95 protein-coding genes and 1 riboswitch (2 of these 96 only partly in view) are annotated in these 115,343 nt (G+C 72.7%); of the genes, 67 read left to right on the plus strand and 28 right to left on the minus strand.

Going from position 1 to position 115,343, the window contains the following annotated elements:
- Positions 1–759: the 5' portion of an NDP-hexose 2,3-dehydratase family protein gene (locus ACIRQY_RS11600; RefSeq protein ID WP_403924074.1), read on the minus strand. 552 nt of this gene lie to the left of the window's left edge; the window shows 759 of its 1,311 coding nt (coding positions 1–759); its start codon is at positions 757–759; its stop codon lies off the left edge, out of view.
- 276 nt (positions 760–1,035) lie between these two features.
- On the opposite strand from ACIRQY_RS11600, the gene ACIRQY_RS11605 reads away from it, so the two are divergent.
- The 3 genes from ACIRQY_RS11605 to ACIRQY_RS11615 are packed head-to-tail and all read left to right on the plus strand — an operon-like array spanning position 1,036 to position 3,733.
- Complete coding sequence (locus ACIRQY_RS11605) at positions 1,036–2,187, plus strand: nucleotide disphospho-sugar-binding domain-containing protein (protein ID WP_403924077.1); 1,152 nt, start codon at positions 1,036–1,038, stop codon at positions 2,185–2,187.
- 12 nt (positions 2,188–2,199) lie between these two features.
- Entirely contained in the window at positions 2,200–2,769 is a 570-nt protein-coding gene (locus tag ACIRQY_RS11610; RefSeq protein WP_403924080.1) for a dTDP-4-dehydrorhamnose 3,5-epimerase family protein, read from the plus strand.
- Positions 2,770–2,773: 4 nt separating this feature from the next.
- Entirely contained in the window at positions 2,774–3,733 is a 960-nt protein-coding gene (locus ACIRQY_RS11615; RefSeq protein WP_403924082.1) for an NAD-dependent epimerase/dehydratase family protein, read from the plus strand.
- A 72-nt stretch (positions 3,734–3,805) separates the two neighbouring features.
- Here ACIRQY_RS11615 and ACIRQY_RS11620 read toward each other — a convergent pair whose 3' ends face one another.
- The 4 genes from ACIRQY_RS11620 to ACIRQY_RS11635 all read right to left on the minus strand — a co-directional run bounded on the left by ACIRQY_RS11620 (position 3,806) and on the right by ACIRQY_RS11635 (position 8,392).
- The gene (locus ACIRQY_RS11620; RefSeq protein ID WP_403924085.1) at positions 3,806–5,068 is read right to left on the minus strand and encodes a DUF6365 family protein; all 1,263 of its coding nucleotides are present in this window, start codon (positions 5,066–5,068) and stop codon (positions 3,806–3,808) included.
- 29 nt (positions 5,069–5,097) lie between these two features.
- A complete protein-coding gene (locus tag ACIRQY_RS11625) occupies positions 5,098–6,249 on the minus strand; it encodes a DegT/DnrJ/EryC1/StrS family aminotransferase (RefSeq protein ID WP_403924088.1) in 1,152 nt (383 codons plus the stop codon).
- A 58-nt stretch (positions 6,250–6,307) separates the two neighbouring features.
- A complete protein-coding gene (locus ACIRQY_RS11630) occupies positions 6,308–7,444 on the minus strand; it encodes a nucleotide disphospho-sugar-binding domain-containing protein (protein WP_403924091.1) in 1,137 nt (378 codons plus the stop codon).
- 126 nt (positions 7,445–7,570) lie between these two features.
- Entirely contained in the window at positions 7,571–8,392 is an 822-nt protein-coding gene (locus ACIRQY_RS11635; RefSeq protein WP_351793604.1) for a methyltransferase domain-containing protein, read from the minus strand.
- A gap of 140 nt (positions 8,393–8,532) precedes the next feature.
- Between ACIRQY_RS11635 and ACIRQY_RS11640 the strand changes: the two genes are divergently transcribed.
- From ACIRQY_RS11640 to ACIRQY_RS11695, 12 genes are all read left to right on the plus strand, one after another.
- Positions 8,533–9,621 (plus strand): glucose-1-phosphate thymidylyltransferase, encoded by a 1,089-nt coding sequence (locus tag ACIRQY_RS11640; protein ID WP_403924094.1) that lies wholly within the window; start codon positions 8,533–8,535, stop codon positions 9,619–9,621.
- Positions 9,618–10,586 carry a dTDP-glucose 4,6-dehydratase gene (gene rfbB, locus ACIRQY_RS11645; RefSeq protein ID WP_403924097.1) on the plus strand — a complete coding sequence of 323 codons (969 nt, stop codon included), beginning with the start codon at positions 9,618–9,620 and terminating at the stop codon, positions 10,584–10,586. Before ACIRQY_RS11640 ends, rfbB begins: the two co-directional genes overlap by 4 nt.
- A 151-nt stretch (positions 10,587–10,737) precedes the next feature.
- A complete protein-coding gene (locus ACIRQY_RS11650; RefSeq protein WP_403924100.1) occupies positions 10,738–11,964 on the plus strand; it encodes an MFS transporter in 1,227 nt (408 codons plus the stop codon).
- 155 nt (positions 11,965–12,119) lie between these two features.
- Positions 12,120–14,279: a RecQ family ATP-dependent DNA helicase gene (locus tag ACIRQY_RS11655; RefSeq protein ID WP_351793614.1), complete on the plus strand. Its 2,160-nt coding sequence runs from the start codon at positions 12,120–12,122 to the stop codon at positions 14,277–14,279.
- Positions 14,280–14,282: 3 nt separating this feature from the next.
- Positions 14,283–14,672 carry a hypothetical protein gene (locus ACIRQY_RS11660; RefSeq protein ID WP_403924103.1) on the plus strand — a complete coding sequence of 130 codons (390 nt, stop codon included), beginning with the start codon at positions 14,283–14,285 and terminating at the stop codon, positions 14,670–14,672.
- Positions 14,673–14,936: 264 nt separating this feature from the next.
- The gene (locus tag ACIRQY_RS11665) at positions 14,937–16,397 is read left to right on the plus strand and encodes a DUF4192 domain-containing protein (RefSeq protein ID WP_403924106.1); all 1,461 of its coding nucleotides are present in this window, start codon (positions 14,937–14,939) and stop codon (positions 16,395–16,397) included.
- Between the two features lie 115 nt (positions 16,398–16,512).
- Positions 16,513–18,585 (plus strand): glycogen debranching N-terminal domain-containing protein, encoded by a 2,073-nt coding sequence (locus ACIRQY_RS11670; protein ID WP_403924109.1) that lies wholly within the window; start codon positions 16,513–16,515, stop codon positions 18,583–18,585.
- Between the two features lie 109 nt (positions 18,586–18,694).
- Entirely contained in the window at positions 18,695–19,483 is a 789-nt protein-coding gene (locus ACIRQY_RS11675; protein WP_403924112.1) for an NUDIX domain-containing protein, read from the plus strand.
- A gap of 122 nt (positions 19,484–19,605) precedes the next feature.
- On the plus strand, positions 19,606–21,429 hold the full coding sequence (locus ACIRQY_RS11680) for an ATP-binding cassette domain-containing protein (RefSeq protein WP_403924114.1): 1,824 nt from the start codon (positions 19,606–19,608) through the stop codon (positions 21,427–21,429).
- Positions 21,430–21,589: 160 nt separating this feature from the next.
- Entirely contained in the window at positions 21,590–22,477 is an 888-nt protein-coding gene (locus ACIRQY_RS11685) for an FCD domain-containing protein (protein ID WP_351793631.1), read from the plus strand.
- A 379-nt stretch (positions 22,478–22,856) separates the two neighbouring features.
- Entirely contained in the window at positions 22,857–24,398 is a 1,542-nt protein-coding gene (locus ACIRQY_RS11690; protein ID WP_403924118.1) for an RNA polymerase sigma factor, read from the plus strand.
- A 153-nt stretch (positions 24,399–24,551) separates the two neighbouring features.
- Positions 24,552–25,370: a serine protease gene (locus ACIRQY_RS11695; protein ID WP_403924121.1), complete on the plus strand. Its 819-nt coding sequence runs from the start codon at positions 24,552–24,554 to the stop codon at positions 25,368–25,370.
- A gap of 136 nt (positions 25,371–25,506) precedes the next feature.
- Here ACIRQY_RS11695 and ACIRQY_RS11700 read toward each other — a convergent pair whose 3' ends face one another.
- The gene (locus tag ACIRQY_RS11700) at positions 25,507–25,737 is read right to left on the minus strand and encodes a hypothetical protein (RefSeq protein ID WP_030211728.1); all 231 of its coding nucleotides are present in this window, start codon (positions 25,735–25,737) and stop codon (positions 25,507–25,509) included.
- A 432-nt stretch (positions 25,738–26,169) separates the two neighbouring features.
- Here ACIRQY_RS11700 and ACIRQY_RS11705 point away from each other — a divergent pair, with 432 nt between their 5' ends.
- The 5 genes from ACIRQY_RS11705 to ACIRQY_RS11725 all read left to right on the plus strand — a co-directional run bounded on the left by ACIRQY_RS11705 (position 26,170) and on the right by ACIRQY_RS11725 (position 32,551).
- Positions 26,170–28,287, plus strand: coding sequence for a type IIA DNA topoisomerase subunit B (locus ACIRQY_RS11705; RefSeq protein WP_403924123.1), 2,118 nt, complete (start codon positions 26,170–26,172; stop codon positions 28,285–28,287).
- A 98-nt stretch (positions 28,288–28,385) separates the two neighbouring features.
- The gene (locus ACIRQY_RS11710; RefSeq protein WP_403924126.1) at positions 28,386–29,636 is read left to right on the plus strand and encodes a sensor histidine kinase; all 1,251 of its coding nucleotides are present in this window, start codon (positions 28,386–28,388) and stop codon (positions 29,634–29,636) included.
- Positions 29,633–30,364, plus strand: a complete 732-nt coding sequence (locus ACIRQY_RS11715; RefSeq protein ID WP_403924129.1) for a response regulator — start codon at positions 29,633–29,635, stop codon at positions 30,362–30,364. The genes ACIRQY_RS11710 and ACIRQY_RS11715 overlap by 4 nt, the downstream gene beginning before the upstream one ends.
- A gap of 97 nt (positions 30,365–30,461) precedes the next feature.
- Entirely contained in the window at positions 30,462–30,962 is a 501-nt protein-coding gene (locus ACIRQY_RS11720) for a DUF485 domain-containing protein (protein ID WP_403924131.1), read from the plus strand.
- Positions 30,959–32,551, plus strand: coding sequence for a cation acetate symporter (locus ACIRQY_RS11725; RefSeq protein WP_403924134.1), 1,593 nt, complete (start codon positions 30,959–30,961; stop codon positions 32,549–32,551). Before ACIRQY_RS11720 ends, ACIRQY_RS11725 begins: the two co-directional genes overlap by 4 nt.
- 162 nt (positions 32,552–32,713) lie before the next feature.
- On the opposite strand, the gene ACIRQY_RS11730 is transcribed toward ACIRQY_RS11725, so the two are convergent.
- Both ACIRQY_RS11730 and ACIRQY_RS11735 read right to left on the minus strand, forming a co-directional pair.
- Positions 32,714–33,406, minus strand: a complete 693-nt coding sequence (locus ACIRQY_RS11730) for a response regulator (protein WP_351793652.1) — start codon at positions 33,404–33,406, stop codon at positions 32,714–32,716.
- Complete coding sequence (locus ACIRQY_RS11735) at positions 33,403–35,250, minus strand: ATP-binding protein (RefSeq protein WP_403924137.1); 1,848 nt, start codon at positions 35,248–35,250, stop codon at positions 33,403–33,405. The genes ACIRQY_RS11730 and ACIRQY_RS11735 overlap by 4 nt, the downstream gene beginning before the upstream one ends.
- Positions 35,251–35,971: 721 nt before the next feature.
- Between ACIRQY_RS11735 and ACIRQY_RS11740 the strand changes: the two genes are divergently transcribed.
- Positions 35,972–37,033, plus strand: a complete 1,062-nt coding sequence (locus tag ACIRQY_RS11740) for a CobW family GTP-binding protein (RefSeq protein WP_403924141.1) — start codon at positions 35,972–35,974, stop codon at positions 37,031–37,033.
- 282 nt (positions 37,034–37,315) lie between these two features.
- Here ACIRQY_RS11740 and ACIRQY_RS11745 read toward each other — a convergent pair whose 3' ends face one another.
- A complete protein-coding gene (locus ACIRQY_RS11745) occupies positions 37,316–39,775 on the minus strand; it encodes a DNA topoisomerase (ATP-hydrolyzing) subunit A (RefSeq protein WP_403924144.1) in 2,460 nt (819 codons plus the stop codon).
- Positions 39,776–39,956: 181 nt separating this feature from the next.
- On the opposite strand from ACIRQY_RS11745, the gene ACIRQY_RS11750 reads away from it, so the two are divergent.
- From ACIRQY_RS11750 to ACIRQY_RS11765, 4 genes are all read left to right on the plus strand, one after another.
- Positions 39,957–41,303, plus strand: a complete 1,347-nt coding sequence (locus ACIRQY_RS11750) for a pitrilysin family protein (protein WP_351793663.1) — start codon at positions 39,957–39,959, stop codon at positions 41,301–41,303.
- A gap of 26 nt (positions 41,304–41,329) precedes the next feature.
- The gene (locus tag ACIRQY_RS11755) at positions 41,330–42,697 is read left to right on the plus strand and encodes a M16 family metallopeptidase (RefSeq protein ID WP_403924679.1); all 1,368 of its coding nucleotides are present in this window, start codon (positions 41,330–41,332) and stop codon (positions 42,695–42,697) included.
- A gap of 207 nt (positions 42,698–42,904) precedes the next feature.
- Positions 42,905–43,068, plus strand: a riboswitch (cyclic di-AMP (ydaO/yuaA leader).
- A 12-nt stretch (positions 43,069–43,080) separates the two neighbouring features.
- Positions 43,081–43,851 (plus strand): M23 family metallopeptidase, encoded by a 771-nt coding sequence (locus ACIRQY_RS11760; protein WP_403924147.1) that lies wholly within the window; start codon positions 43,081–43,083, stop codon positions 43,849–43,851.
- A gap of 214 nt (positions 43,852–44,065) precedes the next feature.
- Entirely contained in the window at positions 44,066–44,749 is a 684-nt protein-coding gene (locus ACIRQY_RS11765; RefSeq protein ID WP_351793668.1) for a GntR family transcriptional regulator, read from the plus strand.
- Positions 44,750–45,111: 362 nt separating this feature from the next.
- Here ACIRQY_RS11765 and ACIRQY_RS11770 read toward each other — a convergent pair whose 3' ends face one another.
- On the minus strand, positions 45,112–45,393 hold the full coding sequence (locus ACIRQY_RS11770; protein WP_351793671.1) for an HPr family phosphocarrier protein: 282 nt from the start codon (positions 45,391–45,393) through the stop codon (positions 45,112–45,114).
- Positions 45,394–45,589: 196 nt separating this feature from the next.
- On the opposite strand from ACIRQY_RS11770, the gene ACIRQY_RS11775 reads away from it, so the two are divergent.
- The 7 genes from ACIRQY_RS11775 to ACIRQY_RS11805 all read left to right on the plus strand — a co-directional run bounded on the left by ACIRQY_RS11775 (position 45,590) and on the right by ACIRQY_RS11805 (position 56,980).
- Positions 45,590–48,637, plus strand: a complete 3,048-nt coding sequence (locus tag ACIRQY_RS11775; RefSeq protein WP_403924152.1) for a GNAT family N-acetyltransferase — start codon at positions 45,590–45,592, stop codon at positions 48,635–48,637.
- Positions 48,638–48,677: 40 nt separating this feature from the next.
- A complete protein-coding gene (locus tag ACIRQY_RS11780) occupies positions 48,678–49,274 on the plus strand; it encodes a DUF5998 family protein (protein ID WP_351793676.1) in 597 nt (198 codons plus the stop codon).
- Positions 49,274–50,479, plus strand: a complete 1,206-nt coding sequence (locus tag ACIRQY_RS11785; protein ID WP_351793679.1) for a nucleotide pyrophosphatase/phosphodiesterase family protein — start codon at positions 49,274–49,276, stop codon at positions 50,477–50,479. Before ACIRQY_RS11780 ends, ACIRQY_RS11785 begins: the two co-directional genes overlap by 1 nt.
- Before the next feature lie 80 nt (positions 50,480–50,559).
- Positions 50,560–51,201, plus strand: a complete 642-nt coding sequence (locus tag ACIRQY_RS11790; RefSeq protein ID WP_351793680.1) for a thymidine kinase — start codon at positions 50,560–50,562, stop codon at positions 51,199–51,201.
- Positions 51,202–52,089: 888 nt separating this feature from the next.
- A complete protein-coding gene (locus ACIRQY_RS11795; RefSeq protein WP_403924682.1) occupies positions 52,090–54,492 on the plus strand; it encodes a YfhO family protein in 2,403 nt (800 codons plus the stop codon).
- Between the two features lie 142 nt (positions 54,493–54,634).
- The gene (locus ACIRQY_RS11800) at positions 54,635–55,600 is read left to right on the plus strand and encodes a glycosyltransferase family 2 protein (protein WP_403924156.1); all 966 of its coding nucleotides are present in this window, start codon (positions 54,635–54,637) and stop codon (positions 55,598–55,600) included.
- 3 nt (positions 55,601–55,603) lie between these two features.
- The gene (locus ACIRQY_RS11805) at positions 55,604–56,980 is read left to right on the plus strand and encodes a polysialyltransferase family glycosyltransferase (protein WP_403924159.1); all 1,377 of its coding nucleotides are present in this window, start codon (positions 55,604–55,606) and stop codon (positions 56,978–56,980) included.
- Positions 56,981–57,055: 75 nt separating this feature from the next.
- Here ACIRQY_RS11805 and ACIRQY_RS11810 read toward each other — a convergent pair whose 3' ends face one another.
- Positions 57,056–57,829: a VOC family protein gene (locus ACIRQY_RS11810; protein WP_403924162.1), complete on the minus strand. Its 774-nt coding sequence runs from the start codon at positions 57,827–57,829 to the stop codon at positions 57,056–57,058.
- Between the two features lie 172 nt (positions 57,830–58,001).
- Here ACIRQY_RS11810 and ACIRQY_RS11815 point away from each other — a divergent pair, with 172 nt between their 5' ends.
- Positions 58,002–58,829, plus strand: coding sequence for a sulfurtransferase (locus ACIRQY_RS11815; protein WP_403924165.1), 828 nt, complete (start codon positions 58,002–58,004; stop codon positions 58,827–58,829).
- Positions 58,830–59,115: 286 nt separating this feature from the next.
- On the opposite strand, the gene sepH is transcribed toward ACIRQY_RS11815, so the two are convergent.
- The gene (gene sepH / locus ACIRQY_RS11820; RefSeq protein WP_351793698.1) at positions 59,116–60,168 is read right to left on the minus strand and encodes a septation protein SepH; all 1,053 of its coding nucleotides are present in this window, start codon (positions 60,166–60,168) and stop codon (positions 59,116–59,118) included.
- A 456-nt stretch (positions 60,169–60,624) separates the two neighbouring features.
- On the opposite strand from sepH, the gene ACIRQY_RS11825 reads away from it, so the two are divergent.
- Entirely contained in the window at positions 60,625–61,575 is a 951-nt protein-coding gene (locus tag ACIRQY_RS11825; RefSeq protein ID WP_403924168.1) for a hypothetical protein, read from the plus strand.
- Between the two features lie 4 nt (positions 61,576–61,579).
- Here the strand turns inward: ACIRQY_RS11825 and ACIRQY_RS11830 are convergent, their stop codons facing one another.
- Both ACIRQY_RS11830 and ACIRQY_RS11835 read right to left on the minus strand, forming a co-directional pair.
- Positions 61,580–62,926, minus strand: coding sequence for a D-arabinono-1,4-lactone oxidase (locus ACIRQY_RS11830; RefSeq protein WP_403924171.1), 1,347 nt, complete (start codon positions 62,924–62,926; stop codon positions 61,580–61,582).
- Positions 62,859–64,130: an MFS transporter gene (locus ACIRQY_RS11835; protein ID WP_403924174.1), complete on the minus strand. Its 1,272-nt coding sequence runs from the start codon at positions 64,128–64,130 to the stop codon at positions 62,859–62,861. The genes ACIRQY_RS11830 and ACIRQY_RS11835 overlap by 68 nt, the downstream gene beginning before the upstream one ends.
- 175 nt (positions 64,131–64,305) lie before the next feature.
- On the opposite strand from ACIRQY_RS11835, the gene ACIRQY_RS11840 reads away from it, so the two are divergent.
- The gene (locus tag ACIRQY_RS11840) at positions 64,306–65,433 is read left to right on the plus strand and encodes a ferrochelatase (RefSeq protein ID WP_403924177.1); all 1,128 of its coding nucleotides are present in this window, start codon (positions 64,306–64,308) and stop codon (positions 65,431–65,433) included.
- Positions 65,434–65,451: 18 nt separating this feature from the next.
- Positions 65,452–66,270: an inositol monophosphatase family protein gene (locus tag ACIRQY_RS11845; RefSeq protein WP_403924685.1), complete on the plus strand. Its 819-nt coding sequence runs from the start codon at positions 65,452–65,454 to the stop codon at positions 66,268–66,270.
- Between the two features lie 177 nt (positions 66,271–66,447).
- On the opposite strand, the gene ACIRQY_RS11850 is transcribed toward ACIRQY_RS11845, so the two are convergent.
- Positions 66,448–66,624, minus strand: coding sequence for a hypothetical protein (locus ACIRQY_RS11850; protein ID WP_351793720.1), 177 nt, complete (start codon positions 66,622–66,624; stop codon positions 66,448–66,450).
- A gap of 369 nt (positions 66,625–66,993) precedes the next feature.
- On the opposite strand from ACIRQY_RS11850, the gene ACIRQY_RS11855 reads away from it, so the two are divergent.
- The 4 genes from ACIRQY_RS11855 (at position 66,994) to ACIRQY_RS11870 (ending at position 70,673) form a co-directional block, all read left to right on the plus strand.
- Positions 66,994–67,647: a response regulator transcription factor gene (locus ACIRQY_RS11855; RefSeq protein WP_351793715.1), complete on the plus strand. Its 654-nt coding sequence runs from the start codon at positions 66,994–66,996 to the stop codon at positions 67,645–67,647.
- Between the two features lie 4 nt (positions 67,648–67,651).
- Positions 67,652–68,893, plus strand: a complete 1,242-nt coding sequence (locus ACIRQY_RS11860) for a sensor histidine kinase (protein WP_403924180.1) — start codon at positions 67,652–67,654, stop codon at positions 68,891–68,893.
- 395 nt (positions 68,894–69,288) lie between these two features.
- Positions 69,289–69,585 (plus strand): DUF4193 domain-containing protein, encoded by a 297-nt coding sequence (locus ACIRQY_RS11865; RefSeq protein ID WP_003955561.1) that lies wholly within the window; start codon positions 69,289–69,291, stop codon positions 69,583–69,585.
- 11 nt (positions 69,586–69,596) lie between these two features.
- On the plus strand, positions 69,597–70,673 hold the full coding sequence (locus ACIRQY_RS11870; RefSeq protein WP_403924183.1) for a hypothetical protein: 1,077 nt from the start codon (positions 69,597–69,599) through the stop codon (positions 70,671–70,673).
- A gap of 237 nt (positions 70,674–70,910) precedes the next feature.
- Here the strand turns inward: ACIRQY_RS11870 and ACIRQY_RS11875 are convergent, their stop codons facing one another.
- A complete protein-coding gene (locus ACIRQY_RS11875) occupies positions 70,911–71,426 on the minus strand; it encodes a DUF3093 domain-containing protein (RefSeq protein WP_403924185.1) in 516 nt (171 codons plus the stop codon).
- A gap of 58 nt (positions 71,427–71,484) precedes the next feature.
- Between ACIRQY_RS11875 and ACIRQY_RS11880 the strand changes: the two genes are divergently transcribed.
- From ACIRQY_RS11880 to ACIRQY_RS11915, 8 genes are all read left to right on the plus strand, one after another.
- Complete coding sequence (locus ACIRQY_RS11880) at positions 71,485–72,069, plus strand: PaaI family thioesterase (protein ID WP_351781188.1); 585 nt, start codon at positions 71,485–71,487, stop codon at positions 72,067–72,069.
- The gene (dut, locus tag ACIRQY_RS11885) at positions 72,069–72,581 is read left to right on the plus strand and encodes a dUTP diphosphatase (RefSeq protein WP_351781190.1); all 513 of its coding nucleotides are present in this window, start codon (positions 72,069–72,071) and stop codon (positions 72,579–72,581) included. The genes ACIRQY_RS11880 and dut overlap by 1 nt, the downstream gene beginning before the upstream one ends.
- Before the next feature lies 1 nt (position 72,582).
- A complete protein-coding gene (locus tag ACIRQY_RS11890; protein ID WP_351781192.1) occupies positions 72,583–73,347 on the plus strand; it encodes a DUF3710 domain-containing protein in 765 nt (254 codons plus the stop codon).
- Between the two features lie 176 nt (positions 73,348–73,523).
- Positions 73,524–74,276, plus strand: coding sequence for an ABC transporter ATP-binding protein (locus ACIRQY_RS11895; protein WP_403924188.1), 753 nt, complete (start codon positions 73,524–73,526; stop codon positions 74,274–74,276).
- Positions 74,277–74,419: 143 nt separating this feature from the next.
- Positions 74,420–76,966, plus strand: coding sequence for a sensor histidine kinase KdpD (locus ACIRQY_RS11900; protein ID WP_351781196.1), 2,547 nt, complete (start codon positions 74,420–74,422; stop codon positions 76,964–76,966).
- A 175-nt stretch (positions 76,967–77,141) separates the two neighbouring features.
- Positions 77,142–77,828, plus strand: coding sequence for a response regulator (locus tag ACIRQY_RS11905; RefSeq protein ID WP_351781198.1), 687 nt, complete (start codon positions 77,142–77,144; stop codon positions 77,826–77,828).
- Between the two features lie 68 nt (positions 77,829–77,896).
- Complete coding sequence (locus ACIRQY_RS11910; RefSeq protein ID WP_351781200.1) at positions 77,897–78,295, plus strand: OB-fold nucleic acid binding domain-containing protein; 399 nt, start codon at positions 77,897–77,899, stop codon at positions 78,293–78,295.
- A 3-nt stretch (positions 78,296–78,298) separates the two neighbouring features.
- Complete coding sequence (locus tag ACIRQY_RS11915) at positions 78,299–79,075, plus strand: DUF3159 domain-containing protein (RefSeq protein WP_403924192.1); 777 nt, start codon at positions 78,299–78,301, stop codon at positions 79,073–79,075.
- Positions 79,076–79,217: 142 nt separating this feature from the next.
- On the opposite strand, the gene ACIRQY_RS11920 is transcribed toward ACIRQY_RS11915, so the two are convergent.
- Positions 79,218–79,889, minus strand: a complete 672-nt coding sequence (locus tag ACIRQY_RS11920; RefSeq protein ID WP_351781204.1) for a TrkA family potassium uptake protein — start codon at positions 79,887–79,889, stop codon at positions 79,218–79,220.
- Positions 79,889–80,557 carry a TrkA family potassium uptake protein gene (locus tag ACIRQY_RS11925; protein ID WP_189832557.1) on the minus strand — a complete coding sequence of 223 codons (669 nt, stop codon included), beginning with the start codon at positions 80,555–80,557 and terminating at the stop codon, positions 79,889–79,891. The genes ACIRQY_RS11920 and ACIRQY_RS11925 overlap by 1 nt, the downstream gene beginning before the upstream one ends.
- A gap of 234 nt (positions 80,558–80,791) precedes the next feature.
- Between ACIRQY_RS11925 and ACIRQY_RS11930 the strand changes: the two genes are divergently transcribed.
- Both ACIRQY_RS11930 and ACIRQY_RS11935 read left to right on the plus strand, forming a co-directional pair.
- The gene (locus ACIRQY_RS11930; protein WP_351781206.1) at positions 80,792–82,843 is read left to right on the plus strand and encodes an APC family permease; all 2,052 of its coding nucleotides are present in this window, start codon (positions 80,792–80,794) and stop codon (positions 82,841–82,843) included.
- A gap of 60 nt (positions 82,844–82,903) precedes the next feature.
- Positions 82,904–84,232 carry a class I SAM-dependent RNA methyltransferase gene (locus ACIRQY_RS11935; protein ID WP_403924197.1) on the plus strand — a complete coding sequence of 443 codons (1,329 nt, stop codon included), beginning with the start codon at positions 82,904–82,906 and terminating at the stop codon, positions 84,230–84,232.
- 201 nt (positions 84,233–84,433) lie between these two features.
- Here ACIRQY_RS11935 and ACIRQY_RS11940 read toward each other — a convergent pair whose 3' ends face one another.
- The 4 genes from ACIRQY_RS11940 to ACIRQY_RS11955 all read right to left on the minus strand — a co-directional run bounded on the left by ACIRQY_RS11940 (position 84,434) and on the right by ACIRQY_RS11955 (position 88,738).
- On the minus strand, positions 84,434–85,822 hold the full coding sequence (locus ACIRQY_RS11940) for a hypothetical protein (protein ID WP_403924200.1): 1,389 nt from the start codon (positions 85,820–85,822) through the stop codon (positions 84,434–84,436).
- 172 nt (positions 85,823–85,994) lie between these two features.
- On the minus strand, positions 85,995–86,300 hold the full coding sequence (locus tag ACIRQY_RS11945; protein WP_403924203.1) for a hypothetical protein: 306 nt from the start codon (positions 86,298–86,300) through the stop codon (positions 85,995–85,997).
- Positions 86,301–86,642: 342 nt separating this feature from the next.
- Entirely contained in the window at positions 86,643–87,623 is a 981-nt protein-coding gene (locus ACIRQY_RS11950; protein ID WP_403924206.1) for an alpha/beta fold hydrolase, read from the minus strand.
- Between the two features lie 332 nt (positions 87,624–87,955).
- Positions 87,956–88,738 (minus strand): oxidoreductase, encoded by a 783-nt coding sequence (locus tag ACIRQY_RS11955; protein ID WP_403924209.1) that lies wholly within the window; start codon positions 88,736–88,738, stop codon positions 87,956–87,958.
- Positions 88,739–89,332: 594 nt separating this feature from the next.
- Between ACIRQY_RS11955 and ACIRQY_RS11960 the strand changes: the two genes are divergently transcribed.
- Positions 89,333–89,854 carry a BlaI/MecI/CopY family transcriptional regulator gene (locus tag ACIRQY_RS11960; protein ID WP_403924212.1) on the plus strand — a complete coding sequence of 174 codons (522 nt, stop codon included), beginning with the start codon at positions 89,333–89,335 and terminating at the stop codon, positions 89,852–89,854.
- Positions 89,851–90,861 carry a M56 family metallopeptidase gene (locus tag ACIRQY_RS11965; RefSeq protein WP_403924215.1) on the plus strand — a complete coding sequence of 337 codons (1,011 nt, stop codon included), beginning with the start codon at positions 89,851–89,853 and terminating at the stop codon, positions 90,859–90,861. The genes ACIRQY_RS11960 and ACIRQY_RS11965 overlap by 4 nt, the downstream gene beginning before the upstream one ends.
- A gap of 109 nt (positions 90,862–90,970) precedes the next feature.
- Here ACIRQY_RS11965 and ACIRQY_RS11970 read toward each other — a convergent pair whose 3' ends face one another.
- The 5 genes from ACIRQY_RS11970 to ACIRQY_RS11990 are packed head-to-tail and all read right to left on the minus strand — an operon-like array spanning position 90,971 to position 96,906.
- Positions 90,971–92,455 carry an MATE family efflux transporter gene (locus ACIRQY_RS11970; RefSeq protein ID WP_403924218.1) on the minus strand — a complete coding sequence of 495 codons (1,485 nt, stop codon included), beginning with the start codon at positions 92,453–92,455 and terminating at the stop codon, positions 90,971–90,973.
- Between the two features lie 6 nt (positions 92,456–92,461).
- Positions 92,462–93,493, minus strand: coding sequence for a cysteine synthase family protein (locus ACIRQY_RS11975; RefSeq protein ID WP_403924220.1), 1,032 nt, complete (start codon positions 93,491–93,493; stop codon positions 92,462–92,464).
- A gap of 36 nt (positions 93,494–93,529) precedes the next feature.
- Positions 93,530–94,894 carry a Y4yA family PLP-dependent enzyme gene (locus ACIRQY_RS11980; RefSeq protein WP_403924223.1) on the minus strand — a complete coding sequence of 455 codons (1,365 nt, stop codon included), beginning with the start codon at positions 94,892–94,894 and terminating at the stop codon, positions 93,530–93,532.
- Complete coding sequence (locus ACIRQY_RS11985; protein ID WP_403924226.1) at positions 94,885–95,874, minus strand: ornithine cyclodeaminase family protein; 990 nt, start codon at positions 95,872–95,874, stop codon at positions 94,885–94,887. Before ACIRQY_RS11985 ends, ACIRQY_RS11980 begins: the two co-directional genes overlap by 10 nt.
- A 42-nt stretch (positions 95,875–95,916) precedes the next feature.
- On the minus strand, positions 95,917–96,906 hold the full coding sequence (locus ACIRQY_RS11990; RefSeq protein ID WP_403924228.1) for a TauD/TfdA family dioxygenase: 990 nt from the start codon (positions 96,904–96,906) through the stop codon (positions 95,917–95,919).
- A gap of 400 nt (positions 96,907–97,306) precedes the next feature.
- Between ACIRQY_RS11990 and ACIRQY_RS11995 the strand changes: the two genes are divergently transcribed.
- From ACIRQY_RS11995 to ACIRQY_RS12015, 5 genes are all read left to right on the plus strand, one after another.
- Positions 97,307–98,863: an ABC transporter substrate-binding protein gene (locus tag ACIRQY_RS11995; RefSeq protein WP_403924231.1), complete on the plus strand. Its 1,557-nt coding sequence runs from the start codon at positions 97,307–97,309 to the stop codon at positions 98,861–98,863.
- Entirely contained in the window at positions 98,860–99,870 is a 1,011-nt protein-coding gene (locus tag ACIRQY_RS12000) for an ABC transporter permease (protein WP_403924688.1), read from the plus strand. The genes ACIRQY_RS11995 and ACIRQY_RS12000 overlap by 4 nt, the downstream gene beginning before the upstream one ends.
- Complete coding sequence (locus tag ACIRQY_RS12005; RefSeq protein WP_403924234.1) at positions 99,867–100,709, plus strand: ABC transporter permease; 843 nt, start codon at positions 99,867–99,869, stop codon at positions 100,707–100,709. Before ACIRQY_RS12000 ends, ACIRQY_RS12005 begins: the two co-directional genes overlap by 4 nt.
- Positions 100,706–102,385, plus strand: coding sequence for an ABC transporter ATP-binding protein (locus ACIRQY_RS12010; RefSeq protein ID WP_403924237.1), 1,680 nt, complete (start codon positions 100,706–100,708; stop codon positions 102,383–102,385). The genes ACIRQY_RS12005 and ACIRQY_RS12010 overlap by 4 nt, the downstream gene beginning before the upstream one ends.
- A 908-nt stretch (positions 102,386–103,293) precedes the next feature.
- Positions 103,294–106,359, plus strand: coding sequence for a BTAD domain-containing putative transcriptional regulator (locus ACIRQY_RS12015; protein ID WP_403924240.1), 3,066 nt, complete (start codon positions 103,294–103,296; stop codon positions 106,357–106,359).
- Between the two features lie 11 nt (positions 106,360–106,370).
- On the opposite strand, the gene ACIRQY_RS12020 is transcribed toward ACIRQY_RS12015, so the two are convergent.
- Positions 106,371–106,568: a hypothetical protein gene (locus ACIRQY_RS12020; protein WP_403924243.1), complete on the minus strand. Its 198-nt coding sequence runs from the start codon at positions 106,566–106,568 to the stop codon at positions 106,371–106,373.
- Between the two features lie 205 nt (positions 106,569–106,773).
- Between ACIRQY_RS12020 and ACIRQY_RS12025 the strand changes: the two genes are divergently transcribed.
- The 10 genes from ACIRQY_RS12025 to ACIRQY_RS12070 all read left to right on the plus strand — a co-directional run.
- Positions 106,774–107,784 (plus strand): ParB/RepB/Spo0J family partition protein, encoded by a 1,011-nt coding sequence (locus tag ACIRQY_RS12025; protein ID WP_403924246.1) that lies wholly within the window; start codon positions 106,774–106,776, stop codon positions 107,782–107,784.
- A 98-nt stretch (positions 107,785–107,882) separates the two neighbouring features.
- Positions 107,883–108,503, plus strand: coding sequence for a hypothetical protein (locus ACIRQY_RS12030; protein WP_351781240.1), 621 nt, complete (start codon positions 107,883–107,885; stop codon positions 108,501–108,503).
- 281 nt (positions 108,504–108,784) lie between these two features.
- Positions 108,785–109,804: a 3-oxoacyl-ACP synthase III family protein gene (locus tag ACIRQY_RS12035; protein WP_403924249.1), complete on the plus strand. Its 1,020-nt coding sequence runs from the start codon at positions 108,785–108,787 to the stop codon at positions 109,802–109,804.
- A complete protein-coding gene (locus tag ACIRQY_RS12040) occupies positions 109,801–110,040 on the plus strand; it encodes a hypothetical protein (RefSeq protein WP_351781244.1) in 240 nt (79 codons plus the stop codon). Before ACIRQY_RS12035 ends, ACIRQY_RS12040 begins: the two co-directional genes overlap by 4 nt.
- 9 nt (positions 110,041–110,049) lie before the next feature.
- Positions 110,050–110,679, plus strand: a complete 630-nt coding sequence (locus ACIRQY_RS12045; RefSeq protein ID WP_351781246.1) for a GNAT family protein — start codon at positions 110,050–110,052, stop codon at positions 110,677–110,679.
- The gene (locus tag ACIRQY_RS12050; RefSeq protein WP_403924253.1) at positions 110,679–111,437 is read left to right on the plus strand and encodes an SDR family NAD(P)-dependent oxidoreductase; all 759 of its coding nucleotides are present in this window, start codon (positions 110,679–110,681) and stop codon (positions 111,435–111,437) included. The genes ACIRQY_RS12045 and ACIRQY_RS12050 overlap by 1 nt, the downstream gene beginning before the upstream one ends.
- Positions 111,434–112,345, plus strand: a complete 912-nt coding sequence (locus tag ACIRQY_RS12055; RefSeq protein ID WP_403924256.1) for an ACP S-malonyltransferase — start codon at positions 111,434–111,436, stop codon at positions 112,343–112,345. Before ACIRQY_RS12050 ends, ACIRQY_RS12055 begins: the two co-directional genes overlap by 4 nt.
- Entirely contained in the window at positions 112,335–113,273 is a 939-nt protein-coding gene (locus ACIRQY_RS12060) for a hypothetical protein (protein WP_351781252.1), read from the plus strand. Before ACIRQY_RS12055 ends, ACIRQY_RS12060 begins: the two co-directional genes overlap by 11 nt.
- Positions 113,257–114,402: a glycine amidinotransferase gene (locus tag ACIRQY_RS12065; RefSeq protein ID WP_351781254.1), complete on the plus strand. Its 1,146-nt coding sequence runs from the start codon at positions 113,257–113,259 to the stop codon at positions 114,400–114,402. Before ACIRQY_RS12060 ends, ACIRQY_RS12065 begins: the two co-directional genes overlap by 17 nt.
- Positions 114,403–114,452: 50 nt before the next feature.
- A protein-coding gene (locus ACIRQY_RS12070; protein WP_403924261.1) for an amino acid adenylation domain-containing protein crosses the window boundary here: on the plus strand, positions 114,453–115,343 show its 5' end (the start). The gene runs 6,339 nt beyond the window's last position; 891 of the gene's 7,230 nt are visible here — the first part of the coding sequence; it begins with the start codon at positions 114,453–114,455; the stop codon falls past the right edge of the window.

Genomic DNA, 115,343 nt, shown 5'->3' on the forward strand with positions numbered 1-115,343 from the left:
GGCCAGCGGCACGCGCCGCTGCTCCAGCCGACGCCCGACCTGCGCCTCGGTGAACCAGCTGAGCAGCTCCGCCATCCGGTGCAGCCCGCGGTCCTCGGCCCCGGCGTCGCCGAACCTCCCCCCGTACGTCCCGGGGAGGCCGGACAGCACGGTCCGGGTGTCCATGTTGACGAGGTTCTCCACGGCCAGCAGGTCGCCGATCTGCTCCAGCGTCAGCCAGCGGAAGTCGTCGTGCGGCGGCACGTCCTCCGTCGTCTCCACGATCATGTTGCGGTTCCGCTTGCGCAGGAACCACGAGCCCTGCTCGGACTGGAGGGAGTCGAAGACGACCCGGCCCCGGCGCGGCGCCAGGAAGTGGTCCAGGTAGGGAACGGCGTTGCCGCGGTGCACCCGGGTGAAGTTGCTCCGGGTCGCCTGCACCGTCGGTGACAGCTGGAGCAGGTTGATGTTCCCCGGCTCCATCTTGGCCTGGAGCAGGAAGTGGGGGACGCCCCCGAACTCCTTGACCAGGATGCCCAGGATGCCGGACTCCGGCTGCACGATGATCGGCTGCTGCCAGGAACCGGCCTCCCGGTGGCCGGTCTCCACCTGGAGGCCCTCGACGGTGAAGAACCGCCCGCTGGCGTGCCGCAGGTCACCCGTCGCCGGGTCGAGGGACCAGCCTTCGAGCCGGTCCAGCCGGGTGAGGGTGACCGCGTGCCGCTGGGCACTTCTGCGTTCGGCGTACCAGCTGTGGACTTCGGACGTGTGCCGGAACACGGCGGCCTCCTCGAAGGTGGGATGCGTTCCCGGGGCGGGGAAGCCGGACGGCGGCTCACGGTGGTCCCCTCGGTCCCGCCCAGCGTTCGGCACGCCCTTCGAGATCCGCTCGAAGCCCCGTGAGCCCGCGGGCGCGGGAGTGCCACCGGGCGGGGCTCAGAGCCCCGTGAGCCCGGCGGGGCCGCGGCGTCGCCGGGGTCCGCCCGGAGGTCCGCCGGCCCGCGAGGTGCGAGTGCCTTCGAGCGAGGCTCGAAGGGCGGAACCGACGATGCGCCCATGAAGATTCTTTTCGTGGGAGGCAACGGTGCCGGGACGATCTTCCCGGACATCCCGCTGGCCCAGGCGGCCCGGAACGCGGGCCATGAAGTGATCATGTCGGGCCCCGAGGTGACCATGCCGGCCATCCTCGGCTCGGGCGTCTCCGCGGTCTCCGTCACCGGACGCACGATCCAGGACTGCCGGGTGAACCGGGAGGGCGTCCTCGTACCGACGCCACCACGGGGGCCGGAGCGCAACATCGCCATCGGCCGCATGTTCGGAAGGCTCGCGGCGCACTCCCTCGACGCCCTGATCGACCTGGCGGAACGCTGGCGTCCCGACCTCGTCGTCAGCAACGTCCTCGCGTACGCGGGACCGCTCGTCGCCCACCACGCGGGGGTCCCCTGGGTGCGGTTCGCCACCGACATCGCCGAACCCCTCGACATCGACCTCGCCGCGGCGGCCGAACTGGCTCCCGAGATGGAACGGCTCGGCCTCCACGGCACCCCGGCCCCCGCGTTCTCCGTCACCCTCATGCCGGAGAGCGTGCGTCCCCCCACCGCGCCCGTCGCCCTGCCGCTGCGCCACATCCCGTGCAGCACGCAGAGCTCTCTCGAACCCTGGATGTACACCAGGGGGGACCGGCCCCGGGTGCTGGTCAGCGCGGGCAGCAGAGTCACCCCCGACGACGACTTCGACCTGCTCAAGGGTCTGGTCGAGAAGGTGGCGCCGCTCGACATCGAGCTGCTGATCGCCACCCCCGACGACGTCGCCGCCCGGCTGGACCTCCCCGCGGGCGCGCGGGCCGGCTGGCTGCCCGTGGACGTCCTCGCCCCGACCTGCGACGTGATGGTCCACCACGCCGGCGGCAACATCACCCTCACCTGCCTGGCCAACGGCGTGCCCCAGGTGTTCGTCCCGTACCTGCCGGGCCTGGAGGAGCACAGCGCGCGCATCGCCGCCCGGGGCGCCGCCCGGCTGGTCGACCCCGAGAACGACAGCGCGGCCGACATCGCCGGAGCCGTCCGCGACCTGCTGGAGGACCCGTCGTACCGGGCCGGGGCCCGGCGGCTGCGCGAGGAGACCGGACGGATGCCCCTTCCGGCCCAGCTGGTGCCCGACCTGGAGCGGGTGGTCGCCACCCACCGGGAATCCACGGACGCGAAGTGAGGCGGTCCCCTCGTGCACGTTGTGGAGACGGCCGTTCCGGGGGCCTACGTCCTCACCCCGGATCAACTCGCCGACGACAGAGGGACGTTCTACGAGTCGCTGCGGACCGACCTGCTGGCGGAGACGATCGGGCGGCCCTTCCTGCCCCGGCAGATCAACTTCTCGGTCTCGCACCGGAACGTCCTGCGCGGACTGCACGGCGTCGCCGTCCCGCCCGGCCAGGCCAAGTACGTCTCCTGCGTACGCGGCGCCCTGCGGGACGTCATCGTCGACCTGCGGACCGGTTCACCCGCCTTCGGCGCCCACGTGGTCACGGAACTGGACGCCGACTCCGGCCGCTGCCTCTACATCCCCGAGGGCGTGGCCCACGGCTTCCTCAGCCTCGCGGACGACAGCTGCATCTGCTACGTCGTCTCCACCACCTACGTTCCGGGGACGCAGATCAACATCGACCCCCTCGATCCGGACCTGGACCTGCCCTGGGGCTTCACCGAACCGCCGTTGATCTCCGACAGGGACGCGGGCGCCGCCTCGCTCGAGGAGACGCTCGCCGCGGGTGTCCTGGCCGCGTGGCGGGGGTGAACCGATGACGGACGCCCCGGTCGTCGTCCTGGGCGCCACCGGCTTCCTCGGGCGCCACCTCTGCGTGGCGTTCCGGTCGGCGGGGCTGCGGGTGACGGGGATATCCCGGGGCCTGCCCGGCGGCTCCGCCGCGCCGCCCGTGGAGCGCTGGGAGCACCTCGACCCCCTGCGGGAGCCACCGGACCGGCTCGCCCGGCTGCTCGACGAGACCGGAGCCGACACCGTGGTGAACGCCGCGGGCCAGGTCTGGGGCGTCGCCCCCGAGCAGCAGGAGGCCGCCAACGCGGACCTCGTCGGACGCCTCCTGGACGCCGTCGCCTCCGTACCGGGGCGCCCCCGGCTCATCCAGCTCGGCACGGTCCACGAGTACGGGCCGGGGACCGCCGGCCGGCCGTTCGCGGAGGACCGTCCCGAGGCCCCCGACACCGCCTACGGGAGGACCAAACTCCGGGCCACCCGGGCCGTGCTGGACGCCGTTCGCACGTCCGGCGCGGACGGGGTGGTCCTCCGGGTCGCCAACGTCTGCGGGGCGGGCGCGCCCACCGGAAGCCTGCTCGGCTCCCTCGCCGCCCGGCTCGCCGCGCACCGGGGGCCCGGGCCGATGGAATGGGACCTGGCACCGGCGACCGCCTGGCGGGACTTCGTCGACGCCGTGGACGTCGCCGAGGCGGTCGTCGCCTGTGCCCGAGCGCCCCGCGCGCTCGTGACCGGACGCGTCGTCAACGTGGGCAGCGGGCGGGCCGTCCTCGTCCAGGACGTGGTGGACCGGCTGGTGGAGCTGAGCGGTGTCCCGGTCCGCCGGTCGGCCGCCGCGCGGCCGGAGCCGGGCGCGGGCCCCGGCGGCTCCGCCAGCTCGGCCGCCGCCTGGCAGGCGCTGGACGTCACCCTCGCCCGCCGGGTGCTGGAGTGGCGGCCCCGCCGAGGTCTGGACGACTCGCTGCGCGCCCTGCTCGCCGCGGTCTGAACGACACCGGAGGCCCCGGGCCGGCCATGCCGCCCCGGGGCCTCCGGCGTTCCCGCCCGCGCGGTCGGACGGTCAGACGGTCACACCGCACCGGCGGGCCGCCGTCAGGAACACCTCGACGGTCTCCGGCAGCCCCGTGATCGCGTCGCGGTAGTCGGCACGGGCCCCGGCGAGCCGGTCCCGCACACCGGGGTCGTACAGCACGGCCTCCAGACCGGCCACCACCGACTCCTCGTCGAGGAGTTCGGCGCGCAGCGCGGTCGTGGTCAGCGGATTGGCCTCCAGGAGGCGGCTCACGACTGCGTTCCACCGGAGCGGCCACATGTGGAACGGCGGCACCGGGCCGGGGAACGCGGCCAGCCAGGAGCGCACGGCGGGCGAGACGCCGCCGAAGGCGTCGGAGAGCAGGCGCAGCCCCGGCTCGCCGTCGACGTCGAAGGTGTTGACGGTGAACAGGCCCGGCACGTCGGCCAGGACCGCCCGCTCCAGCGCGAAGGAGGGCAGGAACAGGGCGAGCACCGCGTCGGACGCGCCGAGCAGCGAGGCGTAGCGCTCCGCGGTGTACGACTCCTCGACGCGCAGCCGGTCCTCGGGCAGGCCGAAGCCTTCGAGGTACGGGCCGACGGCCAGGAACCGCGTGTGCGACGGCAGCCGACGCAGGTACCGCCCGACCAGCCGGGGCACCCGGACGGCCAGTTCGCGGGTGAGCGGCCCGGCCTGGGTCTGCATGATCCGCTGCCACGGCAGGGTGGGGAGCATCAGCAGCCGCTCCCCGTCACGGACTCCCAGGGACCGGCGCAGCTCCTTCCTGGCGGCTTCGGAGGGCGGTGCGGGGGTCCGGGCGGCGCGGTAGGGGAGTCCTCGTCCGCCGGTGGCGTCGGGCCGGTTCGCGGGCACCGGGAGCAGATGGGCGGGCGCGGTCAGGATGCGGTCGCTGACCAGGGTGGGGCGGCCGAGGAGTTCCAGTTCGAGACCGGTGTTCTCCAGGTTCACCGAGTCGATGGGGATGACCGGCGGTCCGAAGTCGTCGACGAACCACGGGTCGGTCCGGTAGTTGACGACGTGGGTGAGCCAGTGGGCCATGTAGTCGCTGAGGACGATGGCGTCGGGCCGTGCCCGCCGGACCGCACCGGCGACGACCTCGCGCACGCCCGGCCCCATGGAGGTGTCCACGAGGGTGTACGGGTGTCCGGCCGCGTCCAGCTGGCCCTTGTTGTAGCGGTCGACGACGAAATGGGCGTCGATCCCGGCGTCCTTCAGCTGCGCGGCCAGGTCGAGCCCGAGGGTGACCTCGTGCAGGGTCTGTCCGAGCGTGGCCATGAAGAGCAGGCGCATGTGTCCCTCCCGGTCCCTTCCTCCGCCGTTCAGGCGGTGCCGACGGCCCGGCCCCGGGCGGCCACGGCCTCGCGCAGCCGCCGGGTGACCGTCAGGACGTCGTCGTCACCGAGCCCGTGGTGCAGGGGCAGGCAGAGGGTCCCGCCCGCCGCCCGGTCCGTGGCGGGCAGCACCTTGTCGGAGCCGTAGGCGGACACCTTGTGCAGGGGCGCGTACCGGAACGTGGTGTAGATGTCGGCGGCGAGGAGGTCCGCCGCGACGCCGTCACGGATCGCGGCGTCCATCTGCACCCAGTAGAAGTAGTGCGAGGACGTGTGGTGGCCGGGCAGGGGCGGGGGCAGCCGCAGCCCGGCCACGTCGGCCAGCTCCTGGTCGTACCGCTCGACGATCTCCCTGCGGCGGGCGACGAACTCCGGCAGCCGTCGCAGCTGCACCGTGCCGATCGCGGCGGTCAGGTCGTTGCCGATGACGCGCCGCCCGATCTCCGGCACCTCCAGCTCCCACCACCGGTGGGACACCCTGGCGTAGCCGAGGCCGGTGGCCCGCGTCAGGCCGTGGTAGGCCAGCCGCCGCACCCGGGCCGCCTGTTCGGCGTCCCGTACGTACAGCAGGCCGCCGTCGCCCGTGGTCAGGATCTTCGCCGCGTCCAGGGACCACATGGCCAGGTCCCCGAAGGTGCCCACGGTCCTGCCGCCGACCGTGGAGGCGATCGAGCAGGCCGAGTCCTCGATCAGGGTGAGGCCGCGCTCCCGGCAGTGTCCGGCGATCTCGGCCACGTGTCCGGGCTGGCCGCCGTAGTGGAGCAGCAGCACGGCCCGGGTGCGGGGCGTGAGGGCCGCCTCGATGTCCTCCCAGGACGGGTTCATGGTCCGTGGGTCGACGTCGCAGAAGACCGGCCGGGCCCCGGACGCCAGGACGGCGTTGGCCGCGGCCAGGAAGCTCATCGACGGCATGACCACCTCGTCGCCCCCGGCGAGACCGAGGGACTCGACGGCCAGGAAGAGTCCGGCCGTGCCGGAGGCCAGGAAGAGGACCCGGTCCGGTTCGACCCCGAGGTGCTCGGCGAACGCCGTCTCGAAGGCCTTGGTCCGCGGGCCGTGGCCGAGCCACTTGTCGCGGAACACGTCGGCGACGGCGGAGAGCTCCTCGTCACCGACCGCGGGCTGGAACAGATTGATCACGTGGTTTCCCTCTCGCCCTCGTACGCCTTGAAGTCATGGCTCCGGCCCGGCCGGAAGGTCAGAGACCTCGGCCCGTCAGCCGTTCGATCGCCGTCACGGCCTCGGCCGCCCGGGGCAGCCCGGCGACCTCGTCGGCCAGCTCCCGCGCCCGCTCCCGGTAGGAGGGGGTGGCGAGCATCTCCGCGCAGACGTCCGCGATGGTCGCGGCGGAGTCGTCCACGGGATCGATCATCCGTGCCGAGCCGTGGTCGCTCAGCCGTCGGCTGTAGTCGACGCAGTAGGGCAGGTACGGGATGAGGACCTGCGGCACGCCGTAGGACACGTAACCCATGGTGGTGTTGCCACCCGCGTGGTGGACCACGAGGTCGCAGGTGGGGGCCGCCGCGTGCAGCGGTATCCACCCGGCCCGCACGTGCCCGGGGAGCGGACGCAGCTTCTCCGCCACGGTCTCGGGAGCGGCGATGAGCAGCTCCACCTCCAGCTTCCCGACCTTGTCCACCAGCCCGCTCAGGATGTCGAAGTCCGACTCGGGGGTCACCCGGCTGCCCGCCGACACCAGGACGCGCGGCCGGTCCCCCTTGGCGTACATCCACGGTTCGACGCGCTTCTGCGTGGCATAGGGCACGTAGCGCATCATCTGCGCGGGCCGCGCGTCCGCCGGGCGGAGGCTGGGCGGGCAGATGTCGATGAACAGGTCGGCGCGCGGCATGTCGTACAGGCCGAGCCGTTCCAGTTCGGGGCCGAGTTCGGCGGCCGCGCCCAGGTCGATGGTGCGCGGCTCGCCCATGTCGATGGCCTGTTTGACGTAGGGCACGCCCGCGTGGGCGGCGACGAGCGGCGCGGCGAAGGCCAGCGCCCCGCCCACCACCACGTCGGGCCGCCACCGGTCGGCCAGGTCCAGCAGCCCGTCCAGACAGGAGGCCGCGTACCGGCCGAAGGTGCGGCCGTTGAAGATGTACCGCTCGTGCAGGTCCTCGGGGACGGGGACCCGGACGCCCCGGCGGTCGACGAGCGCGTCGTGCATGACCTTCGACGAGACGGCGACGCCGGGGACACCGGCCTGGGTGATGGTGGGCATCACGTTCTCCGGAGCGGCCATGAAGACCTCGTGTCCGGCGTTACGGGCGGCCTGGGCCAGCGGGACGATGCCGAAGATCACTCCGGAGGTGCCGCCCGCCACAAAGAGAATCCTCATGCGGAGATCGTCCGGAACGGGCCTCGAACGCCGCTCGACACCCACTGGACCCCGCTTCTCCCGGGGCCGCGGCCGGGCCGGAACCGGCCGGAACCGGGCCGGAAGCGGGCCGGAAGCGGAGCCTGCTCAGGCGAGGGGCCTGCGGGCGGTCGTGATGACGTATCCGAGGAGGTCGCGTTCGAGTGCGGAGATCTTGCCGATCATGGCCTTGAACTCCTCCGCGAACTCCCGCCCGCCCTTCTCCACGACCTTCGGGTAGTTGTCGGCGACGAGCCGGTCGATACGGGCGGCCGACCGGCGCAGGTGCGGGGTGGCGTCCTCGTGGTGCACGATCTCCAGGCCCGCGCCGCCGATCATGTCGGTGTACGCGTCCGCGGTCGGCAGCGAGCCGACGGTGAAGCCCTCCTCCAGGACGGCCCGCCACTCCTCGGTCAGCGGACCCGACTCCGTGTAGTCGGCGAGGACGAACACCCCGCCCGGGGCCAGGACACGGGCGATCTCCCGCAGCGCCGCCCGCCGGTCGGAGAGGTACATCAGCGTCTCGACCGCCCACACGGCGTCGAACGAACCGTCCTCGTAGGGGAGCCTCATGGCGTCGACCCGCTCGAAACGGACCCGGTCGTGGACGCCCGCCTCCCGCGCGAGCCGGTCGCCCGTCTCGACCTGGTCCGCGCTCACGGTGATGCCGAGCGCCTCGCAGCCGGAGGCCACCGCGAGCCGGACGGCCGGCCGCCCCTGCCCACAGCCGACGTCGAGCAGCCGCTGTCCCGGGCCGAGCGCCACCCGCTCGATCAGCACATCGGTGAGCCGGTCCTTGGGATCGACGTCCGGATCGGCCTCGTCCCAGTAGCCGATGTGCAGGTTCTGCCCCATGAAGATCTCCCAGAGCCACCCCCGGTCGTCGTAGAACTCGCCCACCTCGTCGGGGGTCAGGGCCTTCTCCGCCATCGACTTCAGCTCCTCGTCGTCCGGTGCGTGACGCCTCGGACGGTCCCAGGCGGAATTCGACGGTGGCTCGAACCGGAGTCGAGTGGGGGACCGGAGGTTGTTCCCGACCGCATCTCCGTTCGAGAACCGCTGGGAAGCCCATGAAAGCGCTCGTACTGTCCGGAGGCGAGGGGACGCGCTTACGTCCCTTCACGTACTCGATGGCGAAACAACTGGTTCCCGTGGCCAACAAGCCCGTTCTGGTGCACTGCCTGGAGAACCTGCGGAATATCGGAGTGAGAGAGACAGCCGTCGTCGTCGGTGGCCACGGCGCGCAGATCGAGAAGGCGATCGGCGACGGCTCCCGCTTCGGCATGCGCATCACCTACCTCGAACAGGAAGCGCCCCTGGGCCTCGCGCACTGCGTGACGCTCGCCGCCGAATTCCTCGGCGACGAGGATTTCGTGATGTACCTCGGTGACAACGTCCTCGCCGAGGGCATCGCGGAAGCGGCAGCGGAATTCCGGCGCCGCCGTCCCGCCGCCCAACTCCTCGTCACCAAGGTCCCCGATCCCCGGCAGTACGGAGTGGCGGAGGTCGACGCGGACGGAGTGGTACGCGCCCTGGTGGAGAAACCGGCCGAACCACGCGGCGACCTGGCGGTCATCGGCGCCTACTTCTTCACGTCCGCGATCCACACGGCCACCCGCGCCATCAGCCCCAGCCCCCGCGGCGAACTGGAGATCACCGACGCCCTCCAGTACCTGATCGAGGGCGGCTGGACCGTCACCGCCCAGGAGTACGAGGGCTACTGGAAGGACACCGGGAAGATCGACGACCTCCTGGAGTGCAACCGGGTGCTCCTGGAACGCATGGGCACCGAGGACGGCGACGGCACCGGGCCGGTGGCCGCCGGCGAGATCGACGCCACGACGGTGGTGGAGGGCCGGGTGGTCGTCGAGCCCGGCGCCCGGGTCACCGGATCGCGGCTCACCGGCCCCGTGGTGATCGGGGCGGGCAGCGTCGTCCGGGACTGCCGGATCGGTCCGAACGTGGCCGTCGGACAGGACTGCGTCCTGGAATCCGCCGGAATCGAGAACTCCATCGTCCTGGAGGGCGCCTCCATCACGGACGTCCCCGAACTGCGCGGCTGTGTGATCGGCCGCTGGGCCCGGGTCCGCGCCCAGGACGACGGCCCGTACAACCGGTTGATCATCGGAGACCACACACAGGCGGAGGTGCCGGTATGAGGATCCTCGTCACGGGCGGTGCCGGATTCATCGGCTCCCACTACGTGCGCACCCTCCTCGCGGGCGGGTACCCGGGTCATGAGGACGCGCGGGTCACGGTCGTCGACAAGCTCACCTACGCGGGCAACACCGAGAACCTGCCGATCGGCCACGACCGGCTGTCCTTCGTCCACGGCGACGTGTGCGACCACGCGCTGCTGCGGCGCGTGCTGCCCGGCCACGACGCCGTCGTGCACTTTGCCGCCGAGTCCCACGTGGACCGGTCCGTCGACGGTTCGGTCGCCTTCGTCCACAGCAACGTACTGGGCACCCAGAGCGTCCTCGACGCCTGTCTGCGCACCGGGGTGCCCACCGTCGTCCATGTCTCCACCGACGAGGTGTACGGGTCCATCGCCGAGGGCGCCTGGACCGAGGAGTCGCCCCTGCTGCCCAACTCGCCGTACTCCGCGTCCAAGGCGGGCAGCGACCTGCTGGCCCGCGCCTACCACCGGACGCACGGCCTCGACGTGCGCGTCACCCGCTGCTCGAACAACTACGGCACGCACCAGCACGTGGAGAAACTGATCCCGCTGTTCGTCACGAACCTGCTGCGGGGCATCCCCGTGCCGCTGTACGGCGACGGCGGCAACGTACGGGAGTGGCTGCACGTCGACGACCACTGCCGGGCGATCCAGCTCGTCCTCGACGGCGGCAGGGCGGGCGGCACGTACAACATCGGCGGCGCCACCAGCCTCACCAACCGGGAGATGACGGACCGGCTCCTCGAACTCTGCGGCGCCGACCGCTCGATGGTCCGCCACGTCGAGGACCGCAAGGGACACGACCTGCGGTACGCCATCGACGACGGCCTGATCCGGGCCGAACTGGGCTACGCCCCGCACCGCACCCTGGACGAGGGGCTGCGGAGCGTCGTCGCCTGGTACCGCGACAACCCGGGCTGGTGGAAGCCGCTGCTCGACGCCTGAGCGGACCGGACGAGGGCCGCTGGAGCGCCGCTCGAACCCCGCACGTGACCGCCGCCGACGCGGTTGACCTGAACCGTGCTTGAGGTTGCACGATGCGATCACGGCGACGCCGAGTCGCCCCTCCAGCCGCTCCGTTCCGAGGAGATCCGCCGTGTCCTTACCGGGCCCCACCACTCCGTCCACTTCGCACCGGGCCACCCTGTTCGTCCTGCTGCTCGCCTCCACCCTCACCCTGATGGCCGGCGCCGTCATCGCCCCCGTCGTCGGGGTCATCCGCGGCGAACTCGGCGTCAGTGGCACCGCCGCCGGCCTCATCCTCACCGCGCACGGACTCTCCCTGGCCATCGTCAGCCCGTTCGTGGGCTGGGCCATCGACCGCTTCGGCCTGCGCACCCCGCTCGCCGGCGGACTCCTGCTGTACGGCGTCGCCGGTGGCGCCGGTCTGGTCACCGAGTCGTACACCGCCCTGATCATCAGCCGGTTCGCCTTCGGGATCGGCGCGGCGGCGGTGTTCGTCGGCACCACCGTCGCCCTGCTCGCGCTCTTCCAGGGCGAGCAGCGCGACCGGGTCGCGGGCTGGCGCTCCACCGCCCTCAGCCTCGGCGGCATCATCTGGCCGCTGATCGGCGGCGCACTCGGCGGACTGTCCTGGCACGCACCGTTCGCCGTCTACCTCCTCGGCGTCCCGGTCGGCATCCTGACGCTCCTGGTGATACCCGCCGTTCCCCCCGCGGGCCGCGCCAAGGGAGGGATCGTGACCCTGCTGCGCCATCAGCCCGGCCTCCTGGTCTTCTACGCCTTCTCCTTCTTCGGCTCCTTCCTCCTCTACGTGCTGGCGGTCTTCCTGCCGCAGCGCCTCACCGAGGTCGCTGTCGAGGCCCCCTTCCTGATCGCGCTCATCACCACCAGCACCTCCGTCGGCGGCAGCCTCATCGGCCTGTTCTACGCCAAGATGAAGGCCCGGCTCGGCTACGTGAACCTGCTCCGTCTCGCCACCGTGGCCTGGGCGCTGGCCTTCCTGCTGATCGGCCTGAGCGGCCAGTGGATCTTCCTCACCGTGGCCGCCTTCGTCTTCGGCCTCGGCAGCGGCGTCGTGGTGCCCGCCCTCGCGATGATGATCGGCGAGTCCGCGCCCGTGGCCAAGCGCGGCCAGGCGATGTCCCTGTCCGGAACGGCCAACTTCACCGGCCAGTTCGTCGCCCCCCTCGTCCTGGGGCCGGTCATCGGCGCCACCTCCATCGGCACCGGCTTCCTGATCGGCGCCGCCCTGTCCGCCCTGGTCCTCCTGCTCCTGCTGGTCTTCCCCGTCATGTCCGCGCGGGCGCCCGCGGAAGCCGCCGGTACCGACAAGCCCTCCACCGACGCGACCTCCGTGTGACCGCGGTGGACGCGGCACCGGGCCCGGGTCACCCGCCCGGGCCTGCGGCGGCCCCCGGGAGGATCCTCCCGGCCCCCGGCACGACCACCGCTCGTGACCCGTTCGTCACACCGCCGGATTCGCCGATTGTCGGTGCCGTCGGGTTGCATGGAGGCATGACCAACCTGGAGCTCCGTGCCGAAGCCGATGCCGTCCTCGCCGAACTGGTCGGTGACCCCACGGGTTCCGCGCGGCTGCGGGAGGACCAGTGGCAGGCGGTGTCGGCCCTGGTGGAGGAGCGCCGCCGGGCCCTGGTGGTGCAGCGCACCGGGTGGGGAAAGTCGGCCGTGTACTTCGTGGCCACGGCCCTGCTGCGACGGCGCGGCTCCGGGCCCACGGTGATCGTCTCGCCGTTGCTGGCGCTCATGCGCAACCAGGTGGAGGCGGCGGAGCGGGCCGGTATCCGGGCGCGCACGATCAACTCCGCCAACCCGGAGGAGTGGGCCACGATCTACGAGGAGATCGAGAGCGGCGCCACCGACGTCCTCCTCGTGAGCCCGGAGCGGCTCAACTCCGTGGACTTCCGCGAGCAGGTGCTGCCCAGGCTGGCGGCCACGACCGGTCTGCTGGTGGTCGACGAGGCGCACTGCATCTCCGACTGGGGTCACGACTTCCGGCCCGACTACCGCAGGCTGCGCACGATGCTCGGGGAGCTCGCCCCCGGTGTTCCGGTGCTGGCCACCACCGCGACGGCGAACTCCCGGGTGACGGCGGACGTGGCGGAGCAGCTGGGCACCGGTGCGAGCGAGGCCCTGGTGCTGCGGGGCTCGCTGGAGCGGGACAGCCTGCGGCTGGGTGTGGTGAGGCTGCCGGACGCGGCGCACCGTCTTGCCTGGTTGGCCGAGCACCTGGACGAGCTGCCGGGCTCCGGGATCATCTACGCCCTCACGGTGGCGGCCGCCGAGGAGGCCACCGCCTTTCTGCGGCAGCGCGGGTTCACGGTGGACTCCTACACCGGTCGCACGGAGAACGCCGACCGGCTCCAGGCCGAGGCCGACCTCCAGCAGAACCGGGTGAAGGCCCTGGTGGCGACCTCCGCGCTCGGCATGGGCTTCGACAAGCCGGACCTGGGGTTCGTGATCCACCTGGGATCCCCGTCCTCCCCGATCGCCTACTACCAGCAGGTGGGGCGCGCGGGACGTGGTGTGGAGCACGCCGAGGTGCTGATGCTGCCGGGCAAGGAGGACGAGGCGATCTGGCGGTACTTCGCCGACACCGCCTTCCCGCCCGAGGCGCAGGTCCGCCAGACCCTGGCGGCCCTCGCCGACGCGGGGCGTCCACTGTCCGTGCCGGCCCTGGAGGCGGCGGTGGACCTGCGCCGCACCAGGCTGGAGACGATGCTCAAGGTCCTCGACGTGGACGGTGCGGTCAAGCGGGTCAAGGGCGGCTGGCAGAGCACCGGACAGCCCTGGGTGTACGACACGGAGCGCTACGCCTGGGTGGCCCGGCAGCGGGCGGCCGAGCAGCAGGCGATGCGTGACTACGTGAGCGCCTCCCAGTGCCGGATGGAGTTCCTCCGTCGGCAGCTCGACGACGAGGGCGCGGTCGCGTGCGGCCGGTGCGACAACTGCGCCGGTGCCTGGATCGGCTCCTCCGTCTCGTCCGAGGCGCTGTCGGGAGCCGAGAAGGAACTGGACCGGCCCGGAGTGGAGGTCGAACCGCGCCGGATGTGGCCGACGGGCATGTCCGCCCTCGGCATCGAACTCAAGGGCCGCATCCCCGTCGGCGAGCAGTGCTCCACCGGACGTGCGCTGGGCCGCCTCTCGGACATCGGCTGGGGCAACCGGCTGCGTCCCCTCCTGGCGGAGAACGCCCCCGACGGCCCGGTTCCCGACGATGTCCTCAAGGCGGTGGTGGCCGTCCTCGCCGACTGGGCGCGCTCGCCGGGCGGCTGGGCGCCGAACGTCCCCGACGCCTCCGCCCGCCCGGTGGGCGTGGTCGCCGTGCCGTCGCTGACCCGTCCGCGGCTGGTGGACTCGCTCGCGCGCGGGATCGCGTCCGTCGGGCGCCTCCCGTACCTCGGTTCCCTGTCGTACGCGGGACCGGACGGCGCCCACGCCGGACGCCGCAGCAACTCCGCCCAGCGGCTCAGGACGCTGACCGGAGCGTTCGTCGTCTCCGACGAGCTGGCGGGCGCCATGGCGGCCACCCCGGGCCCCGTGCTGCTCGTGGACGACTGCACCGACTCCGGCTGGACCCTCGCGGTCGCCGGGCGGCTGCTCCGCCGCGCGGGCGGTGACCAGGTCCTCCCGCTGGTCCTCGCCGCGGCCGGCTGAGTCGTGGACGCCTTCACGGTCCGTGTGACGGAGGTGGCCCGGCCGCTGGGCGCCGAAGGCGTCGCCGACGAGCCGGACGACCGGGACGCCCGCCACACCGCCCACGTGGTGCGCGAGGATCCGCTCGGGCGGGGCGGTCTGCCGGAGGAACCGTTCGTCCGGCTGACGGCCGTGGCCGGGTACGAACCGGATCCCGGCTTCCGCCGCCGGTTCGCCGAGCTCGGGGTCCACGCCTCCGGACGCCGCCGTGTCCCGTTGGACCTGCCCACCTCCTGCGAGGCCTTCCCGCCGTACCCGCGCGAACCGCTGGACAGCACGGTCGTGTCGGCCCGGGCCCGGCCCCGTCCGCACATGGGCCGCCGGGCCGCCGCAGTGGGCCGCGACACCGCCTGAGCGACGGCCGAGGCGGGACCCCCGCCGTGTGCGCGCGGCGGTGAGGCCGTCAGGAAACGGACGGCCCGACGTGCCCCATCGGGTGGTTCGGTGTCGGTCGGTGGCCGAGGCTGATCGCGTCATGGCTCCATGCAACGCGACACGGAGGACAGGGAGCGCACCCGGCACCGAATCTGTGGACAACTCAGTGGGCCGCGAAAGCCTCGTTCCGGAAGTTATCCACAGGGGTTTCGGAATTCGGGAGATCACGAGACGGTCCTGACCATGAACGCGAATCGTCATGAAACCAGCGGACCCACCCGTACCCAGCAGGTCACCCTGCGCGGCCCGGCCGAACTGGCCGATGCCCTGCCGTTCGTGCTGGGCTTCCACCCCACCGACTCCGTCGTCCTGGTCGCCCTCCACGGCGAGCGAGGCCGCTTCGGCGGCCGGGTCAGGCTCGGCATCCCCCGCTCGCCCGGCGAATGGGAGTCGACCGCCGACCACCTCGCCGAATGCCTCGTCGAAGGGGACGCCAGGAGCGGCGGCACCCGGCCGGACGGCATCGTCGTCTTCCTCTGCCAGGACCCCGGGCCCGGCGAGACGGGCCGTCGGGTCATGGAGCGTCTCCGCCCCTTCGCCCAGCGACTCCGCACCGCCTGTGGGGCCCTGGACATCCCCGTCTACGAGGCCCTCTGCATCACCGACGGCCTGTACTTCTCCTACTGCTGCCCGGACGCCCGCTGCTGTCCGCCCGACGGCACCCCGCTCGCGCTCAGCGGGACGACGGTGATGGCCGCCGCCGCGACCTACGCCGGAGTGCGGGTGCGGGGCTCCCTCCGGGACATGGAGAACCGGTTCAGGCCCTCCGAGGAACCCGGTGAGGAGAGGCAGCGGACGGCGCTCGACACGACCGCCGCCTCGATCGTCCCGGAGATCCTCACCGACACCGGAGGCGGCGGACGGGAGGAGGTGCGCGAGCGGACACTGACCCTCGCCCGCGAGATCCTCCGCCGATTCGCCGGTCCGAAGGACGAAGGGGGCGCGAGCGCGGCGAAGAGCGGCGGCGACCCGAAGGCTCCGGCAGCGCCGCCGGGCGCGGGGACCCCGCCGGGCACGGGCGGGCCCGGCGGCGGCACGGCGGAGCGGGACGCGGCCGACGAGGCCCTCGTCGACGCGGACGAGGCCGCCGCGCTCATCCTCGGCCTCCAGGACCGCGTCACCCGGGACCGCGCCGCCGAGTGGATGGAAGGCTGGGAGGGCTCGGCGGCCCTGCGTCTCTGGCGCGTGCTCGCCCGGCGCTGCGTCACCCCCTACCAGGAACACGCCGCCGCCCCCCTCACCCTCGCCGCCTGGACCGCCTGGTCGACCGGCGACGAACCGACCGCCAGGGTCGCCCTCGGCCTCGCCCTCGACGCCGACCCCGAGTACGTCTTCGCCCGCCTGCTGCACCAGGCGTGCAACGAGGGACTCGACCCGGAGTCGCTGCGCTCCTGCCTGCGGGCCGAACGGGACTCCCGGTCCGCCGTGAAGGAGCCCGAGCCGTCCGCCGCGCGGGGAACCCGCCCGCCCACGCACGCGGCCCGCCCGCAGGGCACCCGCCAGACCCTCGCCAAACAGGGCCGACGGACCGGAGCGGTACGCCGCCCCGGCGCCGGAGTCAGGCCCGGCGGACCCGCCGCCGCCCGCCCCGGGCGCGGCGCCGCGAAGCCCGACGGGCAGCGCGGCAGCAGGAGCGGACGATGACGGCCGTGACCCGGCCGCCCACCGACGCGTTCAGCTCTCTGGCGGAGCCGTCGCAAGGGGCCCGCCGACGTCCCGCCGGCCGCCCGGTCCGCACAGAGAGCACCCCTTACCCGCCATGGCCCTCAGCCCCGCCCCGGCCCCCGGCCGCCCCACCGGACACCCCTTCGGCGCCCCGCCGGACCGTCCCCCGGCCGCCGCCGCGCCCCCACGCGCGGCGGCCCGTCCCACGGAACTCCCCTCGGTGCACGGCGCGCTCCTCTGCGTGGCCCTGCCCGCCCTCGCCATCTGCCCCGAACACGGCCAGCTCACCGGCGACGGACCCGACGGCGTGTACGCGGCGGGCCGACGGCTCCTCTCGCGGTGCGTCCTCAGGGTGGCGGGGCGGGAGCCCGTCGCCCTCCAGGGACGGATGGCGACGGCGGACCGCGCGGTCTTCACCGGTGTCCTGCACGCCCCCGGAACACCCGGACCCGACCCCGGCATCACCGTCGAACGCACCCGGAGCGCCGACGGGACCGAGCGCGTCACCCTGCGCAGCGCCGTTCTCCGCCCCCTCCGGCTCCCGGTGGAAATCGCCCTGGGCACGGATCTCGCGGACCTGGGCGCGGTGGCGTCCGGACGGCACGGACCCGAACTCCCCGCGACCGTGCACGGCACCGGACTGCGCTGGACGGGGGCCGACGGACGGTCGGTCGCCGTCACGGCGGACCCGCCGCCCATGGACGCCCTGGCGGCGGCCGGAGTCCTGCGCTGGGAGGCCGAACTGGCCCCGGGAGCCGCGTTCACCGTCCGGCTGCGGCTGCGCGACGAGCCCGGCCGGTCCACCGGAGCACCGGGAGCGGGCGCCGGACGGCCCGGCGGACACCTCCTCGCCGAGGCCCGCGCCGAGTGCGACGACCCGCGCCCCGGGGAACTGCTGCGGACCTCCGTCGAAGACCTGCGGGCCCTGCTCCAGCGCGACCCCGCCCACCCGGCGGACGTCCACCTCGCGGCCGGAGTCCCCTGGCGCTGCGGACCGGTCACCGCCGAGGCCCTCTGGGCCGCGCGCATGGCGCTCCCCCTGGGCACCCGGCTCGCCGCCACCACCCTGCGAGCCCTCGGGCGCACCCAGATCCCGGGCCGAGGGCCGGACTCCGGACGCGTCCAGGGCCCCCTCCGGGACGCGGGCCCCCACCTCCCGCCCCGCTGTACGGGCATCGAGTCCACCCTCGCCTTCCCCGCCGTCCTCGCGGAGGCCCGCCGATGGGGACTCCCGGCCGCGGACCTGGAAGAGCTGCTGCCGGTGGCGGAGCGCTGCCTCGACTGGCTGCGCCGCGCGACGGGCGGGAGCGGCCTGGTGCCGGATCCGGGCCCCGGCGGCCCCTGGCGGGCCGAGACCCAGGCCCACGCGCACCGCGCGGCCCTCCTCGGCGCGGACCTGCTCGACGCGTGCGACCGGCCGGGAGGGGACGCGCTGCGGGAGACGGCGGGGAGACTGCGCGAGCGGTTCGGGCACGAGTTCTGGCTCGACGACCCGGCCGGGGGGCGCCCCGCGGCGGCCCGCACGCGCGAGGGCCGGACGTGGACCCAGCTGGGCGGCTGGGCCGCGCATCTGCTCGACACCGGACTGCTCGGCGGCGGCCGGTACGCGCGTGGTCTTCTCGACGAGACCCGGACCGGCCAGGTGGCCCGGCTGCTCGGCACCCCCGCCCTCGACTCCGGCTGGGGCCTGCGCGGTCTGGGGACCAAGGAGCCCGGCCACAACCCCTTCGGACACCGGGCCGGTGCGGTGCGCGTCCACGAGACGGCGGTCGCCGTCGCCGGGCTCGCCGCCGCCGGACACGAGAGGGAAGCCGCCTCGCTGCTGCGCGGGCTGCTCGACGCGGCGGAGGGGTTCGGCCGTCGACTGCCGGAGATGTACGCGGGGGAGCAGCGCACGGCGGGCGCCCGGCCGGTCCCGCACCCGGCGGCCTGCCGTCCGGCGGCCGTCGCGGCGGCCGGTGCGGTGCACGCCCTGCTGGCCCTCGCCGGAATCCGGCCCGACGCCCCGGGCCGTTCCGTGTCGACCCATCCGATGCGGTCCGCCCCATGGGGCGCGATCCGTTTCTCAGGGCTCGTGGTCGCGGGCGAGCCCTTCGCCGTACGCGTGGGCCGCCTGGGCCTCGGAATGATCGAGGAGGCCGCCGAGGGCCTCCAGCTGGGGGTGTGAGGGAATGCCGGGAACGCACACGGGGCAGGCCCCGGTGCACGGTGAGGAAGTCCTCGCCGGTGCCTCCGCCAGGCGTGTTTATCGTCAGGAAGACGACTATGATCGGCGCATGTCTCCCTACGACCCGTCGGCCTTCCCGCCCTTCGCCGTCACCGTCGATCTGGTCGTGCTCACCGTGCGGCACCACGCGCTCTGCACCCTGGTCGTGCGTCGGGGCGAGGAACCCTACGAGGGGCACTGGGCGCTGCCCGGAGGCTTCGTGCGGGCCGAGGAGGACCTCGGGGCCGCCGCGGCCCGCGAACTGGTCGAGGAGACCGGGCTCCGCGCCCACGACCCCGCCGCCCCGCCGCCGGTGCCGAGCAACGGTGCCCACCTGGAGCAGCTCGCGACCTACGGGGCGCCCGACCGCGACCCGCGGATGCGGGTGGTGAGCGTGGCCCACCTGGCCCTCGCCCCCGACCTTCCCGCGCCGAGGGCGGGCGGGGACGCGGACAGTGCCCGCTGGGCGCCCGTCGAGGAACTGCTCGGCGGCGCGGACGCGGAGGGGGCCACCGGAACCGAAGCGGCCGGAGCCGGAGCCGCCGGTGCACTCGCCTTCGACCACGGCCGGATCCTCGCCGACGGCGTGGAGCGCGCCCGTTCCAAGATCGAGTACTCCTCGCTCGCCACGGCCTTCTGTCCGCCGGAGTTCACCGTCGGAGAGCTGCGGCGCGTCTACGAGGCCGTCTGGGGGGTGTCCCTGGACCCCCGCAACTTCCACCGGAAGGTGACCGGCACGCCCGGCTTCCTCGTTCCGGCCGGAGGCACCACGACCCGTCAGGGAGGGCGCCCCGCCCAGCTCTTCAGGGCAGGTGGGGCCACCCTCCTCAACCCGCCGATGCTGCGGCCCGAGATCTGACGGACGGGCGCATCCGGCACCCCACGGCATCAATCCTGCACCGAAAGTCCGAAATGTAGCGTTATCTTGCTGCGGTAGCGCCGCCCTGCCGCGGAGCGGTGTCACCTACCGCGAGAGAAGCGATGCTCCAGGCAATCGGACTGACCAGCCTTCCCCGCCGCGATCGACCGGCCGCCGTGGACGATCTGACCTTCGAGGCCCGGCCGGGCGCCGTGACGGCTCTCCTCGGCCCCCGGGGCTCCGGCAAGACCACCACTCTCCGCCTCATGCTCGAACTCGAGCCGGGCCGTGGGATCACCTACTTCCGAGGGCGCCCGCTGCACCGGATCGCCCATCCGCAGAGCGAGGTCGGCGTCCTCCTCGGAGACGTCCCGGGGCACCCGTCCCGCACGCTCCGGGGCCAGCTCCGGATGCTCTGCGCCGCCACCGGAGTCCCGGCCTCACGGGCCGACGAACTGGCACGGACCGTGGGCCTCGCCGGCCTGGAACGCCGGAGGATCGGCACCCTGCCGGTCGGCGCCGACCGCCGACTCGGCATCGCCTCGGCCCTGTTGGGCGCCCCCCACACCCTGCTGCTCGACCAGCCGGGTGCCGGACTCTCCACCTCCGAGGGCGCGTGGCTGCACGAACTACTGCGCTCCCACGCCTCCGAAGGGGGAACCGTCCTCTACACGACCGACGACCCCAAGGACGCGGCCCGCAACGCCCATCGCGTCGTCACCCTCGACCGGGGCAGACTCGTCGCCGACCAGGACGCCGTCGAGTTCGCCCGCACCCGGCTGCGCCCCCGGGTGGCAGTCCGGACCCCCCAGGCCGCCCGGCTGGCCGCCGTGGTCACCCAGGAGGCCAGGGCGGCCCGGCGTCCGGTCGAGGTCGTCGCCGAGGAGGGCAACCGGCTCTCCGTGTACGGCAGCGACTGCGCGTCCGTCGGCGACACCGCGTTCCGCCACGGCGTCCCGATCCACCGGCTCACCGCCGAGACGGGAGACACGGGCCCCCTCCGGCGTACCGCCGGGACGACGGCCCCCGAGGTGCCGGGCGCCAGCCCTGCTCCGGCCCGCGTCTCCGTCGCTTCCCCGTGGGCGGGGTCCCCGCCCGCCGTCGCGGACCGGTCGGCCCGGCGGCTCTCGGCCGGGCGCGCTCCCCGAGGCGCGTCCGGCACGCGTCGGCCCGTCCGCTCGCCCCTCCGTCCGCTCCGGTACGAGCTCCACCGCCTCCTGGGGGTGCCCTCCACGCCACTCGTCGTCGGCGGGGTCCTGCTCGTCTCCGTGACGCTCGCCCTGCTCCTCGGGCGAGGTGGCCGGGTCGCCCTGCCCGCCGTCCTGACCGGCTGGCCGGGCATCTCCCCGCTGCCGCCCGCCGCCCTCGGGGCGGGACTGCTCGGCGCCTTCTCGTTCGGCGAGGAGTACCGCCATCCCGCACTGACCACGGGCCGGGGGGCCGTGCCCCGCAGGCCCGGCCTGCTGCTGGCGAAGCTCGCGGTCTCGGCGCTCGTCGCGCTGCTGCTCGGAGTGCTCGTGGTGGTGGCGGATCTGGAGGCCCTGAGGCTCGTCCACGGCACCGAGTTGATCCCCGTACCGGAGAACTGGCCGGCCCTCGGCGCGAGTTGGCTGGGGCTGCTGGTCGGGTGCGCCTGGGCGGGACTGCTCGGCGCGGGGGTGTTCCGCGCAGCGGCGGCCGGAGTGGCCGCCGTGCTCGCGGTGCCGGTCGCCCTCGTCCCGCTGCTGCAGAAGGTGCTGACGGGGCCGACGGTCCGGTCCGCCGCCGGACTCCCCGCGCGGCTGCGCGAGTTCGCGGGACCGCAGTGGTCCCCGGGCGCGGAGCGCTGGCTCGCGGGGGCGCTGCGCGTGCTGGGGCAGCCCGCCGGAGTGGCGCTCTCACTCACGCTGACAGCGCTGTTCTGCGCCTATGTGTTCACGGGCCTTCGCCGTAAGGCCCGTTGGTGACCGTATGTGGACTGAAATAGTCCACTCTCGCTCCAACTTCCCTGGATTGTGCGTCTTATGTCCGACTAATCGTCAATTGTGTAGCGGGTGGCGATCACCCTTTCGTGTGCTTTTCACCAAAGACCTCAAGGGTCACTGAAGCAACGCCGACAAAGGATGCGTGAGTACCCTTGCGCACACCATGATGACCGCCGCCCGCCCCGTCGACTCCGGCATCGGAGCCCCGGGCGAGCTCGACCGCTACTCCTACGCGGAGGCTTCCGCCGCCGGCCGTGTGGGCCCGCCCTCCTGGGAGGGGGTGGACACCGACCTGGGCAGGGTCGGCCGCCGGAGCGCCGGCAGCCGGGGCCGCGGCCTGCACGGGCAGCTCGTCCAGCAGCTCGGCCAGATGATCGTCTCCGGCGACCTCGGGGCCGACCGCCCGCTGGTCCCCGAGGAGATCGGTCAGCGGTTCGAGGTCTCACGCACCGTCGTGCGTGAGTCGCTGCGCGTCCTGGAGGCCAAGGGGCTCGTCAGCGCCCGCCCGAACGTCGGCACCAGGGTCCGGCCCGTCAGCGACTGGAACCTCCTCGACCCGGACATCATCGAGTGGCGCGCCTTCGGCCCGCAGCGTGACGACCAGCGCCGCGAGCTGAGCGAGCTCCGCTGGACGATCGAGCCCCTGGCCGCCCGCCTCGCCGCCGGACACGGCCGGGAGGACGTCCAGCAGCGGCTGGCCGACATGGTCGAGATCATGGGGCACGCGTTCGCCCAGGGGGACGGCATCACCTTCTCCCGGGCCGACGCGGAGTTCCACTCCCTCCTCATCCAGCTGGCCGGGAACCGGATGCTGGAGCACCTCTCCGGGATCGTCGCCGCCGCCCTCCAGGTGTCCGGCGGCCCCGTCACGGGCTGCGACCGCCCCAGTGAGGCGTGCCTCTCCCATCACGCCCGGATCGTGGACGCGCTGGCCGCCGGGGACGCGCTCGGCGCGGAGACGGCCATGCGGCAGCTGCTCCTGGTCCACCCCGAGGTGGACCGCGTCGTGCCCGCTCCCCGCGAACACTGACCGGCGGGCCGTGGCCGGGAACGCGGAGGCGTGGACACCGTCCGCCGCCGGATGCGCGCGTGCCGCCGGGGGAGCCCGCGAGGGATTCCCCGGTGGCGCCGGGATTCCCGCGGCGGGAATGTACGCTTATCTACTCCTCTGCGTCATGTGCCCCACATGAGGTGTGACTCGGGCCACGAAGATTGGGCGTAACACTCCTCCGAGCCGTGCGATGACCTAAGAGGTGACGGCCGAGGAAGGAATACAGCAGCCGATGGAGGCGCTGTGCAGTTCCCCGGTCCAGCCCGCGCCGTCGACACATTCCCCGTCGGCGGTCGTCGGCTCCAACCCGATCCCGGGTGGGGCCGGAAGCCGTTTCCATCGTTCCGAGAGGTTGTTCGTGTCGGCCAGCACATCCCGTACGCTCCCGCCGGAGATCGCCGAGTCCGAGTCTGTGATGGCGCTCATCGAGCGGGGAAAGGCTGATGGGCAGATCGCCGGCGATGACGTGCGTCGGGCCTTCGAGGCTGACCAGATTCCGCCAACCCAGTGGAAGAATGTTCTGCGCAGCCTCAATCAGATCCTCGAGGAAGAGGGTGTGACGCTGATGGTCAGTGCAGCGGAGTCGCCGAAGCGCGCCCGCAAGAGCGTCGCAGCGAAGAGCCCGGTCAAGCGCACCGCCACCAAGACCGTCACCGCCAGGACGACCGTGACGAAGACCACCGTCTCGGCCACGGCCGTCGGCGCCGCCGAGGACGCCGACCCTGACGAGGCCGGTTCGTCCGCCAGGAAGGCGGCCGCGAAGAAGACCGTCGCCAAGAAGACGGTGGCCAAGAAGACCGTCGCCAAGAAGGCGACGGCGAAGAAGGCCACGTCCAAGAAGGACGCCGACGACCTGGCCGAGGGCGAGGAGCTCGAGGACGTCGCGCCCGGCAAGGGCGAGGAGGAGGAGACCGAGGGCGAGAGCAAGGGCTTCGTCCTGTCCGACGAGGACGAGGACGACGCGCCGGCCCAGCAGGTCGCCGTCGCCGGTGCCACCGCCGACCCGGTCAAGGACTACCTGAAGCAGATCGGCAAGGTCCCCCTGCTCAACGCCGAGCAGGAGGTCGAGCTCGCCAAGCGCATCGAGGCCGGTCTGTTCGCCGAGGACAAGCTCGCGAACTCGGACAAGCTCGCGCCGAAGCTCAAGCGCGAGCTGGAGATCATCGCCGAGGACGGCCGCCGGGCCAAGAACCACCTCCTGGAGGCCAACCTCCGTCTGGTGGTCTCCCTGGCCAAGCGCTACACCGGCCGCGGAATGCTCTTCCTGGACCTGATCCAGGAGGGCAACCTGGGCCTGATCCGCGCGGTCGAGAAGTTCGACTACACCAAGGGCTACAAGTTCTCGACGTACGCCACCTGGTGGATCCGTCAGGCCATCACCCGCGCCATGGCCGACCAGGCCCGCACCATCCGCATTCCGGTGCACATGGTCGAGGTCATCAACAAGCTCGCCCGTGTGCAGCGCCAGATGCTCCAGGACCTGGGCCGCGAGCCCACTCCGGAGGAGCTGGCCAAGGAACTCGACATGACCCCCGAGAAGGTCATCGAGGTCCAGAAGTACGGTCGTGAGCCGATCTCCCTCCACACCCCGCTGGGTGAGGACGGCGACAGCGAGTTCGGCGACCTGATCGAGGACTCCGAGGCGGTCGTCCCGGCCGACGCGGTGAGCTTCACGCTCCTCCAGGAGCAGCTGCACTCCGTCCTCGACACCCTCTCCGAGCGGGAGGCGGGCGTCGTCTCGATGCGCTTCGGACTCACCGACGGCCAGCCGAAGACGCTGGACGAGATCGGCAAGGTCTACGGCGTGACCCGCGAGCGGATCCGTCAGATCGAGTCGAAGACGATGTCGAAGCTGCGCCACCCGTCGCGCTCGCAGGTGCTGCGCGACTACCTCGACTGATCCGTTTCGCCGTCGGGCGAGGCGCGGAGCGGTACGCGGAAGGGCCCGGCTCCCCCAGGGGAGCCGGGCCCTCCGGCTGTCCGCGCGGGTGCACGGCGCGGGCGCGTGGTGGACGCTGGGTGAACCGACATCACCGGAGAGTCAGGAGACTCCATGCGCGGTTCCCTCCCCCGAGCTTTGACGGGCGCCCTGGGCGTGTTCGCCGTGGCGGCCGGGCAATTCGCCTTCGCCGCCCCCGTCGCCGCCGACCGCGTCGTGGTGGGGGGCCGTGAAGCCCAGATCGCGGAGGCGCCGTGGGTCGTGGCGCTCTCCAGCCGTGACCGGTTCGGAGGTACGCGCGCGGGGCAGTTCTGCGGAGGCGTGGTCGTCGCGCCGACCAAGGTGCTCACAGCGGCCCACTGCATGGGCCGTGAGGCGCTCGGCGGCGAGCCGTGGGAGGTGCGTGACCTCGTCGTCATCGCGGGCCGCACGGCGCTGCGTGGGCAGGGCGGCGAGGAGATCCGCATCTCGGACACCTGGGTCAACCCGGACTACGACCCGACGACGAACGCGGGCGACCTCGCGGTGCTGACGCTGGCGAGCCCGCTGCCGCAGTCGTACGCGATCGGGGTCGCCCGTGCGGGGGACGCGGCGGAGACGCCGGGCACCGAGGCCGACGTGTACGGCTGGGGGGACACGAGCGGCGGCGGGGCCTACTCCTCCACCCTGCGGACGGCGCGCGTGCAGGTGCTGCCGGACGGGGCCTGCGAACGGGCGTACCCGGACGGCTCCGGCGCCGGGTACGCGAGCCGGACGATGCTGTGCGCGGGTGACCCGGGGGGCGGCAAGGACGCCTGCCAGGGCGACAGCGGCGGGCCGCTGGTGGCCAGGGGCGTGCTCATCGGCCTGGTGTCCTGGGGGAACGGCTGCGGGCAGGCGGAGAACCCGGGGGTGTACACGCGGGTCTCGGCGGTGCTTCCGGCACGCTTCTGACCGCTCCCGGCCAGGCACCTCCCAAGGGTGCCCCGGGGCGGACACGAGAGCGGGCGGTCACCCCCCTGGGACTTCGGGGGTGACCGCCCACTGTCCGGTCATTGGCCGGATCTGAGCTCGTCGTGGTTGCGAAGCGTCAGTGCTCGTCGCCCACCGTGCGGGCCGGCACATCCGTCAGCCGGTCCGTCTCATCCTGTATCTCAACGGCGATCTTCTTGAGTTCCGGCTCGAACTTGCGTCCGTGGTGGGCGCAGAAGAGCAAGTCACCTCCGCTGGTCAGGACGACACGCAGGTATGCCTGGGCGCCGCAGCGGTCGCAGCGGTCAGCGGCCGTCAGGGGGCTCGCGGGGGTCAGAACAGTAGTCACGTCGCCTCTTCTCTAGCTCGACGAGCTGTCGTACCAGGGTCAACATCCAACCAGGCCGAAAACGTTCCCGCTCGCGGCTTTTCCTGGAAACTTCTTCTTAGGTGGCTGTTTGCTGCCGGTTGGCGGCGAATGAGCCGTATTGCTTCGCTCTACGGATTTCGCGTTGCTTGTGTGGGTCGGCCCTCCCGGCGTGGTTGCCGGTCGTTCATGAGGACGTGCCCGGAGCCTAAATGGTTCATGCCTGGAAGGGAACGTGATGTTCGCGTCACCCCATCGAGGGATCGAACATTCATGCGACTCTGGACTAGCATGAGGAATCGGGGCGGGTGGCGTGACAACGGCTCTACCAGGCATCGGTACCCTCTGACCCGTGACCGACGCCGGGCCCTACCCCACGGGGCCCGATTTCAAATTCAGCGAGGAGCGAACCGCGTGACCGCCGAAACGTCCGTGTCGTCCAGTGCGCTGCTGACCGCAGACCGTGACGCTTCCAACTACACCGCGCGGCACCTGCTCGTACTCGAAGGGCTCGAAGCGGTCCGCAAGCGCCCCGGCATGTACATCGGGTCGACCGACAGCCGCGGCCTGATGCACTGCATCTGGGAGATCATCGACAACTCCGTCGACGAGGCCCTCGGTGGCTTCTGCGACCACATCGACGTCATCCTCCACGACGACGGCTCCGTCGAGGTCCGGGACAACGGCCGTGGCATCCCGGTCGACGTCGAGCCGAAGACCGGCCTCTCCGGTATCGAGGTCGTCATGACCAAGCTGCACGCCGGCGGCAAGTTCGGCGGCGGGTCGTACGCGGCCTCCGGCGGTCTGCACGGTGTCGGCGCCTCCGTGGTCAACGCCCTGTCGGCGCGTCTCGACGTCGAGGTCGACCGGAACAGTGCCACGCACGCCATCAGCTTCCGCCGCGGCGTCCCCGGCTTCTTCACCGAGCAGGGCCCCGACAGCCCCTTCGACCCAGGCAACGGCCTCCGCAAGGGCAAGCGCGTCCCCAAGAACCGCACCGGCACGCGCGTGCGCTACTGGGCCGACCGGCAGATCTTCCTCAAGGACGCCAAGCTGTCCCTGGAGACGCTGTACCAGCGCGCCCGGCAGACCGCCTTCCTCGTGCCCGGCCTCACCATCGTCGTCCGCGACGAGCGGGACCTCGCGGGCATCGGCAAGAGCGAGGAGACGTTCCGCTTCGACGGCGGCATCAGCGAGTTCTGCGAGTACCTCGCGCAGGACAAGGCCGTCTGCGACATCCAGCGCCTGACCGGACAGGGCACCTTCAAGGAGACCGTGCCCGTCCTCGACGAGCGCGGGCACATGACCCCGACCGAGGTCACCCGTGAGCTGGCCGTCGACATCGCCCTCCGCTGGGGCACCGGCTACGACACCGCGGTCAAGTCCTTCGTCAACATCATCGCCACCCCCAAGGGCGGCACCCACGTCTCGGGCTTCGAGCAGGCCGTCACCAAGACGGTGAACGAGGTGCTGCGCTCCGCCAAGATGCTGCGCGTCGCCGAGGACGACATCGTCAAGGACGACGCCCTCGAAGGACTCACGGCCGTCGTGACGGTCCGCCTCGCCGAGCCGCAGTTCGAGGGCCAGACCAAGGAGGTCCTCGGTACGTCCGCCGCCCGGCGGATCGTGGCGAACGTGGTCGCCAAGGAGCTGAAGGCCTTCCTCACCTCGACCAAGCGGGACGCCAAGGCGCAGGCCCGCGCCGTCCTGGAGAAGGCCGTCGCGGCGGCCCGCACCCGGATCGCGGCGCGCCAGCACAAGGACGCGCAGCGCCGGAAGACCGCGCTGGAGTCCTCCTCGCTCCCCGCGAAGCTGGCCGACTGCCGCAGTGACGACGTGGAGCGCAGCGAGCTCTTCATCGTCGAGGGCGACTCCGCCCTCGGTACGGCCAAGCTCGCCCGCAACAGCGAGTTCCAGGCGCTCCTGCCGATCCGGGGCAAGATCCTCAACGTGCAGAAGTCGTCCGTCTCGGACATGCTCAAGAACGCCGAGTGCGGCGCGATCATCCAGGTCATAGGAGCGGGCTCGGGCCGCACCTTCGACATCGACGCGGCGCGTTACGGGAAGATCGTCCTCCTGGTCGACGCCGACGTCGACGGCGCGCACATCCGCTGCCTGCTGCTGACGCTCTTCCAGCGGTACATGCGGCCCATGGTCGAGGCCGGGCGCGTCTTCGCCGCCGTGCCCCCGCTGCACCGCATCGAGCTGGTCCAGCCGAAGAAGGGCCAGGACAAGTACGTCTACACGTACTCGGACAGCGAGCTGCGGCAGACCATGCTGGAGTTCCAGCGCAAGGGGGTCCGCTACAAGGACTCCATCCAGCGCTACAAGGGTCTCGGCGAGATGGACGCCGACCAGCTCGCGGAGACCACGATGGACCCCCGCCACCGCACCCTGCGCCGGATCAACATCGGCGACCTGGACGCGGCGGAGCAGGTCTTCGACCTCCTGATGGGCAATGACGTGGCACCCCGCAAGGAGTTCATCACCGGCTCGGCGGCCACGCTCGACCGCTCGCGCATCGACGCCTGAGGGCCTCCACCCGTGGGTGGAGCCGGACGCTCCACCCACGGGCCGATCACACCGCCGTCGACTCTCCGTAGCATGAAGATGACGGAGGGGGACGGATCATGGTGGAAACGTTCGATCGGGCGCCGGCGGGGAACAGGCTGGTCAAGGGGGCCCTCTGGGGGGCCTGGCCGTCGCGCGAGGCGCTCACCCGGGTCGGTGTGCCCCGAGGGCGCGTCGTCCTCGACCATTTCCTGCTCGCGGCGCTGAGCGTCTGGGTGCTGGCGGGCTGTTACACCTCGGGGGCGTTCGACGGCTGGTACGCACCCGTGCCTCCGATCGCGTTCGGACTCTGTGTGGTGGCGGCGCTCGGCTACCACCACACGACCCTCGAACACCGGGCGGCGGCGTCGCTGGGTCTGCTCGCGGTCATGGCCCTCTGCGGTCTGGGTGCCCACACGGCCGGAGCGCCGACCTCGGCCACCGTGTTGTGGATAGTCGTCTCGGTCATGGCGATGGAACGGCTGCCGCTCCGGATGGGTCTGGCCACCGTGGCGGTGCTCGTCACCGGCTTCGTCGAGGCCGACGAGACCGGATTCCTCGGTGCGGGCGTCACCACGGCGGCCGTGCTTCTCGCGGGGTACTCGCTCCGGCTGGACGCCCAGGCCAGAGGCGCGGGGTTCCAGCTGCTGGCCCAGGAGCGGCTCGCCCGGGAGGCCGAGGCCGCGTCGGCGGCCCTCGCCGAGCGGGCGAGGATCGCCAGAGAGATACACGACGTGCTCGCCCACAGCCTCTCCGCGCAGATGGTGCACCTGGAGGTCGCCCGGCTCAAGATCGAGTCGGGGGCGGAGCGGGCGGAGATACTCGAACTCGTGACCTCCGCGCGGGCCATGGCCAGGGAGGGCCTCGCGGAGACCCGTCACGCGCTGTCCGCGCTGCGCGGGGACATGGTGCCCGTCGAGGACTACCTGCGGGACCTGGCGAGGGAGGGCCGGACCCTGGTCGAAGTCACCGGGGAGCACAGGGAACTGCCGGCCGAGGCCTCCCAGGCGGTACGGCGGGTGGCCCAGGAGGCCCTCACCAATGTGCGCAAACACGCCCCCGGAGCCCGTACGCGGATCCTGCTCGCCTACGAGACGGACCGGATCTCCCTGGAGATACGCGATTCGGGACCGCCGCCGACGGTGGCGGACGGCGGGGACGGGGGCAGGCATGACGGGGGCGGGGACGACGGGGACGGGCTCGGGCTCGGTTCCTCCGGCTCCGGTTACGGGCTGCGCGGGATGAGGGAGCGTGCCGAACTGCTCGGGGGGAGTCTGGACGCGGGTCCCGAGGGGGCCGGGTTCGCGGTGCGGCTGCGGGTACCGGCATGAGCGCCACGGAGCGGACCGACGGCAGTCGGCCGGAGACGCCCGGACGGGAGAACGCGGACGTGCCCGCGCTGCGGGTGGTCGTCGCCGACGATCAGGCCGTCGTACGGGAGGGGATCGTGATGCTGCTGGGACTGCTCCCCGGGGTGGAGGTCGTGGGGGCAGCGCGGGATGGCGAGGAGGCCGTCGCGCTCACCGCCGAATTCAGGCCCGACGTGGTCCTGATGGACCTGCGGATGCCCCGGTGCGACGGGGTCGAGGCCACCCGCAGGATCCATGAGAGGCACCCGGGGACCGAAGTGGTCGTGCTCACCACGTACGCCGACGACGACTCGCTCTTCCCCGCCCTGCGGGCCGGAGCGCGGGGCTATCTCACCAAGGACGCGGGAGGGGAGGAGATCCTGCGGGCGCTGCGGGACGTCACCGACGGACGGGCCGGGCTCTCGCCCACCGTGCAGCGGCGGCTGATCGAGCAGCTCCTGGAGGCCCCGGCGGGGCCGTCCGTTCCACTGGCGGAAGGGCTCACCGAACGGGAGACGGAGGTGATCGCGCTGGTCGCGGACGGACTCTCCAACCAGGAGATCGCGAGCAGACTGCGGATCTCGACGGCGACCGTGAAGACCCACATCAACAACCTCTTCGCGAAGACCGGAGTGCGGGACCGGGCACAGGCGGTGCGATACGCATATCAGCACGGTCTGGTCAGGCCCCCTGGGGGACGAATCACCTGATGGGGTGAAGACGGAGAGGAGAAGAGTCCGGGATGTTCCCGCTCTGTCCATCCTTGGCACGCGGCCGAAACGGTTCGCTGACAAGGAGAGTTGGTCGGTGGAGCAGGTGGACGAACGGGAGGGGCTCGACGCTTCGGCGGTACGGGTCGAGGACACCCCCTGGCACGAGGCGACGGCCCCCGGCAAGGGTCAGCCGTCGGAGGGCACCGGGATGCTGGGCGCGGCGGGTCCGGAGCGACCGGAGACGGTGCCGGGGCAGCGGGCGCACAGCGCGGCGGAGATCTATCTGGAGGTCCAGCGGAGTCCCGCCTTCCAGGAAGTCCGGGGCCGCTACCGAAGGTTCGTCTTTCCGGCGACAGCCGCGTTCCTCCTCTGGTACCTCGCCTATGTGGTGGCGGCGACCGTCGCCCCGGGGCTGATGGCCCGGCCGCTCGTCGGAGTGGTGAACGTGGCGATGGCCGCCGGACTGGGACAGTTCCTCACCACCTTCCTGCTGACCTGGGCCTACGCGCGGCACGCGCGGCTCCGCAGGGACCGGATCGCCCTCCAGCTGCGCTGGGACACCCAGGAGATGACGAGAGGAGCGGCGCAGTCGTGATCCGTGACCACCAGACCCTGGCGATCGTGCTGTTCAGTGTCTTCGTCGCCGTCACGCTGGGCATCACCACCTGGGTGGGCCGGCGCCGGCACGGCTCGGTGGAGGAGTTCTACGCGGGGGGCAGACTGTTCTCGCCCCTGGAGAACGGGTTCGCCATCGCGGGCGACTACATGTCGGCCGCCTCATTCCTCGGGATCTCCGGGCTGATCGCGCTCTACGGCTACGACGGGATGCTGTACTCCGTCGGCTTCCTCGTCGCCTGGCTGCTCGTGCTGCTGCTCGTGGCCGAACTCGTACGGAACTGCGGGCGGTTCACGCTCGCCGACGTCGTCGCCGCGCGGATGGCCGAACGGCCGGTGCGGATCGCCGCCGGAACATCCTCGGTGGCCGTCTCCGTGCTCTATCTCGTCGCCCAGATGGTGGGCGCCGGGAGCCTGGTCGCACTGCTCCTCGGCGGGACCGGCGAAGCGGCCCGGTCCTGGACGGTCGTCGGCGTGGGCGCGCTGATGGTGATCTACGTATCGCTCGGCGGTATGCGGGCCACCACCTGGATCCAGATCGTCAAGGCGGTCCTGCTCATGGCCGGGACGGTCGCGCTCACCGTCCTCGTCCTGCTCCGTTTCCACGGCGACATGAACCAGCTGCTGTCCGCCGCCGCCGAACGCAGCGGCCACGGACTCGACTTCCTCGCGCCGGGACTGCGCTACGGCGGGGACTGGACGGCCCGGCTGGACTTCATCAGCCTCGGGCTCGCCCTGGTGCTCGGCACGGCGGGCCTGCCGCACATCCTGACCCGCTTCTACACCGTGCCCACCGCGCGGGCCGCCCGCCGGTCGGTCATCTGGTCCATCGGGCTCATCGGGAGCTTCTACCTGATGACCATCGTGCTCGGCTTCGGGTCGGCGGCGCTGATCGGCTCCGACGAGGTCCGCGCGTCCAACGCGTCGGGCAACACGGCCGTACCGCTGCTCGCCCTCGACCTCGGCGGGGGAGCGGGGTCCACCGGCGGCGCCGTGCTCTTCGCGGTGGTGGCGGCCGTCGCGTTCGCCACCATCCTCGCGGTCGTCGCGGGGATCACCCTCGCCTCTTCGGCCTCCGTGGCCCATGACCTCTACGCCTCACTGCGTCGTCGGCACGGGAAGCCATACGGCGAGGTGACCGTGGCGCGGTTCGCGGCGGCGGGCATCGGCGCCGCCGCCATCGGTCTCGGGCTGCTCGCCCGTGACCTCAACGTGGCCTTCCTCGTCGGTCTGGCCTTCGCGGTGGCGGCCTCCGCCAATCTGCCGGTGCTGCTCTACTCGCTGTTCTGGCGGAGGTTCACCACCCGGGGCGCGGTCTGGTCGGTGTACGGCGGGCTGATTCCCGCCGTTCTGCTCGTGGTGTTCTCGCCGGTGGTCACCGGCAGCCCCGAATCACTGTTCCCCGGTGCGGACCTCCACCTGTTCCCGCTCCAGAACCCCGGCTTGGTCTCGATCCCGCTCGGCTTCCTCGCCGGCTGGATCGGGACGGTCCTGTCGCCGGAGCCGCCCGACGAGGCACGGCACGCCGAGACCGAGGTGAGATCGCTGACCGGCGCCGGGGCCGTCTGACGGCCCCGCCCCGCCATCGGCCGTCCCGCCATCGGTCGCCCGGCCACACCATCCGGGGGACCACCCGGCCGGGCAGGCACGCCGACCGAAGGGCACCGGGCCCGGGCGCGTCACCTCAGCCCGGCCGGTGCGGTACCCCTTCCCGTCATGTGTGGGCCCGTTTCAGCGGGTGGCGGGTGGGGAGGCGGCCCAGGCGTAGCGGTGTTCGGGGCGGCCCGTCTCGCCGTATCGGAGCGAGAGGCGGACCCGGCCGGTGCGTTCGAGGAGCTTCAGGTAGCGCTGGGCCGTCTGCCGGCTGACGCCCGAGCGTTCGGCTATCTCCTGCGCGGAGAGCGGGCCCTCGGCGGCGAGGAGGACCTGCCGGACCAGTTCGGCCGTGGTGGGGGAGTGCCCCTTGGGCAGGTCGGGGGCGACGGAGCCCGCCGACAGGACGCCGAAGATCCGGTCCACCTCGGCCTGCTCCGCCTCGCCGCCGCTCTCCAGGGTCCGGCGGAGCGTCGCGTACGCCTCCAGTTTGGCGCGCAGTCCGGCGAAGTTGAACGGCTTCACCAGGTACTGCAGGGCGCCGTGCCGCATGGCCGCCTGCACGGTGGCGATGTCCCTGGCCGCCGTCACCATGATCACGTCGCACTGGTGGCCGCGCGCGCGGAGCTCCCGTACGGCGGCGAGCCCGTTCTCGTCCGGCAGATAGTGGTCGAGGAGGATCAGGTCCACCGGCTGCCCGTCGAGGGCGGCGAGCGCCTCGGCGGTCGAGTGGGCGGTGGCGGCGACCCTGAAGCCGGGCGTCTTGGTGACATAGGCGGCGTTGATCCGGGCGACCAGTACGTCGTCGTCCACCACGAGCACGTCGATCATCGTGTCTCCTCCACGGGCCCCGTCGCCGTGCCGTCGGGCCGGGCGGCCGGTCCGGTCGGTTCGGTCGGGGCGTTCGGATCGATCAGGGTGCCGGGCCGGGGCAGGCCGCGCGGCCGGGTCGGATCGGCCGGGTCGGTCGGGGAGTACCGGACTGCCGGGGAGCGGTATCCCGTCAGGGGGTCGCGCTCGGCCGGAGACCGCTGCCCGGTCCGGGAGTCGGGTTCGGTCAGGACGTCCGGGAGGACGACGGTGAACGCGGCTCCGCCGTCGGGCCCGTCGGCCACCGAGGCGGAGCCGCCCCGCCGCTCCGCAAGCCGACGGACCAGGGGCAGTCCGATGCCCCGCTTGCCGTGGGACGGGAGGGCCTTCGTCGTCCAGCCCTCGGTGAAGATCAGCTCCCGGTGCTCCGCCGGGACGCCCGGACCGCTGTCCGTGACCCGCAGCACGACCGTACGGCCCTCGGCTCCGAAGGCGATGTCGATCCGGGCGTCATGGGTGCCCGCGACGGCGTCCAGGGCGTTGTCGACCAGATTGCCGACGACGGTGACCAGCTCGCGGGGCTCGACGAGCCGGTCGGGCAGCAGGGCGTCGGGGGTGAGCCGCAGGGAGACGCCCCGCTCGGCCGCGACCGTTCCCTTGCCGACCAGGAGGGCCGCGAGCAGCGGATCGTGGACCTTCTCCGTGACCTGCTCGGCGGTGGCCCGGTGCACCCCGACCACCTCGGTGACGAACTCCACGGCCTCCTCGTGCATCTCCAGTTCGAGGAGGCCGAGAAGGGTGTGCATCCGGTTGGCGTGCTCGTGGTCCTGGGCGCGGAGTGCGTCGATCAGGCCCCGGGTGGAGTCCAGTTCGCGTCCGAGCCGTTCCAGCTCGGTGCGGTCGCGGAGGGTCGCGACCGCGCCGCCGTCGTCCGTCGGCATCCGGTTGGCGATCAGCACCCGCTGCCCCCGCACCGTGAGCAGGTCCTCGCCCGTCACCCGGCCCGCGAGGACGTCGGCGGTGCGGCCGTCTCCGAGGAGTTCGTCGAGCGGCCGTCCCGCCGCCTCAGGGCCGAGTCCGAGCAGTCGCTGGGCCTCGTCGTTCATGAGCCGTACCGAACCGCGCTTGTCCAGGGCCACGACCCCCTCGCGGATGCCGTGCAGCATCGCCTCGCGCTCCGCGAGCAGTGCCGAGATATCGGAGAAGGCCAGGTCATGGGTCTGCCGCTGGAGGCGGCGTGAGATCAGATACGCGGCCAGGGCGCCGACGGCGAGCGCCCCGCCCGCGTAGGCCAGGAGCCCGGGGACAGCGGCCACGACCCGGTCGCGGACGCTCTCGTACGCGATGCCGACCGACACCGCGCCGACGATCCGCCCGTCCGCGTCGCGCAGCGGCGTCTTGCCGCGCGCCGAACGGCCCAGGGTGCCGCTGTCGATCTCCATCACCTCGTGCCCGGCGAGGACGTCGCTGGGGTCGGTGGAGACGAGTCTGCCGATCTCGCCGGGGTCGGTGTGCGACCAGCGCACTCCTCGGGTGTCCATGACCACGACGTACTCGGCGCCGGTGGCCTTCCGGATGCGTTCGGTCTCCCTCTGTACCGGGCCGAGCGCGGACGCCGGGGTGCCGGTCAGGTCGGCGGCGAGCCGGGGAGACGCGGTGGTCCCGGCGATGGCCAGGGCCCTGCGCATCGCCTGGTCGTCGAGGAGGGCGCTCAGCGGCGCCAGGAAGAGCCCCGTCGCGAGCACGGTCACACCGGTGGCGATGAACAACTGCATCAGCAGGACCTGCGAGAACACCCGCCGGGGCCAGCCGAACCGCCGGGGGCGCGTCCGGGGGCGCGGAGGGGTGGTCTGTGCGGGGCTCATGCCGGAAACGGTAAGCGGACGCGCCCCGGGACCGGAAACGCTTCCGAGGCGGAACGGGAGCGCCGGGCGGAGATACGGGTCACACGGCCCGCCCTGTCAGGGCCGGGCCCGGGGGCGGAAGCGAGGCACCGGGTCGGTCCCGGGGGCGACTCGGAGCGGATGCCGTGTCGAGCCGGGGGAACGGACCTGGGAGTACGGATCCGGGAGTACGGCCCGGGGCGGGATCGGGCCCGGGGCGGGGAGCGGAAAGCCCCTGGCCGGTCCGGAGGCCGTCCGAGGTGGCCGTACGTCCTTCGGAAGCCGGGCCGGAAGGTGGGAGGAGGGCCTGGGGAGGAGGGACCGGCCGGCTCGTCCGGCACGGGAGGCCTTGTGTTTACGGGCGAGAGGCAGGCCCAGAGAGCGGGGGCGGGCCTGGGGGAGGGCAGGGAGGGCCCCGGAAGCGGAGGACGGGCCTCAAGAGCCCGGGAGGCCTCGTTGGTACCGGGGGCGAGGCCCAGCCAGGACCGGGCCCAGCCCGATGCCCAGCCCGATGCCCAGCCCGATGCGCGGCCCGTCGCGCGGTCCCGGGCCGCGCGGTGTGGCGACCTCCGATCGGTCCGGTGGCTTCCGGAGCCGACCGGCGCGGCCCGGAGCAGGGGCGCGGGAGCCGTGGGCGTGCGGTGCCTATGGTGGAGCCTTCCCACGGACGTGGGGCACGCGCAGGAAACCGGAGGCACGTCCCTTGAGCACGCAGCAGATCCCCGTCGTCGTTCTGGCCGGGTTCCTCGGCGCGGGCAAGACCACGCTCCTCAACCATCTGCTGCGCAGCGCCCGGGGCACCCGTATCGGAGTGATGGTCAACGACTTCGGCGACATCGGCATCGACGCCATGAGCGTCGCCGGGCAGGTCGGCTCCACGGTCTCCCTCGGCAACGGCTGCCTGTGCTGCGCGGTCGACGCGAGCGAGCTCGACGAGTACCTGGAGGTGCTCACCCGCCCCGAGTCCCGTCTCGATGTGATCGTGATCGAGGCGAGCGGCCTCGCCGAACCCCAGGAACTGGTCCGCATGGTCCTGGCCAGTGACAACGCCCGGATCGTCTACGGCGGGCTCGTCCAGGTCGTCGACGCGGCCGAGTTCTCCGCCACGCGGCAGCGGCACCCCGAGACCGACCGGCACCTGCCGATCGCCGACCTCGTGGTCGTGAACAAGGCCGACCGGGTCAGCGGGGACGAGCTGCGGGCCGTCCACCGGACCGTGGGCGAACTGGCGGGGAAGGCCGTGGTGGTCGAGGCCACGCACGGGCGGATCGACCCCGAGCTGCTCTTCGACCGGGTGGTCCCGGACGGCGAGATCGAGGGCCAGATGTCCATCGAGGACATCCTGTACGGCACGGACGGCGACGACGGTCCGCACGCCCACCCGCACACCGCGTACGAGACGGTCTCGCTGAGCGCCGCCCGCCCGCTGCACCCCCGTCGGCTGATGGCCTTCCTCGACGGACGGCCCGAGGGCCTCTACCGGATCAAGGGCTTCGTCGACTTCGGCACCGCAGACCCGGACAACCGCTACACCGTGCACGCGGTCGGCCGCTTCCTGCGCTTCTACCCGGAGCGGTGGCCCGAGGGCGAGGAGCGGCTCACCCAGCTCGTCCTGATCGGCTCGGGCGTCGACGCGGCCGCCCTGCGCAAGGAACTCGGTGCCTGCGAGCTCGACGGTCCGGGGGACACCCCCGACGAGCACAGCATGTGGGGCGTCCTGCGGTACGTGCCGCAGACGGAGGAGGAACCGGAGACCCGCGACTGAGGCGGGGCAGCGCTCCGTCACCGAGACGGGCAGTAGATCCCTCAGATCCCTCACCGAGACGGGGCAGCAGATCCCTCGGATCCCTCACCGAGGCGGGACGGCGGATCCACCACGGAGGTGGGGCCGGAGATCCGCCACCAGGCCCCGCCACCGGGCCGAGGCCGGAGACCCGAACCCTGGGCGGCGGGTCCGCGCCCGATGTGAGTCAGGACACCCGCCACCGAGGGCGGGGCCGTGGGCCCGGAGAGCGGCACCCCGACGGGGGCCGCTCTCCGGCTCCCGTCAGCTCGGCGGGCCCGCCACCACGTCCACCGGCTGGGCGAGCGGTGTGCCCGAACCGTCGCGGCGCGGGTCGATCTCGGGCAGCTCCACCGGGGCGCCGCTCTTCTGCGCGGCACGGGCCGGGGTGGCGCCCGCCCAGGCCAGGATCAGCAGGTCCTCGCCCTTGAGGAAGCGCTGGCAGCGCACGCCGCCGGTCGCGCGGCCCTTGCGCGGGTACTGGTCGAAGGGCGTCAGCTTCGCCGACGTACCCGCCGAGGAGTCCAGGGTTCCCGTGGCGCCCGCGACGGTGAAGACCACGGCCTCCGCCGCCGGATCGACGGCGGAGAACGCGATCACGTCCGCGCCCGCGGTCAGCTTGACCCCCGCCATGCCACCGGCCGGGCGGCCCTGCGGCCGTACCTGCGCGGCCGGGTAGCGCAGCAACTGGGCGTCGGAGGTGATGAACACCAGGTCCTCCTCGCCGGTCCGCAGCTCGGCCGCGCCGACGATCCGGTCACCGTCCTTGAGGGTGATGACCTCCAGCTCGTCCTTGTTGGCCGGATAGTCCGGGACCACCCGCTTGACCACGCCCTGGAGCGTGCCGAGGGCGAGGCCCTGCGAGGACTCGTCGAGCGTGGTGAGGCAGACCACGGTCTCGTCCGCCGCCAGGGACAGGAACTCGGAGAGCGGAGCGCCGCCCGCCAGGTTCGGGGTGGCCGCCGTGTCCGGCAGCCTCGGCAGATCGATCACCGAGAGCCGCAGCAGCCGCCCGGCCGAGGTCACCGCGCCGATGTCGCCGCGCTGGGTGGCGGCGACCGACGACAGGATCAGGTCGTGCTTGGCGCGGGCCGCGTCCGGGTCCACGGGCGGCAGCTCCGCCGTCGCCGTGCGCGCCAGGAGCCCGGTGGAGGACAGCAGCACCCGGCACGGGTCGTCCGCGACCTCCAGGGACACCGCCGTGACCGGGGCACCGGCCGATTCGAGCAGGACCGTACGCCGGTCCGTGGCGAACTTCTTGGTGACCGAGGCCAGTTCCGCCGAGACCAGCTTGCGCAGCTCCGCGTCGGAGTCGAGGATCCCGGTCAGCTCGTCGATCTCGCCGTTGAGCCGGTCGCGCTCGGACTCCAGCTCGATGCGGTCGAACTTGGTGAGACGGCGCAGCGGGGTGTCCAGGATGTACTGCGTCTGGGTCTCGCTCAGCGAGAAGCGCTCCATCAGGCGCTCCTTGGCCTGCGCCGAGTTCTCGCTCTCCCGGATCAGCCGGATGACCTCGTCGATGCCGAGGAGCGCGACGAGCAGGCCCTCCACCAGGTGGAGCCGGTCGCGCTTCTTGCCGCGACGGAACTCGGAGCGCCGCCGGACCACCTCGAAGCGGTGGTCGAGGTAGACCTCCAGGAGTTCCTTGAGGCCGAGGGTGAGGGGCTGTCCGTCGACCAGCGCCACGTTGTTGATGCCGAAGGACTCCTCCATCGGCGTCAGCTTGTAGAGCTGTTCGAGGACGGCCTCCGGCACGAAGCCGTTCTTGATCTCGATGACGAGACGGAGGCCGTGGGTGCGGTCGGTGAGGTCCTTGACGTCCGCGATGCCCTGGAGCCTCTTGGAGCCGACCAGGTCCTTGATCTTGGAGATGACCTTCTCGGGGCCGACCGTGAAGGGCAGTTCGGTCACGACGATGCCCTTGCGGCGCGCCGTGACGGTCTCCACGCTGGTCGTGGCGCGGATCTTGAAGGTCCCGCGGCCCGTCTCGTACGCGTCCTTGATGCCGGACAGGCCGACGATCCGGCCGCCGGTCGGCAGGTCGGGGCCGGGCACGAAACGCATCAGCGTCTCAAGGTCGGCGCCGGGGTGGCGGATCAGGTGACGGGCGGCGGCGACGACCTCACCGAGATTGTGCGGGGGCATGTTCGTCGCCATGCCGACCGCGATTCCCGAAGCCCCGTTGACCAGCAGGTTCGGATAGGCGGCGGGCAGGGCGACCGGCTCCTGCTCCTGCCCGTCGTAGTTCGGGCTGAAGTCGACCGTGTCCTCGTCGATGGACTCGGTCATCAGGAGTGCGGCGGGCGCCATCCGCGACTCGGTGTACCGCATGGCGGCCGGCGGGTCGTCGTTGCCGAGGGAACCGAAGTTCCCGTGGCCGTCGACGAGGGGCAGCCGCATGGAGAAGGGCTGTGCCATGCGGACCATGGCGTCGTAGATGGACGAGTCGCCGTGCGGATGCAGCTTGCCCATCACCTCGCCGACGACCCGGGCGCACTTGACGAAGCCGCGCTCGGGCCTGAGCCCCATCTCGTTCATCTGGAAGACGATGCGGCGCTGAACGGGCTTCATGCCGTCGCGGGCGTCGGGCAGGGCGCGCGAGTAGATCACCGAGTACGCGTACTCGAGGAAGGAGCCCTGCATCTCGTCGACGACGTCGATGTCGAGGATTCGCTCCTCGAACGTGTCGTCCGGCGGCGGTGTCTTCGTGCTGCGGCGGGCCATCGCGGCTGCGGCTCCTTCACCAACAAGGTTGATCTGACGCGGACCATTGTGGACCGTGCCACCGACAACGCCGACCGCGACCCGGACGAGGGACATCTCGAACGGGCGGGAACTTCGCCAGGTGTCGGCGCGCTTGCATACAGTGGCAGGACCTTTTCACATCGCGATCGAAGGGACGTACATGCCCATGGGTCACACGGCCACGGCCGAGGCCGGCTCCGGCGGCCTGACAGCGACCGAGCACCGGCTGCCGAACGGTCTGCGCGTGGTGCTGTCCGAGGACCACCTGACCCCGGTCGCCGCGGTCTGCCTCTGGTACGACGTCGGCTCGCGCCACGAGGTCGAGGGCCGTACGGGCCTCGCCCACCTCTTCGAGCACCTCATGTTCCAGGGCTCGAAGCAGGTCCACGGCAACGGGCACTTCGAGCTGGTGCAGGGCGCGGGCGGTTCGCTCAACGGCACGACGAGCTTCGAGCGCACCAACTACTTCGAGACCATGCCCACCCACCAGCTGGAGCTCGCGCTCTGGCTGGAGGCCGACCGCATGGGCTCGCTGCTCGCCGCCCTGGACGACGAGTCCATGGAGAACCAGCGGGACGTCGTCAAGAACGAGCGCCGCCAGCGCTACGACAACGTGCCGTACGGCACGGCCTTCGAGAAGCTGATCGCCCTCGCGTACCCGGAGGGCCACCCGTACCACCACACGCCGATCGGCTCCATGGCCGACCTGGACGCGGCCACCCTGGAGGACGCGCGGAACTTCTTCCGCACGTACTACGCCCCGAACAACGCGGTGCTGTCCGTCGTCGGCGACATCGACCCGGAGCGGACCCTCGCCTGGATCGAGAAGTACTTCGGCTCGATCCCGTCCCACGACGGCAAGCGGCCGCCGCGCGACGGCTCGCTGCCCGAGGTCATCGGCGAGCAGCTGCGCGAGGTCGTCGAGGAGGAGGTCCCGGCGCGCGCGCTGATGGCCGCCTACCGGCTGCCGCACGACGGCACGCGCGCGTGCGACGCGGCCGACCTGGCCCTGACCGTGCTCGGCGGCGGCGAGTCCTCGCGGCTGCACAACCGGCTGGTCCGGCGCGACCGCACGGCCGTCGCCGCGGGCTTCGGCCTGCTGCGGCTCGCCGGTGCCCCCTCCCTCGGCTGGCTGGACGTCAAGACCTCCGGGGGCGTCGAGGTCCCGCAGATCGAGGCGGCCGTCGACGAGGAGCTGGCCCGGTTCGCCGCCGAGGGCCCGACGCCCGAGGAGATGGAGCGCGCCCAGGCCCAGTTGGAGCGCGAGTGGCTGGACCGGCTCGGCACCGTAGCGGGCCGCGCCGACGAACTGTGCCGCTTCGCGGTGCTCTTCGGTGACCCGCAGCTCGCCCTGACGGCGGTGGACCGCGTCCTCGACGTCACGGCCGAGGAGGTCCGGGCCGCCGCCGCGGCCGTCCTGCGCCCCGACAACCGCGCGGTACTGGTCTACGAGCCCCTGGCGACCGAACAGGGCGACAGCGACGAGGAAGAGGGGGCGGACCAGTGACCGACGCTGCCGCGTCTTTGACGAGCATGGACTTCCACCCCCAGCCCGCCCCCGGCGAGGCCCGGCCCTGGGCCTTCCCGGCCCCGGACCGCAGCACCCTGGACAACGGTCTGACGCTGCTCACCAGCCACCGTCCCGGTCAGCAGGTGGTGGCCGTGGAGGTCTTCCTGCCCGCCCCGCTGGACGCCGAGCCGGCCGGTCTCGACGGCGTCGCGACCATCATGGCCCGCGCGCTCTCCGAGGGCACCGACCAGCACGGCCCCGAGGAGTTCGCGGCCGAGCTGGAGCGCTGCGGCGCCACGCTGGACGCGCACGCGGACCACCCGGGCGTACGGGTCTCCCTGGAGGTTCCCGTCTCCCGGCTGGCCAAGGCGCTGGGGCTGCTCTCCGAGGCGCTGATCGCCCCGGCGTTCCTGGACACCGAGGTCGAGCGGCTGGTGCGCAACCGGCTGGACGAGATCCCGCACGAGTCGGCCAACCCGGGCCGTCGCGCCGCGAAGCAGCTCTCCAAGGAGCTGTTCCCGGCCGAGTCCCGGCTGTCCCGGCCGCGCCAGGGCACCGAGGAGACCGTCGAGGGGATCGACGCCGCCGCCGTCCGCGCCTTCTACGAGGCGCACGTCCGGCCCGCGACCGCCACCGCCGTGGTCGTCGGCGACCTGACCGGCATCGACCTGGACAAGGTCCTCGCCGAGACCCTGGGCGCCTGGACCGGCGAGCGGGCGGAGCCGCTGCCGATGCCGCCGATCACCGCCGACGACACCGGACGGGTCGTCGTCGTCGACCGTCCCGGCGCCGTCCAGACCCAGTTGCTGATCGGCCGGATCGGTCCCGACCGGCACGCGCGCGTCTGGCCCGCCCAGGTGCTGGGCGCGTACTGCCTCGGTGGCACGCTCACCTCGCGGCTCGACCGGGTCCTGCGCGAGGAGAAGGGCTACACGTACGGCGTGCGGGCCTTCGGGCAGGTGCTCCGCTCCGACGCCGGGGGCAACGGCGCCTCGATGCTCGGCATCAGCGGTTCCGTGGACACCCCCAACACCGGCCCGGCCCTCGAAGACCTGTGGAAGGTGCTGCGGACGCTGGCCGCAGAGGGGCTCACCGACGCGGAGCGCGAGACGGCCGTGCAGAACCTGGTGGGGGTGGCGCCGCTCCGGTACGAGACGGCCGCCTCGGTCGCCGGGACGCTCGCCGACCAGGTCGAGCAGCACCTCCCGGACGACTACCAGGCCCAGTTGTACGCGCGGCTCGCCGAGACCGGCACCGTCGAGGCGACGGCCGCGGTGGTCAGCGCGTTCCCGGTGGACCGGCTCGTCACCGTGCTGGTGGGCGACGCGGCGGTGATCGCGGAGCCCGTGCGGGCGCTCGGCATCGGTGAAGTGACGGTCGTGACGGGCTGATTCCGGCCCGCTCAAGCCGCCGATCCGGCAAGGAGAACCCCGATGGCACGCCCATCGGGGCTCTCTTTTTGTCCGTATTGATGGAAAGAGTGACTGTATGCCCTGTGGTAAGTCTTACAAAAATCGCATCCAGTTGGTGATCGACAGACGATCCGCATAGCGTCGGTGCGGCTGTTCGTCAGTTGCACCCGCCGCACCCGCGGCATCGGACAGTCATCGCCGAGTCCCCGTCAGGCGCGAGCCTGGGGAGCCGGGGACCCACACGTAGTCCCTGGGGTGAATCGGACGCCTTCGCCGTGCGGAGGGGTCCGTAGGAGACCTTCCTGCTCCGAACCCGTCAGCTAACCCGGTAGGCGAGAAGGAAGGAAAGGACCAGCCACTTCATGGCGTTCACCCGTGCCACCGGGAAGCACCGTGCTCCGAGCCGGACGGCGCGCCGCGGCGCGGGCTTCGCCGGAGCGGCGACGCTCGCCACCACCGGCGTCATCGGAACCCTCGCCTCCCCGGCGCTCGCCGCCGACGCGGAGCCCCGTTCCCCCGAGGACACCGGCCTCACCCGGGTGATCACCGAGGAGTCCCTGGTGGACCGCCTCAACGCCCAGGCCGCCGCCCAGGAGCGACAGGCCTTCGAGGCCGTCGCCAAGGCGAAGGCGCAGGCCGAGGCGAAGCGCAAGGCCGAGGCCCGCGCCAAGGAGATCCGCGAGGCCGAGGAGCGGGCCGCCCGCGACGCCGAGCGACGCCGTCTGGCCTCCTTCCAGCTCCCCGTCGCCGGGACCTACGTGTCGACCGGCTACAAGACCGGCGGCTCCCTGTGGTCCTCCGGCAGCCACTCCGGCATCGACTTCCACGCCGCCTACGGCAGCACGGTCGTCTCCGTCGGCTCCGGCACCGTCGTCGAGGCGGGCTGGGGCGGCGCGTACGGCAACAACATCGTCATCCGGATGCACGACGGCACGTACACCCAGTACGGCCACCTGGCCTCCATCGACGTCCACATCGGCCAGACCGTCGAGCCGGGCCAGCGGATCGGCGTCTCCGGTTCGTCCGGCAACTCGACCGGCCCCCACCTCCACTTCGAGGCGCGCACCAGCGCCGAGTACGGCTCCGACGTCAGCCCGGTCTCGTATCTGCGCGCCCGGGGCGTCCAGGTCTGACCCGGACACCCGTGCCGCGACCGCCAGGACGCGTCCGGGCCGCACGTCGCAAAAGCCCCGGCTCGTACAGAGCCGGGGCTTTTCCCTTGGCCGCTCCGGTCGGCATGTTCCGATGGGGCATCGGAAATTCCGGCGTACTGCAATAGAGTCGCGGAGAGTGCGCGAGAAAAGCGCCGCTCGGATTCTCTCGAAGCGACCAAGGCGGAGGTCGGACATGCGCATTCCCGCGCACTCGGTGTGCACGGCGATCCGGGACGACATCGTTTCCGGGGTCTTCGGGCGGGGGAGCCGGCTCACCGAGGACCAGCTCGCCCGCCGGTACGGGGTCTCCCGCGTCCCGGTCCGCGAGGCCCTGCGCACCCTGGAGTCGGAGGGCTTCGTCGTCACCCGCAGACACGCGGGCGCGCAGGTCGCCGAGCCCACCGAGCGGGAGGCCGCCGATCTGCTCGACATGCGGGCGCTGCTCGAACCGCTGGGGGCCGCCCGGGCCGCCCAGCGGCGTACGGAGGCCCACCTCAAGGTGCTCAGGGGGCTGGTGAGGCTGGGGCGTGAGCGGGCCGCGCACGGCCAGGTCGAGGATCTGCGCGCGCTCGGGGGCTGGTTCCACGAGACGCTCGCACAGACGTCCGGCAGTCCGCCGCTGACGACGCTGCTGACCCAGCTCCGGCACAAGATCGCCTGGATGTACCTGGTCGACGGGCCGGACCGGCCGGTGGAGACCTGGGACGCGTACGGCGCGATCGTGGACGCGGTGGCGCGCGGGGACGCCGAACGGGCACGGACGCTGACGGCCCTGCACGCGGAGCGCTCGCGTCCGCTGCACCGGCTCAAGCGGCCGGACCGGGGACGTGTGAGGGTTTCGCAACATGCCGTCAACACGGCGAGTGCCCGGAATTAACGCGGGCGCCCTACAAAAGGGAGAGGAATTCCGTCCGGGGAATTCCGTGCCGGGGATTTGCCGAGTGGGTTCTCCCGGAGTTCCGGGCCCGCCGTCTTCCGGGTGTTCCGGGTGCGTCGGCCCGTGTTCCGAGTTTCGCCCGTGCTGTTCGACCCGCCGGTCTCCGCCGGGCCCGGCGCCGCCTTTCAGATGCGAGAGCCCGACCGTACGAGATCCGGGGCACGCGAGGTGTCGGGACGACGCGAGGGACCGGGACGACGCGAGAGGCCGGGACGACACGGGGGACCGGGACGACGCGAGAGGCCGTGTCCACCGGATCTCCGGCGGGCACGGCCTCTCGTCGTACGGGGTGCTGACCCGGGTCAGACGGTCTCGGGGAGCTCGTCCAGACCCTCGGCGACCAGCTTCGCCAGGCGCTCGAGCGCGGCCTCGGCGCCCTCGGCCTCGGAAGCCAGGACGATCTCCTCGCCGCCCTGCGCGCCCAGACCGAGCACCGCGAGCATGGAGGCGGCGTTCACGGGGCTGCCGTCGGACTTGGCGATCGTCACCGGAACGCCGGAAGCCGTGGCGGCACGGACGAAGATGGACGCGGGACGGGCGTGCAGGCCCTCGGCCCAGCCGACGTTGACGCGGCGCTCAGCCATGGTGTTGCCCTTCAAGTCTCAAGCGGTTGTCTAGACCAGTCTCTCACGGGTTGTTCCACGCACGCACCGACCTTGGGCCCGGATCGGACCGGTCTTTCGGCCCTTCGTGCGGTGTCCGGCGCGTTCCCCACCTTGCACGGCCGCCCCCCGCCGCGCGACCCGTGCCACCGGCGTGTCGCGGCCGTAGGCTGAGCCCATGCACAGCGCGTCGGAGCAGTCGGAAGCGGCGGACCGGCCGACACCACCGGCGCGTCCGGGGCCCCCGGACCACAGCTACCCCGACCACTGGGAAGCGGACGTGGTGCTCCGCGACGGGGGCACCGCGCGCATCCGGCCCATCACCGCCGACGACGCCGACCGGCTGGTCAGCTTCTACGAGCAGGTCTCGGACGAGTCCAAGTACTACCGCTTCTTCGCCCCCTACCCGAGGCTCTCCGCCAAGGACGTCCACCGCTTCACCCATCACGACTTCGTGGACCGGGTGGGCCTCGCGGCGACGGTGGGCGGCGAGTTCATCGCCACCGTGCGCTACGACCGCATCGACGACCGGGGACTGCCCGCCTCCGGCCCCGCCGACGAGGCGGAGGTCGCCTTCCTCGTCCAGGACGCCCACCAGGGACGCGGGGTCGCCTCCGCCCTGCTCGAACACATCGCGGCCGTCGCCCGCGAACGCGACATCAGACGCTTCGCCGCCGAGGTGCTCCCCGCCAACACCAAGATGATCAAGGTGTTCACGGACGCGGGCTACACCCAGAAGCGCAGCTTCGAGGACGGCTCCGTACGGCTCCACCTCGACCTCGAACCGACCGACCGCTCCCTCGCCGTGCAGCGCGCCCGCGAGCAGCGGGCCGAGGCCCGCTCCGTACAGCGCCTCCTCACCCCCCGCTCCGTCGCCGTCGTCGGCGTCGGCCGGACACCCGGCGGCGTCGGCCGGACGGTGCTCCGCAACCTCCTGGGCACCGGATTCACCGGACGGGTGTACGCGGTCAACGCCGCGCTCACCGGGCCCGGCTCGCTCGACGGCGTCCCCGCCCACCCCTCCGTCGGCGCCATCGGCGAACCCGTCGACCTGGCGATCGTCGCGGTGCCCGCCGAACGGGTGCCGGAGGTCGTCGCGGACTGCGGCGAACACGGCGTCCGCGGTCTCGTCGTCCTCTCCGCCGGTTACGCCGAGAGCGGGCCGGACGGACGCGAGCGGCAGCGCGCCCTGGTCCGGCAGGCCCGCTCGTACGGGATGCGGATCATCGGCCCCAACGCCTTCGGGATCATCAACACCGCCGCCGACGTCCGCCTCGACGCCTCCCTCGCCCCGCAGATGCCCGCCGCCGGACGCATCGGGCTCTTCACCCAGTCGGGCGCCATCGGCATCGCGCTCCTCGCCGGGCTGCACCGGCGCGGCGCGGGCCTCTCCTCCTTCATCTCGGCCGGCAACCGCGCCGACGTCTCCGGCAACGACTTCCTCCAGTACGGGTACGACGATCCCGGCACCGATGTCGTCCTCCTCTACCTGGAGTCCATCGGCAACCCCAGGAAGTTCACCCGGCTCGCCCGCCGCACCGCCGCCGTCAAACCGGTCGTCGTCGTCAAGGGCGCCCGGCACAGCGGCAGCGCCCCGCCCGGCCACCGGGTCCCCGTCACCCGCATACCCCACGCCACGGTCTCCGCGCTGCTCCGCCAGGCGGGCGTCATCCGGGTCGACACCGTCACCGAACTGGTGGACGCCGGACTGCTGCTCGCCGCCCAGCCACTGCCCGCCGGGCCCCGGGTCACGATCCTCGGCAACTCCGAGTCGCTCGGCCTCCTCACGTACGACGCCTGCCTCACGGAGGGGCTGCGGCCCCTGCGGCCGCTCGACCTGACCACGGGAGCGGTGCCCGCCGACTTCCGCGACGCGCTCGCGGCGGCGCTCGCTGACGAGACCTCGGACGCGGTCGTCGTCACCGCGATCCCCTGGGTGGGGGAGGACGGGGCCCCCGAGTTCGGCGACGGCGAGGTCCTCGCCGCGGCCCTGCGCGAGGCCGTCGCCTCCGCGCCCGTCCCCGCCAAGCCGGTCGTCGTCGTGCACGTCGAGATGGGCGGCCTCGCGGAGGCCCTCGCGGTCGCGACCAGCAGCCGCCCGACGGCCCCGGGCCGCCCCGCCGGGACCACACCGGGCCGGGCAACCGCACCGGACCGCGACCCGAGCCCTGACCGGGGCCAGGGCGCTTACCCCGACCAAGGCGGAACGGGCACGCCCACCACGGGCACGCCCACCACCGGCACTGCCATCACGGGCACGCCCACCACTCGTGCACTCACCACGGGCACGCCCACCACCGGCACCCTCCCGGAAGCCCCCGCGCCCGACGGTCCCGCCGCCGTCCCGGCCATACCCGCCATCCCCGCCTACCCCGCCGCCGAGCGGGCCGTACGGGCCCTGGCCGAGGCCGTGCGGTACGGGCAGTGGCGGCGGCAGGCCGCCGAGCCCGGACGAGTGCCCGAGTACGACGACATCGACGAGACGGGGGCCGCCGCCCTCGTCGAGCGACTGCTCGGCGGCACCGAGGCCGACGCCCGGGGTGTGACCCTCGACACCCGGCAGACCCGCGAACTCCTCGCCCGGTACGGCATCGCCGTCCGCCCGGCCCTGCCCGCGCCCACCCCCGACGCCGCCGTCGCGGCCGCCGCCCGCCTCGGCTACCCGGTGGCCCTCAAGACGACCGCTCCACATCTGCGCCACCGCCCCGACCTGGGCGGAGTCCGGCTGGACCTGGCGACCGAGGGACAGCTCAGGACCGCGTACGCCGAGCTGACCGAGGTCCTCGGCCGGGCGGCCGAGCTCCAGCCGGTCGTCCAGGCCATGGCACCCCGGGGCGTGGACACCGTGGTGCGCGCCGCCATCGACCCGGCGGTCGGCGCCTTCCTCTCCTTCGGCCTGGCGGGCGCCGCCTCCGAACTGCTGGGCGACGTCGCCCACCGGCTGGTCCCGGCCACCGACCGGGACGTCGCCGAACAGGTCCGTTCCCTGCGCACCGCGCCCCTGCTCTTCGGCTGGCGCGGGGCCGCGCCCGTCGACACCCCGGCCCTCGAAGAGGTGCTGCTGAGGGTCTCCCGGCTCGTCGACGCCCACCCCGAGGTGGTCGCCGTCTCCCTGGAGCCGGTGGTCGTGGCACCGCACGGCCTCTCCGTCCTCGGCGCCACCGTGCGGCTGGCCCCACCGGCCCCCCGCACCGACCTCGGCCCCCGCAGCCTGCCGAGGTACTGAGGGACCTGAGGGGCCCCCACCGCCCCGTAGAATGGAGTCCATGGCAAAGAGCGGTACGACGACCCAGGGGCTGCGCGCGGCGATCGAGCGCAGCGGCTACTACCCGGCCCTCGTGGCCGAGGCGGTGGAGTCCGCCGTCGGCGGTGAGGCCGTCGCGTCGTACGTGGTGCACCAGGAGACCACCTTCGACGCGAACGAGGTCCGTCGCCACGTCACCGTCCTCGTCCTGACGCCGCACCGCTTCATCGTCAGCCACACCGACGAGCAGGCCGCCGACAGCAGCTCCCCGACGCCGTACGCCACGACGTCCACCGAGTCCGTGAAGCTCGACCGGATCGCGTCGGTCGTCGTCAGCCGGGTGGTCGCCAACCCCGAGTCGTACACGCCGGGCACACTGCCCCGCGAGGTCGTCCTCACCATCGGCTGGGGCGCCGTCTCCCGGATCGACCTGGAGCCCGCCGCCTGCGGCGACCCCGACTGCGACGCCGACCACGGTTACACGGGCAACTCCACCGCCGACGACCTCAGCCTCCGGGTGAGCGACGCCGGGGACGGCCCGGACACCGTCCGCCAGACCCTCACCTTCGCCCAGGCGCTCTCCGAAGCCATCGCGGCCACCGCCGCGCCCACCCGCTGATGGCGTATCCGACCGCCGTGGCCCACGGCTGGCCCGACGATCCGGTCCCGCTGGCCCCGGAGACCGCGCCGGTCCCCGAGTACTCCTCCGGCGCCCTCGGCGACCTGCTGCCGACGCTCGTCGCCGGACAGGGCGTGCCCGGCTTCGAGGCGCGGATCGCCGAACTCGCCCCGGCCGACCGGAACTGCGTCTTCCTGATCGACGGGCTCGGCTGGGAGCAGATCAAGGCCCATCCGGCCGAGGCCCCCTATCTGACCTCGCTCCTCGGCTCCTCCCGGGGCGGTACGGGACGGCCGATCACCGCCGGTTTCCCCGCGACGACCGCGACCTCGCTGGCCTCCGTCGGCACCGGCCGCCACCCCGGGACCCACGGGCTGCCCGGCTACACCGTGCGCAACCCGGAGACCGGCGAGCTGATGAACCAGCTGCGCTGGAGGCCGTGGACCCCGCCGCAGGCCTGGCAGCCGTACCCGACCGTCTTCCAGCTGGCGCACGAGGCGGGGATCCACACCGCGCAGGTCTCGTCCCCGATCTTCGCCCAGACGCCCCTGACCCAGATCGCGCTGAGTGGCGGAACGTTTCACGGGCGGCTCTCCGGCGACGAGCGCATGGACTTCGCCGCCGAGCAGCTCGCCGGGAGCGACCGCTCGCTGGTCTACACGTACTACAGCGAACTCGACGGCGCCGGACACCGCTTCGGCATCGACTCCGACGCCTGGCGCGGCCAGCTGATGTGCGTCGACCGCCTGGTGCGGCGGCTCGCGGAGCAGCTGCCGCCCCGCACCGCGCTGTACGTCACGGCCGACCACGGCATGGTGGACATCCCCTTCGACGAGCAGCACCGCATCGACTTCGACGAGGACTGGGAGCTGCGCGCGGGCGTCGCCCTCCTCGGCGGCGAGGGACGTGCCCGGCACGTCTACGCGGTGCCCGGCGCCGAGGCGGACGTCCTCACCTGCTGGCGCGAGGTGGTGGGCGAGCAGTTCTGGGTGGCGAGCCGCGACGAGGCCATAGCCCTGGGCTGGTTCGGCGCGGAGATCGACGAGCGGGTGTACGGCCGGATCGGTGACGTGGTCGTCGCCGCCCACGACGACGTGGCGATCACCGCGTCCGTCAACGAGCCGAACGAGTCCGCGATGGCGGGTATGCACGGCTCCATGACCCCGGCGGAGCAACTGGTCCCGCTGCTCGAAGTGCGCACCTGAGCCTGCCACGGGACCTCTCCGCCCCCACCGCCTCCCCCGTCCGATTCCCCCCCCACGACCTGAAAGGTCCCCGACCCGTCATGCCCGAGCTGGTCTTCTTCTCCGGAACCATGGACTGCGGGAAGAGCACCCTCGCTCTCCAGATCGGGCACAACCGCTCGGCCCGGGGCCTCCAGGGCGTGATCTTCACGCGTGACGACCGGGCGGGCGAGGGCAAGCTGTCCTCACGCCTCGGGCTGGTGACGGAGGCGGTCGAGGCCGGCGAGGACATGGACCTGTACGCGTACCTGGTCGCGCAGCTCTCGAAGGGCGGCCGGGCGGACTACGTCATCGTCGACGAGGCCCAGTTCCTCGCGCCCGAGCAGATCGACCAGCTGGCCCGGATCGTCGACGACCTCGACATGGACGTCTTCGCCTTCGGCATCACCACGGACTTCCGCACGAAGCTCTTCCCGGGCTCCCAGCGCCTGATCGAGCTGGCGGACCGCATCGAGCAGCTCCAGGTCGAGGCCCTGTGCTGGTGCGGCGCCCGCGCCACCCACAACGCGCGCACGGTCGGCGACGTCATGGTCGTCGAGGGCGAGCAGGTCGTCGTCGGGGACGTGAACCGCCCCGCCGAGGAGATCGGTTACGAGGTCCTCTGCCGCCGTCACCACCAGCGCCGGATGACCGCCGCCTCGGCCCGCGCCGGAGCCCTGTCCCCGGACGTCCTGCCCGTCTAGGCCCCGGCCCCTTCGCCTGCTTGTCGCCGAACTGACGGTAGACCTCGGGTATCCGGCCTTCGCCCGGTCACCGATCGCCCGGTCACCGATCGCGCGGGCCGAGATCGTCGGCGCGTCCTCGGCGGCGCGTCCTCGGCGGCGAGGGGCTCCCCGGAGCCTTCACCGCCCCGCCGCCGTGGCCACCGCCCCGATGTGGACGTGCCCGCGCGGACGCACTCCAGGCCGTGGCACTGACGACGGCCACCGCCTCTTCCACACGGTGGCCCGCACCGCCGACGAGCCGGTGGCCCCGGCGCGGGCCGACTGACCCCGGGAGTTCACCCGGGGTGTACCGGAAGACCGTCTGAAGATCGGTCGAGGGTCGCCCGGTTCGGCGGTAATGGCGGTCGGCCCGTGATCGTTCAGCCCCGGGCGTTCCCCTTCCGTGCGCCCTCTGGAGGACGTGTGCCTTCCGCCGAGACAGTCCCCGCCGAGGCCGGGGACCACCGAGCCGAGGACCACCGAGCGGGGGAGTACGGAGCCGAGGACCACCGAGCCGGGGACCACCGAGCGGGGGAGCACCGAGCCGGGGACCACCGAGCCGAGGAGCATCGGACCGGGAGGGACCGGCCCCGGAGCGGCCGGGCCGGGGGAGACCGGGCCGGGAGATACCAGGCCGGGGACGAGACGCCCAAGGCCGCAGCACCCGGGGGAGGTACGGCCACCGGCGGCGCGACCGCAGTCGGGACGCCCGGGAGCCCGGCGACCGGAGGAGAGCCCGACGCCGCCCACCCGGCGCCCCCGTCCAACTCATCGGGCCCGCCCGGCCCGCCCGACGACACCCCCCGCCCCGCCCCGCGACGCGGCCATCTCCCCCCGGCCTCCCCCGCCGGCCCCCTCGCCGCCGCCCTGCTCACCGCCGTCCTGTTCTGCCTCGCCACCCGGCTCGCCCGCAGCCACCCCTTCGGCCCGGTGACCAGGAACACCGTGGACCTCGGCCAGCAGTACCTGCCGTTCCACGCCTACTGGCGCTCCTTCCTCCTCGGCGAGACCCACGGCGACGCCTTCCTCAACTGGAACTCCGGCTTCGGCACCAACTTCCTCGGTGACATCGGCACCTATCTGAGCAGTCCCTTCGCCCTGCTCGTCCTGGTCTTCCCGGCCGACCACACCGAACTCGCCCTGTACGTCGTCACTGCCGCCAAGATCACCGCCGCCGGTGCCGCCATGGCCTTCCTGCTGCTGCGGCTCCGCCCCGGCCCCTGGCCCGTCGCCGCCGTCCTCGGCGCCGCCTACGCGCTCTCCGGCTGGACGTTCGACCACGGCGCCACCGTGCCCATGTGGCTCGACGGACTGGTCGCCTTCCCGCTGCTCTGCCTGGTCGGCGAGTGGGCCCGCACCGCGCGCCGCCCGGTCCTCGGGCCGCTGGTCGTCGCCCTCGCCTGGACCGCGAACTTCTACACCGCCTACATGGCCACGCTCGGCGCCGCCGTCGTCCTTGCCGTACGGCTCCTCACCGCGGAGGAGACCGCCACCGCCCGCCGGCGGCTCGCCGGGGCACTGCGCGCCGCCCGGGGGGTCCTCCTCGGCGTCGGGCTCGCCGCGCCGCTCGTCACCGTCGTGTTCCTCGCCACCCGGGTCGCCGACCCCACCCCCGCGACCACCTTTGCACCAGCCCCCTGGACGGACCTCCTCGCCCGCTTCCTGCCCGCCACCGCGAGCGTGGCCAGCCCCGCACTCTTCATCGGCACGCCCGCCCTCGCCCTCGCCCTCACCCTGCCCTTCAACCGGTCCGTCACCCCGCGCGTCCGGACCGGCTGGACCCTCGCGATCGTCCTGGTCACGCTCTCCCTCCAGTGGGAGCCCACCCACCTCCTCTGGCACGCCGGAGCCTCGCCCAACGGCATCCCGTACCGTCAGACCTTCGTCCTGTGCGGACTGCTGCTCGTCGCGGCCTGGCTCTCGGTCTCCCGGGGGACACCCCGCCCCGCCGCGCTGCTCGGCGGCGGCGCCCTGCTCGGCGCCCTCGCCTGGGCGGCCCGGGGGAACGCCGACATCGACCGGTGGACCTACCCCGCCTCCGGCGCCGCCGCCGTCCTGGCGCTCGCCGCCGTCGTGCTCGCGCCGACCACCGGCCGCCGAGCCCCCCGCCCCCCGGCCGTGCTCGCCGTGCTCCTTCTCCTCGCCGCCCAGGCGGGCGAGGCGCTCGTCACCGGCGCGCGGATCGTGGAGCAGCAGCGCGCCGAGGTCTCCTGGTCCCCCCGGATCGGCCCCTGGCACACCTCCGTCGCCGGAGCGACGGCCCGTGCGGACGCCTGGCCCCGCCACCGCACCGACCCGGGCGAGGTCCCCGGCGGCAACGACGTCCTGCTCGTCGGCGGTCAGGGCCCCGACTACTACAGCAGCCTCACCGCCGAGACGACCTCCCGCACCCTGGACGGCCTGGGCTTCGGCCACTACGCCAAGGGCCGTCACCCGGTCACCCTCGACAACCCCGTGACGGACGCCCTGTTCTCCATCGGCACCCGGGTCCGCTCCCGGCCGACGGAGCCGGTGCGCCAGGACGCCCCGCCCCGCGCCACCGTGACCGTCACCACCACCCCCGTACCGCCGCTGGTCACCGTCCGCCCCCCGGGGAGACCGCCCGTCCCCGCCGGGGACTCCGCCTTCGCCGTCCAGCAACGCCTGCTCGGCGCCCCCGTGTACGAGCTGCCGCCCGTCACCCGCGCCGGACCGGTGCTCACCGCCCGCTGCCCGGCCGGGACCCAGGTCTGGTTCTGGGCGCCCGAGTACCGGGGGACGGCGGCCCTCGCGGGGAGACCGCCGGTGGAGTTCGAAGGGAAGCCGCCGGCCGTCCGCGCCCCGATGCGCCCCCTCGGCACCGCCCCCGCCACCGGCGAGGTGCGGATCGTCCTGGCTCCCGAGGCGCGGCCGAAGCTGCCCCGGCAGCCGGTCGGCTGTCTGGTGCGCGCCCGCCTCGACACGGCCGTACGGGAACTGACCGCCACCGGCGCGACCCGGGTGGAGGCCGACGGGCACGGGCTCACGGCCGAACTTCCCCCGGGCAGCACCGGGACCGCCGTCCTCGCCGTCACCCGCACCTCCGGCTGGCGGTGCGCCGCCGGGGACGCGCCCCCGCGCCCCGCCCGCGCGTACCAGGGTCTCCTCGCCGTCCCCCTCGACGGCCGGACGACCACGGTCAGCTGCTCCTTCCGGCCCCCGGGACTCCGGCTGGGCTCCGCCGTCGGCGGAGCCGCCCTCCTGGCCCTGGTGGCCACGGGACTCCTGCACCGGCGGCGGGCCGGGCGGTGACCCGTGCTCCGCGCGGGCTTTCCACGGGGGACGGCAAGAGTTCACCGGGAGTGCACGCTCGGCTCGTCCGCCCGGAGAACCCCGGGGCTACTCTGCCCGCCGTAGCGGCGTATCAATTGTTCGATCCAGCTGGGGATTACGCGTGCCGAAACTGTCCGTCGTCGTACCGTTCCACAATGTCGGTGCCTATGCCCCCGACACCCTGCGCAGTCTCGCGAACAACGCGGACCCGGAATTCGAGTTCCTCCTCGTCGACGACTGCTCCACGGACGACACCCCGGAGATACTCGAACGCTGGCGCGACCGGCTGCCGAATTCCACCGTCCTGCGCCACGAGACGAACCGGGGCGTGGCCCAGGCGCGCAACACCGGGATCGACGCGGCCCGCGGCTCCTACCTCACCTTTCTCGACGGCGACGACTGGTACGCCCCCGGCCACCTGCGCGCCGCCGTCGCCGGGATCGAGCGCCTGGGCTGCGACTTCGCCCGCACCGATCACGTCCTCTCCGAAGGCCGAAAACGGCAGATCCGATACGCCCCCGCCACACTCCGCGACACCGTCATGGACCCCCGGGACGGAATAGCGCCCGCCGGCATGGTGACGATGGTCGACTATCCGTTCGTCCCCTTCGGAATCTACGGCGCGCGCCTCTTCGAGAACGGCGCCGCGCGTTTCGAGACCTCCCTCAGAACGGCCGAGGACCGCCTCTGGATCTGGCGTCTCCACCTCAACGCCCGCACTTTCGCGGCGCTCTCCCTGCACGGGGTCTTCTACCGGCGGGGCGTCACCACCTCGCTCACCCAGATCACCGACAACCGGCAGCTCGACTTCATCCCCTCGTACGACCTCCTGCTCGACGAGGTCTCCCGGGACGCCGAGGCCGACCGGTTCCTCCCGAAGGCCGTCCGCACCTACTGCGCGATGATCGCCTTCCACCTGGGCAAGACCGACACCTACGAGCCCGCCGTCGCCCGACGGCTCCGCACCGAGGTCACCGACGCGCTGCACCGCATGCCCCAGCAGGTCCTCGACGAGACCCTCGCCACCATGGACACCCCCCGCAGCACCCTCCTCCGGAGCCTGCGCGACACCGGAAGGACCGCCTGACCCATGGCCCCCGCACCCGAAGCGGCCCCCGCCCCCGCGCCCGACGGCCGCCCGGTCCAGATCTTCCAGGTGTCCACCCTCTACGGCGCGGCCACCCTCGCGGCGGCGCTCGACGCCGGACAGTTCGGTCCCCGCGAGGAGTTCCGCAGACTGCTGCTGCTCTCCCACCACACCGAGATCCCCGAGACCGCGCTACGCCTGGAGGACATGACCGGCTACGCGCGGATCGCCCGCCGCTTCGACGGCACCCTCGACTGGAACGAGACGATCCACCCGTACCACCCCGCCGCCTGGGCCCCCCGCCCCGAGGAGGCACCGCTCTGGCAGCGGGTGCTGCGCACCGCGTGGGACCTCGGCCCCGCCCCGGTGGAACTGGTCGTCGAGTCCATCCAGGTCAACCCGGCCAAGGCACTGGCCGGCGCCTTCCCCGAGAGCGCCCTCCACGTCTACGCGGACGGCCTGATGAGCTACGGCCCGACCCGCTCCGACCTTGCCCAGTCGGTCGCCTGCCGCATCCGCCGGGTCCTCCACCTCGACCTGGTCCCCGGCCTGCGGCCACTCCTCCTCGCCGAGTACGGAGTCGAGCCCGAACTCGTCCCCGACAACGCCTTCCGGGCGGTCCTCACCGAGATCGCGCGGGACGCGGCCGACGACCCGGACCTCGCGCGCGCGGTCGCCGCCCGCCCCACCGCGCTCCTGCTCGGCCAGTACCTCGCCGCCCTCGCCCTCCTCAGCCCCGAGGAGGAAGAGGAACTGCACCTGCGGATGCTGCGCGGGGCGACCGCCGCGGGACACCGTTCGGTGGTCTTCAAACCACACCCCAGCGCCCCCGCCGGATACTCCCGGGCCCTCCACGAGGAGGCCGAGCGGACCGGTGTCCGCCTCACCGTCCTCGACGGGCCGCTGCTCGCCGAGACCTTCTACGAGCGCGGCGGGCTCAAGCTCGTTGTCGGCTGCTTCTCCACGGCGATGCTCACCGCCGCCGTGTACTACGGCATCCCCGTCGCACGGGTGGGCACCGCCGACGTCCTCGCCCGGCTCACCCCCTTCGAGAACAGCAACCGGATCCCGCTCACCATCGTCGACCACCTGGTCAGCGACCTGGAGGGGGATGGCACGCCCGGGGTCCCGGGAGCCGCCCCCGACTCGCTGACCCCGCTGGTCAGGGCGGTCGGCTACTGCATGAGGCACAAGATCCATCCGGGGCTGCGCGAGGAGGCCGCCCGCTTCCTGGCCGCGCACCGGGCCGAGCCCGGCACCGCCCACCACTTCACCGAGGAGCGCCTCGCCGAGCTGGCTCTGTCCGCCCGCCCGGCCCCGGGACGCCCCGGAGCCCCGGCCCGCCTTCGCAGGACCCTGTCCCGCGCGCGCCGCGACTGACCCGCCGACCCCCGTACGGGCCCGGGGCCGGAGCCACGGGCCCCGGACCACCGCGCCACGCGTCGGCGGTACGGCTCAGCGCCCGGCCGACCTCACGAGGGCGAAGACCGCGCCCTCCGGGTCCGTCACCTGGGCGACCCGGCCCGTCCTGGCCTCGTACGGCGGGCGCAGCAGCTGTCCGCCGAGCTCCACCGCGAGCCGGGCGGCGGTGTCCACGTCGACGGTCTCGAAGTACGTCATCCAGTGTGGGCCCCGGTCGCGGGGCAGGGCGTTGCCGACGCCGTGCAGCGAGGCCACCGGGACCCCGTCCACATGCAGGGTCGCCCAGTCGTGGTCGGCGGAGACGACCGGCTCCACCTCGTGGCCGAAGACCGCCCGGTAGAACTTGCCCACCGAGGACGTCTCGTACGTCAGCAGCTCGTTCCACACCGGGGTGCCGGGCGGGCCCGCCGTCGCCGTGCCGTGGTGGGCGTCGGCCTCCCACACGCCGAAGACCGCGCCGACGGGGTCGGAGCAGAGCGCCATCCGGCCCGCCTCGCCCGCGTCGAGCGGGCCCACCGCCACCGTGCCTCCGCAGCACCGGATGCTCTCGGCGGTCTCGTCGGCGTCGTCGCTGGCCAGATACGGCGTCCAGGCGATCCGCAGATGCCGGTCGGGCGGCAGCTGGCCGATGCCCGCCACCTCCTCGCCGTCGAGCATGGCGCGCACGTACGGGCCGAGGTGCTGCGGCCCGGGTTCGAACTCCCATCCGAACAGTGCGCGGTAGAACTCCTGTGTGGCGTCAAGCCCGTGCACCATCAGGCTCACCCAGCAGGGTGTCCCGGGTGTGCGCCGAGTCGCCTCGGTCATCGTGACTCTCTCCTCGGACCGTCGTCGTGCCCGTCCCCCTGTCCGATGGTGTCACCCACGGGGCCCCCGCGCTCCCCGGTCGCACCAAAGAGTGGCGCGATCCCGCCGTGCTGACGAGGGCCGGGCGCCGGGTTCCTCCGCCGCGGCCCCGTGGCTGCGCGAGGATGGCCCCATGAAGCCCATCATCTCCGCAAGCGAACTGCTGAGCGAGTCGGCCGGGGCCCGGCCGCCGGTCCTCCTGGACGTCCGCTGGACCCTCGGCGGGCCGCCCGGACGGCCCGTGTACGAGGCCGGTCACCTGCCCGGAGCCGTCTACATCGACCTGGACACGGAACTCGCGGGCCCGCCCGGCGACGGCGGGCGCCACCCGCTGCCCGACCCGGAGTCCTTCGGGGCGGTGATGCGCCGGGCGGGCGTGTCGGCGGACACCCCGGTCGTCGTCTACGACGGCGGCCTCGGCTGGGGCGCCGCCCGCGCCTGGTGGCTGCTCCGCAGGGCGGGCCACCGTGACGTCCGGGTGCTCGACGGGGGACTCGCGGCCTGGACCGGCGAGCTGACGGAGAAGGTCCCGGCACCGGAGCCGGGCGACTTCCGGCCGGAACCGGGCGGACCAGAACTGCTCGACGCCGACGGCGCTGCGGCCCTCGCCCGCGCGGGGCTGCTGCTCGACGCGCGGGCGGCCGAGCGCTACCGGGGGGACGTGGAGCCGATCGACCGGGTCGGCGGGCACATTCCGGGCGCGGTCTCGGCCCCGACGACCGAGAACGTCGACGCGCGGGGGCGCTTCCTCGGCGCGGACGCGCTGCGGGACCGCTTCACGGCCCTGGGCGCCACGGGGGACATCCCGGTCGGCGTCTACTGCGGCTCCGGGGTCTCCGGCGCCCACGAGGTGCTCGCCCTGGAGATCGCGGGCGTCCCGGCCGCGCTCTACGCCGGTTCCTGGTCGGAATGGTCCTCGGACCCCGCCCGCCCGGTGGCGACGGGCCCGGAACCGCAGTAGCGCGGGCCCTGCCGCCCCCACCGTGGGGCCCGCGCCCGCCGGGCGAGGCCCCACGGGAGAAGGCCCGATGTGTGGGGCCTGACGGCCGACCCCGGCACGGGTCGGCCCGGATCTCCCGCCGGTGGGCATGCCCGCTCCCGTCCCGCCGGGCCTTCCCGGGGTTCTCCGGGGTGGGGTCGGTCGCCGGGCGGGCCCGGGGTCCGGGGGCGTGTGCGACGTCCGCGCCCGGGGCGGGTGGGCCCGGGCACGTATCCCGTCCTGACGGACCGACGGTGAGGGGTCTGGGTCAGTCCTGTTTCTTGCGGCGGGTGCCGAAGACGATCTCGTCCCAGCTGGGCACGGCGGCGCGGCGGCCGGGGCGGACGCCGTCCGCCTCCGCCTGCCGGTCGGTGGTGCCGGTGAGCCGGTCCCGGTGGCCGGAGACCGCGCGGGGCATCAGGACGTCCGCGTACGCGGACCCGGCACCCGTCGACGCGGCGGGCGCGGACGGTTCCTCGGCCCCGGCCGTCTCCGTGTTCCCGCCGTCCGGCTGCTCCGGCACGACCATGTCGCCCCGGAAGCTCGGCACGGCCTCCAGGAGGCTCGTCAGCGAGTCGCGCTCGTCCTCGGGCTCGGCGGACGCGGACGGCCGCTCCAGCTGACGGTCGAGGCTGCGGTCGAGCGGCCTGTCCCTGGGCAGCCGGGCGATGCGCGGCACGAAGGGGAAGCTCGGCTCGGGCGCGGCGGCGATCGAGTCGTCGGTCTCGCCGATCAGGGCGCGCGCCTCGTCGTCCACGGCCTGCACGAGCCGCCGGGGCGGGTCGTACGTCCAGCTGGCGGTGTGGACCTCGCTCGCGACCCGGTAGACGAGCAGCACCTCCCAGGTGCCGTCGTCGCGCCGCCACGAGTCCCACTGCACGGCGTCCTTGTCGGCGCCGCGCAGCAGCAGCCGCTCCTGCACGGCCTCGCCGAGCTGCGGTCCGCTGTTCTCGCCGGGCCTGCGGACCGGGGTCTTGCGGGCCCGCTCCGCCATGAAGGCGCGCTCCGCGAGCACGGGCCCCTCGAAGCGGCGCACACGGTCGACGGGGATGCCCGCGAGCTGGGCGACCTCCTCGGCGGAGGCACCGGCTCGTATCCGCGCCTGGATGTCCCGGGGGCGGAGGTGGCTCTCCACCTCGATCTCGATCTGGCCGAGGCGCGCGCGGTCGTTGCGCACGGCGGCACGGAGGCGCTCGTCGATCGGAAGCGTGTACTCCGTGCTGTCAGCAGCCTTCAGCACCAGTCGTGTGCCGTCGTTGGAGACGGCCACGACACGCAGTTCGGGCATGGGGACCTCCCGGGTGGTGCCTGCCGACGTCACGTGCGTCGCTGCTTCCGCTAGTCGAGTGTGGCCTGCCCGGGTGCAGCCTGCCACTACCTTGCCGAGTTGCCCGGCGTGTCGGGCGTGGACCCTGGAACGCCGTGTGGCACGGTTGCCGGGATGACTACATGGAGTGACGGCATGTCACTCCATGTGTCCGGTTTCCGTGCGGTGCCACGGCGCCGCCGGTTTCGGGCGCCGTCTCCGGCTCCCATTTTCCTTGATCCAGGGCACCCGTGAAGGCGTCCGGACCCAGGGTTCGTCAATGTACTCCATTCGGGCCACCTGGGTGGACCGGCGCGCCGCTCAACTTCTCGGGCGGTACGGGAGTTGAGTGTCCGCGTTCTCCGCCCCCACGTGTCGCTCTTCACAGAAACAGTGGAAACGGAACTAATCACTTCCCCCATTTGTCCCTTCTGGGTGCAAGGCGAACGGATGAGCCGTCAGGGGTTGGAGATGCGTCACAGGCCGGACACCGACACGGACGGGCCGGAGAACAGGGAGCGGACCGGGGCGTCCGAGGCGTTCGAGGAGGAGAAGGAGGGCCGGGGGACCGGCAGGAGGATCGACCTGAGCGTGGCCCAGGTCACGAGCAGCGCGCTGGCCGCGGTCATCGCCGCCAAACTCGCCTCCACCCTCGGCGTGTACGGCACGATCGTCGGCGCCGGTGTGATCAGCGTCATCGCCACCTGCGGCGGACCCCTCTTCCAGCACCTCTTCCGGCGTACCGGCGAGCAGGTGCGGGACGTGACCACGGCCGCCAGGCCCAAGGCCCGCCAGGTCCCGGTCCCCGCCGCCCCGCGCGACGACCGGACCCTGATGCTCGGCGCGGTCCGCGACCCGGCACCGGGCGGGAGCGAGGAGTTCGGCGCGGCCACCACCCACGGCACCCGGGTCCGCCGCTGGAAGCGCCCGGCCGTCGCCGCCGCCCTCGTCTTCGGCGTCACCATGGGGGGCATCACCGCCTACGAACTGGTCTCGGGCCAGGACTTCAGCGGGACCCAGGGGACCACCACCTTCGGTTCCGTGGTCCGGGGCGGCGAGAGCGCCGGGAAGGACGCCCCGGCACCGGACCGGGACCCCTCGCCCGCGCCGTCCGGCGCCACCGACGGCCCCGGGACGCCGACGACGGGCGGCACCGGGACCCCGGGCGGCGGGGCCACCACCGGGACCGGGGAAGGCACCGCCACCCCCTCGCCCGAGCCGACCCCCTCCGGGTCCGGCTCCACCGGCGTCCCGACCCCCACCCCGACCGGCCCGACCACCGGGCCCACCACGGACCCGACGGCCCCGGCCACCCCGAGCGGGGAGCCCGCCACCGGCGCCCGCACCGAGAGCCCGCGGGCCCCCGCGCCCGCCGGGGGCGGCACGGGCACCGGAGCGGAGTCCGGGACGCCCCAGGGGTGACCGGTCAGTCGCCCAGCACCCGGCGCAGGTAGTCGTTGGCGAAGAGCCGGTCCGGGTCGAGCCGGTCGCGCAGCGCCGTGAACTCGGCGAAGCGCGGATAGACCCCGGAGAAGTAGGCGGCGTCGCGGGTGTGCACCTTGCCCCAGTGGGGGCGGCCCGCGTGCGCCGTCATGATCCGCTCCACCGCCGTGAAGTACGCGTGGTGGGGCGTCCCCCGGTAGAGGTGCACGGCGATGTAGACGGTGTCCCGCCCCGAGGCCGTGGACAGCGCGATGTCGTCCGCCGGGGCGGTCCTCACCTCCACCGGGAAGCTCACCTTGAGCGGCGAGCGCTCGACCATCGCCTTCAGCTCGCGCAGCGCGCCGACCGCCGTCTCACGCGGCAGCGCGTACTCCATCTCCAGGAAGCGGACCCGGCGCGGCGAGGTGAAGACCTTGTACGGGATGTCGGTGTACGTACGGGCCGACAGGGCCCGGCTGGAGACCCTGGCGATCGAGGGGATGACCGGGGGCACGGCCCGGCCCAGCGAGCACGCCACCTGGAAGAGGCCGTTGGACAGCAGCTCGTCCTCGACCCAGCCGCTGACCCGGCCGGGAGGAGCGGCGGGACCCGCGCTGCGGTTGTTGCGCTTGGTGTTGCAGTTGTCCGTGTGGGGGAACCAGTAGAACTCGAAGTGCTCGTTCTCCGCGTGCAGCGCGTCGAACTCCGAGGTGACCCGGTCGAAGGTCATCGGCTCCTCGCGCGCGGTGAGCAGGAAGACCGGCTCCACCGCGAAGGTGATCGCCGTGACCACGCCCAGCGCGCCCAGTCCGATCCTGGCGGCCGCGAAGACCTCCGGGTTCTCCTTCGCCGAGCAGGTCAGCAGCTCGCCCGAGGCCGTCACCAGCTCCAGCTCGCGGATCTGCGCGGCTATGGAGGCCGAATCGCGGCCGGTGCCGTGCGTCCCGGTCGAGGTGGCCCCGGCGACGGTCTGCTCCATGATGTCGCCCATGTTCGTGAGCGACAGGCCCTCCCGGGCCAGCGCCACGTTGAGCCGCTTGAGCGGGGTGCCCGACTCGACCGTGACCGTCATCGCCCCGCGGTCGATCCGCCGGATGCCGGTCAGCAGGCCCGGCCGGATCAGCACGCCGTCGGTGGCGGCGATCGAGGTGAAGGAATGGCCGGTGCCGACCGTCTTCACCCGCAGCCCGTCGGCCGCCGCCCGGCGCACCGCCTCAGCAAGCTCCTCGGCCGAAGCCGGACTCACCTCCCGCACGGGACGGGAGGTGACGTTCCCCGCCCAATTACGCCACGGACTGTTCGCCGTCCCGGCGCTCCCCGACCCCGCTGACCTCGTCGTCGTCCCGCTCACGCTGCCCCTCCCGGTTCGGCGTCGGCCTGCGCAGCCGACGGTGTCCGAGGAGACCCACCGCGGCCGCGAGCGCGCCCGCGACCACGGGCACCACGTACCCCGCCTCCGCGCCCGACGCGTCCACCACCCAGCCGGCGGCCGACGCGCCGAGCGCCACGCCGACCGCGAGCCCGGTACCCGTCCAGGTCATGCCCTCGGTCAGCTTGGTGCGCGGTACGTGCGCTTCGACGAGGGCCATCGTGGTCACCATCGTCGGTGCGATGGACAGGCCCGCGACAAAGAGCGCCACGGCCAGCAACGGCAGGTTCCCGGCCAGTAGGAGGGGGATCATACTCACGGCCATCGCGCAGAGGCCCAGGAGCCAGCGCCTGGACGGCTCGCCCTTGAGGTGGAGCAGCCCGAAGACGGCTCCGGCCAGACAGGAGCCGAGCGCGTAGACGGCCAGGACCAGGCTGGCGGCGGCCTTGTGGCCCTGCTCCTCCGCGAAGGCCACCGTCACCACGTCGACCGATCCGAAGATGGCGCCGGTGGCCACGAAGGCGAGCGCCAGGACCTGGAGACCGGGGGAGCGGAGCGCGGAACCGCCCCGGTCCTCGCCCTTCCCGCCGTGGGGGACCGGCTCGGTGGCGCGCTGCGCGGTCAGCCAGAAGACGCCGATGGTGAGGAACACCCCGGCGAACAGCGGACCCGCCTCGGGGAACCAGACCGTCGACAGACCGATCGAGATGATCGGGCCGAAGATGAAGCACACCTCGTCGACGATCGACTCCCAGGCGTACGCGGTGTGCAGCCGCCGCGCGTCGCCCCGGTAGATCTCCGCCCAGCGGGCCCGGGTCATGGCGCCCACGCTGGGCACACAGCCGATCACCGCGGTGAACACGAAGAGCGTCCAGTCCGGGGTCCGCTGCTGCACACAGACGAGCAGCCCGGCGGCGGCCACCAGCGAGACCAGGGTCACCGGGCGGAGCACCCGGCGCTGCCCGTGCCGGTCGACCAGGCGGGAGACCGCCGGGCCGAGGACGGCGGCGGACATCGCGAGCGTCGCCGACAGGGCTCCGGCCAGCCCGTACCGGCCGGTCACCTGCGAGATCATGGTCACGATGCCGATGCCCATCATGGACAGCGGCATCCGGCCGAAGAATCCCGCGACGGAGAACGAGGCGGCGCCGGGCGCCGCGAATATCGCGCGGTAGGGACTGGGCAAGGAGGTCTCCGGATCTCCGCGCACGGGCGCGGCCTCCGCGAGGTCACCCGGAGCGGGTGTCCACACGTGTAATTGAGGGCTAAAGCCTACGGCGGTGAAGTCGATGGGTCATCCCCCCTTTTTTCCGGACGGGCCGCGCCCCGCGCCCTCCGGACCGGGTGGGAGGATCGGTGCCATGTCCGATCAGCACGATCCCGCCCCGTACGACGCCCTGCTGCTGCTCTCGTTCGGCGGCCCCGAGGGCCCGGACGACGTGGTCCCGTTCCTGGAGAACGTGACGCGCGGCCGTGGCATCCCGAAGGAACGGCTCAAGGAAGTGGGGCAGCACTACTTCCTCTTCGGCGGCGTCTCCCCGATCAACGACCAGAACCGCGCGCTCCTCGAAGCGCTGCGGACGGACTTCGCCGCCGCCGGTCTCCGGCTGCCCGTCCACTGGGGGAACCGGAACTGGGCGCCGTACCTCACCGACACCCTCCGCGAGATGATCACCGACGGGCGGCGCCACATCGCCGTCCTCACCACCAGCGCGTACGCCTCCTACTCCGGCTGCCGCCAGTACCGAGAGAACCTCGCCGACGCGCTCGCCACCCTGGAAGCGGAAGGCCTCCCGCTGCCCCGGGTCGACAAGCTCCGGCACTACTTCAACCACCCCGGCTTCGTCGGGCCCATGGTCGAGGGCGTCCTCGCCTCCCTCGCCGAACTCGACCCGGCCGTGCGCGACGGGGCCCACCTCGCCTTCACCACCCACTCCATCCCCGACTCCGCCGCCGACACCTCGGGACCCGTCACCGAGCACGGCGACGGCGGGGCCTACGTCCGCCAGCACCTCGACGTGGCGCGGACGATCGCCGACGCGGTCCGCGAGGCCACCGGCGTGGACCACCCCTGGAAGCTCGTCTACCAGTCCCGCAGCGGCGCCCCCCACATCCCCTGGCTGGAGCCCGACATCTGCGACCACCTGGAGGAACTGCACGCCGCCGGGGCCCCCGCCGCCGTCATGGTCCCGATCGGCTTCGTCTCCGACCACATGGAGGTCCGCTACGACCTCGACACCGAGGCCACCGCCAAGGCGGCCGGACTCGGACTGCCGGTCCGGCGCTCCGCCACCGTCGGCGCCGACCCCCGCTTCGCCGCCGCCGTCCGCGACCTCCTCCTGGAGCGCGCCGCGACCGAGCGGGGCACCAGGGCCGAGCGGTGCGCGCTCGGCGCCCTCGGACCCTCCCACGACCTGTGTCCCATCGGCTGCTGCCCGGCCCGCGCGGAGCGCCCCGCCGCCGCGGGCGCCGACAGCCCCTACGCCTGAGGAGTCCCCGTGACCGACGTGACCGGGGCGAGCGCCCCGCAGGACCCGCTGCTCGCCGAACTGCTCGCCCTCGCCCTGGAGGCCGCCCGGCGCGCCGGAGCGCTGCTGCGCGACGGCCGGCCCGACGACCTCGCCGTGGCGAGGACCAAGACCAGCCCCATCGACGTCGTCACCGAGATGGACATCGCCGCCGAGAAGCTGATCACCGGCTTCCTCGCCGAGCACCGGCCGCACGACGGCTTCCTCGGCGAGGAGGGCGCGGCGAGCCCCGGGACCAGCGGAGTCCGCTGGGTCATCGACCCGCTCGACGGCACCGTGAACTACCTCTACGGCCTCCCCACCTGGGCCGTCTCCATCGCCGCCGAACGCGACGGCGAGGCCGTGGTCGGCGTCGTCGAGGCCCCGATGCGCGGCGAGACCTACCGGGCGGTCCTCGGCGGCGGCGCGTGGGCGGGGGACCGGCGCCTCGCCGTCCGCCCCTCGCCCGCCCTCGACCAGGCGCTCCTCGGCACCGGCTTCGGATACGTCCAGGCCCGGCGCGCCCATCAGGCCGAGGTGGCCCGGCGGGTGATCCCGCTCGTCCGCGACATCCGGCGCGGCGGCTCGGCCGCCGTGGACCTCTGCGACGTCGCCGCCGGACGGCTCGACGCGTACTACGAGCGCGGGCTCAACCCCTGGGACCTCGCGGCGGGGGCCCTGATCGCCCGCGAGGCGGGCGCCCTCACCGGAGGCCGCCGGGGCGAGCCGGCGTCCGGAGAGCTGACCCTGGCGGCCTCCCCGGGCCTCTTCACGCCCCTCCAGGACCTCCTGGAGGAACTGGGCGCCTGGCACGACTGACCGGCTGCCCCCTCCGCCACGACGGCGGACGCGCGAGGGCCCCGGTGCCGGGATCGGCGCCGGGGCCCTCGCACGTGGCGCGTCCCGGAGCGGGCGAACCACTCCGGGACGGGTGTGACAGGTAAGAGCAGGTGTGGTGGGTGGGACAGGTGAGACGGGAGTGGTGGGTCCGCAGGGTCAGTGACCCGGCGCGGAGACCTCCACACCGTGCTCGGCGGCCAGCCGGTGCAGGTCGTCGAGCTCTGCCAGCTCGACCTCCACCAGGTAGTCGTCGCCCGTCTCACGAGCCCGCGTGAGGTCGGTCTGCGTGGTCCTGATGCGGTGCAGCAGTCCTGCGGTGAAAGCGTCCATCATGCGCCCCCTCGTCATGGGTCCGGCGGCACGGGGGTGTGCCGGAGGTGGGTGGATCACGCGCTGCGGCCTCTGGGGGACAGAGAGCGGTAGGTGGCGCGCCACATACAGGGCGTGATCACGGGGTGTGCAGTCGTCCTCCCCAAGCGCTCCCTCGGAGAAACCTCAACTGGCCCGGAAATCCACCGGATTCCCGGTAACCGGCCAACCGCCCCATGGCCTCCCGCCACCCACCGCCCGGCGGGGAAGCCCCCCGCACAGCCGTCTTACAGCCGGTTTACGCGCGTACGGGGCAGGATGGACACGCACATTCCGTGCTCAGGTTCCAGCCGGTCCCGTCCCGGACCGATGCTCAGCGGGAAAGGAAACGACGTGCGCGTACTCGTCGTCGAGGACGAGCAGCTGCTCGCCGATGCGGTGGCCACCGGACTGCGCCGGGAGGCCATGGCCGTCGACGTCGTGTACGACGGCGCCGCGGCCCTGGAACGCGTCGGGGTGAACGACTACGACGTCGTCGTCCTCGACCGCGACCTGCCCCTCGTCCACGGGGACGACGTCTGCCGCAGGATCGTCGAGCTGGGCATGCCCACCCGCGTCCTGATGCTCACCGCCTCCGGCGACGTCAGCGACCGCGTCGAGGGCCTGGAGATCGGCGCGGACGACTACCTCCCCAAGCCCTTCGCCTTCGCCGAGCTCACGGCGCGCGTGCGCGCCCTCGGCCGCCGCACCAGCGTGCCCCTGCCGCCCGTCCTGGAGCGCGCGGGCATCAAGCTGGACCCGAACCGCCGCGAGGTCTTCCGCGAAGGCCGGGAGGTCCAGCTCGCGCCCAAGGAGTTCGCCGTCCTGGAGGTCCTGATGCGCAGCGAGGGCGCGGTCGTCTCGGCCGAGCAGCTCCTGGAGAAGGCCTGGGACGAGAACACCGACCCGTTCACCAACGTGGTGCGCGTCACCGTCATGACCCTGCGCCGCAAGCTCGGCGAGCCGCCGGTCATCGTCACGGTGCCCGGTTCCGGGTACCGGATCTGACCCGATGGCCACCACCCCCGCGCCCCATCACCCCCAGGCGCCGCCGAAACCGACCTGGGACCCCCGGGACCCGGTCCGGCCGCTCCTGCGCCCGACCATCCGGATACGGCTCACCCTGCTGTACGGCGGGATGTTCCTCATCGCGGGCATCCTGCTGCTCTCGATCATCTACCTCTTCACCGCGCAGGCCCTCACCGACAGCGTCTCCGAGCTGCCCTTCAAGGTGGTCGAGGGCAAGGTCCAGCCCACGACCTCCTGGTGCGAGCTCCCCGTGCAGGGCACCGGCGAGCAGCTGAACGACGCCGTCTCGGTCTGCCTCCGGCACCAGAGCGATCTGGCGTTGGAGGATCTTCTGCGGCGTTCGTTGTTCGCGTTGCTGGGGTTGAGCATCATCGCTTTCGCGTTCGGTTACGCGATGGCGGGGCGGGTGTTGTCGCCGTTGGGCCGGATCACTCGTACGGCGCGTCAGGTGGCGGGTTCGGATCTGTCGCGGCGGATCGAGCTGGACGGTCCGGACGATGAGCTGAAGGAGCTCGCCGACACTTTCGACGAGATGCTGGACCGGCTGGAGCGGGCTTTCAGTGCCCAGCAGCGGTTCGTCGCGAACGCGTCGCACGAGCTGCGGACGCCGCTGGCGATCAACCGGACTCTTCTGGAGGTGCATCTCTCGGATCCTGGGGGGCCGGTCGAGCTGCAGCAGCTGGGGAAGACCCTGCTGGCGACGAACGAGCGCAGTGAGCAGCTCGTGGAGGGTCTGCTGCTGCTGGCCCGCAGTGACAACCAGATCGTCGAGCGCAAGCCCGTGGATCTGGCCGAGGTCGCGGAGCGGGCGGTGGACCAGGTGCACGGGGAGGCGGAGGGCAAGGGTGTCGAGATCCGGGGTGTGCGCGCTCCGGCGGTCGTCCAGGGCAATGGTGTCCTGCTGGAGCGGATCGCGCTGAACCTGTTGCAGAACGCCGTGCGGTACAACGTGGCGGAGGGCGGCTGGGTGGAGGTGAGGACCGAGACCGGGCCGGGTCAGGCGGTCCTGGTCGTCTCGAACACGGGGCCCGTGGTCCCGGCGTACGAGATCGACAATCTCTTCGAGCCGTTCCGGCGGCTGCGCCAGGAGCGGACCGGGAGCGACAAGGGCGTCGGTCTCGGCCTGTCGATCGCCAGATCCGTGGCCCGTGCGCACGGTGGCCGTATCATCGCGGAGCCCCGCGAGGGCGGCGGCCTCGTGATGCGCGTCACTCTGCCGATCTGACACACTGCACGGGCCGACCGGTTCCGTTCGCTTTGGGCGGAATTCCGGAACCCCGATCCTGAGACGCTCATGTGTGATCGATCACAGGGGGAGGGGCCTGGCCCCCCACTCTCCGTGACCGGGAAATCCCTCGGAAAACCTGGAAAAGTCCGGGTTTCCGGGGCCCGTAATGACGGGAAGTACACGGGGTGGTGCGCGTGAGGCGCACCCCGCGGACCGTGTACGGTCCGGTTCGCCACCCCAAGCCCGCCACTCGCGAGAGGGCGGGACGGGTGTCGATTGAGTAACAGACCTTGATGTGAGGCAAAATCTCCGCCTCAGGTCGGGCACAAGTCCGACCTCTCACGCGTTACGTGCGCTGAGACACCCGCAACCACCCAGAGGGGGAGAGCGACATGGCAACGGATTACGACACCCCACGCAAGACCGACGACGACGTCGACTCGGACAGCCTTGAAGAACTGAAGGCCCGCCGGAACGACAAGTCCACCTCGACCGTCGATGTCGACGAGTTCGAGGCCGCCGAGGGCCTGGAGCTGCCCGGCGCCGACCTCTCGAACGAGGAACTGGCCGTCCGGGTCCTGCCCAAGCAGGCCGACGAGTTCACCTGCATGAGCTGCTTCCTCGTGCACCACCGCAGCCAGCTGGCCAGGGAGAAGAACGGCCAGCCGATCTGCCGCGACTGCGACTGAGGTCGTCAGCCGTGACAGGTGACACACCGCCCCGGAAGCGACGTCTACGGCTCCCCGGGAGCCCGAAGGCGCACAAGGGCGGCTCGGGCCCGGCGGAGGGCGCCCACGGGGCTCCCGAGGCCGAGCACACCGCCGCCCCGTCCTTCCTCGGCGTACGTGACGACGAGCGGGGCCACCCGGCCTCGCTCGCGGTGGCCGCCGAGCCGGACCCGGCCCGCCTCCCGGCGGAGCGGGACACCGGGCGGAGCGACGCCCTCGACACGACGGACCCCGACGGGTCCCCGCGCGAGGAGGCAGGGCGGGACGGACGCTTCGGCGCCGTCAAGCGCCTCGCCAATCCCGCGCGCGCCCAGCTCGACAAGATCAGGATCGACTCCGGCCGGATCGACTCCGTCCGGCGCGGCGTCGCGCAGGGCGTCCGCCAGGGCGTGAAGCGCGGCGGCGACAGCGCCAGGGCGGGCATCGGCCACCTGGCCGACCGGCTGATCGATCTCGCCCCGCGGATCCCGGTCCGCGATCTGGCGACCCTGCGCAGGCAGTTTCCCGGGCTCGGCCCGGAGGAGCTCGCCGACAAGCTCGTCACGGGCGCGGCGAACGCGAGCTCGACCGTGGGCGCGAGCGTCGGCGCCGCCGCCATGCTCCCGGTGCCCCCGGCCATGCCCGCGGAACTCGCCGCCGAGATCACCGGCGTCGCCGCCGTGGAGCTCAAGCTCATCGCCGAGCTGCACGAGGTCTACGGACTGCGCCCCCCGGGCAGGCTCACCCAGCGCTCGGCCGCCTACCTGGCCTCCTGGGCCGAGGAGCGGGGCATCGACCCCACCAGACCCACCACGGTCAACGCGGCCCTGGGCGGCCAGCTCAAGCGCGAACTGCGCCAGCAGATCATGAAGCGCATGGTCCGCAACCTGCCGAACCTCATGCCCTTCATGGTCGGCGCCGCCGTCGGCGCGGTCATGAACCGCCGCGACACCAAGAAGCTCGCGGCGCACATCCGCAAGGACCTGCGCGAGCGCCGCGTCCCCTGGGAGACCCTCCGGGAGCTGCCCCCGCTGGAACAGCCGGAGAACCCCGGGGAACTGGGTCTCTAGCCGGACAGTCTCCAGCCGGACAGGGGCCCGGGGCGGCCTCCTCCTGGGCCCGCGCCCCGGACCCCACCAGGACCGGACGGCCGTCGAGCCCGTGAGCGGCAGCCCCCGGAACGGGCCCGTCGAGCCGGAGAGACCCGCTGCCGGCGGCCGGAGCCCCGGCCGCCGCTCCCACCGGGACCAGCGCGCGTGTCGTCCAGGGCCGTACGGGCCCGGTCGGCCCCCAGGCGTCCGTACCGGTCAGACCCCCGCGTCCCCACGGGCCCCGGGGCGCTCGGCGTCCAGCGCCGCCACCAGGGCCTCCGGCTCACGGCTGGAGAGGTACGCGTACGGGGTCGGGTCCGCCGGGTCCGTGATCTCGACCCGCACCGCGCGCGGCACATAGCTGCGCATCAGCAGGAAGGCGCGCGGATCGGCCTTGTACGTGCGCCAGGCGCGCGCCTCCTCCGGGTCCAGCACCTCGGCCGCCCCCAGGGCCGTCACCGGGATGCGCGCGTCACCCGCCACGAGCGACCCCGCCACCACGCGCACCCGCGCGGAGCCGTACGAGGAGACCGCCGCACCGGCCAGCACCGCGGCCACGATCAGACCGCCCAGCATCGGGACCGTACCCAGCGGGAACATGACCAGACCGCCGGAGAGGCCGAGCAGCCCGACGATCACCCACCACGAGCGCGGCGCCGTCAGCCGCTCGTCGAAGCGCGGCACGGCGGACGGCGTGGACGAAGAGGCCGGAGACGGCGCGGAAGGCTGCATGGGCCCAAGCTTGGCACGGCGCGACCCGCGCCCACCCGCGCGGGTAAGGTCTGCGCCTGTGACTGCAACATCTGCCGCCCTCACCCCGCCGCCCGACGCCATACCGCCGGTGCGCCACCCCGACGCGCCGGCCCCCGGTGAGCTGCTCGGTTCCCACTACGAGTACTGCTTCGGGTGCGGCGAGGGGCAGCCCCACGGCCTCCACCTGGCGGCGCGCGCGGGCGAGGGCGTGACCGTCACCGCCGAGTTCACCGTGACCCCCGACCACCAGGGCGCCCCCGGCCTCGCGCACGGCGGCGTCCTCGCCACCGCGCTCGACGAGACCCTCGGCTCCCTGAACTGGCTCCTCCGGGTCATCGCCGTGACCGGCAGGCTGGAGACCGACTTCGTGCGGCCCGTCCCGGTGGGCACCGTGCTCCACCTCCGGGCCGAGGTCACCGCCGTGGACGGCCGCAAGATCTTCTCGACCGGGATCGGCCGGATCGGCGGGCCCGAGGGCCCCGTCGCCGTCCGCGCCGACGCCCTCTTCGTCGAGGTCAAGGTCGACCACTTCATCGACAACGGCCGGCCGGAGGAGATCCAGGCCGCCATGTCCGACCCCGACCAGGCCAGGCGCGCCCGCGCCTTCGAGGTGAACCCCTGATGCGCAACCCCGTCGACGTACTGATCCGGCGTCTGGACCCGGACGTGCCGATCCCCTCCTACGGGCACCCCGGTGACGCCGGTGCCGACCTCGTGACCACCGAGGCCGCCGAGCTGGCCCCCGGGGAGCGCGCCGTGCTGCCCACCGGGGTCTCGATCGCGCTGCCCGACGGGTACGCGGCCTTCGTGCACCCCCGCTCGGGACTCGCGGCCCGGTGCGGAGTGGCGCTCGTGAATGCCCCGGGGACGGTGGATGCCGGGTACCGTGGAGAGATCAAGGTGATCGTGGTCAATCTCGACCCGCGCGAGACCGTGCGGTTCGAACGGTTCGACAGGATTGCCCAGATTGTCGTCCAGCAGGTCGAGAAGGTGCGCTTCCACGAGGTGGCGGAGCTTCCCGGTTCGGCGCGGGCCGAGGGGGGCTTCGGTTCCACCGGCGGTCATGCCGCCGTGGACGGCACAACGGGTGGGAATCGATACGCTTCGGTCGTATCCGACCGGGAAGGACAGTGACGTGTTCGGACGTCGCAAGAAGAGCGGTGCCGCCGAGGACGCGGCGGGCGAGGCCGAGCAGGTCGTCGACGCGGTGGACGGCGAGGGCGCGGACGCCGCGACCCGGCGCCGGGTGAACCTTCCGCCGGCGCCCCGGCCCGACGGGCCCTGGGACATCTCCGAGGTCGCCAAGCCCGAGGAGGGCCGCGTGGACCTCGGCGGTGTCTTCGTGCCCGGGATCGAGGGCATGGAACTGCGGGTGGAGGTGGCGGGCGACGCGATCGTCGCGGCCACCGTCGTCCTGCGGGACAGCGCCGTGCAGCTCCAGGCCTTCGCCGCCCCCAAGAACGAGGGCATCTGGGGCGAGGTCCGCGACGAGATCGCGACCGGCATCGTCCAGCAGGGCGGTGTCATCGACGAGGTCGAGGGCCCCCTCGGCTGGGAGCTGCGGGCCCAGGTGCCGGTGCAGCTGCCGGACGGCAACCGCGGTGTGCAGCTGGTCCGCTTCGTGGGCGTCGACGGACCCCGCTGGTTCCTGCGCGGAGTGATCTCCGGGCAGGGCGCGGTCCAGCCCGAGGCCGCGGGGCTGCTGGAGCAGATCGTCCGGGACAGCGTGGTCGTCCGCGGCGAGGGCCCGATGGCCCCGCGCGACCCGATCGTCCTCAAGCTGCCGGAGGACGCGCAGATGGTGCCGGACGGCGTGCAGCAGGAGGAGCAGGAGAACTCCCGCTTCTCCGGCGGCATGGGCCAGCTCCAGCGCGGTCCGGAGATCTCCGAGATCCGCTGAGCCACCTTCCCCGGGCCCGTCCCGGGGGGAGCCTCCGGGCTCCGCCGAGCGAGTGAACCTTCCGGTGGGCCGCTTCCCGTACGTCGGTACGGGAAGCGGCCCACCGGCCGTTTTCCACAGGTTTCTCCCTGTGGCTCTGGCCCTCGGACCCGGCGGCGGACCATACTGGCGGGCACATGTTCGAGGAGGGGGAGCACAGCGTGAGTGAGAGCAGCACGAGGTCCGCGACGGCCGTCGCCGAGGACCCGGCGGGCCCGCCGATGGTCCGGGTGGAGAACCTGCGCCGTTCGTACGGCACGGGAGAGGCCGCCGTCCACGCGCTGCGGGGGGTCTCCTTCGACATCCCGCGCGGCGAGCTGGTCGCGCTCAAGGGACGCTCCGGTTCCGGCAAGACGACGCTGCTGAACCTGGTCGGCGGCCTCGACAGCGCCGACGGCGGCTCCATCGTCATCGACGGCGTCGACCTCTCCACGCTCGGCGAGAGCGGGCTCCTGGAACTGCGCCGGGACCGGATCGGCTTCATCTTCCAGTCCTTCGGCCTGCTCCCCATCCTCTCCGCCGCGGAGAACGTGGGCGTGCCCATGCGGCTGCGGAAGGCGGACCCCGAGGAGCGCGAGGAGCGGGTCTCCCTCCTCCTCGGTCTGGTCGGCCTCGCGGACCACGCCGCGCAGCGGCCCGGTGAGCTCTCCGGCGGACAGCAGCAGCGGGTCGCCATCGCACGGGCACTGGCCAACAAGCCCGCCCTGCTCATCGCCGACGAGCCGACCGGCCAGCTGGACCAGGAGACCGGGCTCGCCGTCATGCAGCTGCTGCGCGCGGTGGTGCGCAGCGAGGGCTGCACGGCCCTGGTCGCCACCCACGACCCGCAGCTCCTCGGCCTGGCGGACCGGGTCCTCGAACTGAGCGACGGCGAGATCACCGAGCACTGAGGACGGCCTCCCCGGGGGCTCCCGCCACGGGGCCCCGGGGAAGGCCCGGGGGTCGTGTTCCCGACATCAGAATCACGTCAAGACCACACCGGCCCCTTCCCCCACGTGCGGAATGTCCGATTGGCTGGACGTATGGTCGTCCCATGGGACGCGGCAAGCTTCGGATCTACCTCGGCGCTGCGCCGGGCGTCGGCAAGACCTACGCGATGCTCTCCGAGGGGCACCGGCGCGTGGAGCGCGGCACGGACTGCGTGGTCGCGTTCGTCGAGCACCACGGACGGCCGCGCACCGAGGTCATGCTGCACGGCCTGGAGCAGGTGCCCCGCCGCACCCTGGAGTACCGGGGCGCCACCTTCACCGAGATGGACATCGACGCGGTCCTGGCCCGCCGCCCGGCCGTCGCCCTCGTCGACGAGCTGGCCCACACCAACGTGCCCGGCTCCCGCAACCCCAAGCGGTGGCAGGACGTCGCCGAACTGCTCGCGGCGGGCATCGACGTCGTCTCGACCGTCAACATCCAGCACCTGGAATCGCTCGGCGACGTGGTCGAGGCGATCACCGGCGTACGGCAGCGGGAGACCGTACCCGACGAGGTGGTGCGCCGGGCCGACCAGATCGAGCTGGTCGACATGTCCCCGGAGGCGCTGCGCCGCCGGATGGCCCACGGCAACATCTACACCTCGGACAAGGTCGACGCGGCCCTCTCCAACTACTTCCGCCCCGGCAACCTCACCGCCCTGCGCGAGCTGGCCCTGCTGTGGACCGCCGACCGGGTCGACGAGTACCTCCAGCGCTACCGGGGCGAGCACAACATCCGCTCGACCTGGCAGGCCCGTGAGCGGATCGTCGTCGGACTGACCGGCGGGCCCGAGGGCCGCACCCTCATACGCAGGGCCACCCGGCTCGCCGAGAAGGGCGCGGGTGGCGAGGTCCTCGCCGTCTACATCGCCCGCAGCGACGGGCTCACCGCCGCCTCGCCCAAGGAGCTGGCCGTCCAGCGCACCCTCGTCGAGGATCTGGGCGGAACGTTCCATCACGTCATCGGCGACGACGTCCCCATGGCGCTCCTGGAGTTCGCCCGGGGCGTCAACGCCACCCAGATCGTCCTGGGCTCCAGCCGCCGCCGCTCCTGGCAGTACATCCTCGGCCCCGGCGTCGGCCAGACCGTGGCCCGTGACTCCGGGCCCGACCTCGACGTCCACATCGTCACCCACGGCGAGGTCGCCAAGGGGCGCGGCCTGCCCGTCACGCGGGGGGCCAGGCTCGGCCGCTCGCGGATCATGGCCGGCTGGCTGGTCGGCGTCGCGGGACCGGTCGCCCTCGCCCTGCTCCTCACCCATGTCGACGCCGACCTCGGCCTCGCCAACGACATGCTGCTCTTCCTGGCCCTCACGGTCGCCTCCGCGCTGCTCGGCGGCTTCCTGCCCGCGCTGGGCTCGGCCGCCGCCGGTTCCCTCCTGCTCAACTGGTTCTTCACCCCGCCCGTCCACCGGCTCACCGTCTCCGACCCGAAGAACATCGTGGCCATCGCGGTCTTCTTCGGGGTCGCCATGGCCGTCGCCTCCGTGGTGGACCTGGCGGCCCGCCGCACCCACCAGGCGGCCCGGCTGCGCGCCGAGTCCGAGGTGCTCTCCTACCTCGCGGGCAGTGTGCTGCGCGGCGACACCAGTCTCGAAGCGCTCCTCGAACGGGTCCGGGAGACCTTCTCCATGGAGTCCGTCGCCCTCCTGGAACGGGTGGACGAGGTCGAGCCGTGGACCCGTGCGGGCAGCGTGGGCCCCGCGCCCGCCGCCCGGCCCGAGGAGGCCGATGTGGACATGCCCGTCGGCGACCATCTCGCGCTGGCCCTGACCGGCCGGGTCCTGCCCGCCGAGGACCGCCGGGTGCTGGGTGCCTTCGCCGCCCAGGCGGTCGTCGTCCTCGACCGGCAGCGGCTCGTGGACGAGGCCGAGGAGGCCCGTAAGCTCGCCGAGGGCAACAAGATCCGTACGTCCCTGCTGGCCGCCGTCAGCCACGACCTGCGCACCCCCCTCGCCGGTATCAAGGCGTCGGTGACGTCGCTCCGCTCCGACGACGTCGAGTGGTCCGAGGAGGACCGGGCCGAGCTCCTGGAGGGCATCGAGGCGGGCGCCGACCGCCTCGACCACCTCGTCGGCAACCTCCTCGACATGTCCCGCCTCCAGACCGGCACCGTCACGCCCCTCATCCGGGTGGTCGACCTCGACGAGGTCGTCCCCATGGCCCTCGGGGGAGTGCCGGACGGCAGCGCGGAACTCGACATACCCGAGACGCTGCCGATGGTGGAGGTCGACAAGGGCCTGCTCGAACGGGCCGTCGCCAACATCGTCGAGAACGCCGTCAAGTACAGCCCCGAGGGAATGCCCGTGGCCGTCGCCGCCAGCGCGCTCGGCGAACGCGTCGAGCTGCGGGTCGTGGACCGGGGCCCCGGTGTGCCCGACGAGGCCAAGGACGGCATCTTCGAGCCCTTCCAGCGCTTCGGCGACGCTCCGCGCGGCTCCGGGGTCGGCCTCGGCCTCGCGGTCGCCCGGGGCTTCGTGGAGGCCATGGGCGGCACCCTCGGCGCGGAGGACACTCCCGGCGGCGGCCTGACGATGGTGCTCACGCTCCGCGCCGCGCGGGGCGGGCCCCCGGTACCCGCCGCCGACCTCCCGGCCCACGCGGTGACCTGACCCCGGGGCCCGGCGCCGTGAGGCCCGGCCCCGTCCCTCCCGTACCCTCTTGCTCCTCCGCCCCGTCCCACGCCTCCATCCCGTCCCACGCTTCCATCCCGTCCTACGCCCCCGCCCCATGCCCCGCCCCATGCCCCCGCCCCTACGGGCGACCGAAGAAGGAAGGTCCCCCGCCATGACCCGGGTCCTCGTGGTCGACGACGAGCCGCAGATCGTCCGCGCCCTGGTGATCAACCTCAAGGCGCGGAAGTACGAGGTCGACGCCGCGCCCGACGGTGCCACCGCCCTCCGCCTCGCCGCCGACCGCCACCCCGACGTCGTCGTCCTCGACCTCGGACTGCCCGACATGGACGGCGTCGAGGTGATCAAGGGCCTGCGCGGCTGGACCCGGGTGCCGATCCTCGTCCTGTCCGCGCGGCAGACCTCCGACGAGAAGGTCGAGGCGCTCGACGCGGGCGCCGACGACTACGTCACCAAGCCCTTCGGGATGGACGAGCTGCTCGCCCGGCTGCGCGCCGCCGTCCGCCGTGCCGAGCCGGTCGGCGGCGCCGAGGACGGGGTCGTGGTCGTCGAGACCGAGGGCTTCACCGTCGACCTCGCCGCGAAGAAGGTCCACCGCGACGGCAGGGACGTCCGGCTCACCCCCACCGAGTGGCACCTCCTGGAGGTCCTGGTCCGCAACAGCGGCCGCCTGGTCAGCCAGAAGCAACTGCTCCAGGAGGTCTGGGGACCCTCGTACGGCACCGAGACCAACTACCTGCGGGTCTACATGGCACAACTGCGCCGCAAGCTGGAGGGCGATCCCTCGCACCCCCGGCACTTCGTCACCGAACCGGGCATGGGCTACCGCTTCGAACGCTGAAGCCAAGGCCGTACGGAGAGGATCCCGGACCAGGCCTCCACGCCAGGAGCGGCCGGTACGCTTTCCATATGAGCGCTGCACCACGCACAGAGAAGCCGGCCGGTAGGTTCCGCCGGATGCTCGACCGGCTCTCCTCCTCCGCCGAGGACCTGGAGTCGGAAGAGCTCCAGGAGGACGCCGAGGCATCGGGGTGCACCCGCATCTGCGACTGCTCCGACCGCCAGATAGTCAAGGTGACTGGTACCTTGCGCACGGTCACGCTGCGTCCCCGGGCCGGTGTGCCCGCGCTGGAGGCCGAACTGTTCGACGGCACGGCACCGCTCGACGTCGTGTGGCTCGGCAGGCGCTCCATCGTGGGCATCGAACCGGGCCGCAGGCTGATCGCCTCCGGCCGGATCTCCATGAGCCAGGGCCGGCGGGTCCTCTTCAACCCCAAATACGAGCTCCGACCGCTCGGACAGGAGTAGCCGGTGACGTCCCTCGACAAGCCGACCCCCACGGACGCCCAGGCCGATCAGGACGCCCAGGCCTCGAAGGAGGTCACCGAGGCCGCGCTGTTCGAGGCCTTCGGCGGCCTGCGGGGCATGATCGAGACGGTCGTGCCCGGTCTGCTGTTCGTCACGATCTTCACGGTCAACAAGAACCTCCAGGTCTCGGCCATCGCCGCGCTGGCGGTCTCCCTGGTGCTCGTCGCCGTCCGGCTGATCCGCCGCGACACCGTCAAGCACGCCTTCAGCGGGGTCTTCGGCGTCGCCTTCGGCGTGGTCTTCGCGATGATGACCGGCAACGCCAAGGACTTCTACCTGCCGGGGATGCTCTACACGCTGGGCCTCGCCCTCGCGTACATCATCACCGCGCTCGCGGGCGTACCGCTGATCGGCCTGATCCTCGGCCCGGTCTTCAAGGAGAACCTCTCCTGGCGGACCCGCAACCCCGGCCGCAAGAAGGCCTACACCAAGGCCAGCTGGGCCTGGGGCCTGATCCTGCTCGGCAAGTGCGCGATCCTCTTCCCGATGTACTGGTGGGCCGACACGACCAGGTTCGGCTGGGTGATCGTCGCGCTCAAGATCCCGCCGTTCCTGCTCGCGGTCTACCTCACCTGGCTCTTCCTCGCGAAGGCCCCGGCGCCGATCGACGTCTTCGCCGAGATGGAGGCCGAGGAGCGCGCCGAGAAGGAGCGGGCCGAGAAGGACCGCACGGACAGGGAGCGCGAGGCGGCCGCCGCGCGGACCCACCCGGAGGCCTGAGCCCCGGGGACGGACATCACGCGGAGGGGCCCGGACCTGTCACAGGTCCGGGCCCCTCCGCGTACGACGACCGCCGGAGCGGCCGCGCGGGATCAGGACCCCGGCGGGGCAAGGTCCCCCGAGGCCATGACCCGCACCGGGATCAGGAGTCCACGCGGCGGACCTGGAGCAGGTCCTCCAGCTGCTCCTCGCGGGCCTGCGCCGCCACGAACAGCAGCTCGTCACCGGCCTCCAGGGTCTCCTCGGGGCTCGGCGTCAGCACCCGCGAACCACGGATGATCGTCACCAGCGAGGTGTCCTGCGGCCAGTCCACGTCCCCGACCGAGGTACCCGCGACCGCCGACTCCGGCGGGAGCGTCAGCTCGACCAGGTTCGCGTCGCCGTGGCTGAAGCGGAGCAGCCGCACCAGATCGCCGACGCTCACCGCCTCCTCCACCAGCGCCGACATCAGCCGAGGCGTCGAGACGGCCACGTCCACGCCCCACGACTCGTTGAACAGCCACTCGTTCTTCGGGTTGTTCACCCGGGCCACGACCCGCGGCACGCCGTACTCGGTCTTGGCGAGCAGCGAGACGACCAGGTTCACCTTGTCGTCACCGGTCGCCGCGATCACCACGTTGCAGCGCTGGAGCGCCGCCTCGTCGAGCGAGGTGATCTCACAGGCGTCGGCGAGCAGCCACTCCGCCTGCGGCACCCGCTCCACCGAGATGGCGGTCGGCGCCTTGTCGACGAGCAGGACCTCGTGCCCGTTCTCCAGGAGCTCGGCGGCGATGGAACGGCCCACCGCGCCCGCGCCCGCAATAGCGACACGCATCAGTGACCGCCCTCCTCGGGACCCTCGGCGAAGGCCTCCTCGACCTTCGCGATCTCGTCCGTACGCATCATCACGTGCACCAGATCCCCCTCCTGGAGCACCGTCTGCGAGGTCGGCAGAATCGCTTCGCCCAGCCGGGTGAGGAAGGCGACGCGGACCCCGGTCTCCTCCTGGAGACGGCTCACCTTGTGGCCGATCCACGCCGGAGTGGTGTGCACCTCCGCGAGCTGGACACCACCGCTCGGGTCACGCCACAGCGGCTCCGCGCCGGACGGCAGCAGCCGCCGCAGCATCTGGTCGGCGGTCCACCGCACTGTGGCGACCGTCGGGATGCCGAGGCGCTGGTACACCTCGGCCCGGCGCGGGTCGTAGATCCGCGCCGCCACGTTCTCGATGCCGAACATCTCGCGCGCGACCCGCGCCGCGATGATGTTGGAGTTGTCACCGCTGCTCACCGCGGCGAAGGCACCGGCGTCCTCGATGCCCGCCTCGCGGAGCGTGTCCTGGTCGAAGCCCACGCCCGTGACGCGCCGACCGCCGAAACCGGAGCCCAGACGGCGGAAAGCCGTCGGGTCCTGGTCCACCACCGCGACGGTGTGCCCCTGCTGCTCCAAGGTCTGCGCGAGAGCGGCTCCCACTCGCCCGCAGCCCATGATGACGATGTGCACGTCCCCTTACCCCGCACTCCTGATCGCCTTGCTGACCTGCGAAAACACCCTGCTCACAACTTTCCTCACCCGAAGGGCCCGGGTCGCGGCGGGCGATGCCCCACCGGCTCACCCGATCCGAGCTTATGCGGCAACGCTGGCCGGGACCGCATCCGAGGTGGTACTCAGGAAGATTCGGTGCCGATCGGGGGTGCCGGTGAGCATGGCTCTTTTCGAACGCTTACGATCCTCTCCGTGTCCAAACTGACCGACGTGCCCAAACGGATCCTGATCGGGCGGGCCCTGCGCAGCGACAAGCTCGGCGAGACCCTTCTCCCCAAGCGGATCGCCCTCCCCGTCTTCGCCTCCGACCCGCTGTCCTCGGTGGCGTACGCACCCGGCGAGGTGCTGCTCGTCCTCTCCGTAGCGGGCCTGTCGGCCTACCACTTCAGCCCGTGGATCGCCCTCGCGGTCGTCGTCCTGATGTTCACCGTCGTCGCCTCCTACCGGCAGAACGTCCACGCGTACCCCAGCGGCGGCGGCGACTACGAGGTCGCCACCACCAACCTCGGGCCCAAGGCCGGACTCACCGTCGCGAGCGCCCTGCTCGTCGACTACGTCCTCACCGTCGCCGTGTCGATCTCCTCGGGCATCGAGAACCTCGGCTCGGCCGTCCCCTTCGTCGTCGAGCACAAGGTCGCCGCGGCCGTCGCCGTGATCGTGCTGCTCACCCTGATGAACCTGCGCGGAGTCAAGGAGTCGGGCAAGCTCTTCGCGATCCCGACGTACGTCTTCGTCGTGGGCGTCTTCCTCATGATCCTCTGGGGCGCCTACCGGGGGATCGTCCTCGACGAGACCATGAAGGCACCCACCGCCGACCTGGAGATCAAGCCCGAGCACCAGGGCCTCGCGGGCTTCGCCCTGGTCTTCCTGCTGCTCCGCGCCTTCTCCTCCGGCTGTGCCGCCCTCACCGGCGTCGAGGCCATCTCCAACGGCGTCCCCGCCTTCCGCAAGCCCAAGTCGAAGAACGCCGCGAGCACGCTCGCCCTCATGGGCGGCCTGGCCGTCACCATGTTCTGCGGCATCATCTTCCTCGCCATGGCCACCGACGTCCGGATGGCCGAGAAGCCCGCCCACGACCTGCTGCGCGACGGCGTCCCGGTCGGCGACGGCTACGTCCAGGACCCGGTCATCTCGCAGGTCGCGGCGGCCGTCTTCGGCGACGGAACGTTCTTGTTCATCGTCCTCGCCGCCGCCACCGCGCTCGTCCTCTTCCTGGCCGCGAACACCGCGTACAACGGCTTCCCGCTCCTCGGCTCGATCCTCGCCCAGGACCGCTACCTGCCGCGCCAGCTCCACACCCGCGGCGACCGTCTGGCCTTCTCCAACGGCATCGTGCTCCTCGCGGGCGCCGCCGCCCTCCTCGTGGTGATCTACGGAGCCGACTCCACCCGGCTGATCCAGCTCTACATCGTCGGCGTCTTCGTCTCCTTCACGCTCAGCCAGATCGGCATGGTCCGGCACTGGAACCGGCACCTGCGCACGGAGCGCGACCCCGCCAAGCGCCGCCACATGTTCCGCTCCCGCGCGATCAACACCTTCGGCGCCTTCTTCACCGGTCTCGTCCTCGTCGTCGTCCTCGCCACCAAGTTCACCCACGGCGCCTGGGTCGCCCTGCTCGGCATGGTGATCTTCTACGGCACGATGACCGCGATCCGCAGGCACTACGACTCCGTCGCCGCCGAGATCGCCGCCGCCGAGGAACGCCCGGACGAGTACGTGCGCCCCTCCCGGGTCCGTTCCATCGTCCTCGTCTCCAAGCTCCACAAGCCCACCCTCCGCGCCCTCGCGTACGCCAAGCTCATGCACGCGAACGAGCTGGAGGCGCTGACCGTCAACGTCGACCCGGCCGAGACGAAGGCGCTCAAGGAGGAGTGGGAGCGGCGCGGCATCAACGTGCCGCTCAAGATCCTCGACTCGCCGTACCGCGAGGTCACCCGGCCGGTGATCGAGCACGTGAAGAACCTGCGGCGGGAGAGCCCGCGCGACGCCGTCGCCGTCTACATCCCCGAGTACGTCGTCGGCCACTGGTACGAGCACCTGCTGCACAACCAGAGCGCCCTGCGGCTCAAGGGGCGGCTGCTCTTCACCCCGGGCGTCATGGTGACCTCGGTCCCGTACCAGCTCCGGTCCTCCGAAGCCGCGAAGAAGCGGGCCCGGAAGCGCCAGGACTGGAACGCGCCGGGCGCGGTCCGCCGCGGACCGGTCGAGAAGGGCCAGAAGGAAACGGCCGGAAAGAACAACTAGACTGGTGGGCTGCCGTCCCTGCGGCAGCCCCTGAAATCTTCCCCTTGGAGACCCCCCGCCATGCAGAACAGCCCTGTTTCGTCGTTGGTCGGGGAGGAATACGAGGTCGAGGTCGGTCCGGTGGCGCACGGCGGCCACTGCATCGCCCGCACCGAGGGGGGCCGCGTCCTCTTCGTCCGCCACGCGCTGCCCGGCGAGAGGATCGTCGCCCGGGTCACCGAGGGCGAGGAGACCTCCCGCTTCCTGCGGGCCGACGCCGTCACCGTCCTGGAGGCGTCGAAGGACCGGGTCGAGGCGCCCTGCCCGTTCGCCGGGCCCGGCAAGTGCGGCGGCTGCGACTGGCAGCACGCCAAGCCGGGCGCCCAGCGCCGCCTCAAGGGCGAGGTCGTCGCGGAGCAGCTGCTGCGGCTGGCCGGGCTCACCCCCGAGGAGGCCGGCTGGGACGGCACCGTCATGCCCGCCGAGGGCGACAAGCTCCCCCCGGGCGAGGTGCCGAAGTGGCGCACCCGCGTCCAGTACGCGATCGACGACGAGGGCCGCGCGGGCCTGCGCAGGCACCGCTCGCACGAGGTCGAGGTCGTCGACCACTGCATGATCGCCGCCGAGGGCGTCTCGGAGCTGGGCATCGAGAAGCGCGTCTGGGAGGGCATGGCCTCGGTCGAGGCCATCGCCGCCTCGGGCTCGAACGACCGCCAGGTCATCCTCACCCCCCGGCCGGGCGCCCGCCTCCCGCTGGTGGAGCTGGACAAGCCGGTCTCCGTGATGCGCGTCGACGAGAAGGACGGCGGCGTCCACCGCGTCCACGGCCGCCCCTTCGTCCGCGAGCGCGCCGACGAGCGCACCTACCGGGTCGGCAGCGGCGGTTTCTGGCAGGTCCACCCGAAGGCCGCGCAGACCCTGATGCTCGCCGTCATGCAGGGCCTGACGCCCCGCAAGGGCGAGACGGCCCTCGACCTCTACTGCGGTGTCGGCCTCTTCGCGGGCGCCCTCGCGGACCGGGTCGGCGACCAGGGCGCGGTCCTGGGCGTCGAGTCCGGCAAGCGCGCGGTGGAGGACGCCCGCCACAACCTGGCCGACTTCCCGCGCGTCCGCATCGAACAGGGCAAGGTCGAGCAGGTCCTCCCGCGCACGGGCATCACCGACGTCGACCTGATCGTCCTGGACCCCCCGCGCGCGGGCGCGGGCAAGCAGACGGTCCACCACCTCACCACCCTCGGCGCCCGCCGCATCGCCTACGTGGCCTGCGACCCGGCAGCCCTGGCCCGAGACCTCGCCTACTTCAAGGAGCGCGGCTACCGCGTCCGCACCCTGCGAGTCTTCGACCTCTTCCCGATGACGCACCACGTGGAGTGCGTCGCGATCCTGGAGCCGGTGAAGAAGGACGCGTGACCTGGGGTCCTGTGGGTGTGCATGAGGGGCGGTGTGGGCGTTAGGGGCGATGTCTCGACGCTCGTGACGCTCATGCGACGCATGGGCATGAGCTGTCCATCGGAGCGGTATCGGGGCGGGCGGCGTCGTGTTCCTCGTGCGGGCTGGAAGCTGCCGCGATCTCGCGGGGCGAGTCGACCTGGGGCTCCATCGACGCGTACTTCACCGACAGGTCCGTTCCCCTCCTCTTTGCGCATCATCGGCGGAAGCCGTGCGAAAGCGTGAGCAGTTCGGATGGGCCGAGCTCAGGGGGGCTGAAGCCCGTGCTTGTGGTGGTATGGGGCCATTCCGTCGGGGGTGAGGTCGAGGGATTCGCGGTCTTGGCCGTCGGGCGAAGACCGCGAACGGGTTCCGTGGGAGCCGCGCCCTGCTCGCGCGGTCGTGGGTTGTGGCGTCGCCGAGCACCGGCCACCGTGACGGGTCAGCCCGGTCCGGTCGTTGTGGTGGCCGGTGCGTGTGCGGTGAGCAGGAGGTCCTCGTACGTGTGGTGACGGCGCGCGGTGACGCGGTGGTGCAGCAGGTCCGCCGCGCGCGCGTGTTCGCCCGCGTCGACCAGGGCGCGGCCAGGGTGTCCTGGATGATCTCGCGCTCCACCCGTACCCCGCCGATCCGCTCCGCCTTCTCGCCCAGGCCGCTCAGCAGGTCCACCGCCGCCCGGGGGCGGCCCGCGGTGACCTCCGCCAGTGCCCGGACCACGGGCGCCAGGACGTCGCGGTAGTCCGGACGGTCGTCGGCGGCGGCCCGGCGGGCCAGGGCCTGGAGGTCCTCGGTCGCCGCCTCCACCGCCAGGGCCAGCGCGAGGTTGAACGTGTGGAACACCTCCGCCATCCCCCCTGGCGCGTCGAGCAGTTCCCGTACGTGCCCCGGGTCACTGCGGCCGGAGGGTGTCTGCCCGACCAGCAGCAGCCGCCAGTTCGTCGAGGCACGCATGCCGACGTCCTCCCTCGGCAGCGCCGCGTCCGCCCGCCGCCGCGCGTCCGTGAAGTCACCGCAGGCGATCGACTGCAACGCGGAATGCCAGCTCAGATGCCGTGACTGCACCGATCGCGGATCCACCGCGAGCCACCGGTCCAGGAACTCCACGCCCTCACGCCCGGCCCCCAGTTCATGCTCGGCGTGCGCCCGCGCGTGAGCGGCCACACCCGAACGGGGATACACGGCCAGCGCCCGCCCGGCCAGCTCGTGGGCCTCCCGCACCCGGCCCTGCTCCGCCCGGATCGAGGCCAGCCAGCTTAACCACGGCCAGCTGTCAGGACCGGCCACCGCGGCCTGCCGCTCCACCAGGGCGTCGCCCCGGGCGCGACAGGCCGCGTCCCCGCACGAGAAGAAGGCACCCACCAGGAGACCGGCCTGCTCATCGGCCGGCCACCGCTCGAAGTGCCCCACCAGGTGATCGGCCGTCAGCCGGTACTGCCGGTGCGTGTGCAGGAACACCCCGTACACCAGGCTCGCCTCCCGCTCACCGGCGGCCCGCGCGTCCCGGTGAGCGATCACCAACTGCTCCTTGAGCACGGTCTCGTCCAGCCGGTCACCGGTCGCCAGCGTCAGCAACCCCCGCGCCACACCACAGCTCGGATCCCCGCCCACCCATGCACGCAGCAACGGCAAGGCCCGCCCGCTCAGGGCCAGCAACTCCACCACCGCCGCCTGGCTCCCCAACGACCCGCTCACCACCCTGACACCCGCCACCTTTCGGTCGGTCCTCCCCAGCTCACCGATCCCGTCATACGGAGGACATGAACACCGCGGTGCAGACGATGCCGCTGTTGCCGCAGTGGTTACGCGACAGGCCCAGCGGCAACCCGCCGTAATTGCCGCTGCCCAGGCCGCTCCCGGCCACGGTGGAGCCCGCCGCCTGCGCCGCCCCCTGACTGGCGCACGCGTTGCCGAACGCCGCGTTCCCGATCCCGACCACATTGGCCTGCGCGGCCCCGGCCGGGATCAACGCCACCCCGGCCACCGCTCCCACCACCACGGCCCTCGCGCCCGCGCCCACCGCATTGCCCGTACCCCAGGTCTGCCCACTCATCGCGCTCTCCTGCATCCCGGACCGGATCCCATGTCCTGTCAACGACAGGGCTCAACTCCCGATGCGCGCGTACGGCCTTCTGGCATTCCTCCAGGTGACTCGCTGAGCCCTGTCGGCAGACCGTCTCCGTCACGCCCCCACCTCGGGTCCGTACGGGGGGACACGCTTTCCGACGTACGGGGAAAACGGGAGTCCCCCGGACGGTCGTGCCGTCCGGGGGACGAAGCCCGTACCTGGTCGGGAACTCGCGGGCGGCCCGGCGTGATCACGGGGTCCGCGCGTGCGGGACGGCGCGGCCGCCGGGTGGGTGAGGGCGGAGCGGCCATGCCCGGTGTACGGGCGTCAGGTCCGGGCGCGGCGGCGGCCCCACACCGCGAGAGCGGTTCCGGTGGCGACGAACGCGGCGGCGAGGCCTCCGGCGAGGGCGAGTTCGGTGGTGCGCGAGCCGGTCCGCGCGAGGGCGGCGGGCTTCGGGTCCGCGCCGGTGACGGTGGCGGCGGCGTCGCGGATCTGTTCGGTGACCACGTCGGGGTGGGACATCATCGACACGTGGGAGGACTCGATCTCCACGGTGTGGGCCTTGGCGCGCTTGGCTTCGAAGCGTTCGAGGTCCGGGGCGATGGCCTTGTCCCTCGCGGAGACGACGAACCAGGACGGGGTCGTCTTCCAGGCGGCGGCGGTGGCCTTCTCCGCGAACCCGGCCTCGGTGACGGGGCGTTGTTCGGCCGCCATCAGCCGGGTCCGGGATGCCGGCAGGTCGGCGGCGAAGACCGCGTGGAACCTGTCCGGCTTGATGTAGAGGTCGGTGCCGCTGCCGGTCGCGTCGCTGTACGGGACGGGGTTGAGCGCCGGGCCCAGCTCGCTGCCGGTGAACTTCGTGGACAGCTCCGCGGGGGACTCGCCGATGTCGGGCATGAAGGCGGAGACGTAGACGAGGGCCTTGACGTTCGGGTTCCCGGCGCCGGCCTGGGTGATGACCGCGCCGCCGTAGGAGTGCCCGGCCAGCACGATCGGGCCCTTCACGCTCTTCAGGACCGAGGCCACGTAGGCGGCGTCGTTGGACAGGCCGCGCAGCGGGTTCGGCGGGGCGATGACCGGATATCCCTGGTCGAGGAGGCGTTCGGCGACGGCGTTCCAGCCGGAGGCGTCCGCGAAGGCCCCGTGGACCAGGACGACGGTCGGCTTCGCGCCCTTGCCGACGGCGGAGGCGGAGGCGGGGGCCGAGGCCACGGCGGCCGGAGCGGCGGAGGCGGCGACGGCGCAGATCGCGACCGGGATGGCGGCGGCGGTGGATATCCGGCGCCGGACGGACGACATGCCCATGGGGGTCCTCTTTCAGACGGGGAGAGGTGCTGCCGTCGCCAGCCTGCCCGGCGGGATCGGGACCGGCGCGGCACGCGTGCCGTCCGGGTGAGCACCGCGTCCGGGCGGGTGACGGCCCGCCGCCGTTCGGGCCCTCGGGAACCGGGAGCGGTCGCCGCCGCGCCGATCCCGGCGTCCTCGACCGAGGACAGAGGCCGGACCCCGGGCCTCGCCCAGGCGCCCGGCGCTCGCCTCTTCGGGGGCGGCGGGTGGGACCCGGACGGAGGCTGGGGGAGGGGCGGGCCGGGGCGCGGCGGGCGGAGAGGGTTCCGGTGGCGCGCCCCGGGCCCCGTTCAGGCGGTCTTGACCGCGCCGCCGTCGATGATGTGGTCGGCGCCGCTGATGTTGGCGGCGACGTCGGAGAGGAGGAACGCGATCAGGGCCGCGACCTCTTCGGGTTCGGTGATGCGGCCGGAGGTGATGCCGAAGGCCTGCGGCATCTGCTCGAAGAAGGTGGCGTGGTCCATCCCTGCCCTGGCCGCGACCTTGCCGCCGAAGCCGTCGGGGTCCGCCCAGACGGGGGTGCGGACCGCTCCGGGGGAGACGGTGTTCACCCGTACGCCCAGGGGTCCGAACTCCTCGGCGAGGGATTTGCCCAGGGCGGTGAGGGCTGCCTTGGCCGCGCTGTAGGCGACCGGGCCGGTGGTGGGCTGACGGGCGCTGATGGACGAGACGTTGACGATCGCTCCCCGGCGCTCGATCAGGCTGGGAAGCGCGGCGCGAGTGGCGCGGACGGTGCTGAGCAGGTTGATGTCGAAGACCCGGGACCAGTGCCCGTCGTCCGTGTCGAGGAATCCACGGGGGTCCATGTCGTCCCCGGCGCCGACGTTGTTCACCAGCAGGTCGATGCCGCCCAGTCTGTCCAGGGCGCCGCTCATCAGGGTGGTGACGCCTTCGGCGGTGCTCAGGTCGGCCGACACCGTGTACGCGCCGGTTTCCTCCAGCTCGGGTGTGAGGGTGCGGGCGGCGCCGACGACACGGACGCCTTCGGCGGTCAGGGTGCGGACGGTGGCAAGTCCGATGCCCCGTCCCGCGCCGGTGACGACCGCTGTCTTCGAAGTGAGGTTGAGGTTCACGGCACTCCGGTTCTCGATCGGTAAGTACGTGATGGGGGTGGGTACTTCGGGTCGAGTCAGGTGTTGCGGCGCGCATCGGCGCCAGCCGATCGTCGCGCGGATCACCCGCACAGTCCATACCGCTTCCGGGGCGCACGCCATGGGCCGCAGGCTCGTAACAGTGTTCGACTGTGGGCGCCCGGAGCCCCGGTCTCGCTCGTGCGTACGCGCTCTCCCGTCACGTCCTCCCCACGGGGACCTCCGTACGCACGGAGAACGTCCTGCCCGCACGAGGGGCGTCACCCGGGGGCGAGGGGATACGCATGGCCGGGAGCCGGGAGCCGGGAGCCGGGAGCCGGGAGCCGGGAGCCGGGAGCTGGGAGCTGGGAGCTGGGAGCCGGGAGTCGGGGCGGGGGCCGTGTCCGCCGGGCGTTCGGGCGGGGTGGCGGGTGCGTCGCCGGTCGGTGCGCGGCGCTCGGTCCGGGGCGGCTACCCGCGCGGCGGACATCCGGCATACCGTGGGCGCCTGCGGCCTGCCGACGAGAGCGGTCATCAGGGCGAGGGGAGGGGCGGTGGCGTGCCCCATGTGCCGAGGCAGGAGGAGGACGGCGAGCGGTGGCTGGGAAGCGCGGGGACGAGAGACGGCCGCACGGCGAGCTGGTGGCCGAGGTGCTGGCGGTGCTGTGGGAGTCGGGGGAGCCGATGACCGCGCAGGAGGTCAACGACGCGCTCGACCGTGAGCTGGCCAGGACCACGACGGCCACGATCCTCAGCCGCTTGTTCGAGAAGGGCACCTTGCGCAGGGTGGCCGCCGGGCGTGGGTACGCCTACCAGCCGGTGGAGGACTCGGCGGGGCTCGTGGCCGACCGGATGCGGCGGGAGCTGGAGAAGGATCCGCAGCGTGACCTGGTGCTCAAGCGGTTCGTGTCGTCCCTCTCCGCGAGCGACGAGGAGACCCTGCGCCGTCTGCTGGGCGAAGCCGAAGCTGAGGCCGCGTCCGAGGGCGAGGTGGCATCCGGGGCGGCGGCGGGCCCGGCGGCCGTGACCGAGGTGGGGTCGGAGACCGGGACCGGGAGCGAGGCCGGACAACAGACCGAGACCAAGACCGAGGCAGAGACCGAGGGCGATTCGGTGTGACGATCGTTCTGGTTCTGGTGACGCTGCTGCTGGCTCTTCCCTGGGCCGGTGCGGCCGTCGCCAGACGTCTTGCCGTGGTCCTGCCGCCCCGCTGGGCCTGCTGGTCGCTGACGGGGGCCGCGCTGCTGCTGGCCGGGGGTACGGTCTCGGCGCTGGTCGGCCTGTTCCACGTACCCCTGCTGGCGGTGCTGGAGCGGCTGCCCCTCAGCCGTGTGCGGGCGGAATGGCCCGCCGCCGTACCGATCGCCTGCGCCGCGGGAGCGGCCATGCTGGTCCAGCTCGTGATGCTGGTGCGGCGGTGGCTCGGGCACCGCTCGCTGCTGAGGCGTGCCTGGCTGGCCACCGGGGGGAGCACCGTGGACGGTGATCTGCTGGTGGTTCCCGGCGCGGACGTGGACGCCTTCGCGCTCCCCGCCTACCGGGGGCGCCCCGGCCGGGTGGTGGTGACGTCCGGGATGGTGCGGGCGCTGAAGCCGGGAGAGCGTGAGGTGCTGCTGGCCCACGAGCGTGCCCACCTGGCCGGGCGGCATCATCTGCTGTCGGCCGTCGTGGACCTCGCGGCTGTCGTGCATCCTGCCGTCGGGGGGCTGCGCGGGGCGTTGGGGTTCCATCTGGAACGGTGGGCCGACGAGGACGCGGCTGCCGTCGTGGGCGACCGGCGGACGGCCGCCGCGGCCATCGCACGGGCCGCGCTGAAGGGCTCGTCGCGGTCCCGTCCGGACGGCTACCCGCTGCTGTCGGCCACGAGCGGGCCGGTTCCCCAGCGCGTACAGGCACTGCTTCTGCCGAAGCCGGTCGCGCCCCGGGGCGGAGTGCGGCGGGCGGGTGCGCTGGCCATGGGGACGCTGGTCGCGTCGGTGGCGATCGGCTCCCTCGCCCTGGCCTACGGGCTGCACGAGTACGTGGAGTACGCGTCGAGCCATCTGCTCGGTACGCCGTCGGGCTGCTCGGGTCTGTGGGGTGCGCTGGAGGACTTGCTGGGCTCGGGCACCGGACGGGGATTCTGACGAGGCCCCTTCGCCGCCCCGTGGCGCGCGGGGTGGGGAAGGGGCCTCGTCGGGTCCGCCGTACCGGAAGCGCGTGCGGGTGTCGGGCCGCTCGCCCGGCGGCCCGGTGTCAGGCCGTGGCCGGGGCGGGCCGGGCTTGAGCGGCGGTGGTGAGGGCGGCGCCGTAGCGGCGCAGGAGGAGCACGGCGGTGGCGGCGAGGCCGGTGAGCAGGCCGAGCCAGATGCCGAGGGTGTCGAGGCCGAGGGTATGAGCGAAGAGCCAGGTCGCCGGCAGGCCGACGGCCCAGTAGCCGATGAGGGTGATGCGGAAGCCGCTCCTGGTGTCGTCGAGGCCGCGCAGGAGGCCGACGCCGATGTTCTGGGCGCAGTCGAAGAACTGCAGGAACGCGGTCACGATCAGCAGCTGGGTGGCGAGGGTGAGCGCCTGTTCGGAGCCGGTGTCGAGGAACGGCGCGAGGACGAGGCGGGGCAGGGTGAGGTAGAGGACGCCCACGACGGCCATGACCGCGGCGGCGCAGGAGAGGGCGGTGTTCTTGATGCGGCGGGCACCCTCGTGGTTGCCGAGGGCGAGTTCGCGGCTGACGTTGATCGAGGCGGCGTGGGAGAGACCGACGGCGACCTGGAAGACGATGTAGACGAGCTGGTTGACGGCCGTGTGTGCGGCCAGGGCGTCGGGGCCGAAGGACCCGGCCATGAGGGCGGTGACGGAGAAGAAACCGGCCTCGGAGCCGTAGGTGGCGGCGATGGGGACGCCGAGGCCGATCAGGCGCTTGACGGTGGCCGCGTCGGCGCGGGTGAGGGAGAGGGAGAGGGAGAGGTGCGGGGAGAGTGCCGTGTCCCTCTTCGCGGCGAGGTAGAGGGCGAGGAAGGACAGCAGGTAGACGGTGGAGGTGGCGATGCCGACGCCGGTGAGGCCGAGGCGGGGCAGGCCGAAGGTGCCGTGGATGAGGATCCAGTTCAGGGCGGCGTTGACGGCGATGGAGGCGAGGGTGATCCGCAGGAGGGCCTGGGGGCGGCGCATGCCCACCGTGTACTGGCGGATGACCTGGAACCACAGGCAGGGCAGCAGGCCGGGGGCGAGGGCGTAGATCATCGTCCTCGTCAGGCCGACGACGGCGGCGTCCTGGCCGAGCTGGGGCAGGAGGTGTCCGATGAGGACCATGACGAGGGCGCCGGTGACACCGGCGAGGGTGGCGACGGTCAGACCGGCACGGACGACGGCCCGGACTTCCCGGTGCGCCGCCTCCCGCGCGTGGCCGTCCCCGTCGGTCCCGGACCGGTTGGTCCCGTTCCTGTCCCCGTTCCCGTCCCTGTCGGTCCTGTCGGTCCCGTCGGTCCCGTCGGTGCCGGTCTCGGCGCGGGCGGCCGCGGCGGCGATCTGGTTGCCGACGGAGGTGACCAGGCCGACGCCCATGGTGCGGATCTGGTTGAAGATGACGATGGCGAGGCCGCCGGCGGCGAGTTCGGTGGTGCCGAGCAGGCCCATCATCACGGTGTCGGTGGTCGTCAGGGCGACCTGCGCGAGCTGGGTGAGGACGAGGGGAACGGCGAGGGCGGCCAGGGCGCGGCTGTCGCGGAGGAGCGTGGTGAGCATCAGTGACTACCGGTTCCCGCGGAGCTTGGTGAGGTGTTCTTCCACTTCGCGTTCGGTCCGGGGGCTGAGGAGGGCGCGTTCGGCCATCCAGTCGTCGTCGAAGACGGTGTCCATGTACTTCTCCCCTCCGTCGTTGATCAGCGCGACCATAGTGGTACCGGGCGGGAGCCCGGGCAGGCGGGTCAGGGCTTCGTGGACGACGCCTCCGGCGGATCCGCCGATGAGGAGGCCGGTCCGGGCGACGGCGCGGCAGGTGGCGAAGGCCTCGATGTCCCCGACCTTGACGCCTTCGTCGATGAGGCCGAAGTCGACCAGGGCGCCGATCCCGGCGCCTTCGGGGGTGCCGGTGCCGGACTGGTAGTAGTCGTGGGCGGGGCCGCCGAAGGCGATCGACCCCTTCGGTTCGACGCCGATGGTGGTGAAGCGGGGTATGAGCGTGCGCAGTTCGCGGCTGGTGCCGCACAGGCCGCCGCCGGTGCCGACGGCGCCGATGAGGACGCCGATGCCGTCGCCGAGGGCTTCGGCGAGTTCATGGGCGACGGGGAAGTAGCCGACGCCGTTGGCGGGGTTGTTGTGCTGTTCGGTGAAGACGGTGTTGTCCCGGCCCCGGGCCATGTCCTCGGCGAGTTCCTCGCGGGCGGCGGTGTGGAGTTCCTCGCCGTCGCTGTCGGCGTCGACGTAGACGAGTTCGGTGCCGAGGGCCTTCATGGTGCGGAGTTTGTCGGCGGCGGCGTGCCGGTCGACGACGGCGGTGAAGGTGTAGCCGCGTTCGGCGGCGACGACGGCCAGGCCCAGCCCCGTGTTGCCGGAGGTCGATTCGATGATCCGGCCGCCCGTGCGGAGGGCGCCGGTGGACTCGGCGGCGTCGATCATCGCGCGGGCCATGCGGATCTTCGCCGTGCCGGTGGGGTTGTACATCTCCAGCTTGAGCAGCAGACGGCTGCCGGTCTCGGTGGCGGCGAGTTCCAGAAGGGGGGTGCGGCCGATGAGGTCGGACACACGGGTGACGACGGCGGGGCGTTCGAGGGCTCCGGACATCAGGGCTCCTGTGAGGGCGGGGCGCGGGGGCGCGGTTCAGGCGGCGTGGCGGTCGAGGCGCCAGCGCGGCCGGGGCCGGTCGGTGCGGTCGACGACGACCTTGGGCGGCAGGGGAAGGTCGTGGAAGGGGGACTCGTTGGAGTCCATCTGGTACCCGGCCGTGTTCGGGTAGAGCAGCAGGTCGCCGGGGCGCGGCGGGTGGGGGAAGGCGATCTTGCGCCAGGTGAGCATGTCCGATTCCAGGCAGGTGGCGGCGCCCACGCTCGCCGGGTACACCCCGGGCACCGGGCCGGGGACGGTGGGGACGAGCAGCGGGTCGGGGAGGTACTCGCTGCCGAACCACTGCTCGGACAGGCTGAGGCTGGTGCCGTCGACCGTGACGATCCGGTAGCCGTCGCGGTCCTTGACGCCCTGGACGCGGAAGACGGTGGCTCCGGCCCGGTCGAGCAGGGCGCGGCCGGGTTCGACGAGGAGCTCGACCCCGGCGTCCCGGGCCAGGTCGGCGAGGCCGCGGTCGGTGCCCTCCGGCCGGGTGGCGAGCAGGGCGGCCAGCGCGTGGGCCCCCGCGAGGGGCGAGTGGTACGGGTAGAAGTCGCCGGTCCCGAACGTCTTGCGGGCGTGGTAGTGGCCGGGGTTCTGGGTGCCGAGGAAGGTGTTCCAGCTGTCGGCGTCGGTGTAGCTGACGGGCAGTCCGCCGCCGAGGGAGATCCGCCCGGCTGCCAGGCCCTGGCTCCGGGCGGTGCGGCAGAGGCCGATGAGGCGGGCGGCGAGGTCGGCGCGGGGCTGGAGGGCGTAACCGGAGAGATGGAAACTGAAGCCGTCCATCCGGATCGCGTCACCGGCTTCGGCGCAGCGCTTGAGGGCGATGGCCAGTTCGAGGTCGTCCAGGCCGAAGCGGGAGTGCGGCTGGCTGTCCGGGAGGACGCGCAGGAGCACCCGGGCGGGCCCGGTCCGGCCGGTCGTGGCCAGGGCGACGACCCGGTCGAGTTCGTCGGGGGAGTCGACGGCGACGGTGGCGCCGTGGGTGACGGCCAGTCGCAGCAGGACGTGGTCCTTGGCCGGGCCGGTGACCATGAGGTGTTCGCCCCGTACGCCGTGGCCGAGGGCTTCGCGCAGTTCGGCGGCGGAGGCGACGTCCACGCCCGCGCCCCCGGCGGCGGCGCGTTCGACGAAGACGGCGGCCTTGTTGGCCTTCTTCGCGAAGTACACGAAGCCGTTCACTCCCGTGTCGGCGAGGACGGACCGCATGGCGGTGAGGTTGGCGGTGAAGGCGTCGGGCAGCAGGATGTGGAAGGGCCCGCCGAGGGCGTAGGCGAGTTCGGCGGCGAGTCCGCTGGTGACGACGGCGTCGGTGGCTGGGTCGGGCAGGGCCGGGAGCACCGGCCAGGGCGTCACTTCCACAGGGAGGTCTCCGTGCCGAGGCTCTGGGCGGCGGCGAGCTGGGCGAAGCGGTGCCCGAGGGCGATGTCGGTGACGACGAGGCCGCTGTTGTAGGCGAAGATCCGCTGCCCGGGAGCGGTACGGGCGTCGGCCGCTCCGGAGAGGACGGCGGGCAGTTCGACGTCGACGGGCGGGAAGCCGCCGTCGGCGTCGGCCATGTCGGTTCCGGTCACGCGCATCTGGGCCTCGCTGGTGGCGATGACCCGGTCGGCCCGGTGCAGGGTGGAGGGGGCCAGGCCGTGGCCGACGAGGATCGCGGTCGCGCCGGGCCTGAGGGACTCGGCCTCGACGGCGGCGGAGGTGTGGGGGCCTGCGGTGGCGACGATGATGTCGGCTTCCCCGGCGGCGCGGGTGAGGTCGGTGACCAGTTCGAGGTCGCGGCCGGGGAAGTGACGGGCGAGTTCGGCGCGGACGGCCTCGATGCCGTCGGGGTGGGTGCCGGACAGCAGCAGCCGCTCCAGGCCGGGCAGGGTGGTCAGCAGGAACGGCAGGGCGAGGCGGCCCTGGGTGCCGGTGCCGATCACGAGGGCGGTGGTGGCGCCGGGGGCGGCGCACTCGCGGGCCAGGAGCGCGGAGACGGCGGGGGTGCGCAGGGACCCGATGCGCGAGCAGTCCATCATCGCGACGGGCAGGCCGGTGACGTCGTCGTAGAGGGTGAGGGTCGTGTAGTAGTGCTGTTTGTCGCGGGGTTCGCCGAGGCCGTGCTTGTACGAGGTCTTCACGGCGACGACTTCGCGGGCGCCGTCACGGCCGAGCATGGCGTAGGAGACGGAACGGCCGTCCGGGGGCTTGACGGTGAGCTTGCGGGGGTTGTCGGACCGGCCCGCGGCGAGGGTGCGGTAGGCCTGTTCGACGGTGTCGACGACATCGGCGAGGCTGATGTCCAGCCCGGCGAGGTCGCTGGTGGACAGTAGGCGCAGGGTGGTGTCGTCCCGGTCCATGGGGAGCCCTTTCGAGAGGGTGGGGAGGCGCGGTGCGGGAGGTCAGCGGGCCCAGGCGGTGAGGGCGGTCTGGCCGTAGCCGTGTTCGCCGGACTCGGCGGCGGGCCGGGTGGGGCGGTCCGCGACGCGTACGGAGGCGCGCTTGAGCCAGCGGTCGGTGCCGTCGTAGCGGGCCTTGAACGGCACCCGGCCGTGGACGACGACGTCGTTGTCCACGACCAGGACGTCGCCCGGTTCCAGGGCGACCGCCACCGACACGCGCGCGAGTTCGTCCGCCAGGCGGCCGTACGCCTCCCGCCAGGTGTCGTCGGCGTCCGCCACCGGCGTGTAGGCGGGGTCGTACCGCAGGGCCAGACCGGCGCCGGTGTCGAAGAGGGTGGGTACGGGGGCGGGTGGGCCGCCGTACCGCCGCGCCTGCTCGTAGGCGTCGTCGGGCAGGATCGGCACGGTCGGCCGGGTCAGTTCGGCGACGTCCCGCGCGGTGAGTTCGGCCCGGCGGACGCTGGCCGCGGTGGTGGCGATCCGGTCGTGGTTGCGCATGCAGGCGAGCAGGAGCAGATGGGCGCGGCCGGGGTGGAAGGCGTCCTCGGTGTGCGGGGTGAGCAGGACGGTGCTGGAGGCGCCGGTCTGCTCGTCCTCGTGTCCGGGTGAGGGGACGATGTTGTGGACGAAGCGGCCGTCCTGCTGGCCGTCCCAGGCGATCGGCGTGCCCATGAGGGCGGAGACCAGCAGGAGGACGACGTCCCACAGGGCGCCTGCGTCGCCGACCGTGGACCAGTGGCCGGGCGTGGGGCCGAGTCCGGCGTCGTCCGGGCGCAGACCGCGCAGGACGAACAGGCCGTCGGGGCCGTCCACGGGCCGCAGCCCCCGGTGGAGGTCCTCGCCGAGCGAGGTGCGGGCGGCGGGCAGTGCCGCGAGGAGTCCGGGCGCCGTGGCGGAGCCGTGTTCGGCGAGCAGTTCACCGGCCGCGGTGGTCAGTTCGGCTGCTGCTGCGGCGTCCAGAGGGCGTACCGGGGCAGGGCAGGTGGGCACGGAGACACCTTCCGGGGCAGGGCGGAGCGAGCGAGGGCGTGCGGCATCGCCGCACCGGCTCGTCGACGGCGTGGGGAACGGGAGAAGTGGTCGGTCCGGGCGGGTCGGGGCGCTGCCGGACATCTGGAAAGTAGCTCCGCCGGGAAGGTAAGGCAACCCTAAGTGGAAACTTCGACTACATTAATGTAGTCGGTTTTTGGCCGCTCCGGACAGCGTGGTCCACGGCTGAAGTCCCGCTGTGAGCTGGGCACTTGATGTCCGGGGCGACGCGGTGGAATGCCCGGGAAGAGGAGGAGGCCGCTTGCGGACATTGGCCGGGTTCGATTAGGTAAGCCTAAGCAACCCTGAGTGCGCACCCTGAGTACGAACTCCGAGTACGAACCCTGAGACGAGGACAGACGTGGGCGTCACCAGACGACAGCTCCTGTGGGCCGGAACCGGCATCGGAGCGGCGGGACTTCTCGCGGCCTGCGGCGGCGGTGACACGTCCGGGGGCTCCCCGGCCCCTGGTGCGGCCACGGGAAAGCCCCGTACCGGAGGCACCCTGCGCGTCGGCGCGCTGGGACGCGCGAGCGCGATCACCCGAGACCCGCACGGCACCCAGGCCAACGAGAGCGACTACCTCGTCCTCGCCCTCGTCTTCGACACCCTGACCGTCCCCGGCGCACGGACCAACACCGCGCCCCGGCTGGCCGCCTCGTGGGAACCGTCGGCCGACCTGAAGACCTGGAAGTTCAAGATCGCCAAGGGGGCCGCCTTCCACGACGGGACCCCGGTCACCGCCGAGGACGTGGTGTGGTCGCTCAAGCGGCTGCGCGCCACACCCTCCGGCGCCGCCCGCCTGCCCGGCATCCAGGCCGGGAACATCACCGCCCAGGGCGCCGACACGGTCGTGGTCGTCTCCGACTACGCCAACGCCGAGTTCCCGCTGCTGACCCGGTTCGCCTCCTTCGTGATGAAGAAGGACACCAAGGACTCCGAGCTCGACAAGGCCCCGGGCACCGGCCCGTTCAAGCTGGACTGGTTCCGCGGCGGCAACGCCCGCCTCGTGCGCAACGACAAGTGGCACGGCGGGACCGTGCACCTCGACGCCGTCGAGGTCACCATGTTCGAGACACCGCAGGCGATGGCCAACGCGCTGCTCGCCGGACAGATCGACCTCGCCTCCAACGTCGGCGCCGTCGCCGCCAGGACCGCCGGGACGCGCAAGGACGTCCAGGTACTGCGCCGCCCGAACGACATGGCGATGCCGATCGTCATGCGCACCGCCGAGGGCAGCCCCTTCGCCGACGCGCGCGTGCGCGAGGCCATGCGCCTGGTCGTGGACCGCGACGCCATGGTCAAGCAGGTCCTCTCCGGCTACGGCACGGTCGCCAACGACATCCTCGGCACCGGCGACCCCGCCTTCGCCAAGGACATACCCCAGCGGACGCGCGACCTCGCCAAGGCCGGGCGGCTCCTGGCCGACGCGGGCTTCGACCTGACGAAGACCTACGAACTCGTCACCACCGAGGACATCGCGGGCCTCGCCGACTCCGCCACCCTGTTCGCCAACCAGGCCCGCGAGGCGGGCATCAGGATCAAGGTGGTCAAGCAGGAGTCCGGAGCGTTCTGGGAGAAGACCTGGAAGACCGGCGACTTCTACACCACCTACTGGGGCACCAACGACTCCGTCGTCTTCTTCGCCTCCAAGACCATGGTCAGCGAAGCCGGACAGAACGAGTCCGGCTGGAACGACCCCGCCTTCGACGCCTCCTACCGCAAGGTCATCGGCACCGCCGACGCGGCCGAGCGGGCGGCGCTGCTGAAGGAACTCCAGCAGATCGAGCACGACCGCTCCGGCTACCTGCTGTGGGGCATGGCCGACGGCATCGACCTGGCGGCGCCCAAGGTGCGGAACCTGCCCGCGCTCGCGGGTTACGGCCGGGTCCAGCTCGAAGGCGTGTGGCTGAGTTGAGCCGGACGGCCGGGACCGTCCCGGTGGCCGCCCCCCGCGCGGGGGCGGCCACCGCGCCGCGCCGCGCCGCGCACCTCGCCCGGCGGATCGCCGCCACGGCCGGACGGCGTGCGCTGATGCTGGCCGTCCTGCTCGCCCTGGTGTTCGCCGCCGTCGAAGTCCTGCCGGGCGACGCGGCCGGAGCCTCGGCCGAGCGCGGCGAATCCCCGGCCGACCTCGCCGAACGCCGCCGCCTGCTCGGTCTCGACCGGCCGGTGTGGGAGCGGTTCGCCGACTGGATGGCCGCCCTGCCCACCGGGGACCTGGGCACCTCCGCACGCGGGCAGAAGGTCACCGAACTCCTCGCCGACCCCCTGCCCAACACCCTCCTGCTCGCGCTCAGCGCCTTCGCGATCACCGTCGCGCTGTCCCTGTCGCTCGGCTGCTGGGCCGCCGCCCACCCCGGCCGCCCGGCTGACCGGCTCATCACCCACACCTCCACCGCCGCGTTCGCGATCCCGGAGTTCGTCGTCTCGGCCGTCCTGCTGCTGACGCTGTCGCTGTGGACGGGCTGGCTGCCCGCCGCCACCGTGACCGGCGGCGACGGCCGCCCCGCGACCTGGACCATGCTGATCATGCCGGTCCTCGCCCTGGTCATCCCGCAGACCGGCTGGAACACCCGGGTCGTACGCGGTGCGCTCGCCGACCAGGCAGGCGCCCCGCACGTCGAAGCGGCCCACCTCGACGGACTGCCCCCGCACCGGGTGCTGCTGCGCCACCAGCTGCCCGGCGCCGTACCGGCCGTCGCCACCGGCATCGCCACCTCCACCGGAATGCTGTTCGGCGGGGCGGTCGTCGTGGAGACCCTGTTCAACTACCCCGGGATCGGCACCGTCCTCGCCGGCGCGGTCGCCGCACGCGACACCCCGCTCATCGCCGGAGTCGTCATCTGCGCGGGCGCCGTCATCACCCTCGTGCTCCTGGCCGCCGACCTCATCCGCCACGCCACCCTCGGAGCCCGCGCATGACCGCGACCCCGCCCGCGGCTGCCCGCGCCCCCCGGCGTACGAAGGCCACCGCGCTCGTCGTCCTCGTCGCCCTGCCGCTGCTCCTGGCCCTGGCCGGGCCGCTGATCGCACCGCACACCGTCGACACCCCGGTCACCGCACCGTTCGCCGCCCCGGGCGAAGGCGCCGTACTCGGCGGGGACCAGCTCGGCCGCGACGTCCTCAGCCGCGTCCTGCACGGCGGCGGACTCCTCATCGCCGGGGCCCTGCTCGTCGCCACCGTCACCACCGGGGCCGCCGCCCTCATCGGATGCGTCGCCGTGCTGCGGCCCGCCCTGGGCCGCACCGTCGAACGCGCCGCCGACCTCGCGATCCTCCTGCCGTCCCTGCTCGGCATCATGCTGATCGCCCTCGCCTGGCCCGGCGGCGGACGGTGGGCCGTCCTCGCCGCCGCGATCGTCCTCGGCGTCCCGTACGCCATCCGGATCGTCGCCTCGGCCGCCTCCCCGCTCGCCACGGCCGGATACGTCGAAGCGGCCCTGGCCCGCGGGGAATCCACCGGTCACATCGCCCTGCGCGAGATCCTCCCCAACCTCCGCGCCACCGTCCTGACCCTGTTCGGCCTCCGGTTCGTCGAAGCCGTCTACGTCATCTCCATGGCGGGCTTCCTCCAGATCGGCCCCCAGCCGCCCGCCTCCGACTGGTCCCTGATGATCCGCGAGAACGCCCCCGGCATCCTCCTCAACCCCTGGGCCGTCCTCGCCCCCAGCCTGGCCGTCGCGGCCGTGGCCGTCACCGTCACCCTGGTCACCCACACCCTGGCCCCCGACACCACAGCGAAGGCGGTGACCCGCTCATGAGCGACGGCACCCCGGCCGACGGCGACACCGCGCAGCCGCCCCTCATCACCGTCTCGGGACTGGAGATACGCCTCGGCGGCGCGCTCCTGCTGCCCGCCACGACGGCCCGGATGCACGCCGGGCGGGTCACCGCGCTCATGGGCGCCTCCGGCAGCGGCAAGACCACCCTCCTGCGCGCGCTCGTCGGCCATCTGCCCCCCGGCGCCGAAGCCGTCGGCGGCCTCGACGTCCTCGGTCACACCCCGCACCGGCTCCCCGACGCGGAACTGCGCGCCCTGCGCCGCACCGCCGTCGCCTACGTCGGCCAGGACCCCGGCTCCGCCCTCAACCCCCGTATGACCGTGCGCCGCCTCGTCGCCGAACTCGCCGCCGCCCCCACCGAGGAGACCGTCCGGGCACTCCTCGCCGAGTGCCGTCTGCCCACCGGCACCGGGATCGCCGACCGGCGGCCCACGGCCCTGTCCGGCGGCCAGCAGCGGCGCGTCGCCCTCGCCCGCGCCCTCGCCCGGGACCCCCGGATCCTCCTCCTCGACGAACCCACCGCGGGACTCGACACCACCCTCCGCGACGAGATCGCCCATCTGCTGCGGCACCTCGCCACGGGCAGGAACCTGGCCGTCGTCATCGCCACCCACGACCCGCACCTCGCCGAGATCTGCGCGGACCGGACGATCCGGCTCACACCAGGGAGCTCCGGGAGCTCCGGGAGTCGTAGGAACTACGGGAGCTCTGGGACCTCGGAGTCTTCCAGGACCCCTGGGAGCTCCGGGACTTCTGGCGCTCCTGGGGCTTCCGGGACGACGCTCACCGCGAGCATCCCGTCCGCCTCGACCGGTCGGGCCCCGGCCCCATTTCAGGCGCTGGTCCCGGCCTCGACCCCGGCCCCGCTCCCGACCTCGGCCCCGGCCCTGATCCCGCCCGGAGCCGGGGCCGGGATCACCGCGACGGCCGTCCACGCCCACTTCGGACCAGGACACGACAGCCGCCCCGCCCTGAGCGGGGTGACCTTCAGCGCGCCGCCCGGCTCGGCCTGCGCCGTCGTCGGTCCCTCCGGATCCGGCAAGACCACCCTGCTGCGCGTCCTCGCGGGCCTCCACCCCACCCACACGGGCCACCTGACACTCGACGGCCGGACCGTCGCCGCCGACGTCCGGCGCCGCACCCGCGATCAGCGGCGGCGCATCCAGCTGATACCGCAGAACCCCCTCGACACCCTCAACCCCCGGCACACCGTCGCCCAGCAGCTCGCCCGCCCCCTGCGCCTGCACACCACCCTGCCCAGGCGGGCGAGGCCCGGCCGGATCGCCGAACTCCTCGACCAGGTCGGACTGACCGCCGAGCACGCCGACCGCCACCCCGGCGAGCTGTCGGGCGGCCAGCGCCAACGCGTCTCCCTCGCCCGCGCGCTCGCCGCGGGCCCCGACGTCCTCCTCTGCGACGAGATCACCTCCGCCCTCGACTCCGAGACGGCCACCGGAGTCATGGACCTCCTGAGCCGCCTGCGCGAGGAACACGCCATGACCCTCGTCGTGGTCTCCCACGAACACGACCTCGTGGCCCGCTACACCGACACCGTCCACGTCATCGAAGCGGGCGCGATCACGGCGACCGGCGCCACCGGACGACCGCCGAGCCCCGTCCGGCCCGAGGGCGGCGACGGGGCGCCGGACAGGTAGACGCGACGATGGAGCTCCTGGTGGGCGGGTTCGGGACCGAGGCGGTCCGGAGCCGTCCGGAGCCCCGCGTGCTCGCCCCTCCGCCGTCGGTCGACCCGTCCGGTCGCCCCCGCGCCGTCCTGCCGGACTACCTCGGCCGCCGTGTCGTGGGTCCGGCAGCTCTCCACCTCCACCGCCTCACCGGCCGCCGTGCTCCGGCTCATCGCGCGCGTGTCCCCAGGGGCGGAGGGCCGGCCCCGACCCGGATCCGCCGTGCCGGACCCGTGGACATGACGGGGAACGTGACGGGGAACGTTCCCGTGGACGCGGCCGGGGGAACCCCGTAGTACGGCGGCACCTTCCGCCGTGCGGCACCACGTCCGCCCGGGCCGGCGGAGGTTCCGGCAGCGATGTCCCGTCCGACACCGCCCACTTGATCGTGTCACCGCACCGTGCGGCCCGCTCGGCCCGCTCGACGGGAAGCCGTCCCCCGTTACTTCATGGGTGAAATTGTGGTGCCACCCTGGCGTGATGTGGGTGAGGATGGTGAGGTGTGTGGGGTCAGGCAGTGGCGTGAGCGACCCTCTGACCAAGGGGTTCGGGCCGAGAGTGCGTTTGCGAAGGGGCATCGCGTGCAACATGGGGGGACCATGCGGAAGGTCGTTCGGCGGGCTCGGGGGCCGAGGTGGCGGCGGGGGACCGGCGGGGCACGCGCCGCGGTCGTGGCCGGCCCGGCGCGCCCCGTACCCGGTGACTTCGGAGCTCTGATGCGCCCCCGGGTCTGACAGGGCCCGATGACGTCGCCGCCGGGGCCGGTTCGCCGTCTCCGGACGTCAGCGCGTCATCGAGTGTTTCCCGAGACCGTAGCCGCGCGGATCCGCGCTGCTACGCGCCCGAGAGTCCTGTCTACCCTGACAGAGGATTGAGCCTTGCGAACTTTGTCGTTCAAGCTGTTGGGGCCGCTCACGGTCGAAGTGGACGGTGATCCCCTTCCACTCGGTGGCCCCCGACAGCGCACCGTCCTCGCGACCCTGCTGCTGTTCGCGGGAGCACCCGTGCCCGTGGACGTCCTCATCGACACCGTCTGGGGTGGCAGACGGCCCGTCACCGCCCGCAACCAGATCGCGGTGTGCATCAACGCGCTCCGCCGCATCTTCCGTGCCGAAGCCGGTGACGAGCAGCTCATCGTGACCGGCCACCGGAGCTACGCCCTCGTGCTCGGGAGGCACGGCGTCGACCTCGACGTGCTCGGCCGACTGGTCTCCCGCGCGCGGAAGTTCGCCGCCGACGAGGAGTACGGCGAGGCGGCGGAGTGCTTCCGGCAGGCCCTGGCGCTGTGGAACGGCACGGCCTTCGAGGGGCTGTCGGGCGGTGTGCTGGAGATCGAGCGGGCCCGGCTCACGGACCTGTGGCTCGATGTGAGCGAGGAGAACGCCGATCTCCTGCTCCGCCTGGGCCAGCACCGGCCGGTGGCGTCCCAGATGGCGCCCCTGGTGGAGGAGTGGCCGCTCAGGGAACAGGCGCGACTCCACCTGATGACGGCCCTGCGCAGATCCGGTCGCAGGGCGAAGGCCCTGGAGATCTACCGTGCCGGACGGAAGGTCTTCATCGAGGAGATCGGCGCCGAGCCCGGACCCGCGCTGCAGGAACTGCACCAGTCCATACTGGCCGAACTGGCCGGGGCCGAGCGGCCCCGGAGCGGCGCACCCGCGGCCCCGCCCGCCCCGCCCGCTCCTCCGGCCCAGCTTCCGGCGCCCGCGGCGGCCTTCACCGGTCGTGACGAGGAGATCGCGGCGCTCGACCGGCTGCTCGACGCGGACCGGGGTGACGTGCCCCTGGCCGTAGCGGCCATCTCCGGCACCAGCGGTGTGGGCAAGACGGCGCTGGCGGTCTCCTGGGGCAACCGCGTGGCCAGACACTTCCCCGATGGGCAGCTCTTCGTCGACATGCGCGGGCACGACGGGCACGAGTCCCCGGTCACACCGATGCGGGCCCTGGACCGGTGCCTGCGGGCCCTGGGCGTACGCAACGAGGACATCCCCGACGACCTGGACGGGCGTTCGGCGCTGTACCGCAGCGTGCTCGACGGGAAGCGCATGCTGGTGCTGCTGGACGACGTCCGGTCCGTGGCACAGGCCCTCCCGCTCATTCCGGGCGAGGGCCGGTCCTGTGTCGTGCTGACCGGCCGCGACTCCTTCGAACTCCTCGCGGGCGACTACGCCGCGATGAAGCTCGCCCTGCAGCCGTTGCCCCCCGAACAGTCCGGCCGGATGCTGGCCGCGGTCGCGGGGCACGTCTACACCGGGGCAGCGCCCGAACAAGCCGCGAAACTGGTGGAGTTGTGCGGCGGACTGCCGTTGGCACTGCGCATCGTCGGGGCCTCGCTGATCGCCAGACCGTACGGTTCCGTCGAGAGGGTGGTCAGCCGGCTGGAGGACAGGCGCCGCCGACTGGACGTGCTCAGCCCGTACGAGGGCGGGGTGCGCGGCGGCATGTGGAGCAGCTACCGCGAACTCTCCCCGGAGACGGCGCGGTTGTTCCGGTTGCTGGGTCTGCTGCCCGTGGAGGACTTCACCGCGTGGGCGGGAGCCGCCCTCCTGGACGTCTGCCCGGAGCACGCCGAGGACCTGCTGGAGCAGCTGGTCCAGGCGCAGCTCCTGGACGTGAGGCCGGGCGCGCCCGGGACGCCGCCGCGCTTCGCCCTGCACAGCCTGCTGCGCCTGTTCGCCTGGGAGCGAAGTGCGGACGAGGAGGGACCGGAGGACCGACGGGCCGCGCTGGGCCGGGCGTTCAGGGCGTGGCTCGTGCTGGCGGACCGGGCGCACGAGCAGTTGCGCGGCCGGGGTCATGCCGCGGGCCTCCAGGAGGAGTCGGGGTACCGCTCGCCCCGGTGGCTGCCGGTGGAGGAGCCCTGGTCCGACCCGATGGCGTGGCTGGAGTCGGAGCGGCAGGCCGTGACGGACCTGATCGGGCACTGGCGGGAAGTGGGCTCCGAGGGGCGCCCCTGGGAACTGGTGGTGAGGCTGGTCCCGTTGTTCGAGACGCACAGCCATCTCGACGCGTGGCGTGCCGTCGCCCGCACCGCCCTGCGGGCCGCGCGGGCGAGCGGCGACAGCGAGGGCGTGGGGGCGATGCTGAGCTCCCTCGGCACGGTGGAGATCTACCAGCGGAACTTCCCGCAGGCGCGGGCGCTTCTGCTGGAGGCGGTGTTCGTGCTGGAGTCGGGGGGCGACGCCCGTACGCAGGCCACCGTCCTGCGGAACCTCGCGCTGTGCGCCCGTTTCTCGGGCGATCTCGACGAGGCCGGGGTGCTGTGCCGCCAGGCGGTCGACTGTTTCAAGCAGGCCGAGGACGACACGGGGCGGTCGCACGCGCTCGGCCTGCTGGCCCAGATCGAACTGGAGCGCGGGGAGAACCGGCTGGGGATCGCCCTCATCAGGGAGGCCATCGCGGCGGGCGAGAGCAGCAGCTCGCCGCGCGTGGAGGCGCAGAACCTCTACCGGCTGGCGGAGGCGCTGCTGAGTGAGGGCGAGGCGCAGGAGGCCGGTCAGCTCGGCCACGAGGTCGTCCTGCTGTCCCGGGCGGAGGCCGACCGGCTGGGGGAGGCCCATGGGCTGCGCGTGTGCGGGGAGGCGCAGTGGCGGCAGGGGCGACCGGATGAGGCCGTCATGTCGCTGGAGCGGGCCCTGGCGGCGGCGACCGAGGTGGGCGACGCGTTCGTGCAGGCCCGCATCCGGCTGGACCTGGCCTGCGCGGCGGCGGTGCGGGGGGCCCGGGGGGAGGCGCGGACGAACGCCGAGTCCGCGCTTGCCGTGCTGCGGGGTCTGTCCAGCCCGCACTGGGAGGAGCGGGCCGAGCGGCTTTACCGCTTCCTCGGGTGGATGAAACCCGGCGGGCCGGTCCTGCCGGCCGAGCTGGTCCGGCTGCTCGACCGGCGCGTCCTGCCCGACGGTGGCGCGGAGCAGCGGCACGGCACGCCGGGCGGGGGGCGCTGAGGGGAGGACGGTCACCTGGTCCAGGGCAGGTCGCCGAGCTCGGGGTGGTCGTCGGCCATCACGCCGAACCCCCAGGAGGCGGCCGCCGGGGCCGGGGCGGCCAGGGTGGCCGGAGCCCCGGGCGCGTGCGGGGTGATGAGCCCCCAGCCCACCGCGAGAGCCGCGCCGGTGACAAGGAATCTGACGGTCGGTCTTACGGGCATGCGCACGTAGCTCTCCTCAGGTATTCGCACAACTGACTCCGATACTAGGCGGAGCGGGATGCGTCCGAGGTTCTGGATTTGTTTCGGTGCCGCATCCGGCGGAAAAAGGAGCGAGAAGCGCCGGTCGTTACTCTGCCCGCAGATAGCCGTCTAGGACGTCTGCCGACTGATCCGCCTCGGGCGGCAGACGTCTCTGTCACCTGGGGGAGCCGTGCAGGACGACCTGACCGTGCTGGAGCAGAGACTTGAAAAGTGTCCGGTTGAAGACGTTCCCATCGACGCCCTGAAGCTCGTCGATTCACCGCGAGTCGTCGGTGAGGTCGAGGTTCATATTCAGACGCTCGCCGAATCGGGCGAGGAGTTCCCGCCGATCGTCGTGGACGCGGCCACGATGCGGGTGATAGACGGGGCGCACCGTGTGCGCGCCGCCGCCCTGCGCGGACTGCGGGAGATCCGTGCCCGCCTCTACGAGGCCGCCGGCGAGGAGGCCTTCGTCCTGGCCGTGCTGCTGAACTCGCGGCACGGGCTGCCCCTCACGGCCGCCGACCGCAGGGCGGCGGCGAAAAGGATCATGACCGGCTCTCCCGGCTGGTCCGACCGGCGGATCGCCCGCCTCGCCGGTCTGTCCCCCAGCACCGTCGCGGCTCTCCGCCGCCGTTCGACCGTCCAGATCGAACAGTCGGACACCCGGGTCGGCGCCGATGGCCGGGCCCGGCCCGTCAGCGGCGTCGAGGGGCGGCTCCAGGCGCGTGAACTGCTGATCGGAAGGCCGGACCTGTCCTTGCGGGAGGTCGCACGGGCGGCGGGCATCTCGCCGTCGACCGCGGCCGACGTGAAGGCCAGGCTCAAGGCGGGTGACGATCCGCTGCCGCCGCGCCAGCGGAGCGCCGTACCCCGCGAGGCCTCCGGCATCCGCGCCGCCGCCCCCGCTTCCGCGGGGCATCCGCCGCCGCACGAGCGGGCGGTGCTGCTGCAGCGGCTGCGCAACGACCCGTCGCTGCGGTCCAACGAGAGCGGGCGCAGCCTGCTGCGCTGGCTCAGCCAGCACCCCGACCAGACCGCCGACCCGGGCGGCATCGCCGAGCGCGTCCCCGCGCACTGCGCCTCGGTGGTGGCGGCGCTGATCCGGGCGAACCTCACCATGTGGTCCGAGTGTGCGGAGGTCCTTCAGCGGCGGGCGGATTCCGTCGGCGATTCCCCGGGTGCGCTGCGTGCGAGCTGAGTTCGCCGGACGTTGACGGCCCATCCGAACTGGCATACGTTCATGACGAATTCGAGAGCAGCGCAGGAAAAGCGCCGGAAGAAACGTCGGGAGGCGAAGTGAGTAACCAGCAGGAAAATGAATCGGAGTTCATTCCGGTGCTCACGGAAAGGGATGAGCGACTTCTTGACGAAGCGCTTTCCCAGGTGTTCTCCTACGTCTCGACCGATGGTCCTGTGTGGCGTACCGTGACTCAACGCCAGCGTATTGTCAGGGACGAGCGGAAATCGCATCTCGTGGTCCGCCGTTCGGGCCGTACGGTGGGTGCGGTGAGCTGGTGGCCCGGACAGACCCCCGGTTTCTTCCAGCTGAGCGTCTCCTCCGCCGACGACCGGGCCTGGACGGCCCGGCTGGTGGAGGAGGCCCTGCGGGAGGCGGTCGCCCTGCTGACCCGTTCGTCCGAGGTCAACCGTGTCGAACTGCTGGTGCCGACCTACAGCGACGTGCTGCTCGAATACCTCACGGAACACGACTTCTTCGAAGTCGAAGGTGTTCTAAGGAATCGTTTCTTCATCGATGGCGAGTACTGGCCGGCAGCGATCTGCTGTGCGAACCTCGCGGCGTTTCCCGCCTCTGACCGGAGGCACCCGGGCGACCGTGCGGAACTGCTCGCCGCGCTGCGGAAGAAGACGCTCGAGGACCTGACGACCGCCCATGACGGCACGTCGTGGAGTGCGTGAACCGCGGTCCTCGCGTCACCCCCTGAGCCCACCGCCGGTAACGGCGGTGTTCCCACCCGTGTCTCACTTCGAGAGGAGGAAAAACCATGGACCTCACCAACGTGATCGACCTGCAGGGCACCGAGATCGTCGCCGACGGCGTCGAGATGCCCGTCAGCACCAACAGCGACGGTTGCTGAATCGGTAGTGCGGGTCGGCTGCCCCGGATTCGTCCTGGGCAGCCGGCCCGCCGGCCTCCCTGCCTCACTTCCATCGGTCAGCCAACCTGAGAGGGGACCACCGTGCCCACGTGGGATCTCGCCCCGGTCAGCCTGCGGAGCTGCGGTCTCGCCCTGCCGGACAGGGTGGTCACCAACGCCGAGCTCTGCGAGACGCTGGACACCACTCCGGAGTGGATCGAGGAGAAGACCGGAATCCGCGAGCGCCGCTTCCTCGGCGCCGACGAGACCGTGACCGACCTCGCCGTCCGGGCCGCGGAGCGGGCGGTGCGCAGCGCCGGGATCGAAGCGCGTGACGTCGACGTCCTCATCGTCACGAGCAGCTCACCGGAGTGGATCGTGCCGTCCCTGGGCGTCATCGTCGCGGAGCGGCTCGGCATCACCACACCCCGCATCCTGGACCTCGCCCAGCACGCCTGCGCCTCGGTCGTCTACGCCCTGCACACCGCCTCCTGCATGCTGCAGGAGCCGGGCATGCGCAACGCCCTGGTGGTGTGCGCGGAGGGCGCCTCCCGGCTCCCCGACCCGGACGACCGCACCGTACGCATCTTCTTCGGCGACGCGGCGGGCGCCACCGTGCTGTCCAGGACCGAAGGTCCGGGCGGTCTCCTCGCCTACGACCTGGGCAACGCCTACTCGCCCGCCGTCGCGCTGGCCGGACCGAGCATGCTGAACCACGCGCGCAACACACCCGGCAGGGCACCGGTGAACCCCCATCTGACGATGGACGGCCGCGTGGTGTGGCAGGAGGCCACCACCCGTGTCCCCAAGTCCGTCGCCGAGACGCTGTCCGCCGCGGGCGTCGAGGCGTCCGAGGTCGACGGATTCGCCTTCCACCAGGCCAACGTCCGCCTGCTGCGCTACATCGCCCGCACCATGGGCGTCGACGCCGCGAAGGTGCCCGTCACCGCTGACGTCCTCGGCAACACCGGTGCGGCATCGGCGCTGACCGCGCTGTGGCGCCTCGCCGCGGACGGCAAGGCCAAGGCCGGCGACCTGATCGTCCTCGGAGCCATCGGAGCCGGATTCATGTGGGGCTCGATGTGCTTCCGGCTGCCGCATGACATCAGTACGGAGGAATGACCGTGGAAGAACTGCGCAAAGTGTTCATGGACCTGTTCGCGGACCGGTTCGGCGGCGAGGCCCCGGGCGACGAGGACGTCGTCTTCGGCTCGGGCAACACCTACGGACTGGAATCGCTGGACACCATGCGGTTCGCCTCGGCCCTCCTGCAGACGTTCGGGGACAAGGTGTACGACCTCAAGATCGAGGACTTCACCACGCTGCGCGGCATCCACGAGCAGCTGCGGAACGGATAGCGGTCTCCCGTGAAAGGCCTGATGTGCCAGATCCTGCCCGTCTCGGAGGAGGCCCTCGGAGATGTCGCGCAATGGCTGAGCGCGACCGAGTGCGAAGCCCTGCTGCGCGGCACGTCGAGCCGGCTGGTCCGTGAGTCCCAGTACGCCTCACTGGAGAACGACCACAACCGCGCGGCCCTGATCGCCGACAACCACGGCAAGGTCATCGGCCTGGCCCACTTCTGGCGGCTGGGCGAGCGGGTCTACGAGGTCGGGGGCGCCGTCGGCGACGCCAGGCTGTGGCGCACCGGCATCGGCCTGGAGGCGGCGATGCTGCTGATCGACTACCTCTTCGAGGTGCGCGACTGCCAGCGGGTCCAGCTCACCACGGGGGTCCACAACGAGGCCACCGTCAAGCTGGGCCTGGCGGACGACATGTCCTTCGAAGCGGTGTGCCGCGACTACCTCCAGACGCCCGAAGGCACCGTCCCGGCGCTGATGTCGTCGATCACCCGGGCCGAGTTCTACCGGCCCTATCCCCATTACCAGCCCCGCGTGGGGCGGCACGCCGACCGGGAACGGCTGGCGGTGCTCCACAAGAACCTGGCCCGGCGCATCGACACGCGTGCGATCACGGATCGCCTGGGCGGAGAGCAGTGATGAGCGGAACCCACACGAAGACCTACCGGAACGTCCTGGTCATCGGCGGCACCGGCGGCCTGGGCCGGGCGGTGGCGGCCGAGTTCGCCCCCTACGCCAGCACGGTGCACCTGACCTACCACGGCCGCAGGACCGCGGCGGAGGAGACGGCCGCGACGGTCGCCGAACGCGGCGGGACGGCCGAGATCCACCAGCTCACGCTGCCCGACCCCGACCCCAGGGGGCCGACGATCCGTGCGCTGCTCGCTCGGGTCACGCCGTGCGACGTCGTGGTGAACTGCGCCGTGTCCGGTGACCCGGCCGTGGCGACCGTGTCCAACGCCCTCGCGTTCCGGTCGGTCATCGACGCCAACGTCTTCGGCGCCTACCAGGTCAACGCGATCAGCGCGCAGGCCATGGCGGGCACCGGCGGCGGCAGCGTCGTCAACGTCTCCTCGGTCATCACCCGGCGCTACATCGTCGGCGCGGTCGGATACGCGGCGGGCAAGGCGGCCGTCGAGGCCATGACCCGCGGCTTCGCCCGCGAATGGGGCGCGGTGGGAGTGCGCTTCAACACGGTCTCGCCCGGTCCGATCCAGGACACGCAGCTGCTGAGCATGGTGCCCGCACAGGTGATGGACGGCATGACGACGCCGGGCTCCGCGGACCCCGCGGTACCGGCGCAGAAGGTGGCCTCCGTGATCCGGCTCGTCACCGGCGCCGGATTCGAGGCCGTGAACGGTGAAGTGGTCGTGGTCGACGGAGGTTTCTCGCTGTGAGCAGGACCGGCGCATACATCTTCCCCTCCCAGGTGCACGTGGACGACGAGATCCGGCGGCGCGGTCTGTCGAAGCGGATGGACGTCCTGCTGGACCTGGCGAGCGACACCCTGGCGATGGACTTCAGGGCCATCCTGAAGAACGGCACCGAGGAGGAGGCCAACGACCCCCGCTTCCGGCGCCCGCTGATCAACATCATGGGCATCGCCGGCTGGCAGCAGGACCTGCGCGTCCGGGACGTCCAGCCGGTCGTGGTGGCCGGCATGAGCCTGGGCTACCTCACGGCCGCCGCCGCCGTCGGCTGGGTCTCGCTGGAGGACATGGTGCGCATGTCGCACACGATGGCCACCATCGAGACCGAGGTCTTCGCCGGGACCGACTACGTCAGCGTCTTCTTCTACAACTGCGACTCCGGCAGGGTCTTCGACGAACTGCGGGCCGACGGCCTGGACCCGCTGCTGCACCTGGCCGCCACGGTGTCGAGCAACCAGTTCCTGGGCGGCTGCCGACTGTCGGACCTGGAAGCCATGAAGCCCGCGCTGATGAGGGCGGGCGCCCTCTTCCGGCCGATCCCCCACAGCTTCCCCGGGCACTGCGGCCTGATGGAGACCGTGCGCCGGCGCTACGCCGAGGAATGGAAGTTCCACGACCCGTACGGCAACACCTCGCTGCCCCTGATCAGCATCAACGACGGCCGCCCCCACACCAGCGGCGAGATCGTCCGGCAGCACATGATCGACCAGTTCACCACCGTCCTCGACTGGCGCGGGATCGTCCGCTACCTGGAGGACCTCGGACTGGACACCTATGTCGTCCTGGAGCCCTCGGCCTTCGTGGCCAAGTCGATGGCCCTCGACCCGGAGTGCGGACTCACTCCCGTCACGGGCGGCATCACCGGTGACCTCTGACCGGGCCCTCGTCGTACCGGGACTGCTCCCGCTGGCCGAGGACGAGCTGGCGGCGATCGTCCGGGTGCCGGACGAACACCTCCGGCGCGCCGCGCGGATCTGCCGCTTCGACCCGGCCGGGGTCGACCCGGCGCAGGGCAGCGGCGGACTCTCCTCCACGGTGCACGAGGCACTGCTCGCCGTCGCCCTCATCAGGCGGCTGGCGGAGGAACCCGCCGGATGGAAGGCGTTCGGCGGTCTCAGCGCCGGCTGTCTGACGGCCCTGCTCTTCGCCGGTGCGATCAGCGAGGAGACCTGCTTCACCCTGATCCGGGAGACCAACACCCGTCAGATCGAGGCCAACGCGGTCCGCCGCAGCGGCACCTTCCTCGCCGTCCTGCCCTCGTCGGAGGGAGACGCCTACCGGCTCGTCGACGCGCTGCGCGCCTACGACCCGCAGCCCTGGCTCTCCGTCGACCTGGGGGCCGGGGTGATCGCCGTCAGCATCACCGGCACGGACACCGAAGCGATCAGGCGCGTCCTGACCCGGCTCGGCGTCTCCGTCCTGGACGTGCTCGAACGGGCCGAGCACTGCCCGTACGCGGCCCCCGGCCGGGCCGCCTTCGCGGAACTGCTGGCCGGGGTGGAGTTCCTGCCGACGACGGCGGCCGTCATCTCCCCGTCCACCGGCGAACGCGTGGACGGCACCCCCGAGGCGTACCGGGAGATGGTGACGGAGCAGTGGTTCGACACGGCGAACCTGCCGCTGCTGATCGACGGGCTGCGTTCCGTCCCCGGGGTCACCGCCGTGGACCTGGTCGGCCCCGCCAGATCGTTCGTGGTGCCCCGTGTGCGCGACCTGGTGGCCGGCCGCGCCGGTCACCGGCACCTGGCCGCCCCGAACCCCCTGGACAGAAACGGAAGGAACATTCATGCGGACTGCCACTGACACCCCCGTGGTGAACGCCTGGAACGAGTGGGACCCCCTGCGCGAGATGGTCGTGGGCACCGCGGCCGGCGCCGCCTTCGAACCGACCGAACCCGGTAACCGCCCGCAGGTCCGCGGCGGGACCGGAGCCCCCTTCCCGACCGGACCCAAGTCGGCCGAGGCGGTCGCCCGGGCCGAGGAGGAACTCGAAGGACTGGCCGCTCTCCTGCGGAGCCAGGGGGTCAAGGTCCGCCGCCCGGCCGTGCACGACTACTCCCGGCCGCTGCGGACCCCCCACTTCGAGGTCCCCAACCAGTACTGCGCGGTCTGCCCGCGGGACGTGATGATCACGATCGGGAACGAGATCATCGAGGCCACCATGTCGCGCCGGGCCCGCTACTTCGAGTACGAGCCGTACCGCGAGCTCGTCTACGAGTACTGGGAGGCCGACCCCAGGGTGTCGTGGACCGTCGCCCCCAAGCCGACCATGGCCGACAGCATGTACCGGCAGGACTTCTGGGAGTGGCCGATCGAGGAACGGCACGCCCGGATGCACGCCTCGGAGTTCTGCATCACCCAGGACGAGATCGTCTTCGACGCCGCCGACATGAGCCGGATGGGACGGGACATCCTGGTCCAGGAGTCCATGACCACCAACCGCGCCGGGATCCACTGGCTGAAGCGGACCCTGGAACCCAAGGGCTTCCGGGTCCACCCGGTCCACTTCCCCCTGGACTACTTCCCCTCCCACATCGACTGCACCTTCGTCCCGCTGCGGCCCGGCCTGATCCTCACCAACCCGGACCGGCCCCTGCGCGAGGACGAGCTGCCGATGTTCACCCGGAACGGCTGGCAGCTCGTCGAGGCACCCGAGCCCGTGCTGTCCAACGACGAGATGCCCGACTACTGCCAGTCGTCCAAGTGGCTCTCCATGAACGTGCTGAGCCTCTCCCCGGACAAGGTCATCTGCGAGGAGCAGGAGAAGCCCCTGCAGGACCTGCTCACCGACCTGGGCTTCGAGGTCCTCACACTCCCCTTCCGCAACGTCTTCGAGTACGGCGGGTCCCTGCACTGCGCCACCTGGGACATCCGCCGGGACGGGACCCGGGAGGACTACTTCCCCTCCCTCCCGTACCAGCCGCTGGGCTGAGGAGGGCGGCGGCAGGGGCCGGGACGCGAGACGAGAGCGAAGAGGAACGAATGCCGAACCACCTTCCCGAGGAACCGGTGACCGGAGTGCACCAGCTGGTCGCACGGCGCGGCCGGGGACCGGGGGCCGACGAGGCCGCCCTGGTCCACGGCACCCGTGAGGTCAGCTACCGCCGCCTCGACGCGATGACGGGGCACGTGGCCGCCGCGGTGCGCCGCGCGGGTGTGCGGCGGGGCGACTTCGTCGGTGTGCGCATGGCCCGGGGTCCCGGGACCGTGGCGGCGATGCTGGGCATCATGCGGGCGGGCGCGGCCTACGTTCCGATCGATCCGGCCGATCCCGCGGGACGGGTCCGGCAGGTGGTGGAGACGGCCGGCATCACCCTGCTCGTCACCGACGGCACACCCCCGCCGTCCGGACTGCCGGTCGGCGTCCTCGCCCTCGACGACGACTGCCGACCGCTCCCGGACACCGACGGGCCGCTCCCCGGCACCGACGGGCAGCTGCCGGACACCGACGGGGCCGCCGAGGCGTCCCGGGACGGGGTGGACGACGCCGGGACCGCCGCGTACGCCGTCTTCACCTCCGGCTCGACCGGTGTGCCCAAGGGCGCCGTGATGACCCACGCGGCCCTGCTCAACCTGCTGCACTGGCACCACCGCACCCGGCCGGACAGCTGCAGCCGACGCACCGCCCAACTGTGCTCCCTGAGCTTCGACTTCGCCTTCCACGAGATCTTCTCCACCCTCTGCTTCGGCGGCACGCTCGTCGTCGCCGACGACGAGGTGCGGCGCAACCCGTACGCACTCGTCGACTTCCTCCGCGAGGAGCGCGTCGAGCGCCTCTTCCTGCCGGTCACGCTCCTGGAACACCTGGCGCGCGCGGCGGCGGAGCAACCGGACTGGCCGCATCTGCGCGAGGTCGTCACGACCGGCGAACAA

This window comes from Streptomyces sp. NPDC101490, from assembly GCF_044767145.1.
In the GTDB taxonomy this organism is placed as follows: Bacteria; Actinomycetota; Actinomycetes; order Streptomycetales; family Streptomycetaceae; genus Streptomyces.

What these genes read in the sequence shown, in the direction of transcription:
- ACIRQY_RS11605 (WP_403924077.1), top strand. Translation starts at nt 1,036, where the DNA reads ATGAAGATTCTTTTCGTGGGAGGCAACGGTGCCGGGACGATCTTCCCG.
- ACIRQY_RS11615 (WP_403924082.1), top strand. Translation starts at nt 2,774, where the DNA reads ATGACGGACGCCCCGGTCGTCGTCCTGGGCGCCACCGGCTTCCTCGGG.
- ACIRQY_RS11620 (WP_403924085.1), bottom strand. Translation starts at nt 5,068, where the DNA reads ATGCGCCTGCTCTTCATGGCCACGCTCGGACAGACCCTGCACGAGGTC.
- ACIRQY_RS11630 (WP_403924091.1), bottom strand. Translation starts at nt 7,444, where the DNA reads ATGAGGATTCTCTTTGTGGCGGGCGGCACCTCCGGAGTGATCTTCGGC.
- ACIRQY_RS11635 (WP_351793604.1), bottom strand. Translation starts at nt 8,392, where the DNA reads ATGGCGGAGAAGGCCCTGACCCCCGACGAGGTGGGCGAGTTCTACGAC.
- ACIRQY_RS11640 (WP_403924094.1), top strand. Translation starts at nt 8,533, where the DNA reads ATGAAAGCGCTCGTACTGTCCGGAGGCGAGGGGACGCGCTTACGTCCC.
- rfbB (WP_403924097.1), top strand. Translation starts at nt 9,618, where the DNA reads ATGAGGATCCTCGTCACGGGCGGTGCCGGATTCATCGGCTCCCACTAC.
- ACIRQY_RS11655 (WP_351793614.1), top strand. Translation starts at nt 12,120, where the DNA reads ATGACCAACCTGGAGCTCCGTGCCGAAGCCGATGCCGTCCTCGCCGAA.
- ACIRQY_RS11665 (WP_403924106.1), top strand. Translation starts at nt 14,937, where the DNA reads ATGAACGCGAATCGTCATGAAACCAGCGGACCCACCCGTACCCAGCAG.
- ACIRQY_RS11670 (WP_403924109.1), top strand. Translation starts at nt 16,513, where the DNA reads ATGGCCCTCAGCCCCGCCCCGGCCCCCGGCCGCCCCACCGGACACCCC.
- ACIRQY_RS11675 (WP_403924112.1), top strand. Translation starts at nt 18,695, where the DNA reads ATGTCTCCCTACGACCCGTCGGCCTTCCCGCCCTTCGCCGTCACCGTC.
- ACIRQY_RS11680 (WP_403924114.1), top strand. Translation starts at nt 19,606, where the DNA reads ATGCTCCAGGCAATCGGACTGACCAGCCTTCCCCGCCGCGATCGACCG.
- ACIRQY_RS11695 (WP_403924121.1), top strand. Translation starts at nt 24,552, where the DNA reads ATGCGCGGTTCCCTCCCCCGAGCTTTGACGGGCGCCCTGGGCGTGTTC.
- ACIRQY_RS11710 (WP_403924126.1), top strand. Translation starts at nt 28,386, where the DNA reads ATGGTGGAAACGTTCGATCGGGCGCCGGCGGGGAACAGGCTGGTCAAG.
- ACIRQY_RS11715 (WP_403924129.1), top strand. Translation starts at nt 29,633, where the DNA reads ATGAGCGCCACGGAGCGGACCGACGGCAGTCGGCCGGAGACGCCCGGA.
- ACIRQY_RS11730 (WP_351793652.1), bottom strand. Translation starts at nt 33,406, where the DNA reads ATGATCGACGTGCTCGTGGTGGACGACGACGTACTGGTCGCCCGGATC.
- ACIRQY_RS11735 (WP_403924137.1), bottom strand. Translation starts at nt 35,250, where the DNA reads ATGAGCCCCGCACAGACCACCCCTCCGCGCCCCCGGACGCGCCCCCGG.
- ACIRQY_RS11745 (WP_403924144.1), bottom strand. Translation starts at nt 39,775, where the DNA reads ATGGCCCGCCGCAGCACGAAGACACCGCCGCCGGACGACACGTTCGAG.
- ACIRQY_RS11750 (WP_351793663.1), top strand. Translation starts at nt 39,957, where the DNA reads ATGCCCATGGGTCACACGGCCACGGCCGAGGCCGGCTCCGGCGGCCTG.
- ACIRQY_RS11755 (WP_403924679.1), top strand. Translation starts at nt 41,330, where the DNA reads ATGGACTTCCACCCCCAGCCCGCCCCCGGCGAGGCCCGGCCCTGGGCC.
- ACIRQY_RS11760 (WP_403924147.1), top strand. Translation starts at nt 43,081, where the DNA reads ATGGCGTTCACCCGTGCCACCGGGAAGCACCGTGCTCCGAGCCGGACG.
- ACIRQY_RS11765 (WP_351793668.1), top strand. Translation starts at nt 44,066, where the DNA reads ATGCGCATTCCCGCGCACTCGGTGTGCACGGCGATCCGGGACGACATC.
- ACIRQY_RS11770 (WP_351793671.1), bottom strand. Translation starts at nt 45,393, where the DNA reads ATGGCTGAGCGCCGCGTCAACGTCGGCTGGGCCGAGGGCCTGCACGCC.
- ACIRQY_RS11775 (WP_403924152.1), top strand. Translation starts at nt 45,590, where the DNA reads ATGCACAGCGCGTCGGAGCAGTCGGAAGCGGCGGACCGGCCGACACCA.
- ACIRQY_RS11780 (WP_351793676.1), top strand. Translation starts at nt 48,678, where the DNA reads ATGGCAAAGAGCGGTACGACGACCCAGGGGCTGCGCGCGGCGATCGAG.
- ACIRQY_RS11785 (WP_351793679.1), top strand. Translation starts at nt 49,274, where the DNA reads ATGGCGTATCCGACCGCCGTGGCCCACGGCTGGCCCGACGATCCGGTC.
- ACIRQY_RS11790 (WP_351793680.1), top strand. Translation starts at nt 50,560, where the DNA reads ATGCCCGAGCTGGTCTTCTTCTCCGGAACCATGGACTGCGGGAAGAGC.
- ACIRQY_RS11805 (WP_403924159.1), top strand. Translation starts at nt 55,604, where the DNA reads ATGGCCCCCGCACCCGAAGCGGCCCCCGCCCCCGCGCCCGACGGCCGC.
- ACIRQY_RS11810 (WP_403924162.1), bottom strand. Translation starts at nt 57,829, where the DNA reads ATGACCGAGGCGACTCGGCGCACACCCGGGACACCCTGCTGGGTGAGC.
- ACIRQY_RS11815 (WP_403924165.1), top strand. Translation starts at nt 58,002, where the DNA reads ATGAAGCCCATCATCTCCGCAAGCGAACTGCTGAGCGAGTCGGCCGGG.
- ACIRQY_RS11825 (WP_403924168.1), top strand. Translation starts at nt 60,625, where the DNA reads ATGCGTCACAGGCCGGACACCGACACGGACGGGCCGGAGAACAGGGAG.
- ACIRQY_RS11840 (WP_403924177.1), top strand. Translation starts at nt 64,306, where the DNA reads ATGTCCGATCAGCACGATCCCGCCCCGTACGACGCCCTGCTGCTGCTC.
- ACIRQY_RS11850 (WP_351793720.1), bottom strand. Translation starts at nt 66,624, where the DNA reads ATGATGGACGCTTTCACCGCAGGACTGCTGCACCGCATCAGGACCACG.
- ACIRQY_RS11860 (WP_403924180.1), top strand. Translation starts at nt 67,652, where the DNA reads ATGGCCACCACCCCCGCGCCCCATCACCCCCAGGCGCCGCCGAAACCG.
- ACIRQY_RS11865 (WP_003955561.1), top strand. Translation starts at nt 69,289, where the DNA reads ATGGCAACGGATTACGACACCCCACGCAAGACCGACGACGACGTCGAC.
- ACIRQY_RS11875 (WP_403924185.1), bottom strand. Translation starts at nt 71,426, where the DNA reads ATGCAGCCTTCCGCGCCGTCTCCGGCCTCTTCGTCCACGCCGTCCGCC.
- dut (WP_351781190.1), top strand. Translation starts at nt 72,069, where the DNA reads ATGCGCAACCCCGTCGACGTACTGATCCGGCGTCTGGACCCGGACGTG.
- ACIRQY_RS11895 (WP_403924188.1), top strand. Translation starts at nt 73,524, where the DNA reads ATGTTCGAGGAGGGGGAGCACAGCGTGAGTGAGAGCAGCACGAGGTCC.
- ACIRQY_RS11900 (WP_351781196.1), top strand. Translation starts at nt 74,420, where the DNA reads ATGGGACGCGGCAAGCTTCGGATCTACCTCGGCGCTGCGCCGGGCGTC.
- ACIRQY_RS11905 (WP_351781198.1), top strand. Translation starts at nt 77,142, where the DNA reads ATGACCCGGGTCCTCGTGGTCGACGACGAGCCGCAGATCGTCCGCGCC.
- ACIRQY_RS11910 (WP_351781200.1), top strand. Translation starts at nt 77,897, where the DNA reads ATGAGCGCTGCACCACGCACAGAGAAGCCGGCCGGTAGGTTCCGCCGG.
- ACIRQY_RS11920 (WP_351781204.1), bottom strand. Translation starts at nt 79,889, where the DNA reads ATGCGTGTCGCTATTGCGGGCGCGGGCGCGGTGGGCCGTTCCATCGCC.
- ACIRQY_RS11935 (WP_403924197.1), top strand. Translation starts at nt 82,904, where the DNA reads ATGCAGAACAGCCCTGTTTCGTCGTTGGTCGGGGAGGAATACGAGGTC.
- ACIRQY_RS11945 (WP_403924203.1), bottom strand. Translation starts at nt 86,300, where the DNA reads ATGAGTGGGCAGACCTGGGGTACGGGCAATGCGGTGGGCGCGGGCGCG.
- ACIRQY_RS11950 (WP_403924206.1), bottom strand. Translation starts at nt 87,623, where the DNA reads ATGGGCATGTCGTCCGTCCGGCGCCGGATATCCACCGCCGCCGCCATC.
- ACIRQY_RS11970 (WP_403924218.1), bottom strand. Translation starts at nt 92,455, where the DNA reads ATGCTCACCACGCTCCTCCGCGACAGCCGCGCCCTGGCCGCCCTCGCC.
- ACIRQY_RS11975 (WP_403924220.1), bottom strand. Translation starts at nt 93,493, where the DNA reads ATGTCCGGAGCCCTCGAACGCCCCGCCGTCGTCACCCGTGTGTCCGAC.
- ACIRQY_RS11985 (WP_403924226.1), bottom strand. Translation starts at nt 95,874, where the DNA reads ATGGACCGGGACGACACCACCCTGCGCCTACTGTCCACCAGCGACCTC.
- ACIRQY_RS12005 (WP_403924234.1), top strand. Translation starts at nt 99,867, where the DNA reads ATGACCGCGACCCCGCCCGCGGCTGCCCGCGCCCCCCGGCGTACGAAG.
- ACIRQY_RS12010 (WP_403924237.1), top strand. Translation starts at nt 100,706, where the DNA reads ATGAGCGACGGCACCCCGGCCGACGGCGACACCGCGCAGCCGCCCCTC.
- ACIRQY_RS12040 (WP_351781244.1), top strand. Translation starts at nt 109,801, where the DNA reads ATGACCGTGGAAGAACTGCGCAAAGTGTTCATGGACCTGTTCGCGGAC.
- ACIRQY_RS12050 (WP_403924253.1), top strand. Translation starts at nt 110,679, where the DNA reads ATGAGCGGAACCCACACGAAGACCTACCGGAACGTCCTGGTCATCGGC.
- ACIRQY_RS12065 (WP_351781254.1), top strand. Translation starts at nt 113,257, where the DNA reads ATGCGGACTGCCACTGACACCCCCGTGGTGAACGCCTGGAACGAGTGG.